Source organism: Pseudomonas sp. Irchel s3f10 (assembly GCF_900187515.1).
GTDB classification, from domain to species: domain Bacteria; phylum Pseudomonadota; class Gammaproteobacteria; order Pseudomonadales; family Pseudomonadaceae; genus Aquipseudomonas; species Aquipseudomonas tensinigenes.
Genome location: NZ_FYDZ01000008.1, coordinates 1 through 115,343 on the forward strand (window position 1 = coordinate 1; position 115,343 = coordinate 115,343).

General features: G+C 58.4%; 80 protein-coding genes, 1 tRNA gene and 3 pseudogenes (1 of these 84 running past the window's edge). 38 read left to right on the plus strand and 46 right to left on the minus strand.

The window, feature by feature from the left end; all coding sequences use genetic code 11:
* The 4 genes and pseudogenes from CKW17_RS30395 to CKW17_RS30795 form a co-directional block, all read left to right on the plus strand.
* Nucleotides 1-1,739 (plus strand): annotated as a pseudogene (locus CKW17_RS30395) (Ig-like domain-containing protein); the annotation flags it as partial.
* Nucleotides 1,740-2,169: 430 nt separating this feature from the next.
* Nucleotides 2,170-2,529: a DUF6124 family protein gene (locus CKW17_RS17815; RefSeq protein WP_095120825.1), complete on the plus strand. Its 360-nt coding sequence runs from the start codon at nucleotides 2,170-2,172 to the stop codon at nucleotides 2,527-2,529.
* A 679-nt stretch (nucleotides 2,530-3,208) separates the two neighbouring features.
* Nucleotides 3,209-4,375 carry a glycosyltransferase gene (locus tag CKW17_RS17820; protein WP_095120826.1) on the plus strand — a complete coding sequence of 389 codons (1,167 nt, stop codon included), beginning with the start codon at nucleotides 3,209-3,211 and terminating at the stop codon, nucleotides 4,373-4,375.
* Nucleotides 4,326-4,619, plus strand: coding sequence for a glycosyltransferase family 2 protein (locus CKW17_RS30795; protein WP_095120827.1), 294 nt, complete (start codon nucleotides 4,326-4,328; stop codon nucleotides 4,617-4,619). The genes CKW17_RS17820 and CKW17_RS30795 overlap by 50 nt, the downstream gene beginning before the upstream one ends.
* Before the next feature lie 550 nt (nucleotides 4,620-5,169).
* Here the strand turns inward: CKW17_RS30795 and CKW17_RS17830 are convergent.
* The 7 genes from CKW17_RS17830 to fdnG form a co-directional block, all read right to left on the minus strand.
* Nucleotides 5,170-5,265: transfer RNA gene (locus CKW17_RS17830), tRNA-Sec, on the minus strand.
* 6 nt (nucleotides 5,266-5,271) lie between these two features.
* A complete protein-coding gene (gene selB, locus CKW17_RS17835; protein ID WP_095120828.1) occupies nucleotides 5,272-7,188 on the minus strand; it encodes a selenocysteine-specific translation elongation factor in 1,917 nt (638 codons plus the stop codon).
* The gene (gene selA, locus CKW17_RS17840; RefSeq protein ID WP_176470092.1) at nucleotides 7,185-8,588 is read right to left on the minus strand and encodes an L-seryl-tRNA(Sec) selenium transferase; all 1,404 of its coding nucleotides are present in this window, start codon (nucleotides 8,586-8,588) and stop codon (nucleotides 7,185-7,187) included. The genes selB and selA overlap by 4 nt, the downstream gene beginning before the upstream one ends.
* 61 nt (nucleotides 8,589-8,649) lie before the next feature.
* Nucleotides 8,650-9,576: a formate dehydrogenase accessory protein FdhE gene (gene fdhE, locus CKW17_RS17845; RefSeq protein ID WP_095120830.1), complete on the minus strand. Its 927-nt coding sequence runs from the start codon at nucleotides 9,574-9,576 to the stop codon at nucleotides 8,650-8,652.
* Between the two features lie 3 nt (nucleotides 9,577-9,579).
* Nucleotides 9,580-10,245, minus strand: a complete 666-nt coding sequence (locus CKW17_RS17850) for a formate dehydrogenase subunit gamma (RefSeq protein ID WP_095120831.1) — start codon at nucleotides 10,243-10,245, stop codon at nucleotides 9,580-9,582.
* Complete coding sequence (fdxH, locus tag CKW17_RS17855; protein WP_095120832.1) at nucleotides 10,242-11,177, minus strand: formate dehydrogenase subunit beta; 936 nt, start codon at nucleotides 11,175-11,177, stop codon at nucleotides 10,242-10,244. The genes CKW17_RS17850 and fdxH overlap by 4 nt, the downstream gene beginning before the upstream one ends.
* A complete protein-coding gene (gene fdnG, locus CKW17_RS17860) occupies nucleotides 11,178-14,243 on the minus strand; it encodes a formate dehydrogenase-N subunit alpha (protein ID WP_141234577.1) in 3,066 nt (1,021 codons plus the stop codon).
* A 300-nt stretch (nucleotides 14,244-14,543) separates the two neighbouring features.
* Here fdnG and CKW17_RS17870 point away from each other — a divergent pair, with 300 nt between their 5' ends.
* From CKW17_RS17870 to CKW17_RS17885, 4 genes are all read left to right on the plus strand, one after another.
* On the plus strand, nucleotides 14,544-15,698 hold the full coding sequence (locus CKW17_RS17870; RefSeq protein ID WP_095120835.1) for a MalY/PatB family protein: 1,155 nt from the start codon (nucleotides 14,544-14,546) through the stop codon (nucleotides 15,696-15,698).
* Nucleotides 15,699-15,893: 195 nt separating this feature from the next.
* Nucleotides 15,894-16,751, plus strand: coding sequence for a glucose 1-dehydrogenase (locus CKW17_RS17875; protein ID WP_095120836.1), 858 nt, complete (start codon nucleotides 15,894-15,896; stop codon nucleotides 16,749-16,751).
* A 90-nt stretch (nucleotides 16,752-16,841) separates the two neighbouring features.
* The gene (locus CKW17_RS17880; RefSeq protein WP_095120837.1) at nucleotides 16,842-18,185 is read left to right on the plus strand and encodes a sodium:proton antiporter; all 1,344 of its coding nucleotides are present in this window, start codon (nucleotides 16,842-16,844) and stop codon (nucleotides 18,183-18,185) included.
* A 189-nt stretch (nucleotides 18,186-18,374) separates the two neighbouring features.
* Complete coding sequence (locus CKW17_RS17885) at nucleotides 18,375-18,671, plus strand: hypothetical protein (protein WP_016984229.1); 297 nt, start codon at nucleotides 18,375-18,377, stop codon at nucleotides 18,669-18,671.
* 421 nt (nucleotides 18,672-19,092) lie between these two features.
* Here the strand turns inward: CKW17_RS17885 and CKW17_RS17890 are convergent, their stop codons facing one another.
* The 4 genes from CKW17_RS17890 to CKW17_RS17905 form a co-directional block, all read right to left on the minus strand.
* Nucleotides 19,093-19,629, minus strand: a complete 537-nt coding sequence (locus CKW17_RS17890) for a hypothetical protein (protein ID WP_016983364.1) — start codon at nucleotides 19,627-19,629, stop codon at nucleotides 19,093-19,095.
* Between the two features lie 77 nt (nucleotides 19,630-19,706).
* Nucleotides 19,707-21,626: a PAS domain-containing sensor histidine kinase gene (locus CKW17_RS17895; protein ID WP_095120838.1), complete on the minus strand. Its 1,920-nt coding sequence runs from the start codon at nucleotides 21,624-21,626 to the stop codon at nucleotides 19,707-19,709.
* A 5-nt stretch (nucleotides 21,627-21,631) separates the two neighbouring features.
* Complete coding sequence (locus tag CKW17_RS17900) at nucleotides 21,632-23,950, minus strand: ATP-dependent DNA helicase (RefSeq protein WP_095120839.1); 2,319 nt, start codon at nucleotides 23,948-23,950, stop codon at nucleotides 21,632-21,634.
* A complete protein-coding gene (locus tag CKW17_RS17905) occupies nucleotides 23,947-25,599 on the minus strand; it encodes a VRR-NUC domain-containing protein (protein WP_095120840.1) in 1,653 nt (550 codons plus the stop codon). The genes CKW17_RS17900 and CKW17_RS17905 overlap by 4 nt, the downstream gene beginning before the upstream one ends.
* Before the next feature lie 195 nt (nucleotides 25,600-25,794).
* Here CKW17_RS17905 and CKW17_RS17910 point away from each other — a divergent pair, with 195 nt between their 5' ends.
* Complete coding sequence (locus CKW17_RS17910) at nucleotides 25,795-26,019, plus strand: YgdI/YgdR family lipoprotein (protein WP_095120841.1); 225 nt, start codon at nucleotides 25,795-25,797, stop codon at nucleotides 26,017-26,019.
* A 123-nt stretch (nucleotides 26,020-26,142) separates the two neighbouring features.
* Here the strand turns inward: CKW17_RS17910 and CKW17_RS17915 are convergent, their stop codons facing one another.
* The 15 genes from CKW17_RS17915 to CKW17_RS17985 form a co-directional block, all read right to left on the minus strand.
* Nucleotides 26,143-26,517, minus strand: coding sequence for a hypothetical protein (locus CKW17_RS17915; RefSeq protein WP_095120842.1), 375 nt, complete (start codon nucleotides 26,515-26,517; stop codon nucleotides 26,143-26,145).
* 241 nt (nucleotides 26,518-26,758) lie between these two features.
* Complete coding sequence (locus CKW17_RS17920; RefSeq protein ID WP_095120843.1) at nucleotides 26,759-28,612, minus strand: polyurethanase; 1,854 nt, start codon at nucleotides 28,610-28,612, stop codon at nucleotides 26,759-26,761.
* Between the two features lie 197 nt (nucleotides 28,613-28,809).
* A complete protein-coding gene (locus CKW17_RS17925; RefSeq protein WP_095120844.1) occupies nucleotides 28,810-30,498 on the minus strand; it encodes a polyurethanase in 1,689 nt (562 codons plus the stop codon).
* A 58-nt stretch (nucleotides 30,499-30,556) separates the two neighbouring features.
* A complete protein-coding gene (locus CKW17_RS17930; RefSeq protein ID WP_095120845.1) occupies nucleotides 30,557-33,634 on the minus strand; it encodes an autotransporter serine protease in 3,078 nt (1,025 codons plus the stop codon).
* A gap of 178 nt (nucleotides 33,635-33,812) precedes the next feature.
* The gene (locus CKW17_RS17935) at nucleotides 33,813-36,764 is read right to left on the minus strand and encodes an autotransporter serine protease (protein ID WP_095120846.1); all 2,952 of its coding nucleotides are present in this window, start codon (nucleotides 36,762-36,764) and stop codon (nucleotides 33,813-33,815) included.
* 308 nt (nucleotides 36,765-37,072) lie between these two features.
* Nucleotides 37,073-38,443: a TolC family outer membrane protein gene (locus CKW17_RS17940; RefSeq protein ID WP_095120847.1), complete on the minus strand. Its 1,371-nt coding sequence runs from the start codon at nucleotides 38,441-38,443 to the stop codon at nucleotides 37,073-37,075.
* Between the two features lie 2 nt (nucleotides 38,444-38,445).
* On the minus strand, nucleotides 38,446-39,795 hold the full coding sequence (locus tag CKW17_RS17945) for an HlyD family type I secretion periplasmic adaptor subunit (RefSeq protein ID WP_034154169.1): 1,350 nt from the start codon (nucleotides 39,793-39,795) through the stop codon (nucleotides 38,446-38,448).
* Nucleotides 39,792-41,567, minus strand: a complete 1,776-nt coding sequence (locus tag CKW17_RS17950; RefSeq protein ID WP_095120848.1) for a type I secretion system permease/ATPase — start codon at nucleotides 41,565-41,567, stop codon at nucleotides 39,792-39,794. Before CKW17_RS17950 ends, CKW17_RS17945 begins: the two co-directional genes overlap by 4 nt.
* Before the next feature lie 208 nt (nucleotides 41,568-41,775).
* Nucleotides 41,776-42,198 (minus strand): AprI/Inh family metalloprotease inhibitor, encoded by a 423-nt coding sequence (locus CKW17_RS17955; protein ID WP_176470087.1) that lies wholly within the window; start codon nucleotides 42,196-42,198, stop codon nucleotides 41,776-41,778.
* Nucleotides 42,199-42,291: 93 nt separating this feature from the next.
* On the minus strand, nucleotides 42,292-43,737 hold the full coding sequence (locus tag CKW17_RS17960; RefSeq protein WP_095120849.1) for a serralysin family metalloprotease: 1,446 nt from the start codon (nucleotides 43,735-43,737) through the stop codon (nucleotides 42,292-42,294).
* A gap of 455 nt (nucleotides 43,738-44,192) precedes the next feature.
* Nucleotides 44,193-44,615 carry a hypothetical protein gene (locus CKW17_RS17965; protein WP_095120850.1) on the minus strand — a complete coding sequence of 141 codons (423 nt, stop codon included), beginning with the start codon at nucleotides 44,613-44,615 and terminating at the stop codon, nucleotides 44,193-44,195.
* Nucleotides 44,616-44,788: 173 nt separating this feature from the next.
* Nucleotides 44,789-45,874 (minus strand): polyamine ABC transporter substrate-binding protein, encoded by a 1,086-nt coding sequence (locus tag CKW17_RS17970; protein WP_095120851.1) that lies wholly within the window; start codon nucleotides 45,872-45,874, stop codon nucleotides 44,789-44,791.
* 59 nt (nucleotides 45,875-45,933) lie between these two features.
* The gene (locus CKW17_RS17975) at nucleotides 45,934-46,278 is read right to left on the minus strand and encodes a cupin domain-containing protein (protein ID WP_095120852.1); all 345 of its coding nucleotides are present in this window, start codon (nucleotides 46,276-46,278) and stop codon (nucleotides 45,934-45,936) included.
* A 30-nt stretch (nucleotides 46,279-46,308) separates the two neighbouring features.
* A complete protein-coding gene (locus CKW17_RS17980; RefSeq protein ID WP_095120853.1) occupies nucleotides 46,309-47,715 on the minus strand; it encodes an FAD-binding oxidoreductase in 1,407 nt (468 codons plus the stop codon).
* Nucleotides 47,716-47,767: 52 nt separating this feature from the next.
* Nucleotides 47,768-48,583 carry an AraC family transcriptional regulator gene (locus CKW17_RS17985; RefSeq protein ID WP_095120854.1) on the minus strand — a complete coding sequence of 272 codons (816 nt, stop codon included), beginning with the start codon at nucleotides 48,581-48,583 and terminating at the stop codon, nucleotides 47,768-47,770.
* A 263-nt stretch (nucleotides 48,584-48,846) separates the two neighbouring features.
* Between CKW17_RS17985 and CKW17_RS17990 the strand changes: the two genes are divergently transcribed.
* Nucleotides 48,847-49,119, plus strand: coding sequence for a DUF1652 domain-containing protein (locus CKW17_RS17990; protein ID WP_025109621.1), 273 nt, complete (start codon nucleotides 48,847-48,849; stop codon nucleotides 49,117-49,119).
* Between the two features lie 49 nt (nucleotides 49,120-49,168).
* On the opposite strand, the gene CKW17_RS17995 is transcribed toward CKW17_RS17990, so the two are convergent.
* The gene (locus CKW17_RS17995; RefSeq protein ID WP_095120855.1) at nucleotides 49,169-51,643 is read right to left on the minus strand and encodes a UvrD-helicase domain-containing protein; all 2,475 of its coding nucleotides are present in this window, start codon (nucleotides 51,641-51,643) and stop codon (nucleotides 49,169-49,171) included.
* A 277-nt stretch (nucleotides 51,644-51,920) separates the two neighbouring features.
* Here CKW17_RS17995 and CKW17_RS18005 point away from each other — a divergent pair, with 277 nt between their 5' ends.
* On the plus strand, nucleotides 51,921-52,616 hold the full coding sequence (locus tag CKW17_RS18005) for a pirin family protein (protein WP_095120857.1): 696 nt from the start codon (nucleotides 51,921-51,923) through the stop codon (nucleotides 52,614-52,616).
* A gap of 71 nt (nucleotides 52,617-52,687) precedes the next feature.
* Here CKW17_RS18005 and pgm read toward each other — a convergent pair whose 3' ends face one another.
* From pgm to CKW17_RS18025, 4 genes are all read right to left on the minus strand, one after another.
* Nucleotides 52,688-54,334 carry a phosphoglucomutase (alpha-D-glucose-1,6-bisphosphate-dependent) gene (gene pgm / locus CKW17_RS18010; RefSeq protein ID WP_095120858.1) on the minus strand — a complete coding sequence of 549 codons (1,647 nt, stop codon included), beginning with the start codon at nucleotides 54,332-54,334 and terminating at the stop codon, nucleotides 52,688-52,690.
* Between the two features lie 105 nt (nucleotides 54,335-54,439).
* Complete coding sequence (locus CKW17_RS18015; protein ID WP_256586253.1) at nucleotides 54,440-55,837, minus strand: PLP-dependent aminotransferase family protein; 1,398 nt, start codon at nucleotides 55,835-55,837, stop codon at nucleotides 54,440-54,442.
* 49 nt (nucleotides 55,838-55,886) lie between these two features.
* Entirely contained in the window at nucleotides 55,887-57,353 is a 1,467-nt protein-coding gene (locus CKW17_RS18020; protein WP_095120860.1) for a hypothetical protein, read from the minus strand.
* A 546-nt stretch (nucleotides 57,354-57,899) separates the two neighbouring features.
* Nucleotides 57,900-58,922 carry a zinc-dependent alcohol dehydrogenase family protein gene (locus CKW17_RS18025; protein WP_016983050.1) on the minus strand — a complete coding sequence of 341 codons (1,023 nt, stop codon included), beginning with the start codon at nucleotides 58,920-58,922 and terminating at the stop codon, nucleotides 57,900-57,902.
* A gap of 269 nt (nucleotides 58,923-59,191) precedes the next feature.
* Here CKW17_RS18025 and CKW17_RS18030 point away from each other — a divergent pair, with 269 nt between their 5' ends.
* On the plus strand, nucleotides 59,192-60,106 hold the full coding sequence (locus CKW17_RS18030) for a LysR family transcriptional regulator (protein ID WP_007914920.1): 915 nt from the start codon (nucleotides 59,192-59,194) through the stop codon (nucleotides 60,104-60,106).
* Between the two features lie 124 nt (nucleotides 60,107-60,230).
* Here the strand turns inward: CKW17_RS18030 and CKW17_RS30800 are convergent.
* The 3 genes and pseudogenes from CKW17_RS30800 to CKW17_RS18040 form a co-directional block, all read right to left on the minus strand.
* Nucleotides 60,231-60,767, minus strand: a pseudogene (locus tag CKW17_RS30800) (methyl-accepting chemotaxis protein); the annotation flags it as partial.
* A gap of 327 nt (nucleotides 60,768-61,094) precedes the next feature.
* Nucleotides 61,095-62,174, minus strand: a pseudogene (locus CKW17_RS30805) (cache domain-containing protein); the annotation flags it as partial.
* 417 nt (nucleotides 62,175-62,591) lie between these two features.
* Complete coding sequence (locus CKW17_RS18040) at nucleotides 62,592-63,842, minus strand: MFS transporter (RefSeq protein ID WP_095120862.1); 1,251 nt, start codon at nucleotides 63,840-63,842, stop codon at nucleotides 62,592-62,594.
* 102 nt (nucleotides 63,843-63,944) lie between these two features.
* Here CKW17_RS18040 and CKW17_RS18045 point away from each other — a divergent pair, with 102 nt between their 5' ends.
* A complete protein-coding gene (locus CKW17_RS18045) occupies nucleotides 63,945-64,913 on the plus strand; it encodes an AraC family transcriptional regulator (protein ID WP_095120863.1) in 969 nt (322 codons plus the stop codon).
* 21 nt (nucleotides 64,914-64,934) lie between these two features.
* On the opposite strand, the gene CKW17_RS18050 is transcribed toward CKW17_RS18045, so the two are convergent.
* From CKW17_RS18050 to gcvA, 3 genes are all read right to left on the minus strand, one after another.
* Complete coding sequence (locus CKW17_RS18050) at nucleotides 64,935-65,696, minus strand: SDR family oxidoreductase (RefSeq protein WP_095120864.1); 762 nt, start codon at nucleotides 65,694-65,696, stop codon at nucleotides 64,935-64,937.
* 30 nt (nucleotides 65,697-65,726) lie between these two features.
* Nucleotides 65,727-66,554 carry a DMT family transporter gene (locus CKW17_RS18055; protein WP_095120865.1) on the minus strand — a complete coding sequence of 276 codons (828 nt, stop codon included), beginning with the start codon at nucleotides 66,552-66,554 and terminating at the stop codon, nucleotides 65,727-65,729.
* 74 nt (nucleotides 66,555-66,628) lie between these two features.
* On the minus strand, nucleotides 66,629-67,534 hold the full coding sequence (gene gcvA / locus CKW17_RS18060) for a transcriptional regulator GcvA (RefSeq protein WP_095120866.1): 906 nt from the start codon (nucleotides 67,532-67,534) through the stop codon (nucleotides 66,629-66,631).
* 227 nt (nucleotides 67,535-67,761) lie between these two features.
* Between gcvA and CKW17_RS18070 the strand changes: the two genes are divergently transcribed.
* The 5 genes from CKW17_RS18070 to CKW17_RS18090 all read left to right on the plus strand — a co-directional run bounded on the left by CKW17_RS18070 (nucleotide 67,762) and on the right by CKW17_RS18090 (nucleotide 76,400).
* Nucleotides 67,762-68,277 (plus strand): hypothetical protein, encoded by a 516-nt coding sequence (locus CKW17_RS18070; RefSeq protein ID WP_095120867.1) that lies wholly within the window; start codon nucleotides 67,762-67,764, stop codon nucleotides 68,275-68,277.
* 244 nt (nucleotides 68,278-68,521) lie between these two features.
* Nucleotides 68,522-70,261: a dipeptidase gene (locus tag CKW17_RS18075; protein ID WP_095120868.1), complete on the plus strand. Its 1,740-nt coding sequence runs from the start codon at nucleotides 68,522-68,524 to the stop codon at nucleotides 70,259-70,261.
* Between the two features lie 272 nt (nucleotides 70,262-70,533).
* Nucleotides 70,534-71,787, plus strand: coding sequence for a multidrug efflux RND transporter periplasmic adaptor subunit MexE (gene mexE, locus CKW17_RS18080; RefSeq protein WP_095120869.1), 1,254 nt, complete (start codon nucleotides 70,534-70,536; stop codon nucleotides 71,785-71,787).
* Nucleotides 71,788-71,802: 15 nt separating this feature from the next.
* Nucleotides 71,803-74,982 carry an efflux RND transporter permease subunit gene (locus CKW17_RS18085; RefSeq protein WP_077573019.1) on the plus strand — a complete coding sequence of 1,060 codons (3,180 nt, stop codon included), beginning with the start codon at nucleotides 71,803-71,805 and terminating at the stop codon, nucleotides 74,980-74,982.
* Nucleotides 74,979-76,400, plus strand: coding sequence for an efflux transporter outer membrane subunit (locus tag CKW17_RS18090; RefSeq protein ID WP_095120870.1), 1,422 nt, complete (start codon nucleotides 74,979-74,981; stop codon nucleotides 76,398-76,400). Before CKW17_RS18085 ends, CKW17_RS18090 begins: the two co-directional genes overlap by 4 nt.
* Nucleotides 76,401-76,597: 197 nt before the next feature.
* On the opposite strand, the gene CKW17_RS18095 is transcribed toward CKW17_RS18090, so the two are convergent.
* From CKW17_RS18095 to CKW17_RS18105, 3 genes are read right to left on the minus strand one after another with little or no spacing between them, the layout of a single operon-like run.
* A complete protein-coding gene (locus CKW17_RS18095; RefSeq protein ID WP_095120871.1) occupies nucleotides 76,598-77,563 on the minus strand; it encodes an HlyD family secretion protein in 966 nt (321 codons plus the stop codon).
* A gap of 4 nt (nucleotides 77,564-77,567) precedes the next feature.
* A complete protein-coding gene (locus tag CKW17_RS18100; RefSeq protein WP_095120872.1) occupies nucleotides 77,568-77,768 on the minus strand; it encodes a DUF1656 domain-containing protein in 201 nt (66 codons plus the stop codon).
* Nucleotides 77,758-79,893: an FUSC family protein gene (locus CKW17_RS18105; RefSeq protein ID WP_095120873.1), complete on the minus strand. Its 2,136-nt coding sequence runs from the start codon at nucleotides 79,891-79,893 to the stop codon at nucleotides 77,758-77,760. The genes CKW17_RS18100 and CKW17_RS18105 overlap by 11 nt, the downstream gene beginning before the upstream one ends.
* A 172-nt stretch (nucleotides 79,894-80,065) precedes the next feature.
* Here CKW17_RS18105 and CKW17_RS18110 point away from each other — a divergent pair, with 172 nt between their 5' ends.
* The 3 genes from CKW17_RS18110 to CKW17_RS18120 all read left to right on the plus strand — a co-directional run bounded on the left by CKW17_RS18110 (nucleotide 80,066) and on the right by CKW17_RS18120 (nucleotide 84,423).
* Nucleotides 80,066-81,121, plus strand: coding sequence for a tetratricopeptide repeat protein (locus CKW17_RS18110; protein WP_095120874.1), 1,056 nt, complete (start codon nucleotides 80,066-80,068; stop codon nucleotides 81,119-81,121).
* Between the two features lie 132 nt (nucleotides 81,122-81,253).
* Nucleotides 81,254-82,756: an ATPase domain-containing protein gene (locus tag CKW17_RS18115; RefSeq protein WP_095120875.1), complete on the plus strand. Its 1,503-nt coding sequence runs from the start codon at nucleotides 81,254-81,256 to the stop codon at nucleotides 82,754-82,756.
* Nucleotides 82,753-84,423 (plus strand): ATP-binding protein, encoded by a 1,671-nt coding sequence (locus CKW17_RS18120; protein WP_095120876.1) that lies wholly within the window; start codon nucleotides 82,753-82,755, stop codon nucleotides 84,421-84,423. The genes CKW17_RS18115 and CKW17_RS18120 overlap by 4 nt, the downstream gene beginning before the upstream one ends.
* A gap of 98 nt (nucleotides 84,424-84,521) precedes the next feature.
* On the opposite strand, the gene CKW17_RS18125 is transcribed toward CKW17_RS18120, so the two are convergent.
* Genes CKW17_RS18125 through CKW17_RS18145 form a run of 5 tightly spaced genes read right to left on the minus strand, consistent with a single transcriptional unit; the run spans nucleotide 84,522 to nucleotide 91,072 of the window.
* Nucleotides 84,522-84,899 (minus strand): response regulator, encoded by a 378-nt coding sequence (locus CKW17_RS18125; RefSeq protein WP_003225116.1) that lies wholly within the window; start codon nucleotides 84,897-84,899, stop codon nucleotides 84,522-84,524.
* 44 nt (nucleotides 84,900-84,943) lie between these two features.
* Complete coding sequence (locus tag CKW17_RS18130; protein WP_016987303.1) at nucleotides 84,944-86,158, minus strand: hybrid sensor histidine kinase/response regulator; 1,215 nt, start codon at nucleotides 86,156-86,158, stop codon at nucleotides 84,944-84,946.
* Nucleotides 86,152-86,745, minus strand: a complete 594-nt coding sequence (locus tag CKW17_RS18135; RefSeq protein WP_095120877.1) for a chemotaxis protein CheB — start codon at nucleotides 86,743-86,745, stop codon at nucleotides 86,152-86,154. The genes CKW17_RS18130 and CKW17_RS18135 overlap by 7 nt, the downstream gene beginning before the upstream one ends.
* Entirely contained in the window at nucleotides 86,742-87,575 is an 834-nt protein-coding gene (locus tag CKW17_RS18140) for a protein-glutamate O-methyltransferase CheR (RefSeq protein ID WP_095120878.1), read from the minus strand. The genes CKW17_RS18135 and CKW17_RS18140 overlap by 4 nt, the downstream gene beginning before the upstream one ends.
* Nucleotides 87,575-91,072, minus strand: coding sequence for a response regulator (locus tag CKW17_RS18145; protein ID WP_095120879.1), 3,498 nt, complete (start codon nucleotides 91,070-91,072; stop codon nucleotides 87,575-87,577). The genes CKW17_RS18140 and CKW17_RS18145 overlap by 1 nt, the downstream gene beginning before the upstream one ends.
* A gap of 265 nt (nucleotides 91,073-91,337) precedes the next feature.
* Between CKW17_RS18145 and CKW17_RS18150 the strand changes: the two genes are divergently transcribed.
* The 14 genes from CKW17_RS18150 to CKW17_RS18220 all read left to right on the plus strand — a co-directional run bounded on the left by CKW17_RS18150 (nucleotide 91,338) and on the right by CKW17_RS18220 (nucleotide 109,973).
* On the plus strand, nucleotides 91,338-91,697 hold the full coding sequence (locus tag CKW17_RS18150) for a response regulator (RefSeq protein ID WP_095120880.1): 360 nt from the start codon (nucleotides 91,338-91,340) through the stop codon (nucleotides 91,695-91,697).
* Nucleotides 91,698-91,876: 179 nt separating this feature from the next.
* The gene (locus tag CKW17_RS18155) at nucleotides 91,877-95,719 is read left to right on the plus strand and encodes a hypothetical protein (protein WP_256586254.1); all 3,843 of its coding nucleotides are present in this window, start codon (nucleotides 91,877-91,879) and stop codon (nucleotides 95,717-95,719) included.
* Nucleotides 95,720-95,829: 110 nt separating this feature from the next.
* Nucleotides 95,830-97,128, plus strand: a complete 1,299-nt coding sequence (locus tag CKW17_RS18160) for a glycosyltransferase (RefSeq protein ID WP_095120882.1) — start codon at nucleotides 95,830-95,832, stop codon at nucleotides 97,126-97,128.
* A 131-nt stretch (nucleotides 97,129-97,259) separates the two neighbouring features.
* The gene (locus tag CKW17_RS18165) at nucleotides 97,260-98,204 is read left to right on the plus strand and encodes a phospholipase (protein WP_095120883.1); all 945 of its coding nucleotides are present in this window, start codon (nucleotides 97,260-97,262) and stop codon (nucleotides 98,202-98,204) included.
* Between the two features lie 186 nt (nucleotides 98,205-98,390).
* On the plus strand, nucleotides 98,391-99,263 hold the full coding sequence (locus CKW17_RS18170) for a phospholipase (protein WP_095120884.1): 873 nt from the start codon (nucleotides 98,391-98,393) through the stop codon (nucleotides 99,261-99,263).
* A gap of 114 nt (nucleotides 99,264-99,377) precedes the next feature.
* A complete protein-coding gene (locus CKW17_RS18175) occupies nucleotides 99,378-100,283 on the plus strand; it encodes an AraC family transcriptional regulator (protein ID WP_095120885.1) in 906 nt (301 codons plus the stop codon).
* Nucleotides 100,284-100,627: 344 nt separating this feature from the next.
* Nucleotides 100,628-101,938 carry a sugar ABC transporter substrate-binding protein gene (locus CKW17_RS18180; RefSeq protein ID WP_095120886.1) on the plus strand — a complete coding sequence of 437 codons (1,311 nt, stop codon included), beginning with the start codon at nucleotides 100,628-100,630 and terminating at the stop codon, nucleotides 101,936-101,938.
* 154 nt (nucleotides 101,939-102,092) lie between these two features.
* Nucleotides 102,093-103,019: a carbohydrate ABC transporter permease gene (locus tag CKW17_RS18185; RefSeq protein WP_095121016.1), complete on the plus strand. Its 927-nt coding sequence runs from the start codon at nucleotides 102,093-102,095 to the stop codon at nucleotides 103,017-103,019.
* 8 nt (nucleotides 103,020-103,027) lie between these two features.
* Nucleotides 103,028-103,858 carry a carbohydrate ABC transporter permease gene (locus CKW17_RS18190; RefSeq protein ID WP_095120887.1) on the plus strand — a complete coding sequence of 277 codons (831 nt, stop codon included), beginning with the start codon at nucleotides 103,028-103,030 and terminating at the stop codon, nucleotides 103,856-103,858.
* Nucleotides 103,859-104,021: 163 nt separating this feature from the next.
* Nucleotides 104,022-105,125 (plus strand): ABC transporter ATP-binding protein, encoded by a 1,104-nt coding sequence (locus CKW17_RS18200; protein WP_095120889.1) that lies wholly within the window; start codon nucleotides 104,022-104,024, stop codon nucleotides 105,123-105,125.
* 15 nt (nucleotides 105,126-105,140) lie between these two features.
* Nucleotides 105,141-106,613, plus strand: coding sequence for a mannitol dehydrogenase family protein (locus CKW17_RS18205; RefSeq protein ID WP_095120890.1), 1,473 nt, complete (start codon nucleotides 105,141-105,143; stop codon nucleotides 106,611-106,613).
* A gap of 245 nt (nucleotides 106,614-106,858) precedes the next feature.
* Nucleotides 106,859-108,355, plus strand: coding sequence for a xylulokinase (gene xylB / locus CKW17_RS18210; RefSeq protein WP_095120891.1), 1,497 nt, complete (start codon nucleotides 106,859-106,861; stop codon nucleotides 108,353-108,355).
* A 13-nt stretch (nucleotides 108,356-108,368) separates the two neighbouring features.
* Complete coding sequence (locus CKW17_RS18215) at nucleotides 108,369-109,307, plus strand: carbohydrate kinase (RefSeq protein ID WP_095120892.1); 939 nt, start codon at nucleotides 108,369-108,371, stop codon at nucleotides 109,305-109,307.
* A gap of 45 nt (nucleotides 109,308-109,352) precedes the next feature.
* Nucleotides 109,353-109,973 (plus strand): hypothetical protein, encoded by a 621-nt coding sequence (locus CKW17_RS18220; RefSeq protein ID WP_095120893.1) that lies wholly within the window; start codon nucleotides 109,353-109,355, stop codon nucleotides 109,971-109,973.
* A gap of 143 nt (nucleotides 109,974-110,116) precedes the next feature.
* Here the strand turns inward: CKW17_RS18220 and CKW17_RS18225 are convergent, their stop codons facing one another.
* Nucleotides 110,117-111,418, minus strand: a complete 1,302-nt coding sequence (locus CKW17_RS18225) for an OprD family porin (RefSeq protein ID WP_095120894.1) — start codon at nucleotides 111,416-111,418, stop codon at nucleotides 110,117-110,119.
* A 374-nt stretch (nucleotides 111,419-111,792) separates the two neighbouring features.
* Here CKW17_RS18225 and CKW17_RS18230 point away from each other — a divergent pair, with 374 nt between their 5' ends.
* The 3 genes in view from CKW17_RS18230 to CKW17_RS18240 are tightly spaced (each overlapping or abutting the next) and all read left to right on the plus strand, a layout consistent with a single transcriptional unit that may run on beyond the window.
* Entirely contained in the window at nucleotides 111,793-113,847 is a 2,055-nt protein-coding gene (locus CKW17_RS18230; RefSeq protein WP_095120895.1) for a type VI secretion system tip protein VgrG, read from the plus strand.
* Entirely contained in the window at nucleotides 113,844-114,416 is a 573-nt protein-coding gene (locus tag CKW17_RS18235; protein ID WP_095120896.1) for a DUF4123 domain-containing protein, read from the plus strand. The genes CKW17_RS18230 and CKW17_RS18235 overlap by 4 nt, the downstream gene beginning before the upstream one ends.
* On the plus strand, nucleotides 114,416-115,343 hold the 5' portion of the coding sequence (locus tag CKW17_RS18240; protein WP_256586255.1) for a toxin VasX. It continues 1,787 nt past the right edge of the window; 928 of the gene's 2,715 nt are visible here — the first part of the coding sequence; it begins with the start codon at nucleotides 114,416-114,418; its stop codon lies beyond the right edge, outside the window. Before CKW17_RS18235 ends, CKW17_RS18240 begins: the two co-directional genes overlap by 1 nt.

Consider the following 115,343-nt stretch of genomic DNA (forward strand, 5'->3'; position numbering starts at 1 on the left):
GTGAAGGCCAGCCTGTGCGCTTCAGAGTCGACAAGGAATATGTCACGTCGAACATCGGGCAGTACGTGAAAGTGCGTTATTCGGTGTTGCGCGCCTCGAACGGACGACATGAATATTCGGCCACGCTTGAATTACTGATTGGTGTGATGCTGGTCCCGATGATCGACTCCGTAACCGACTCCTCAGGAGAGGAAATTGCCGACAACGGCACCACCTTCGACACCAACGTCACCGTCACCGGAAAGGCCAGTCCTGACCAGACTGTGCAGCTTTACGACAACACCACGCCGATTACTCCGGTTGTGCCAGTCGATGCCAATGGCGACTGGAGCAGAGCCCTCAGCGGCTTGAGCATTGCCGCGCATCCCATCAAGGCCAAGGCACTTTACGGAGCGCAACCCGAGTCAGTGGTACGCAGCTTCACCATCGCGCAAACGGTGACACCCACCATTACCAACATCACTGATTCCAAAGGCACGGTCGCACCGGGCGGCACCACCTTCGACACCAGCGTCACCGTCACCGGCAAGGCCAGTCCTGGCCAGACTGTGCAACTTTACGACAACACCACGCCGATTACTCCGGTTGTGCCAGTCGATGACAATGGCGACTGGAGCAGAGTCCTCAGCGGCCTGAGCATTGCCGCGCATCCCATCAAGGCCAAGGCACTTTACGGAGCGCAACCCGAGTCAGTGGTACGCAGCTTCACCATCGCGCAAACGGTGACACCCACCATCACCAACATCACTGATTCCAAAGGCACGGTCGCACCGGGCGGCACCACCTTCGACACCAGCGTCACCGTCACCGGCAAGGCCAGTCCTGGCCAGACTGTGCAGCTTTACGACAACACCACGCCGATTACTCCGGTTGTGCCAGTCGATGCCAATGGCGACTGGAGCAGAGCCCTCAGCGGCTTGAGCATCGCCGCGCATCCCATCAAGGCCAAGGCACTTTACGGAGCGCAACCCGAGTCAGTGGTACGCAGCTTCACCATCGCGCAAACGGTGACACCCACCATTACCAACATCACTGATTCCAAAGGCACGGTCGCACCGGGCGGCACCACCTTCGACACCAGCGTCACCGTCACCGGAAAGGCCAGTCCTGACCAGACTGTGCAGCTTTACGACAACACCACGCCGATTACTCCGGTTGTGCCAGTCGATGCCAATGGCGACTGGAGCAGAGTCCTCAGCGGCCTGAGCATTACCGCGCATCCCATCAAGGCCAGGGCACTTTACGGAGCGCAACCCGAGTCAGTGGTACGCAGCTTTTCTGCAGAGAGGTGGACAGATTCCCTTACAGACTTTGCGAACGGCACCTCAGGTAACTGGGTGAAAGGACCAGCTGGTTATCAAGGACGCGTAATCAATGGTTTTTTTCACAATGACACCACCGGCGCTACTGGTCATTCTGGCTTACTATTCAGTCAATCATTTCGATTTGTGGTCGGGCATACCTACACATTCAGTTATCGAGTCCGAAACTTCAGCCCTCTGTCAAATAACATGCCCCCTATTTTTTCGGTCAGGCTTTCATCTGGCCAATCAATCTTGGCGGCCTACAGCGTTCCCCGGACCGGCCAATGGTACACCCAGTCAGGAAGCTTTTCCGTCACACAGAGCGGGAACTATACGATTCAAATAATGAGCCATCAGGATCGAGGAGGCGGCGGCGGATCTGATGGCGGCAACGATTATCAAATGGATGACATCACTGTTCGACTGGTTCGTTGAGCCGTTTAAAAGCAGCGCCGCAAAAAACCGCTTCTCCTTTTTCACAGAAGCGGTTTTTCACCAAGCAGGTCTTTCAGGGACAGACCACGTTTTCACCAAGATAACCGCCCAGTGTTTAAAAGACACCTGAAGATACGTCTTACAGGCTACACACTCTTGCGCCCTTGCCTACAGCTACGCCAGAATCCGCCGGCTTGTGCGCCTTGGGGTCGGGTTCTATTGTGGTGCGGTCGCTGACGAATCAGCGATCGGGTTTAGCAGCTCGGCAAATTTCAAGGCACGCGAGTTTCGCCAATACGTTATGGCGGCTTTGCGTGGGGCACTTCGGTGCGCCGGGATCCTTGAGCCTGGTCTGCTAACCCGCGCAAAAGCCGCCACCTCCTCGTTTAGCAGCGAAGGTTGACGGCTCCATTTCTCAAGGAGCTTTACCATGATCAAACCAACGCCAAACCCGCCCGAAACCGACGCCACCTCCCCCTACGAATCCCTCGATTCAAAAAAACTCCACGAAGCCGCCGACCGCGCCCTCGACCACTATCTCTGCCCACCCGGCTCCACCCCACCGCCACGCAAAACCCGCCGGATGTACGCCGTTAACGCGGACTTCAAAAACGAAGAACTGCTGGCCGATGCCAGCGAAACACTCGCTTCAGCCAGAACCATCGCCCATGACTTCGCCCATCTCATTCCAGCGTCGCAGCGTCGTACTTTGTTGGGGATTGCACAGCTGATAATGCTGGGCGAACTGGCGGTAAATCGGGTGATGGATAATCTGGAGTTGCCGCGGTAGCGCGCCTCGATAACGCATTCCGAATGAGTCGCCGTGACTACTGACGTCTTCGCGGGCAAGCCCGCTCCCACAGGGATCGGGGTCGATCACAAACCTGTGTTTACACTCCGAACCTGTGGAGCCGAGCTTGCTCCGAGCGGCGATCGGACGAAGGCGGCCTCACAGCCAACACGTGTCTCCAAGTGACTAAACGGAGCCAGACTAGGTTTTTCCAGCATTGCGCATCAAAAGATCGCAGCCTTCCGCGGCTCCTACATGAATCGGTGTAGGAGCCGCGGAAGGCTGCGATCTTTTGCTTTTGGCAAACTGGCGGAAGGCAGCTGGAGTCGAGCCTGCCTGGAACGGATACCGTCTTCAATGAGGGCGATTATCCTCTTTGAGCCAACTGCTGACCTAGGCGTAGTCTTCGGTAAGACGCCAGTAGCCAGATCTTCCCTCTTCAACATTACCGTTCGTCGAACAAACGTCCTCACCTGTCAGATCTGACAGTGGCCAAACGCTTCCGCTTGTTATCTGATGTCCATTGCGGGCCTTGACTTTATCTAGGTGACAAGCATGAAACATATCCGCTTTAGCTCCGTGAAAAACCACAGCGATATCGCTCTGCAACACACCATAGAACGGTTGCAATGTAACACTCACGCTTGCTAATTCTGAGATTTCATGGAGTAAAACAACAATGAAAGTCGCAATAATTAGTTCAAATACGATGCCCACGCCACCACTAAATACAGGAATACCTCGAGGCTGGAGCACATCAATACATGAAGTCATCAGTAATATTTCTGAAGGGCTAGTTGAAAAAGGTCACAATGTGACGCTGTATGCAAGTGGCGACTCAACAACTAGCGCCAAATTAGAAAGCATTTGGGATCAATGCTCAATGAAATATGAGTTATTGCCCAATCAGTTTGACTACAAAGCTTATGATGAGATCCTGACCTCGTTCTGCTTTGAAAAAAACAAAACTGAGAAATATGAAATCATCTTTTCATTTCATACCTTTGATTCGGGTTTTTTTGCAAACCTAATAGATACACCAATTGTAAGTGCTTATCACGGCGCGGGCGCTTGGAAATTCGAGAGGATATGGCCCCAAAAAATAATTAAACCCAACCATTATGTGGCCATTTCTCAATCCCAAGAGAAAAACTGTGATTTCATCAGATTTGATCAGGTGATTTATAACGGGATTAACGCAAAAGCATTCCCTTTTCAAGAAAAAAATAAATATCCAAACATGGTATTTGTTGGGAGAGTCAACAGCGAAAAAGGAACTGATACAGCCGCAATCGTCAGCAGAAAATTTAATATGAAACTGGACATCTTCGGAACTACCAACGAGCAATCGCTGTTGAATTTTATATTGGACCAAGGCGATACAATTCGTTTGCACGGCCATGTACCACAAAAAACAATTGCGCGAGCGGTCGCCGATTCGAAGCTTTTTATCTTCCCGTGTCGATGGAACGAACCATTCGGGCTGGTTCTTGCAGAGTCGCTAGCATGCGGCACGCCGATCATAGGCTACGCAATCGGTTCTCTACCCGAAATCATTGACGATGGGGTCACCGGTTTTTTGGTCAGTCCCGAAGATGGAAATGTAGAAGGTAATTGGATAATCAAAAAAAAGGGTGTCGAAGGGCTTGAGGAGGCCGTTCAGAGGATCAACGCAATGCCAGAGAAAGATTACTTGAAAATGAGATTAGCTTGCCGGCAGCGATTTGAACGCAACTTCACCAAAGAGATAATGATTGAAAAATACGAGAGGCTTTTCAAGGAGATCATTAAAAAAAATGAAAATCTCAATCATCACAACGACATACAATTGCAAAGACTATATTGAAGACTGCATAAATAGCGTTCAAATGCTTCGACTAGAGCCGCTTGCCATTAAAGTTGAACATGTCATTTATGATGACGCATCGACAGATGGTACTCGGGAAGTCATAGAATCCAAAATGCGCCCCGACATTACATTCATTAGTGGAACATACAATATAGGTCCTTCAGCTGGTAGAAATATCGCAATACAAAGATCTTCCGGGGATTTTATTTTTGTGCTAGATGGTGACGATTTAATTTTGTAAAGAACCATCTACAATTTCGCGCAGACTGCATTAGAACACAAAGATACAAAGTGGTTTGTTTCCGGCTTTATTTGCGTTGATAGCAACCTCCGATACAAGTCGAATTACGACTATTACGCCTGGCAATTCAAGTCAAAACTAGACTTGCTTGCTGCCATTTTCAGGGGAAGTCATTACATCCAACACAGCGTACTATTTAAGAAGGAACTATTTCAAAAGGTCGGCGGCTACCTAGAGCACCTTAAAATGGCTGAGGATCTTGATCTATTTGTAAGATTTATTCTAAGTGGCGCTATGCCCGTCTATTTGAATTCTATATCTCATTTACATCGCTTTCACGAAAACAATCTTTCCGCAGGGATCGACAAACACGCACACGCGTTGCACGCGGCTGAAATTCAAGACAGGTATAAATCTCAAGTAGAACGACTACTTGAAGAAGGGTGCTGATAAATTACTACAGATTAATCAGGAAGCACTTTTCTGAAGTGCAACACTAATATTCAGCAAGTAACTTTTGCAAGTTCCAAATTTTCACTCATGTAAAAACTGGCGGAAGGCAGCCGGAGTCGAACCTGCCCGGGAACGGATGCCGTCCCCAACCGGGTTTGAAGCCCGGCCGCGCCACCGGGCGCGATTGCCTTCCTTTAACTCATTGGGCGTCGGCGTTGGCCAGCGCGTTGTCGGGGCGGATCTGGCGGGATTCGCCGAGGCGTCGGGTCAGGCCGACGCGGTCGAAATATTCGAGGTACTGAATACAGCGTTTGCGTCCCAAGCCTAGCGCATCGCGGAAGGTTGTCACCTGGATCTGCGGATTTTCCTTGGCGAGTTTGAGTAGCACGTTCGCCATTTGGCGCAGTTGTACGTCACTCAGGAACAGATCGCGCACGACTTGATGCATCCAACCGAGCCGCGCCAGTTTGCGCAGTAGCAGGCGTACGACGGCGTCGTCCTGGCCAAGCATTTTCGCGACGTCGCGCACCCACGGCGGGTCGAATCCGGCGTTTTCGAACAACGGTTGCAGCTGCCGCCAGAGGCTTTCGTCCTCGGCATTCAGACGCACCTGATGATGCGGCAAATGCAGCCATGGGCCGCTCGCCTGGATCGATCCGGCCGTCAGCAATTCATCCAGCAAACTCACAAACGTCGCACGCTCCAGCGCCAGACCACTGAAGCGGCGCAGGCGATCACGGTCGGGGCCCATCTGGTCGGGCTCCTGCTCATGAAACTGCGCGAGTTGTTCCAGCAGGGTGAACTTCAGTTGCGACCAGCGTTGCACGTTGAACAGCACCGGACCTTGGCGGGTGTCGATCAGGCGCACGTTTTCCGCTAACGACCAGGACGCGCGCGGGCGATTGAACTGGCGTTCCAGCCGCTGCGGATCAAGGCCGCCGGCGCTGTAGTTGAGCAGCACGGGCAAGACTTGTTCAAGTTCGTCGCCAGAAGCCAAGGTGCGCAGTTGTGTCAGACGTTCAGGGCTGCGGCGTTGTCGCGCCGGGGCGAAGGGATCGAGTACCTGGCCACCGCCCAAGGTGCGCTGCGCGCTCTGATCGCGCAGGATCAGCCGATCGCCCCTCACCGCGTGCACCGGCGCGTTGATTAACAGTTGCGCGAACATGCGCTCGCCGGGACTTAGGCGCGGGCCTTCGAGCAACGCTACCCGTGCGATGACATCCTGCGTGCCGAGGTGCACGTGCACCGGGTGAAAGTGTTCGAAAGTGCGCTCGCCGGGCAGCAGTTGAAAGTCGATGTCGACCCGTTGCGTCGGCGCGTGCAGCCACTCGCTCAGCAACCAATGGCCGCGATGGATTTGCGCCAGTTCAAGGCGTTCGCCGCTCAGGTTCAACGCCACTCGTTGCCCGGCGAAGGCGTGTTCGGCGGGTTGATTCTGCGCGTGCAAGCCGCGCACTCGCACGGTTTTCCCGCAAGGCCCGAGGGTGAGTTTGTCGCCGACAGCAATCGCACCTGACAACGCCGTCCCGGTGACCACGATTCCCGCGCCGGCAACACTGAACGCGCGGTCGATGGCCAGGCGAAATCCGCCTTCGCGACTACGTTGCTGCACTTCTCGTTGCGTTTGCAGCAACGCCAGGCGCAACTCATCGATACCCTGCCCGCTCAGGCTCGACGCCGTGAATAGCGGCGCTCCGGCAAACGGCCCCGGTTCCAGCAGATCGAGAATCTGGCGCTGTACCTCTTCCAACCTGCCCGCCTGAACGCGGTCGCATTTGGTGATCGCCACCAAGGCGCGGGGAATGCCGAGCAATTCAACAATCGCCAGATGTTCACGGGTCTGCGGCATCACGCCGTCGTCCGCCGCGACCACCAGCAACACCAGATCAATGCCCTGGGCGCCGGCGAGCATGTTGTGGGTGAATTTCTCGTGGCCGGGGACGTCGATAAACCCGGTCAGCCCCGCGCCCGGTTGCAGTTCGGCATAGAGATAGCCAAGGTCGATGGTCATGCCGCGTTCGCGTTCCTGCGTGCGGCGGTCGCCGGTTTGTCCGGTCAGGGCCTGCAGCAGCGACGTCTTGCCGTGGTCGATGTGCCCCGCCGTGCCGACAATCACGGCTCGACCTGCAGGTGCGGCAATTGCCCGAGCCACGCTGGTTCATCGTCGAGCTGACGCAAATCCAGCCACAGCGCATCGTCGTCAATCCGCCCAAGCACCGGGATCGGTAAGGCCCGCAACGCCGCTTCCAGATTCAGCAGGCAACGCCCGCGCAAACGCTTGGAGACTTGCGGGCGCATACACAATGCCGCACTCGGCAAACGCGCGACCGGTTGGCTGCCGCTGCCGATCATGCCCAAGGCCTCGACTGCACTGACCTGCCACAGCGAACCCAAGACTTCAGCCAACGCCGGTTGCAGCCGTGAAGCCTGGGCGAAGATGTCAGCTTGCGGGCGAGTCAACAGACGCAAACTCGGCAAACGTTCAGCCAGTCGATCCGGATTGCGATACAAACCCAGCACCGCCTCCAGCGCGGCGAGGGTCAACTTGTCCACCCGCAGCGCGCGTTTCAGCGGGTTTTTCTTGATCTTCGCGATCAGCTCTTTGCGCCCGACGATCAACCCGGCCTGCGGGCCGCCGAGCAATTTGTCGCCGCTGAACGTGACGATATCCGCACCATCCAACAGCGCCTGGCGCACGGTCGGCTCTGCCGGCAAACCCCAACGGGTCAAGTCCAAAAGACTGCCGCTGCCCAGATCTTCCAGCAACGGCAGACCATGTCGATGGGCCAACTCCGCCAGTTCCGCAGTCGGCACCCGCGCGGTAAAACCCTCGACGCTGTAGTTGCTCGCATGCACACGCATGATCAAACCGCTTCGTGGGCTGATCGCCGCTTCGTAGTCGCGGGCATGGGTGCGATTGGTCGTGCCGACTTCGTGCAGGCGCACACCGGCGCGGGCCATGATGTCGGGAATGCGGAAGGCGCCGCCGATTTCGATCAGCTCGCCACGGGAAATGATGCCTTCCTTGCGCGCGCCCAGGCTGTTGAGCGTCAGCAGCACGGCGGCGGCATTGTTGTTGACCACGGTGACGGCTTCGGCGCCGGTCAGCTCGCGGATCAGGCCTTCGATGAGGTCATCGCGATCACCGCGTTTGCCGCTGGCCAGATCGAATTCTAGGTTGAGCGGGTAACGCGCTGCCATTTGCACCGCTACGATGGCTTCTTCGGGCAACAGGGCGCGACCGAGGTTGGTGTGCAGCACCGTGCCGGTGAGGTTGAACACTCGGCGCACGTTGCTGCGCTGCTGCTGGGCCAGACGTTCACCGACGCGGCCGGCGAGCACTTCGGGACTTATTTCGACGGCTGACAATTGCCCGTTCAACACGCTCGGGCGCAACTCATCGAGTAACTGGCGCAAACCCGCCAGCAGCGATTCACGCCCATGACGCTCAAGTAACGGCGCACACGCCGGGTGACGCAACACACCATCAATGGAAGGTAACCGCAGGGACATCAGCCACTCCTGGAGACAGATCACTGCGGCCCCGCAGTGAAAAACAAGAGTGTAGACCCTTCGTTCACTCGTCTCCGGGTGCTAGCAACAAGTTCGGTGCCAAGCGCTGATAGCCGTCCTGCGCCAGACGCATGTCCAGCAACAAACTGCCCAGGTCCGCTGACAACGCCTCGGCGTCGGCATCGTTTTCCAGATACACCAGTTTCAGATAACTGTTACAGCCCGGACAGACTTCCGCCCTTAACGGCGCCTGATTGGCAGCATGGCGATCGTCTTCAAGGCTCAGATAATCCAGACCCTTGCTCGACTCGCAATACACGCACTTGACCCGCACCACATGCCATTCGCAGGCACACAACGAACACACCAGATAACGCAAACCGTTGTGCTTGCCGCGATGGCGGATGACCCCGGCCATCGCCGGTGAACCACAGGCCGGGCATTGGCTGAGGCTGTCACCCGGTTTGAGTTGCAGATTCGGTGCGCTGAGCAGCCAGTGACTCCACGCCACTTGCAGCGCCGCGCCAAGAAACGGCACCAATTGCGCCGGCACCAGCGAATATTGACCGCTGACCAACGCCACGGCCCATGCACGTAACTGTCCGGGACTGGCGACCCGCAACGTTGTCACCGCCTCAATGACGGCGGGCTGTTCATCAGGTTCGTAACGTTGCAGCAAAGCCTCAAGGTAAGCCTGCCAACCTTCTTCGCGCACCAACGTGTCGGCAGCAAACGGCGGCAAGCCATGCTGCTGACAAGCTTCAATCCGTTGCTGATCAAACGGCGCTGTCAGCGGTGGATCGTCAAACACCTGCTGCTGCACCCGGCACAACCCGGCAATCAGCCGCAGGTACTCAGCCAGCGCATGCCCCTCGGCCAGTTGTTCCAGTCGAGCGGCCCGCAGCGCAAACAGGTTAGGCGGCGGCAGATGCAGAAACGGCGGCGAACTCGCCGCCGCTTCGATTTCCCCAGGTTCAAGAATGGTTGGCAAAAGTCAGCCCTTTTTGGTGATCGGTCGCTCCGGCACGTCCGGTTGGCGTTCGTCGCGGGTGATGTCGCGATACCAGAGTTCATGGTGTTTCTTCGCCCAGGCGCGGCTGACCCAGCCGTGCATCATCGCGTCCACCGAACCCTTGATCCACAGCCCGGCGTAGATGTGGACGATGATGCTCAGCACCAGAATGAACCCGGCCAGCGCATGCAGCAGCATCGCCCAGCGAATCACCGTAATGCCGAAATACGCACTGAACCAGGCGCGCCAGATCACCAGCCCGGTGAACAGCAAACCGAGCATGCACAGCAGTAAAGTCCAGAACAGCAGCTTCTGCCCGGCGTTGTATTTGCCCACCGGCGGCACGCTTTCTTCATCGTTGACCATCACCCGATTAATCCGCCGCAGCCACCGCCGGTCATTGGCGATGAAGAAATTGCTGCGCCAGAAGCTGAACACCAAGCCAAGGAACAACACGAACATGGCGATGCCCATGTACGGATGCAGAATCCGCGTCCACGGCCCGCCGCCGAACAGGTTGCTCAGCCAGAACAGCGACGGATGAAACAACGCCAGCCCGGACAGCCCGGCCATGAAAAAAAGGATCGCCACCAGCCAGTGATTGGTGCGCTGGTTGGCGGTGTAACGCAGGATCGTCTTGTTGCTCATGGCCGGTCCTCCCCGCGTGGATCGAAGGTGTGCACCGCCGGATCGACGACGTGCACCGAGGTGTCGGGCGCCGCCGGATGCTCATCCTCTTCAACCCGATTCGGGCCGATGCGCACGTAATGGAAGAACCCGGCCAATACCGCCGCGCCCATGGCCAACAGGCCCAGAGGTTTGCTGATGCCTTTCCACAACCCCACCAACGGACTGATCGCCGGATCCTGCGGCAGGTTGGCGTAGATCGTCGGCGTATCGGCGTGGTGCAGCACGTACATCACATGCGTGCCGCCAACACCGGCCGGGTCATACAGACCAGCGTTTTCGAAGCCACGGCTTTTCAGGTCGACGATGCGTTCGGCAGCGTGTTCCTTCATGTCTTCCTTGGTGCCGAAAACGATGGCGCCGGTCGGGCAGGTTTTCACGCAGGCCGGTTCCAGCCCTACCGCTACGCGATCCGAACACAGGGTGCATTTGTAGGCCTTGTGATCCTTCTGCGAAATGCGCGGAATGTTGAACGGGCAACCGGTGATGCAATAGCCGCAACCGATGCAGTGATCCTGATCGAAATCGACGATGCCGTTGGCGTGCTTGATGATCGCGCCGGGGCTAGGGCACGCCGCCAGACAACCGGGCTCGGCGCAGTGCATGCAGCCGTCCTTGCGGATCAGCCATTCGAGGTTGCCGGCGTCGGTTTCGTGCTCGGTGAAGCGCATCAACGTCCAGGTTTCCGCGCTCAAGTCTTGCGGGTTGTCGTAGGTGCCGTGGTTGTGGCCGACCTCGTCGCGCAGCTCGTTCCATTCCGAGCAGGCGACCTGACAGGCCTTGCAGCCGATGCATTTGGTGGTGTCGATCAGCTTGGCAACTGCCTCCTGATTCCTCACCGACGGCGGCACAGTCGTGGTGGCCGAGCGGGCAATAATGTCTTGGCTGGCCATTTACAGTTTCTCCACGTTGACCAGGAATGACTTGGATTCCGGGGTCTGGGTATTGCCATCGCCGAGGAACGGCACCAGGGTGTTGGTCAAATAACCGTGACGCGTCAGGCCGGTGAAACCCCAGTGCAGCGGGATGCCGATCTGATGCACGACCTGGCCGTTGACCTGCAGCGGCCGGATCCTTTTCGTCACCACCGCCACCGCTTCGATAAAGCCGCGTTTGCAACTGACCCGCACCCGATCTCCGGCAGCAATGCCCTTCTCTTTCGCCAGCACTTCGCCGATTTCGACGAACTGCTCGGGCTGGGCAATTGCGTTCAACTTGCAGTGCTTGCTCCAGAAGTGGAAATGCTCTGTGAGTCGGTAACTGGTGCCGGCGTACGGGAAATCCTTGGCTTCGCCGAGGGTTTCCCAGACCGAATCGAAGATCCGCGCCGCCGGGTTGCTGGTGGCTTTCTTGTTTTGCGGGTGCAGCGGGTTGATGCCGATCGGCGTTTCAAACGGCTCGTAGTGCTCGGGGAATGGCCCCTCGTTCATCTTGTCGACGGCGAAGAACCGCGCGACGCCTTCGGGGTTCATGATGAACGGGTTCATCCCCACCTCTGGCGGCACGTCGGCTTTGTAGTCCGGCACATCGGTGCCGCCCCAGGCTTTGCCGTTCCACCAGACCAGACGTTTTTTCGGATCCCACGGTTTGCCGGCGACGTCCGCCGAAGCGCGGTTGTAGAGAATCCGCCGGTTGGCCGGCCAGGCCCACGCCCAGCCGAGATGCTGGTGCATGCCGAACGGATCGCTGTTGTCGCGGCGGGCCATCTGGTTGCCGGCCTCGGTCCAGCTGCCGGCGAAGATCCAGCAACCGGACGCGGTGCTGCCGTCATCCTTGAGCAAGCCAAACCCGGCCAGTTGCGAGCCGGCCTTGACCGCAACGCCTGCGGCATCGGTGAAATCGGCGACAGCGCTGCCGTTGATTTCCTTGGCCAGTTCTTCCGGCGAAGGCTCGTCCGGGATCTTGTACGGCCACGTCAGTTTCAGCAGCGGATCGGGGAATTTGCCGCCCTCGGCCTGATAGCGTTTGCGCAGGCGCAGGAACAATTCGCTCATGATGCGAATGTCGGTCTGCGCTTCGCCGGGGCCGTCGGCACCCTTCCAGTGCCATTGCAGCCAGCGACTGCTGTTGACCAGCGAGCCGTCCTCTTCGGCAAAACAGGTGGTCGGCAGGCGAATGACTTCGGTCTGGATTTCGTCGGTTTTCACATCGTTGTACGGCCCGACGTTGTGCCAGAACTCCGAGGTTTCGGTGGCCAGCGGATCCATCACCACCAGCCATTTCAGCTTGGCCAGTGCGCCCATCACGCGGTTCTTGTCCGGCAGCGCGGCGATCGGGTTGAAGCCTTGGCAGAAGTAGCCGTTGACCTTGCCCTGGCTCATCAGGTCGAACATCTTCAGGACGTCGTAGTTGGGGATGTCGAGTTTCGGCAAATGGTCGTAGCACCAATTGTTCTCGACGGTGGCGTTGGCGCCGTACCACGACTTCATCAGGCTGACGTGGAATTTGCTGTAGTTCTGCCAGTACGACAGTTGCCCCGGGCGCAGCGGTACTTGCGTGCGTTTATGGATGAAGGCGTTGTAGTCCTGCTCGCTGTCCTGACCCAAGGTCAGATAGCCCGGCAGCGCATTCGAAAGCAGGCCGAGATCAGTCAGGCCCTGAATATTCGAGTGACCGCGCAAGGCGTTGACGCCGCCACCGGGCATGCCGACGTTGCCCAGCAGCAGTTGCACCATCGCCGCGCTGCGGATGATCTGCGCGCCGATCGAGTGCTGGGTCCAGCCGAGGGCGTAGAGAATCGTCATGGTCTTGCCCGGGATCGAGCAGGTGGCGATCTCTTCCCAGATTTTCTGCATGGCATCGACTGGCATGCCGCAGATCTGGCTGGCGAGGTCGATGTTGTAGCGGCTGTAATGCTGCTTCATCAATTGATAGACGCAGCGCGGGTCTTGCAGGGTCGGGTCGACTCTGACGAAACCGTCCTCGCCCAGTTCGTAACCCCAGCCGGACTTGTCGGTGTAGCTGCGCTTGGCCACGTCGTAGCCGCTGAAAATCCCGTCTTCAAAGCCATAGCCGGCTTTGACGATGAACGACACGTCGGTGTAGTTACGCACGTACTCGTGCTGAATCTTGTCCTCGGTCAGCAGGTAATTGATCAAGCCGCCCATGAAGGCGATGTCGGTGCCGGTGCGGATCGGCGCGTAATAGTCGGCCACCGAAGCAGTCCGGGTAAAACGCGGATCAACCACAATCAGCCGCGCAGCGTTGTGCGCCTTGGCCTCGGTCACCCATTTGAAGCCGCACGGATGCGCTTCTGCTGCGTTGCCGCCCATCACCAGGATCAGATTCGCGTTGGCGATATCGGTCCAGGTATTGGTCATGGCACCACGGCCGTACGTCGGGGCAAGACTTGCCACCGTCGGGCCGTGTCAGACACGCGCCTGGTTATCGAACCCCAGCATGCCGAGACTGCGAATCACCTTCTGGGTGATGTAACCGGCTTCGTTGGACGCCGCCGATGCCGCGAGGAACCCGGTGCTCAGCCAGCGATTCACCGTTTGCCCGTTGGCATTTTTCTCGATGAAGTTGGCGTCGCGATCGGTCTTCATCAGGTCGGCGATGCGGTCGAGCGCTTCGTCCCAACTGATCCGCGTCCATTCGCTGCTGCCCGGTTTGCGGGTTTGCGGGTAGAGCAAACGGCCGGGGCTGTGAATGAAGTCGAGCAGGCCTGCGCCTTTCGGGCAGAGGGTGCCACGGTTGACCGGGTGGTCGGCGTCGCCCTCAATGTGAATGATGCTTTGCGCTACGTTCTTCGCGGTATCGCCCTGGCTGTACATGATCAACCCGCAACCGACCGAGCAATACGGGCAGGTGTTGCGGGTTTCATGGGTGTGGGCAAGCTTGAAGTGGCGCACCTGCTCGGCGAAGGCTTGCGTCGGGGCCATGCCCAACGCGCCCAGGCTCGAGCCTGCAAGGCCGATACCGGCGACCTTGAAGAACTGACGACGGCTGAGATCCATCGTGCACTCCTGATCAGGTGGAACCCGGTACTTGTGCCGGGTTTTATCTGGACAATCACGGTTGCGGCAAACGTCTGCCGACATTTTCACTGTAGACAATGACCATACAGTCTGTGTGAAAACCGACCGTCGGCCGTTTGTCGGGCAATACACGAATCTGTGTAGGAGCTGCCGAAGGCTGCGATCTTTTGATGTTGCTCTTTAAAAACAAAATCAAAAGATCGCAGCCTTCGGCAGCTCCTACACGGGTTGTAGGTTTATCATGCCGGCAGGACCAATCCCGCCTTCACGAGACCGCGCATGACTTTCGATTTTGATCAGCTATTCGACCGCCACAACACCGGCAGCACCAAGTGGAGCCGCTATTCGGCCGATGTGTTGCCGATGTGGGTCGCTGATATGGATTTCGCCGCGCCACCGGTGGTAATCGAGGCTTTACAGCAACGTTTGCTGCACCCGTTGGTGGGCTACAGCGTGCCTCAGGAGAACCTGCGCGAAGCCATCGTCGCCGACCTCTGGAACAAGTTTTCCTGGAAGGTCAAACCGCAAGAGCTGATCTTCCTGCCGGGCGTCGAATCAGGCTTCAACATGGCTTTGAAAGCGCTGGTGCAGCCACAGCAGAACGTCGTTGTGCAAGTCCCGAACTACCCGCCGCTGCGCCATGCGCCGGGCCATTGGGGGCTGAACAAGGTCGAGCTGGAGTTCGTCGCACAAGCCGACGGCACCTACGCCACCCCGCTCGACGTACTGCGTGAGTCGCTGAACGGTGGCGGCGCACTGTTGCTGAGCAACCCGCACAACCCGATCGGCAAAGTGTTCGGCCGTGACGAACTGCAAGCCGTGGCCGACATCTGTGCGGCGCAGGACGCATGGATCATCTCCGATGAAATCCACGCCGAGCTGTGCTTCGACGGTCGCGTGCATATTCCGACCGCCTCCCTTAGCCCGGAAATTGCCAAGCGCACGATCACCCTGATGTCGGCGAGCAAGGCCTACAACATCGCCGGCCTGAAGACCTCGTTCATGATCATTCAAGATGCGGCCCTGCGTGAGCGCGTCAACCACGCCCGCTGCGGCATGGTCGACAGCGTCAACCCGTTGGGCATGGAAGCCACCCGCGCGGCCTACAGCGAAGGCGGGCCATGGCTGACCGAGTTGAAAACCTACCTGCAGGCCAACCGCGACTGGCTGGTTGACGCGGTGCGCAGCCGCTTGCCGGGCGTGACCATCAATGTGCCGCAGGGCACCTATCTGGCGTGGCTGGATTGCTCGGCGCTGGATCTGGACGATCCGCAGCAGTTCTTTCTTGAGCAGGCCAAAGTGGGGCTGAGCGCCGGTCTGGACTTCGGCGATCAACACCAGCAGTTCGTGCGCCTGAACTTCGGCTGCCCGCGCTCGTTGCTCGAAGAAGGCATCGCCCGCATGGAGCGCGCCCTGACACAACGCAACACCTGAGAACACCACATCCCCCTGTAGGAGCTGCCGAAGGCTGCGATCTTTTGATCTTGCTTTTTAAAAGATCAAAATCAAAAGATCGCAGCCTTCGGCAGCTCCTACAGGGAATTTGCGTCACGTGTAAATCCGATCGAACTCACGGCAAACACACCGGGTCAACCGCCCATACCAGCCATGAGACCTCGGAGACCCGCGATGACCGACTATCCAAAACCACCCTTCCCCGCACAAGCCCAAGCCGTTCCCGGTTCGCAACGCAAAATGGAGCCCTATCCCGATTGCGGCGAGCAAAGTTATGTCGGTTCCGGGCGACTGGCCGGCAAGATCGCCCTGATCACCGGCGCTGACAGCGGTATCGGCCGCGCCGTGGCCATTGCTTTCGCCCGTGAAGGCGCTGACGTGGCGGTCGCCTATCTGAATGAGCACGAGGACGCCAAGGAAACCGCCCGCTGGGTCGAACAGGCCGGGCGTCAGTGTCTGCTGTTGCCGGGCGATATTGCGCAAAAGACCCAGTGTCAGGCCTTGGTCGACAAAACCGTCGAACGCTTTGGCCGCATCGACGTGCTGGTCAACAACGCCGCATTCCAGATGACTCACGAAAACTTCGAGGAAATCCCCGACGAGGAATGGGTGATGACCTTCGACGTCAACATCACCGCAATCTTCCGCCTGTGTCAGGCGGCGATCAAACACATGCGCGCCGGCTCGTCGATCATCAACACCAGCTCGGTCAACTCGGACATGCCCAAACCCACCCTGCTCGCCTACGCCACCACCAAAGGCGCGATCGCCAACTTCACCGGCGGCCTGGCGCAGATGCTCGGGCCCAAGGAAATCCGCGTGAACTGCGTGGCACCGGGGCCGATCTGGACGCCGCTGATCGTCTCGACCATGCCCGATGAAGAAGTGCAGAACTTCGGCGGCAACACCCCGCTCGGCCGCCCCGGGCAACCGGTGGAAGTCGCGCCGATCTATGTGCTGTTAGCCTCGGACGAAGCCAGTTACATCACCGGCCAGCGCTATGGCGTGACCGGCGGCAAACCGATGCTGTGATGCCCCCTTCGCCAACGCCTACAGTAAAACTGAAGGCCCATTGAACACGGTGCGATTGCCGTCACATCGTCCACTTGAGGGCGGCACATCATGAGTTTTGTCGTGTGGGTGGCGGTGCTCGGCGCCGTGCTGTTGACCCTGGCACTGACCTCGTCGTACCTGCGCTGGATGCCGGTCACCACCTCGGCGGTTTGTCTGCTGCTGGGGATCGGCATCGGCCCGAGTGGCCTCGATCTATTGAAACTGTCCTTGGAAAATGCCTCGCTGTGGATGGAGCACCTGACGGAAGTCGCGGTGCTGTTTTCCCTGTTCGTCTGCGGTTTGAAGTTGCGTTTACCCCTGCGCGACAAGCGTTGGCGAATCGCCTTTGGCCTCGCCGGGCCAGTGATGGTGCTGACCATTGCCGGGGTTTGTCTGCTGCTGCACTTTGCGTTGAGCTTGCCCTGGGGGCCGTCGCTGTTGATCGGCGCGATTCTGGCACCGACCGATCCGGTGCTGGCGGCGCTGGTGCAGGTCAACGATGCGCGGGATGTCGACAGCGTGCGTTTCGGGCTCTCTGGTGAGGCAGGGTTGAACGATGGGATTGCCTTTCCGTTTGTGATTCTCGGTCTGTTGTTGATGCACGGCGACGGCAGTGCTGCCGAATGGCAAGGCTGGGTGTTGCGCAACGTATTGTGGGCAGTGCCTGCCGGATTGCTTACCGGTTACTGGATGGGCCGAGGTATCGGTCGCGTGACCCTTTCGTTGCGAATCCACAATGACGACAGCACGCTCAGCCCCAATGATTATCTGGCGCTGTCGTTGATTGCCCTGGCCTATGTCGTTGCCGAAGCCATCGGCGGTTACGGCTTCCTGTCGGTATTCGCCGCCGGGTTGGGCCTGCGGCAAGTCGAAGTCAAATCCACCGGCGCCGGCCAACCGCCTGCCGAGCATCTGGTGCAACCAGTGGTCGGCCATCAGAACGTCGAACCGCAGCACGCGGTGCACGGCGACACCGAACGGCTGGAGAGTGACCAGGTCGCCGCCGGGATCATGATGGGCGACATGCTGTCATTCGGCAGTCTGGTCGAGCGCGCCATGGAAGTGTTTCTGGTGACCCTGCTCGGCGTGGTGCTGGTGGCGCACTGGGATTGGCGGGCGTTACTGGTGGGCGGCGTGCTGTTCTGCCTGATCCGCCCGGCCTGCGTTGCGTTGATGCCTTGGGGCGCATTGCTGGAGGGACGCCAACGGCTGTTGATTGGCTGGTTCGGCATTCGTGGGATCGGCAGCCTGTTCTATCTGTTTTATGCCTTGAATCATGGGCTGACCGATAGCGTGGCCAGCGTGTGCACTGACCTGACCTTGTCGGTGGTGGCGCTGAGCATTTTGCTTCACGGGATCAGCACGCAACCGATCCTGGCTCGCTATGAACAGCGTAAAAAACAAAAAAACTGATTTTTGTTTCTTGGATTTATTCAGAGGATTGATCGAATTTTTTTCTTTAAAAAAATGGATCCCTCGGCAAACGCCGACAGTCACAAGCATAACCCCCTCGCCAAATGTATCCGGCGGGGCACGGCAGGTTCGGTTCCACTGCGGCGTTTAAGCCTGTTAAAGGAATCCTTGAAGAATAAGGTTACGGTCATGAAAGAATGCTCGACTCCGGCGCAAATCAAGGCTTGCAGAGCACTGGCTCTGGAACGCAATCGTCAATTGTTCGATAACGCCCATACGCTTAATCGAGCGGCCAATGCGCTGCTTGACGTGGCTGATATGGACATTGAACAGTTTGAGCACTATCGGGCGCTGCGCAAGAAAGCCGACTCGATGTTTGAAGATGCTATCGATCATTTGTGTGTGTTGAACGAAGACTTCCCGCCGATCCCGATGTCGTCGCAGAACTCGGTGGCGTTGCGTCGAGAGCTTGAGACCGTGGAGTGAGCCAGAACAGCCCCCTCACCCTAGCCCTCTCCCCCAGGAGAGGGAACTGACCGAGGTGAATGGTTGAGGTACGCCGACTTGAGATACCGAGTTGAACGCAGATTCTGAACACAACGGAGATCGACTCCTTTTCGAGTGAACCCTGACAGCCCCTCACCCTAGCCCTCTCCCGGAGGGAGAGGGAACTGACCGAGTTGAATGGTCGGGATACGCCGACCTGAGATACCGAGTCGATCGCAGACTTTGACCTGAGATACCGAGTCGAACGCAGATTTTGAACTGCACGAAGATCTGCTCCCTTCCCCCTCGCCCCCATTGGGGGAGAGGGCTGGGGTGAGGGGGATCGATCTGAATGGCAACACAAAATCCAAGCGAATGAAAAAGCCCGGCGATATAAGCCGGGCTTTTGCGTGAAGACCAATCATCCCCCCGGATTGGTCACCTGAATAAACACCGCATAACTCCCCAGCAACACCCAAAACGTCGCAAAGATCCACGGCGTGCGTACCGAAAACAGCAGCGACTTTCTATACCCCTTGTGGCTCGACTCCATTTCACTGAACAGCGGCGACTCGTCATACGCCAGGCCCATCAGCGGCTCACTGTGCAGCAAGTGGCTCTGCTTGAAATGCCAGTGATCGATGATGTCGTACGCCGCGCGAATCCCCGGCCAGGCATTCAGCGAGCTGAGCAACCCGAGCAGCGCCAGAAACGGCGGCACCACCAACGTAAATAACTTGCCCCATTCTGGATTGAGATTGGCCATGCACGAGGCAAAGGCAATCACCAGAAACGACTGCGCCGCCAGATAGGCATCGGTGCGGTTGGCGAGGATGCTGGTTTCGTACTGGATCTCCCGGCGATAGAAATCCAGCCGTTCCTTGGGTGAGCCGAACATCTTGGCGTCATGTTCGGTCAGGGTTTCTTCAGCGGTGGGCTCAGTCAGTATGCGAGACAAAAGATGCACGCTCCGGGGTGGGAAAAACGTTTAGAAGTCCCCGTTGGCGCGCAAGTTCAGCCGGATTGACCGGTGCCTCATTTCATCGATTGAGCAATGATTGCCACCAGATTCATCTGTGTAAACGGCTTGGGCAAGCGTGGCAGTTGCGCAGCAAAACCTTCCAGACGCTCGGCGTAACCGGTGGCCAGGATGATCGGCAGATCCGGTTTGAGCAGACGCACTGCGTGGGCAAGTTGCGCGCCACTCATCTGCGGCATGGCCATGTCGGTGATCATCAGGTCAATCACCTCGCCCTGATCGAACAGCGCCAGCGCCTGCGCACCGGACGTCGCACTGACCACCCGATGGCCAAGGTCTTCCAGCAACAGACTGGTGCTGGTCAACACCAATGAGTCGTCATCCACCACCAGCACGCTGAGTCTTGGCACCACCACCGGCTCGGCGTGTGGCAGCAGCGACTTGCTGGGCATGCCCTCGACGGCCACCGGAATCCACAATTCAGCCGTTGTGCCCTGGGCCTTTTCGCTCTTGAGGACAAAACGACCGCCGAGCTGCTCCATGAAGCCGTGGACCATCGACAAGCCCAGTCCAGTGCCCTTGCCCAAACCTTTGGTGGTGAAGAATGGATCTCTGGCCGACGCCAGCGTGTGCTCATCCATGCCCTCCCCGGTATCGATCACACTGAGGCAGACGTAACGCCCCGCCGGCAGATCAGAATGCCCCAGCTCGAGCACCACTTGCGGTTCAGCGGTGATGCTCACCGCGCCACCGTCAGGCATGGCGTCGCGGGCGTTGGTTGCCAGGTTGAGCAAGGCCAGTTCCAGCTGATTGGTGTCCGCCAGCACCGGCGCCAGATCGGCAGGAAACCGCGTATCGATGCGAATGCCCGGACCCAGGGAGCTGCGCAACAACCCGGTGATGCCCTGAACCAGTTGCGCAATATCCACCGACTCGGTTTTCAATTCCTGACGGCGGGCAAATGCCAGCATGCGCTGGGTCAGCGACACGCCACGCAATGCGCCTTGGGTGGCGTTTTCCAGCAGGCGGCTGATTTTCGCATCGTCACCCATGCGTTTTTGCACGATCTCCAGGTTTCCGAGAATCACCGTCAGCAAATTATTGAAGTCATGAGCGATGCCGCCGCTGAGTTGCCCGATGGCCTGCATCTTCTGCGCCTGGAACAGTGCTTCCCGAGTTTTCTCCAGCGCTTGCTGCGCCTGGTGGGCTTCGGTGATATCGCGGGTGATCTTGGCAAAACCGAGCAAAGTGCCGGTATCGCCACGAATCGCATCGACCACCACATGGGCGAGAAACCGCGTGCCGTCCTTGCGCATGCGCCAGCTCTTGTTCTCGAAGCGGCCCTCGCGGGTGGCGATTTCCAGCGCCCGCTGCGGCTCGCCGAGTTCGCGGTCTTCGGGGGTATAGAAGATCGAAAAGTGCTGGCCGATGATTTCTTCCGGCAAATAACCCTTGATGCGCTGCGCGCCCTGGTTCCAGTTGCTAACACGGCCTTCGGGGCTGAGCATGTAGATCGCATAGTCGGTGACGCCCTGCACCAGCAAACGGAATTGCTGCTCGCTTTGCTTGAGGGTTTCCTCGGCCATTTTGCGGTCGGTCAGGTCGCGGGTGATCTTGGCGAAACCGAGCAACTTGCCGCTGGGATCAATGATCGGATCGATCACCACGTGCGACCAGAAATTGGTGCCGTCCTTGCGCACCCGCCAGCCCTCGCCTTCGAAGCGCCCTTCACGGATCGCGGTATCGAGCGCCCTTTGCGGCAGACCGGCGGCCCGGTCGTCAGCGGTATAGAAACGCGAGAAATGCTCGCCGAGGATTTCCGCTTCTTCGTAGCCCTTGAAGCGCTTGGCTCCGGAGTTCCAGCTGGTGATGATTCCGTCCGGGTCGATCATGTAGATCGCATAGTCGACCACCGCATCGATCAGCAGACGAAAACGCATCTCTTCGATCGCCGCGGTCTTGTTTTTCTCGCTCATCACACTCACCAGCCATTGTCATGATCGGAAGTATGCGTCAATCCGGCGAATTGGGAAGCGGCCGACTCATGATTGATTGCCCACCAACGCGGCAGCAGCTGTTTGATCCGGCTCTCGGCAAAGCGGTCGTCAATCAGCATCACCACGCCGCGATCCTCGCGGGTACGGATGACTCGCCCGGCGGCCTGCACCACTTTCTGCACGCCGGGGTACAGATAGGTGTAGTCGTAACCGGCACCGAAGATAGCCGCCATGCGGTGTTTGAGTTGTTCGTTGACCGGATTGAACTGCGCCAGCCCCAGCGTGGCAATGAACGCGCCGATCAGCCGCGCACCGGGTAAATCGATGCCTTCGCCAAACGCACCGCCCAACACAGCAAAGCCAATGCCCTGGCTGTGTGCGGTGAACTGGTCGAGAAAGGCCTGCCGCGCGCCTTCGAGCATGCCCCGCGATTGCTGCCAGAGGGTGATGTGCGGGTAACGCTCTGCCAGTAACGACGCGACTTGTTGCAGATAATCGAAGCTGCTGAAAAACGCCAGGTAGTTGCCAGGACGTTCGCTGAACTGCCGCGCGATCAATTCAACGATCGGCTCCAGCGAGGCCTGCCGATGATTGAAGCGCGTCGAGATGCGGCTGACGATCTGCACCTGCAACTGCTCGGCGCAAAACGGCGATTCAACGTCGATCCACACGGTGTCGGTGGGCGTGCCAAGCAAATCGGCGTAATAGTGACGCGGGCTGAGGGTCGCGGAGAACAGCACGCTGCTGCGCGCCGCTTTCAGGCGCGGGCCGATGAACGCGGCCGGCACCACATTGCGCAGGCACAACTGCGACAGCGGCTTTTTACGTTCGAGGTCGCGCTTGCTGATGTCGAACAGGTAATGCTCGTCGTACAGCTCCGCCACCCGGGCGAATTGCAGCAGGTCGAAGTAGAAGTTCTGCAGCCCGCTGTCGAGACCCTGCGGATGGTCATTGAGGTAATCGCCAATCGCGGCGCAACACAGCGAAATCGCCTGCAGGAGTTTTTCCGGAGCCTTGTCGTACGCCTGATAGGCCGCCAGTTGCGGCGCATGCAGGGCGTTCCATTCCCGGTTGATCCGTTGCAGAGACTTTTTCAACGGCGCCGGTGCCGTTTTGCGCACGCTGCCCAAGGTGAACTGATCGAGACTGGCGCTGTACATCTGCCGGCCACGTTCGACGAGGTTGTGCGCCTCATCCGCCAGCACCGCGACTTTCCATTGGTTGAGCTGGGCGAGACCGAAGAGCATGGCGCTGAAGTCGAAGTAATAGTTGTAGTCGGCGATGACCACGTCGACCCAACGGGCCATCTCCTGACTCAAGTAATACGGGCACACCGCGTGTTGCGCGGCGACCTCGCGCATGGCCGCTTGATCGAGCAACTGGAGTCGACTGGCCGCTTCCCGGGCGGCGGGCAAGCGATCGTAAAAGCCTTGGGCCAGCGGGCAGGACTCGCCGTGACAGGCTTTGTCCGGGTGTTCGCAGGCCTTGTCGCGGGCGACCATTTCCAGCACCCGTAAGGGCAAGGCTGGCGACTGATCGAACAGCACCCGACTGGCATCCAGCGCCAGTTTGCGCCCCGGCGTCTTGGCAGTGAGGAAGAACACCTTGTCCAGTTGCTGCGGTGCCAGCGCTTTGAGCACCGGGAACAACGTGCCGAGGGTTTTGCCGATACCGGTCGGCGCCTGGGCCATCAGGCAGCGCCCGGTGCTGACAGCCTTGAACACCGACTCGGCCAAATGCCGCTGACCCGGACGAAAATCGGCATGGGGAAACGCCAGTTGTTGCGCCGCCAGATTGCGCGCCTCGCGATGGGCCATTTCCTGTTCGGCCCATTGCAGGAACAGCGTACATTGCTGCTCGAAAAACGCTTTCAACGCATCTGCGCTGAACGCTTCGACCAGACAGGTCTCTTTCTCGCTGACGATATCGAAGTACACCAGCGCCAGATTGATCTGCTCAAGTTCGAGTTTGCGGCACATCAACCAGCCGTAGATCTTCGCCTGCGCCCAGTGCAACTGGCGGTGGTTGGCCGGTTGTTTGCTCAGATCGCCACGGTAGGTTTTGACTTCTTCCAGGCAGTTTTGCGCGGGATCGTAGCCGTCCGCCCTGCCCTTGACCTTCAATTGCAGAAACGCGCCTTCCAGCGCCACTTCGCTTTGGTATTTCTCGCTGCGCCGCGAGGCCACGGTGCGGTGGCCGGCGATGCCTTCCAGCGCCGTGGGTGATGGGGTGAAGCGCAGGTCGAGGTCGCCGGTCTTGGCGGTGAACTCGCACAGTGCGCGCACGGCAATGTTGTAGCTCAAGCGCTCTGCTCCGCCCATTGCACGTAACACACCGCCACCGGCATTTGGTGTTGGTGACAGAACTCGAGCCAGCGCAGTTGATTGTCCTGCAGGCGATCGCCGGGGCCTTTCACTTCAATCATTCGGTAGGTTTTGTGCTGCGGCCAGAACTGGATCAGGTCGGGCATGCCAGCACGGTTGGCCTTGATGTCGAGCAGCAAACGGTTGAACCAGTGTTTGAGGTGTTCGGCGGGCAGACAGGCCAGTGCTTGCTCCAGCAACGTTTCATTCAATGCGCCCCAGAACACGAATGGCGACTGAATGCCCCACTTGTCGATGAAGCGCTGGCGAATGGTCGCCGTATAGCGACCGTCATCGAGTTCGCGCAGGCACGCCTGAAACAGCTCGGCGCGGCGTTGCTGGAAGTCTTCATTGAGCAGGTCCACCGGGCCACGCTGGAACGGGTGAAAGAACGCTCCGGGCAACGGCGCGAAGATCGCCGGCCAGCACAACAGGCCAAACAGCGAATTGATCAGGCTGTTTTCCACGTAATGCACCGGGCCATCGTCATCGTGCAGATGCGCCTGCACGTAAAGCTCCACGGACAATGCAGGATCGCTGCGCGGCAACTGCAGATCCAGACGCTCGACCGGTCTGGCGGCTGCACGTTTGAGCGGCGGGCCACCGAGTTTGCGCCGCACCCTTGGCAATATCCGTTGCAGGCCTTGCTGCTCGGCGGCGCTTTCCGGCGCCTGTTCTGCAAGCGTTGCGAGTTCCAGCGCCAACGGGTATTCGCCACTGCGTTCCAGCACACGAATCATGCGCAAACGCGCGCCGGGATAGGCGCAGTCGCGGTAAATGCTCAGGGCCAGGGCAAACTCGCTGATGCGCTCGCAATACTGGCCGATCTGGAACAGCACCTTGCCACGCCGGCGTTGCAGCCACGGGTTGTCGAAGTGCAAGGCGCTGACCTGCTCGACGATAGTTTCCAGTGGCTCACCGGCCTCGAAACGCAATTGACAGTTGTGCAGGAACAGGCACGCATCGACGTCTTCGCGACTGCGCAGGCCCCGCGAGTCGGCGCAGAACTCGACTTTTTCATAGGTGAAGATGCCCAGGTCGGCGAGGACGAATTCCGACCAGTCCTGATACAGGTTGCCGAAGAACATCAGACGCAAGCGGTCGCACAGGTCCATGATGGTCAGGCTGAACAGCCGGTCATCGAGCAGTGGCGCCCAGTCGCGCAGGCAGCGCAATTCTCTGAACTGCTCGGCCAACAGCGGCAGCCACTCATCCTTGCGCCCCTTGGGCTGTTCGATGGCGGCGCCGAAGGCCTGCACAAGCTCGGCTTTGAGCAACACGTCGAACAACTCGGCGAGGGCCAGCGGTGCGTGTTCATCGATCCAGCCACGCTCCAGCAAGGGCTGCGCGGCCGCAGCGATGTCACCGATTTCAGCGTAATTGAGTTTGCCGGCGCGAAAATGCACGCCCTTGCGCATGACCATCCGCACCAGCAAACACTGACTCGCACGGGGCAAGGCCTTGAAGTCGCGGATGAACGCGTGTTCCGTTTCGCTCATCACATCGGCATAGCGAAGTTCAAGCCAATCAAGCACTTGCCGGAAGTTGTTAAGGTAATAGAACGGGTCGTCGAGGGGATTGGCAGTCACGGGAATTCTGGGGCCATGGCGAACGAATACTGGTTATGCGTACAGATACCAGCTGTGCCCTGCCCGGTGCAAACGGAAAATGATCAATGGCATTTTTTCGCCGGGCTATCGAACTTTTCTCACGGAGATAGCACCAACCGCGTTAGAAGGCCGACAATGCTCGGCATTACATCGAATGAGGATTTAGAGGTGGGTATGAAAATCAAGTCACTGGGTATCCCTTTCGCCGTCGTTGCCGCGCTGGCACTGGCCGGTTGCTCGACCCCGACGGTGGTCACTCTGCAGAACGGCACCCAGTATCTGACCAAGGACATGCCGAAAACCAAAACCAAGGATGGCTTCTATGAGTTCGAAGATATTTCCGGGTCCAAGGTGAAGGTTCGCGCCGATGAAGTAGCCACGGTGCGCGAAGAAGACTAGGTTTCGCTCGTTCCCACGCTCTGCGTGGGAATGCAGCCCGGGACGCTCCGCGTCCCTTCAAAGCCGAACGCGGAGCGTCCGTTGAGGCATTCCTTTGCTGCGCGTGGGAACGATCATTGAGTGTTATTCGAAGGTCGGCATGCCCGGAATGCTGCCGTCGCAAGGCATGTACGTGCCACCCCGCTTGACCACTTCACCCTGCAAACGCCGGCAGCGTTCCAGATCCTGCTGCGCCATGCGATCAATGCTCAGATTGCCGGTGGTTTGCGGCTGTTTGCCGTCACCCAGGCGCAGGGTCACGAACGGTTGTTCGGGCTGAATCTGAAAGCGGCTTTTCTCTTCGACCGGTTCCACCGTCTCGCTTTTCGGCGGACTCGGCAGTTGGTCGGTGGTGATGCCGTAACGGCTCAGAATCGAACTTTGAGGCAGATCGGCCCAGACATTGGCCGAACACAGCGCCAGTGCAACGAACCCGACATACCCCTTGAAACCTTTCACGTTTGAATCTCCTGTACTCAATGGCGGCTAGCTATAGAACGTGTGTGCACGTGCTGGCTTTAGGCCGCATTTCCTGTTTTTGCAGGGGTTTGAGTCAGGGAATGGCTGTCGAGTCACTTTTAACACCGCGTTATCGTTCTTCGCGAGCAGGCTCGCTCCCACACTGGATCTGTTTCGTTTACAAATCCCCTGTGGGAGCGAGCCTGCTCGCGAAAGGGCCCTTACCGGCGCCCCATCAACCTCAGGCGATCACAACACCGTCAGCACTCAGGCTATTCAGCGACACCCCGACCAGCGTCACCGAATCGTTGCCAAACGTCAGCACCGTATCCTGTCCTACTGAAGAGGCATGGGCACGGAAGTCCTCCGCCGGCAAAACACCCTGCACGCCGAGAAACACCAGTTTGTCGTTGGCGGTAAAGCCCACCACCCGGTCTTGGCCGAATGCACCGTTGAACAAGAACGTATCCGCCCCGCCCCCCGACTCCATCAGGTCGTTACCGGCGCCGCCGACAAACACGTCATTGCCCGCGCCGCCAATCAGGTGATCGTTACCGTCCAGCCCGAACAACCAATCGCCGCCCGCATGCGCCTTCAACGTATCAGCGCCGCCGGTGCCTTTGACGCTGGATTCGTACGCAGTGACATTGTTGCCGACCTTCAAGCCGCTGGCCGTGACGCTGTGGGTCACATCGTCCTTGAACAAGCCCCAGAGAAACCCCGGTTCTTTGGTGACAATGCTGCCGATGTCGCGGGTGATGCTGATCCCGCCGTTGGCGTCGCGCACGTAGAGATTGCCGGCGCCGTCATTGGCGAAGTCGAAGTTCTTCACCGCGCTTTGCAGGTCGAGGGTGTTGCTGCCCTGCCCGCCAAGGATGACGTTGTAGCCACCGCTGTCGCGGAAGGTGTCGTTGCCGGCGCGACCTTCCAGATAATCGTTGCCGCTACCGCCCTGGATCAGGTCATTGGCGTCGCTGCCGATGATGAACGTGCTGCCCTTGTGGGTTTCGGCGTTGCGGTTGAGGTCCTGCACCCAGGTGTTGGCCCGCGCCGGGTCCGAGAGGTTGGCGACAATGATCGTCGAGTCGCGGCTGGTGAGGTCGTAGAATTTTGAGTCGATCACCCGGTTCATGCCGTCGCCATACGCAGTCGGCAAATGCGAGATCCAGGTGGGAATGTTGAGGATCGAGTACGGCAGCAGATTCCACGCGGTCGAGGCGTAATGATCGTTGAAACTGACGATGTTGTCGGTGGCAGACTCTTTGGGCGCATCGTGCACGCCGACGGAGGCGCCGGTGAAGGTCGAACCGTCGAGGGCGCGGAACACCGGGTCGTTTTCGTAACCGACGTTGAGCACTTTGTCGGTGCTGCTTTGCGTTGGCGAGGCGTAGGCGATGTAGTTGGAATCGGCAAAGAAACCGCCCCACTTGCCGCCGCTCAAGTCGGCCATGCTGTTGACCGCCAGGCCGCCGAGGCTGTGGCCGCTGACCAGTACGTCCTTGCCGCTGAGGCCGTTGGCCTTGGCAAACGCCACCACATCATTGAGCAGATTGCCGAAGGCTTCACCGACGTAATTCTTGGCGTAATCCTTGGGGCCGAAGGCGGCGAGCAGGTCGTTGATCACGTCGCCGATGGAGTCGAGGATCAGGTTCTCACGCGGGCCGCTGGTGCCGCGAAAGGCAATGCCTAGTTCGGTGAGATGGCCCTGGGCGTCGTACTTGCCGAGAATTTCCACTTGCGCGGTGGTGTAACCGGCCTTCTCGCCGAAGAAAGTTCCCCGCGCATCGGTCTTGCCGTCGTAGCCCAGTTGCGAGGCGGTGATCGGCGTCCAGCCGGCCTGTTTCACGGCGTCGAGGGCGAGTTTTTCCGAGTCGGGGTTCCACGGAATGCCGGGGATGACACCTTGCGAATCGGTGCCGCCGAGCAGCGCCGTGACCAATGTCGCAGGCAGCCCGAGGCCGAAACCGTTGTGCTGATAACCGGCGGCAAAGCCGTTATCGAGGTTGTGATAGGAATACAGCGTGATCGCCATGGCATCGCTGAACAACGCCTTGGAATCGGCTGTGCCGAAGTTCTTGTAGTCATACACACCCATTGCTATTGCCTCTCTCTTGTTGGAATTGTTAGAGATAGCTCACAGCCAGGGCGCCCCACGGGGACGCCCCGGAGCATTTCAGAATTTACATAGCTTTTAACTGTAGGAGTGAGCCTGCTCGCGATAGCGGTGTGCCAGATGAAAAAATGCAAACTGACACACCGCTATCGCGAGCAGGCTCACTCCTACAGGGGTTACTAGGCGAACACGAACGCCGAGTCCGACAGGTTAGCCACTCCCACCCCGATCAGGGTCACGGCATAGTCGCCAATCTTCAGCACGGTATCGCTGCCGGTCTGCGACGCGTGTTGCTTGTAGTCGTAGCCCTGCCCCGCGCCTTCGACGCCCATGAACACCAGTTTGTCGCTGCCCTGATAACCGTTGATGGCATCGAAACCGAACGCGCCGCTGAACAGGAAGGTGTTGTTGCCACCCACTGCGCTCATCACGTCGTTACCGGCGCCACCGACGAAGGTCACATGGCCCTTGTCGCTGATCAGCTTGTCATCGCCTCCGAGGCCGAACAGCCAGTCACCGTCAGCCGTGGCGTGCAGCGCATTGCCGTAGCCATCGCCGCTGAGCGAGTGGTTGTACTGGGTCAGCTCGCTGCCGTTGGTCAAACCCTTGGCGGTGACGCCCCAGGTGATTTCCTTGCTGCCCCACCACGAACCCGACTCCTTGCTCACCAGCGCGCCGATATCGCGGGTCATGCTGATGCCGCCGTAGGCGTCGCGCACGTACAGCGTGCCGTCCCCGTCGTTGGCGAAGCTGAAGTTCTGCAGCGGTTTCTGCAGTTCGAAGGTGTTGTGCCCCTGGCCACCGAGCAGAATGTTGTAGCCGCCGTCATCACGGAAACGGTCATCGCCGCCCAGGCCTTCAAGGAAGTCGTTGCCCGCGCCGCCCTTGAGCCAGTCGCTGCTCTGGGTGCCGATGATGAAGGTGCTGCCGGTGTGCGGCTCGCCGCTGCGACCGAGATCTTCAACCCAGGTTTTGCCCCGGGACGCTTCTTCCAGGTTGGAGACGATGATCGTCGAGTCTTTATGCGTCAGGTTGTAGAACTTCGAATCGATCACCCGATTCAAGCCATCGGCATAGCCCAGCGAGCTGTGGGCCGACCAGTTCAGCGGATTGACGATGCTGAACGGCACGAGGTTCTGCGCGGTGGACGCGTAGTTGTCGTTGAAGTTGACGATGTTGTCAGTAGTCGAATCGTGCGGCTTGTCGTGCTTGCCCATCGACGCGCTGCTGAAGGTGGTGCCGTCGAGCACGCGGAACACCGGGTCGTTCTCGAAACCGATGTTCAGCACGTTATTGCCGGTGCTGCTTTGGGTTGGCGAGGCGAAGGTGATGTAGTTGGCGTCCTTGAAGAAGCCGCCCCAGTTGCTCGCGCTCAACTCGGCCACGCTGTTGACCCCGAGCCCGCCGAGGCTGTGGCCGCTGAGCAGCACGTCCTTGGCACCGATGCCGTTGGCAATGGCGAACGCGGCGACAGCCTTGAGCAAATTGTCGAAGGCGTTTTTCGCGTAGTTGCTCGCATAGTCCGATGGACCAATAGCCGCCAGCAGATTGTTTTTCAAGTCGCCGAAGGTGTCGCTGTAACCCAGCCCACCGGTGCCACGAAAGGCCACGCCGATGCCGATCAGTTTGCCGGCGGCGTCGTATTTGCCGAGCACTTCGGCTTCGGCGCTGGTAAAGCCATCCTTCTCGCCGAAGAACGTGCCTTGCGGCCCGACCTTGCCCTGATAGCCCAGCGCCGTTGCTGTGAGCGGCGCCCAAGCGGTGGCCGGTAACGGTTTGCCGGTCGGCGTGTAGGCATACAGCGTCAGTGCGATGGCTTCGCTGTACAACGCTTTGCCATCGGCATTTTTATAATCGAACAGTCCCATGTTGTGCTCTCTCTTGCATCAAATGTCTGGCAGCTCTTTGCAGAGCTGCCAGCACGCCTTAGAACTGCCAGTCGAGGGTCAGACCCACGCCGTGGTCCTTCTCGTTCGAGCCGATCAGCCCGTTGTAATCCAGGTTCACCCGCACATCGCGGTTGAGCGCCAGACCTGCGCGCACGCCGACCACCGCCGCATCGCGATCCATCGACACGCCCTGCACGGTGAACGCACTGTTGCCGTTGGCGAAGGCCAGATGGCTGTCGGCATCGACGTTGTTCAGGTTGTGCTGCCAGCCGAGGCTCGCACCCAGTTCCAGTTGCTGCTGATCCGACAAGGCGAACGAACGCTTGGCGCGCACGCCGAGGGTCGACAGCACCACATCACGATTGTCCTCACCGCCCTTCAACGCTGCCGCGTCACCCTTTTCGGTGAAGCTTTCAGTATTGAGGTGCACGTAAGCCAGATTGGCGAACGGCTCCAGGTTCATCGGTTGCAGGCCCAGATCATAAGCGGCCTCGGTGAAGACTTGCGTGGTTGCGGCATCGTGCTTGGTCTTTTGTTTACTGCTCACGTCCCCGAACTGCAGGTCACGTTTGACGTCGACACGGTGCCAGCTGTAAGCGCCACCGACGGTCAGCCGCAGCGCATCGATCTGATGCCCCAGGTACGCACCCAAGTGGTAGCTGTCGACCGACGCCGACGAATGCGTGCCGCTGCCCATGCTCAACGAGCTGTCGCTATAACCGGTAACGAAACCCAGACGGGTATCTTCAGCGATCAAGCCGTCGACACCGGCGAGCAGGCCACCGATAGAGCTGTTGGAGTCGGCATTGTCATGCCCGCCATCGCTCTTGCCCCACGAACCCAAGACCTTGACCCACGCATTGCTGCGATCGTCAGTCGGTGCACCGGCATTGAACAGATCACGCTCACGCAGACGCTCGCCCACCGCTTCACGCAGGTAACGACTGTCGTTGATCAGCATGGTGCCAATGGCCGGATGGATCTCGCCGGACAACTGCTGGAAGGCTTGTTGCGCCGACGCCGCATTCGGCGACAGCAACAGGGTTTCGAACAGCGCATTGCCGGCGCCCAAACGCTCAGCTGCCGCACCAACCGCACGCTGGTTCGGCGTCAGGCCGACACTGGCGAACGAGGCCTCGTTACGCCCGACTGCCAACTGAATACCAGTGGCCGAGTACGCCAGCGTGCCGCCGAGGAAGGCGTAATCCGGTAACACCTGACCGAAGCGTCCTTCAATACCTCCGGCCGCTTGCAGGATGTTGTACTGAGTGCCGAGCAGGCTTTGCACTTCGTTGGTGGTCAACAGGCTCGGGCTGTTTTCCAGCGACATGCTCACTGTGGCGCCTTCAATCACGGCTTTGCCGGTAGCGATAATCTGATCACTGCTGGTCGGCGACAGCTCTACCGCGTAAGTCGAACCCGGTGCAAAGGTCACGTCACCGGCCACGTTCAGGGTGCCGATGGAATTACCCGGTGCGACCGTACCGCCGCTGTTCACCGACAGCGCGCCGATGTGGCCATTGCCGCCGAGGATACCGCCGTCATTCACCGTCACCGCCGATTGCAGCGAACCGTTGATGGCCAGGCGTCCCTGATTGACCAGGGTCGGGCCGCTGTAAGTGTTGTTGCCGGTCAGTACCAACGTGCCGAGACCTTGCTTGGTCAAACCGCCGTGACCGGAAATGTCGTTGCGCCAGGTATCGAGGCCGCAAGTGATGTCGGTGCAGACGCGCTCGGTCGGTTTGCCTTGATCGATGATCGCGCCGATGCCCGGCAGATCCGCGACAAACTGGCCGGAGCCGTAAGCACCGTCGATGCGGAATTCCGCTGGAATGTCCTGCTCGGTGACGAACATCGACGGGCCGTCGATGCCTTTGCGCAGGTTGATCATGCCCCAGCCGTACAAGGCGTCGATGCCCGGCGCGCCGAGGTCGGTGGCGGTGGTGCGCAAGACCGTGGCGACTTGATCGCCGGTCATGTACGGGAAGCGCTCCATCAGCACCGCCATGGAGCCGGCCACGTGTGGCGCGGCCATCGAGGTGCCGTTGTAGTTTTTGTAGCCGGTGGTGAGGTTGTCGGCGTTGGTGCCTTCAATGATCGAACTGAAGATTTTCGTGCCCGGCGCCGAGACGCAGAAACTCGCGGTGTAGCCGCAACGCGAAGAGAACGTACTCATGATGTACGGGTTGGCGCTGGCCAGGTCCGGGTTCTTCTGCAGCGCGGCAACGGTGATCCAGTTCGGCGCGATGTCCGGGACGAAGTAGCCGAGGCCGGCGATGGCGTCCGGGTTGTTGAGGTTGTAATCGTTGCCCGCGGCGAAGATCGTCACGATGCCGCTGCGCGCGGCGGCAATTGCGCCGTCATAGGCGCCGCCCGGTTTGGTGCCGAGCAGTGTGCGGATTTCGTTGAACTGCAACTGCGCGTCATTGACGGTGAAATGCGGGTACGCCGGATCGCGGCCGCCGAGGTCGAAACGGTCAGTGATGCCGATGCCCCAGCTGTTGTTGATGATGCGCGCGCCACTGGCGATCAGTGCATCCCAACCGGCCTTGTACACCGCGCCGTCGTTACCGCGAACGATGCCGTCTTCCGGGCCCGGGTCACCGTTGTCGGCGCTGATGATCTGCGCACCGAACGCCACACCGTGCATCGGTCCACCGTCGCGACTACCGGCGGCGATGCCGCCGACGTGGGTGCCGTGGGCGCCAAGTTTTCCGTCGGAGCCGACCGAGGGCGAACCGTCATAGCGGAACGCATCGCCGGCTTTGACCGGGATGTACGGGTCGGTGTATTCGCGGATCCCGCTGGTGACCAGGGTGACGACTTTATTGCTGCCGGAAAACTCCGGGTGCGCGGCGTACACCGGCTGGTCGAAGATCCCCAGTTTCACGCCTTTGCCGGTATAGCCGGCGGCGTAGGCGTGATCAGCACCGATCGCGCCCAGGCCCCAATCGGCCTGAAACTCGGCACTGCGCCAACTCGACGGATCGCCCGTGCGACCGCTCTCCACGTAGGGTGCGGCATGCGCAGTGCCGATGGCACAGAGCACAGCGAGCGTGAGGGTTTTCAGGGCAAAGCGGCCTCCCGTTTGCGCGGGGGTATTGTTGTTATTCATCCAGCGACCTTCCTTAGTGATGTTGCGAAAAATCCTGATCGTTCCCACACAGAGCAACTGATCGTTCCCACGCTCCGCGTGGGAATGCAGCCCGTGACGCTCCGCGTCACTGGACGCAGAGCGTCCCTAGAGGCATTCCCACGCAGAGCGTGGGAACGATCGGACGCAGAGCGTGGGGTTAGAACTGCCAGTTCAGGCTCAAGCCAACGCCATGCAGCTTTTCGCGATTGGCCAGTTGTCCGTTGTAATCAAGGTTGACCCGTACGTCTTTGCTCAACGCTAGGCTGGCCTGGACGCCAACCAGCGCGGCATCGCGCACCAGCGCCGAGCTCTCCACCGCGTACGGCGTGCCACCGCTGGCAAAGCGCAGATGCTGCTCGGAATCGATGTCGCTGAGGCTGTGCTGCCAGCCGAGGTGGCCGCTCACGTCCAGCGATTGCCGGGGCGAAAGATTGAAGGTCTTGATCGCCCGCACACCCAGGGTGCTCAGCACCGCGTCACGTTGATCGCCGTTGCTTTTCAACGCGGCCGCGTCGCCTTTCTCGGTCAAGCCTTCAGTGTCCAGATGCACGTAGGCCAGGTTGGCGAAAGGTTCCAGCGCCAGTGGTTGCAGGTGCAAGCGATAAGCCGCTTCGCCGAACACTTGCGTGGTTGCCGCATCGACTTTAGCTTTCTGTTTGCCGCTGACGTCGCCGTATTGCAGATCGCGTTTCACATCGGCGCGATGCCAGCTGTACGCCGCGCCGGTGCTCAAGCGCCAGGCGCCAATGTCACGACCGGCATATGCGCCGAGGTGATAGCTGTCGACCTTGGCCGAGGAATGCGTGCCCGAACCCATGCTCAGCGAACTGTCGCTGTAACCGGTGACCAGACCGATGCGGGTCTGATCGTCCAGCGCGCCATCGACACCGGCCAGCAATCCGCCAATCGAAGTGTTGTAGCCCGCCGTGTCGTGACTCGAATCGGTCGTGCCCCATGCCCCGAGAGCCTTGATCCAGCCGTTGCTTTGCGCAGCCGTTGTGTCATGCAGACGCTCACCCACCGCGTCGCGCAACTGGCGGCTGTCGTTGATCAGCATCGAACTCAACGCCGGGTAGATCTCGCCGCTCAACTGCTGGAACGCTTGTTGCGCCGAAGCGGCGTCCGGTGAACGCAACAGGCTTTCGTAGACCGAATTGCCGGCGCCCAGGCCTTCGACGGCAAAGGCGACCGAGCGTTGATTCGGTGTTTGCCCGACGCTGGCGAAGGTTGTGGCGTTACGTTCGACGCTCAGTTGAATAGCGTTGGCGGCGTAGTCGAGGCTGCCGCCGATAAACACATAATTCGGCAGCACCGTACTGAACTGACCCTGAATGCCACCGGTCGCTTGCAGGATGTCGTACTGGCGACCGAGCAGGCTTTGCGCTTCGGTGGTGGTGAGCAACGTCGGACTGTTTTCCAGCGAAAGGCTGACGGTCGCGCCGCTGACGCTGGCCGTGCCGCCGGCAACGATGCGGTCGCTGCTGGTCGGCGACAGTTCAACGGCGTATGTCGAGCCCGGCGCGAAGGTCACGTCACCGGCCACGTTCAAGGTACCGATGGAGTTGCCCGGTGCCACGCGAGCGCCGCTGTTGGCAAGCAGCGCGCCGATTCGCCCGGAACCGCCGAGGGTGCCGCTGTCATTCACCGTCACAGCGGAAGTCAGCGAACCGTTGACCGTGAGCAAACCGCCATTGACCGTAGTTGCACCGCGATAGGTGTTGGCGCCGGTGAGAATCAGCTGCCCGCCGCCGGACTTGATCAGGCTGCCCTGGTACACCCGGCTCGCCGCCGCCGCATCACGGGCAGTGCCAACGGCGTAATCGGTCTGATCCTGTTGGCTGGCGCCTGCGGGAACGCCGTTCTGCCAGCCCTTGTCCTGCAGGGTTTGCTGCCAGGAGCTGTGCTCGGCGAGGTCTTCGCTTTGGCGTTGAATCAGCGCCTTGTCGGAGATGTCATTGCTCCAAACATCGCGCTGCCCTGCCCCCAGGCTGGCGTCGAACGCACCGAGCAATTGCCCCGGCCCGCGCATCGCCCGATTCAGATTGGCCACGCCCCAACCGACTCGCTCAGTCGGCGCGTCGGTGACCGAGCCATCCAGTTGCGTGGCGGTGGTCAGCAGCACTTCGAGGGCCTGCTGATTGTTCATGTACGGGTAGCGCTCCATCACCAACGCCAGCGCACCGGTCGCATGCGGCGCCGACATCGAGGTGCCGGACTTGATCGCGTAACCGCCACCGGGAATGGTGCTGTCGATCTTCGCTCCCGGCGTGGTGATGCACCAGTATTTGGCGAGGCCGCACTGGTTGTACTTCTGCTGATTGCTCTGATCGAGGCCCGACACGGCCAGCCAGTGACCTTCCAGATCCGGCTGAAAATACGGCAGCGCCGAACGCACGCTGGCGTTTGGATAGCCGCTGTTGCCGGCGCTGAACACGTTGATCACACCGCGTCGGGAGACATCGGCGGCGGCATCGAGCCAGGTGCCTTTGTTCCAGTGCTGGGCGTACGCGGCGTGCAGATCGGCGAGGGTGCGGTAGCTGACATCCGGCGGCTGGCTGCCCCAGCTGTTGTTGATCGCGCGTACGCCGGCATCGGCGAGCGCGTCATACACCGCTTTGAAATAGCGCGGATCGGGGTTGGGACCGAACAGGAAACTGTCGTTCTTGTTGGTGTTGCCGACGTAGATCTGCGCGCTGTACGCCACGCCGTGCATGCCAGTGCCGTCGCGCGAGGCGCCCATGGTGCCGACGACGTGAGTACCGTGGGAGTCGTTGTTGGGGTTGAGGGTACCGTCGACGTTGAACAGCGAGCCGTCGATGTAGCTGCCGCTGGCCAGTACCGGGTGATAGCGGGCTGAAGCGAATTCCGGGTGGGCGACATCGAAACCGGAATCGAGGGCGCCGATTTTCACGCCTTGGCCGGTGATCCCGGCGGCGTACGCTTGCTCGGCCTGCATGCGGCTCAAGCCCCAGTCGCGGAGGAATTCAGCGCTGCGCCAACTGGTGGGATCGCCGGGTTTGCCGGCTTCGAGGTATTGCGCCTGAGCCTGGGTTGCAGAAATCACAAGCAGCAGGGTGCCGACCGAAATCGGCTTGATGCGTACGTCCATGTTCACCACTCACTTTTATTGTTTTATGCAGGTTGTTTTGCGGTGTTGCCTGTTCCCCTCACCCCAGCCCTCTCCCCCAGGAGAGGGAGCTGACCGTGGGGTCTTGCATCATTCATCGACCTGAAAAATCGGGTCGATTGTGGATTCGGTGAAGCAGATCCTTCCCAAAGAACAGGAAGCTGACCGAGGTGTCTCTCGTCATACATCGACCTGAAAGACCGCGTCGATGCTGGATTCAGTGACGCTCATTCAGGTCGGTGTACTTCTAAAATATCCCCCGTTCGGTCCCCTCTCCCTCTGGGAGAGGGTTAGGGTGAGGGCTGTTGAGCGACCACAAAAGCCTCATCCACCCGCGCCAGATCCTGCTCGTTCAAGGTCCCGGCGTAGTAATGCAATTTGGTCCAGGCCATCAGATAGTCGTACCGCGCCTGCGCAAGATCGCGGCGGGTGGTAAACAGTTGCTGCTCGGCGTTCAACGCGTCGAGATTGGTCCGCTCACCACCGAGAATGCTCTGCTTGGTCGACACCACCAGCGCTTCCGCCGAGCTCAACGCCTTCTTATAGGCCCGCAGTTTGCTCACCCCGGACAGGCAAGCGCTGAACTGCCGGCGCAATTCAATCAGCGTTTCACGCGTCTTGCCGTCAAGTTCATACTCGGCCTGTTCCATGGTGCGACTGGCCTGACGCGTCGACGCCGAAACCCCGCCACCGGCATACAACGGCACGCTGACTTCAAAACCGATGGTGTTGGTTTCGTAGCGCTGGTTGTAAGTGTTGCCGCTTTCCGATTCGTTCTGGCGCATCGAGGCGTAGGCATTGATTTTCGGCAGATGCCCGGCGCGATTGCGCTCCACCTCATAACGCGCAACTTCCACGGCCTGACGTTGCGAGGCCAGATTCGGGTTATTGCTCACCGCCATTTCGTGCCAGGTGTCGTAATTGGCCGGCATCAGCGCGAAGGTCTGGAAGTTCTGATCCAGCGGCGCCAGATCACCAATGTCCACCGCTGGCGTGCCCACCAGCGCACCCAGTTCCCGCAGCGCCGCGTCTTGTTCATTGCGCGCCTCGATCTCCTCGGCGGTCGCCAGTTCATAGCGCGACTCAGCTTCGAGAATGTCGGTACGCGTGCCCTCGCCCTGCTTGAACATGTGTTCGTTCTGCTGGAACTGCTGCTCGTACGCCTTCTTCTTCGCCTGCGCGATGTCGATCTGATCCTGCGCGAACAGTGCCTTGGTGTAGTTATCCAGCACGCGAACCAACAACTCCTGACTCTTGCCGCGAAAGTTCTCGTCAGCGAACAACGACTGCGCGACACCTTTGCGATAGGCGGCATAGGCCTCGTAGTCGAGCAGCGGTTGCTGCAACGTCAGCGCCGAGCCGTAACTGCTGTAATTGCGGTCGTCGGTACGGTTGCGCGCGCGCTCATCCAGCGAGGTGGCTTTCGAGGAGTTGCGCCCCTTGTTGTAGGTGTAACCGATGCGCGGCAGCAGGCCGGCACGGCCAATCGCACGGTTCTCCAGACCCGCATCACGCTCCTTGATCGCCCCGAGGAACACCGGGTCATTGCGCAACGCCTGTTCGTAGATCTCGAACGGCCCCATGGCCGCCACTGCCGAGTGACTCGCGAGCAGCAAGAATGCTGCTGCGAGCGTGGAAAGCTTATTCATACAGCCGAACATCCTTATTCTTCGGTCAGCGCAGAGCCGGCCCGGTCAAGCAGCGGTTTGAACAGATAGTTGAGCAGTGAACGCTCACCCGTACGCACGAACATTTCTGCCGGCATGCCCGGCTTGATCACCAGACCGTTGAGTTTTTCCATGGCCTGGTCACTGACGCTGCTGCGCAACACGTAATAAGGCACGCCGGTTTTCTCATCGACCATCTGGTCGGCGGAAATCAGGCTGACCTCACCCGGTACACGCGGAGTTTTGCTCTGATTGAACGCGGTAAACAGGATGTCCACCGGCAAGTGCGCGCCAACCTTGTCGATCAGGTTGATCGGCAAGTGCCCTTCCACTTCGAGCGTGGTGCCTTGCGGAACGATCTCCAGCAACGTTTCACCCTGACGCACCACGGCGCCCTCGGTGTGCACGCCGAGGTTGACCGCGACGCCGTCGGCGGTGGCGATGATTTCGCTGTGTTGCAGGTCGAAACCGGCCGAAGTCAGTTGCTCCGACAGGGTCACGCTTTTCAGCTGCGCGTCGGCCAATTGCGTGCGGACTTCCTTCTGGTATTCCTCGGCGTGCTGTTGCAGCTTCAGCCGCGACTCAAGGATGCCCTGCTCGACCCGGCCGCTTTCTCCGGTGTTTTCTGCCAGTTGCTGCTGCACCTGCGACAGTTGACGCTGGTATTCCATCAAGCGGTTGCGCGGGATGTAGCCGTTGTCGGCGAGCGGTTGCAGATTGCTCAACTGCTGTTGCAGCGAGTCGGCCTGAGCATTGAGGTCGGTACGCGCGCGGCGCATGCCGGCCAGTTGCGCGGTGGCGCCTTCGATGCTTGCGCGCAGTCCGGCCTGCTCGCGGTAGTACGCCTCGCGACGGCTGCTGAACAGTTGGCGCTGGCCTTCCAGCACCAGTGCCAGACGCGGATCCGGGTCATTGCTCAGCTCAGCCGGAAAGGTCACTTGCTTGAGGTTGTCGCGCTCAGCCTGCCAACGCGCGAGGCTAGCCCAAGCCATGCGATATTGCGCTTGCAGCGACTGCACGTCGGCGGCGACTTGCGTCTGATCGAGGCGGAACAGCGGCTGGCCCTGCTTCACGATTTCGCCTTCGCGCACCAGAATCCGGCTGACCACGCCGCTGCTCATCGACTGCACGGCTTTGCGTTTGCCCGACACGACGACCGTGCCCTGCACCGGGATGCCTTGATCGAGCGGCGCCAACGCCGCCCAAGTGAAGAAACTGCCGGCGCCAACGATCGCCAGAATCCAGCCCATACGTGCGAAGAACTTCGCATCGCGCTCCGGGCGTTCGGTGATGTAGGCGTGTTCCATGCTCGCTTCGTTTTCAGTGTTCATGCTTGCGCTGCTCATACACCCGAATTCCTTGTCGTGGGCTGATACTGTCGGCTCATGCTGAGCCCGCCCGGTGCCTGCGCAGCTTTTTCCCGTTGTTGTTCTTGCTGGCCTGAGAGTGCCTTGAGCACGTCCTGACTTGGGCCAAACGCCTGCAAACGACCGTCATTGAGCACCAGCAGTTTGTCGGCCTGGGCCAACACCGAAGAACGGTGCGTCACCAGCACCACCGTGGTGCCCTGGGCTTTCAGCGCAGCGATGGCGCTGGCCAGTGCGGCTTCACCGACGGTGTCGAGGTTGGAATTGGGCTCATCCAGCACCACCAGACTCGGTGTGCCATACATTGAACGCGCCAATGCCACGCGCTGCTTCTGGCCGCCGGACAAACCGCTGCCGTCCTCGCCCAGTTGCGTGTCGTAGCCTTGCGGCAGACGCAGGATCATTTCGTGCACACCCGCCTGTTGCGCAGCCGCCACGACTTTCTGCGGATCGGCTTCGCTGAAACGGGCAATGTTCTCGGCGATGCTGCCGCTGAACAGTTCGATGTCTTGCGGCAGATAGCCGATGTACGGGCCAAGGTCATCGCGGTTCCAACGATGAATATCCGCGCCATCGAGGCGCACGGTGCCGCCGAGGGTTGGCCAGACACCGACCAGCACACGGGCCAGCGTCGATTTGCCGGAACCGGATGCACCGAGGACGCCGAGCACTTCGCCGGCATTCAGATTGAAGTTGACCATTTGCAGAGTCGCCGCACGTTGCCCCGGTGGGCCGGCGCTGACCTGTTCGAAGGTGATCTGGCCTTTCGGTGCCGGCAGCGCCATGGCGTCGTCACTCGGCGGGAACGCTTGCAGCAATGCATCGAGACGGCGGTAAGCCAGCTTCGCCCCGCTCCACTGCTTCCACACGGCGATCAACTGGTCGATCGGGCTGAGCACGCGGCCCATCAGAATGGAACCGGCGATCATCATCCCGGCGGTCATGTCGCCCTTGATCACCAGCAAAGCGCCCAGGCCCAGCACCAACGATTGCAGGCACAGGCGCAGGGTTTTGCTCAGCGAACTGATCACCGCACCGGTGTCGCTGGCCTGATTCTGCAGACCGAGGAACCGCGAGTGCACCTGGAACCAGCGCTTGCGCAGGGAACCGAGCATGCCCATCGCCTGAATGGTTTCGGCGTTATGCAAATGGCTGGTGGCCAACTGACTGGACTTTTGCGAATAACCGGCGGCTTCGCCCAGCGGCTTTTTGGTCATGTATTCATTGAGGCAGGCCAGGCCGATCAGCAGCAACGCCCCCGCCGTGGCGAGCACGCCGAGCCAGACGTTGAACAGGTAAATCACGAACAGATAGACCGGGAACCACGGCGCATCGAAAAACGCGAACAGCGCAGGACCGGTGACAAATTGGCGAATGTGCGTCAGATCGCCCAGCGACTGCCCGGCGTTGCCCTCGCCCTGGAACAGGTTGCGCTCAAACGCGGCTTGGTAAACGCGCAGGTTGAAGCGGCGCTCCAACTGGCTGCCGATGCGGATCACGATAAAGCTGCGCACCACTTCCAGCAGGCCGATAAAGGCGAAGAAACCGACGACCATCAGCGACAGCATTGCCAGGGTGGTCTCGTTCTGCGAGGACAGCACCCGGTCATAGACCTGAAGCATATAGATGGAGGGCACCAGCATCAGCACGTTAATCAGCGCAGTAAAGCAACCGACGCTGATCAGAATACTTTTATAGTCACCCAATGCCTTGAATAAGGGCGCGGTGGCTGGGGCCTTCGCCATCTTCATTGATTATTCCTGGAAAATATCTCCCGCCACTCGTTGGCGAGACTCGAATTAATTAACCGCACAACGTCGGAACTTGATTTTTTGTCTACCGCTTACACTTTCATAACAACTCAAGCAATTAAATGCGGCGCAGTTGCCACTCAGCGTTACTTATAACCATAGCGCGGCGCTTTATATTAAAACTTTGTCGCCGTCTGGATAGCCAAGGCTATTGCGCTGCGCGCTCAAGCGTAATCACCAGACCTGACTTCAAAGTGGTCAGATAAAGCCCATCACGTTGTCGGCTGAAGAACTGGATTCTTGAGCCTTCCTTGCCGGTAATCGACAGGCCGTCCGGATCGGGAAACCAACCGATCGGGGCTTGCTCAAGCCAGGCACCGAGACAGTCGGCCCCTTTGCCCAAGGTCTGATTGGATTCAAGGTCGATCAGGCAAGTATTCGAAGGCTTGTCCTGCTGCTTTTGCGCTTCTCGATCATCATCCCGGGTAGATAATGTCGCTTGCCATTGCCCCGCAAATACCGAGGGCTCTTCGAGTCTGAGGCTGCTTGCCATACTGGTTTCTCCTGAAATCATCATGAGCGCCGCCGAAAACCACGCCGCCACCTTGTAGGTAAAAGCTTTACTGATCATGGGAATATTCGCTCCGGCCTGTAGCCTTGCTTACCTGCCAATACGATGCAAGCAAAGAAAGCGGCGCATCACACGCCGCTTTCCACTGCTACATCACGCTACGATGTCGCTGGTCGCTGCCTGGCCAACTGTGCTGACCTGGAAGTCGGCCACGCCGTGCCCGGAGAAGTCCACCGACAGCAGGCTGTTGCCGCCCGACGACGTCAGAATCGCGTCACCGGCGGAACCGGTGAAGCTGCTGACGAAGTGCAGGCCGGCGCCGTTGGTGATGCCGGTCAGATCGATTTTGTCCAGACCGCTGACGAAATCGAGGATCTGATCGATCGCACCTGGCTTGGAGTCGGAGCTGGCAGCGAACACAAACGTGTCCGAACCGGCACCGCCCCACAGCTTGTCAGCACCACCGCCACCCCAGAGGATGTCGTTGCCGGCACCGCCCTTGAGTTCGTTGGCCACGCTGTTGCCGATCAGCAGATCGCTGCCGGAACCGCCAATGGCGTTCTCGATGATCGCGCCCTTGGCGATGGACACGTTGCCCACCAGGCCGCCAACGTCGGAGAACGAGGCGTCATTGAGGTTGATTTTCTGGTTCTGGGTGAAACCCGAGAAGTCCAGAGTGTCCTTGCCGCCCGCGTCCCACACCGAGAACACCACTTTGTCACTCGACGACGAAGCGCTGAGGAAATCGCGGCCGGCGTTGGAGTTGAAGCCGTAGGTGGTGTCACCGGTACGAGTGGTGGTGTTGGCACCGTAGAGCTTCTGGATAGCAGCGATATCGTCCATCAGCGGGCCGGACGAATACGCTTCGACACCGCCCTTGCTGAAGTTCTGATTGGTGTTGCTTTCGCTCCAGTAGCTCATGACGCTGTAGCCGCGGGTATCTTGCCCGTAGGAAGCGTCGTTGTAGGTCGGGTTGCCATTACCGGCGTTGTAGTCGCCAGGGTGAGCCAGACCCAGGCTGTGGCCGATTTCGTGCGTCAGGGTCTGACGACCGTAGTTGTTCAGATCCGGATTCTTGTTCTGCGTGTAGCCACTGTTGATCAGGTACCACGAGGTGCCGTCATAACCGGCGCCGGTGCCTGGCAGATAAGCGAACGCTGCAGCGCCATCCTGGCCACCGCTGTAGTTACCGAAGGTCATGTGGCCGTCACCGCCCGAGGTTTTCTCGGTGAAGGTCACATTGGCCACGTCAGCCCAGGATTGCATGGCGAGCTTGGCCTGGGCTTGTTGCTGCGCACTGAACTGACTGAACCCGGTGATCCCGTGCTTGTTCATCGTGCTGGACGATGCCGAGGTCAGGAACGTGTAGGTGAGTTCGATCTTGCCGCTGCCATCCTTGTCCTGGTAGGCAGCACCGTCGCGCAGCAACTGGGTTGCGGCCTGGTCGACGGAGTAGGAGGGTTTGCCATTGACCGTGAGGTTGCCGCCACGATCGTACTGATGGCTGAAGCTATTGATCTGGTTATACGCCGAGCTGAAGGCAGACAGCTGAAAAGCCTGTTCGGCGGTATCAATAGCATTCGCTTTTACTTTCGACATAAACACACTTCCTTGTTTAGCAATGGAACAGTTTTTGTCCGATAGGACTCTCTCTGGCGAGATCGTCCTATCACTCGCCCAATGAAGGCGTAAGAAACCTGACACAATTTGAAATCTGCCGTAAAGGATTTTTTTGAAATCAAATCGGGCTGTTTCGCAAAACTGCCGTAAACAAAGCGTGCGGGGATGAAAGAATGTTTTAGTTGCGCGGCTTTCGCCTAATTGTCTGACGATTTTCTATTTAAATATTAAATATGAGTAAGTTGTTTTTTGTTAGGCGCGTCTCACTTTTCCGCACTTTATTAGTGCGATGCCAGTGTATTGACATCAACCATTAATCAGCCACCCGGAAACAAATGGGGGAGCGAGCTTGCTCGCGAAAGCGGCGGAACAGTCGAACGGTATGTCGGATACCCCACCAACCTTGCGAGCGAGCCCTACCCATATCGAGGTTCTTAAGCACTCAGCGCAAAAACCACATCGATCACGTAATCGTTTCCGTCGTTTTTTTCAGTTGTAAAGTGCAGACGGCCGTTAATTGCGTTCTCTGGCTGCCGCTGCAGCAGGATACTGCCAGACAAGGACGCGAACTCATCCCAATGTGTTGTGTCCCTGAATTTGCGCCTGTATACGAGGTAAAGAACCCTCGAATCCGGCAGATTGATGGTACCGCTAGGCTCCTGGCTTTCGCTGAGCTGAAGCGTTATCTGCTCTCGATTATCCATCACCCCGTGAAAGTACAGACTTCCTTGTCGCTCATCCCGATAGATGAAGGTGGCATTGAACGAATGCTCCGCCCCTGTACCCCGATGAGTGATGGTGCCCTTGATGATTTCTGCCGGCAGTTCTTCTATTCCGTCAACAACCTTGTTGCTCATGGTCAATCTCCTGGATCAGAAAATTTGGGGATCCAAACTTCCGCGCCCGGTTATTGAACAGGAATCTATCAATCTTGAGACCTGTCAGATATGACAGGTATAAAAACCAAGCTCGTTATTCCATAGCCGAGAAAAATAACGCCCGCCAGACATCGATGCCCGGCGGGGATTTATCAACTCCCCGTCCGAATCTTGTTCCACACCCGCGTGCGGATCCGGTCAATGTTCAACGGCATCGCCTCCAGCGCAAACAGCTTGCCCATCATCTCCGGGCTCGGATAAACCTTGGTGTCGTTCTTGATCGCCGGGTCGATCAGACTGTCTGCCTGCTCGTTGCCATTGGCGTAGTGCACGTAGTTGCTGATGCCGGCCATCACATCCGGACGCAGCAGGTAGTTCATGAACGCATAACCGGCCTTCTCGTCCGGCGCATCGGCCGGCATGGCGACCATGTCGAACCAGATCGCCGCGCCTTCCTTGGGAATCGCGTAGCCGATGTCGACGCCATTCTTCGCCTCTTTGGCACGGTTCTCGGCCTGCAGGATGTCGCCAGAGAAGCCGACCGCCACGCAGATGTCGCCGTTGGCCAGGTCACTGGTGTATTTCGACGAGTGGAAGTAGCTGACGTACGGCCGCACCTTCAGCAACAGCGCTTCGGCTTTTTTATAGTCCTCGGGATTTTTGCTGTGGTGCGGCAAGCCCAGGTAATTGAGCGCCGCCGGCAGCAATTCCGGGCCGTTGTCGAGGATCGCCACGCCGCACTTCTGCAGTTTTTCCATGTACTCGGGCTTGAAGATCAGGTCCCAGGAGTCCACCGGCGCATTGTCGCCAAGCACGGCTTTGACTTTGGCGATGTTGTAACCAATGCCGGTGCTGCCCCACAGGTACGGGAAGCCGTGCTCGTTGTTCGGGTCGTTGGTCTGTAGGGCTTTGAGCAGCACCGGATTGAGGTTTTTCCAGTTCGGCAACTGGCTCTTGTCGAGTTTCTTCAGTGCCCCGCCCTGAATCTGCCGGGCCATGAAGTGGTTGGACGGGAACACCACGTCGTACCCGGATTTACCGGTCATCAACTTGCCGTCGAGGGTTTCGTTGCTGTCGTAGACGTCATAGGTGACACCCACGCCCGTCTCTTTCTCGAAGTTCTTGGTGGTGTCCGGCGCGATGTAGTCGGACCAGTTGTAAACCTTGACCGTTTCCGCTGCCTGAGCAAGGGAAACAGCGAGCATCAGCGGTGCCAGAGCGAGGGTCTTGCGGATCATGGATCGATTCCTGTGTGGGTTTTCTTTTTTGTTGGCAGGCAATCAAAGGATCAAAACAATCAGAAAATCAGCACGTAGCTCTTGCGCACGGTTTCCTGGATATCCCAGATACCGAGCGTGTTGGCCGGCAACATCAGTGCGTCGCCACCTTGTATGTGCAGGGTTTCGCCGCCACCGTCGGGGGTGAACGTGCAGCGCCCGGAAATGAAGTGACAGAACTCCTGCGCGGTGATCTGCCGGCGCCAGCGCCCGGGGGTGCATTCCCAGACGCCGGTTTCGGCGCCGTCGTCGCGCTCGACGCTGGTGGTTGAAGCGATCGCCACCGGCTCGCCGAGGGGTACGGCTACCGGACTGGATTCATCGAGTAGCAGGGTTGCGGTGTTTTTGAACTGGGTAATGCTCATGGTCTGACCTGTCTTTTAAATTAACGGCTTTTAGTGCATGAAACCTTCCATGAACCCCGCGACCTGGCTGGCGAGTTTGCGCCGCCATGGCGCGGTCACCGGGTTGGCCAAGGTCTGGTCTTCGTGGACGAAGCTTTTGATGATCGCGTTGTAGCCGAGCCAACGGCACGGCTCCGGTTCCCACGCACGCAGCGCATGAATGCCACCGTCCGGCAGCACCCATGGCTGGCGAACCAGCTCGGTATCGCGCTCAAGAATCAGATCGGCCAGGGTGCGGCCGCCGAGATTGCTGGCGCCGACGCCCTCCCCGCCATAACCGCCTGACAGCGCGATGCCATTGGCGCGATCACAGAGCATGTGCGGTTTGAAGTGCCGGGACATGCCGAGGTTGCCGCCCCAGGCGTGGGTGATCTGCACGTTTTTCAGCTGCGGGAACAGTTCGCCGAATAGATAGCGGCGCAGCTCGACTTCATCGCGGGTCAGATCGAAGTTATGCCGCAGCTTTCCGGCAAACTGATAACCGCCTCGGGCGCCGAAAATCAGACGATTGTCGGCGCTGCGCTGGCCGTAGGTGACCTGACGACTGAACTCGCTGAATGCCTGACCCCGGCTGAGGCCTATTTCGTCCCAGGTCGCGGCAGACAAGGGTTCGGTGGCGACAATCAGGCTCTGCACCGGCAATTGATAGCGGCCCAGCGGCGGCAAAGTCACCGAATAACCTTCGACGGCCGGCACGATCCAGCGACTGCGCACGCTGGCTTTGGCGGTGCGCAAGCTGCCCGACTGCCAGTGCGTGACCGGGCTGTTTTCGTAGATCTTCACGCCCATGTTCTGCACGGTGCGCGCCAGACCGCGCACCAGTTTCGCCGGGTGGATGGTCGCCACGTGTGGCGCGTAAATCCCGCCATAAGGCTTGGCCACACGGATCTGCTGCGCCAGTTGCTCGGGGCTGAGCCAGCGGTAATCGTCGTCGGTCAGGCCCTGGGCGTGCAGCTTGGCCAGATATTCACGCAGCGAGGCTTCCTGCTCTGGATAGCGCGCCGCGCAATACAGCACGCCGCCCTTACGGTAATCGCAATCGATGCCTTCGCGTTCGAGGACGATTTCGACTTCATCAGGAATGCTGTGCAGCAGATCGAATGAGGCGCGGCGTTGCTCTGGCGACAACCCGGCCAGCAGACGATCCTCGCCGAGCAGGTTGCCCATCAGCCAGCCGCCATTACGCCCAGAGGCGCCAAATCCGGCGGTCTGCGCTTCGACAATCGCAATGTCGAGACCCGGCGCGAGTTTCTTCAGGTAGTACGCCGTCCACAATCCGGTGTAACCGGCGCCGATGATCGCCACGTCGACGTCCAGATCTCGTTCAAGCTCGGGCCGCGCGGTCAGCGGCTCATCGAGTTGATCCATCCACAAACTGATAGTGCGCCACGCCGGCATGCAAGACTCCGCCACTGAAAACCTTCGATGGCGTCGATCCTAGTGGCTGTGTTCAGTCGAAGTCTTGCGCGCGTGCCCGCAAAGAAATTTGTTTCGCGTAGGCCTTGGGCGACTGGCCGGTGTGCTGGCGGAAACAGCTGTAGAACGCCGACAACGAATTGAAACCGGCGGCGAACGCCAGCTCATCGATGCGCAGCGGCGGCGTGGCGTTATCCAACGAGCGCAGCAGATGTTGCAGGCGCGCCTGATTGACATAGCGATAGAAGCTTTGCCCGAGCACCTGATTGAGCAGATAGGAAATCTGATTGCGGCTGTACCCGCACTCCTTCGCCACCCGCTGCAAGTCGAGTTCGGGATCGAGGTACGGCTGCTGTTTTTCGAAATACTGCTGCAGGTCTTCGGCCATGAAGCTCAACTGGCGCGGCGACAGGCCCAGGCGACTGGCCGCTGGACGCTGACTGGGTACCTTTGTGCTGGCGGACTGCGCGCGCACCAATGAAGCGTATTCATTGACGCGCCAGATCAGTCCTTCTTTGACCGTGATCGCTTCACTGGAGCGGAACGACACCAGCCCTTCACCACCGCGCAGCGTCACTTCATATTGGATGAACGCGGTGTTGCCATCGACACGGATGCGGTCGCAGTGCTCAAGCGCTTCGTCGGATTCACGCGGCATGCTCACGCGCACGTACTCGCGCAACTCGTCGAGACCGAGCACGCGGTTCTGGAAGAAATCGTTGTACTGGATCTCCGGGTGGTACAGCGCCATGACGCTGTCGAGGTCGCGGTGCTTCCAGCTCAGGTGATAACGCATGACCGTGGCCGCCGTGGCCTGGGTCTGTTCTGGGCCGTCGTCGTCGGCGTGCATAAGAGGCTCGGCGAAAAAGAACCGAGCTTGCCGAAGTTCGGCGCGGGCTTCAATTGCTAATCCGTAGTGGCCTTTTGGCGAAGATTGCGTAGGCCGTGACTTACATCAAAAAATGCGAAGCAATCGCAAAATGAACTGAAAAATCTCACAGGAATTTCACATGCAGATGCTACTTTTAATGTCAGTCACCGGTTGAGCCAATGAAGGCTCTTCCCACCTAACATGAGCAAACGGAAGCGCTCGATGAAGAAGGCGGGCAACACATGAATAAAGGGTCAAGCAAAGTCACGTTCCCCAACGCATGCCAGTTGATGCGCTGGCATTTTCATCCGATGGGGTTTGAAGCAACGATGGACGCGCCGGGCAGTATGATCGCCCGACTGTTCGATCGTGCCAGCGGCGAAACCATGATCGCCATCGCCGGGATCCCGTGCGCGACGGTGATGAATGCAGCGGATGTCGAGCGAATCATCGAGGCTGTGGAGGATGAACTGGAAGCGTTCATTCCTCCAGAGTCTCTCAAGAGTTACGCATAAGCTTATGATTTAAAACGAAAAGCCCGCATCGATGCGGGCTTTTTTGTGCTCACGCGGTTTGCTTGGAGGTGCGGTGATCAACGAAGAATGGCTTGCCTTTGGCCACCCGATCGGACGCCCTGGGCATGTTCACCGCTTGCGCCTCCTGCGGTTCGACATACCAGTAGCAATGGCTGACAGCCCGCGTGATGCCGACATACGCCAGGCGCAGGATCTCGTCCTTTTGCGCACTGTCGTACGGCTCACTGTCGCCCGACTTACCCAATCCGGCCATGCGGTAGACCTGGTTCTTGTAGGGCGAACTGGTCAGGTGCTGACAGTCACCGAGCAAAAACACCGCATCCGCCTGCAAGCCTTTGGCGCTGTGGTAGGTCAGTTGTTTCAGACGCCGTGCTTCGTAAGGCAAGCTCGAATCCACATTAACTACAGACTGAATATGTTCTTCAATCAATGACTTATCGCCGCTTTTTCGATAAAGCATCAAGATTGAATGACCTTGGCGGTAGTGCTCGGCGAGGCGTTGCCCCAAAGCCTGATCGTCGCGCTCCAGCACATTGACTGGCTGCAGCGGCTTGGGCGCGCCGCTGGCCTTGGCTTTTTTGCCGGGGATCGCCGGCGCCGCGCGGACGATGTGCTCAGCGGCATCAATGATGTGTTGATGACTGCGGTAATTGTCACTGAGCATCACCCGCGTGGTGCTCGGCGACGGGAACTCCTTGTCGAACGCCATGAAGTAACTCGGCGAGCTGCCGCGCCAACCGTAAATCGACTGCCAGTCATCGCCGACGCACAGCAGCGACGAACGCTGTGCGCCCCGCCCGACGTGCATGGCCGGACCTCGGCTGCGTATTTCGCTGAGGCTGGCGCGTATCCACGAAACAATCTGCGGCGAGACGTCCTGAAACTCATCGATCATCAGGTGCGACAGCGGCCGGAGCAACTCATCGCTCAACAGCTTGAGGTTCTCCGGCGAGTGCTCGCTGAACAGCGCGAACATACGGTTGTAGGTCATGATCGGCGGTTTCTGATCCAGCAGATGATCTTCAAAGGCCCGCCAGAACAGACTCAGGGCCTCAAAGAAGAAACGGTCAGGATCGTCTTTGGCAAAACTCATGCGACCGACCGCATCAGGCACGTCCAGGCCAAGGTTCTCGATGAAGCCCGCTGCCGCCACGAAACAGTCGAGCAACGGCGCGGAAGTCAGCTCACCCTTGACCTTGTAATCGAAGCCCGGCCCGGCGCTGGCATCGCCTGCCAGCGTTGCCAGAACGCGCTTCGACCCCTCGTAGCTATCAAGCCAAATCAATGGCTTACGACAGAAAGCTTGAAACAGGGTGCGCTTGACTGCCCACTCTGCGCGCACGCTGAGCTTGGCGTTTGGCCGGCTCAGCTGCGGATTTTCCCGCGGATCGAAGCCGAGCACCACCCAGGCATCAAGGCTCGGAATATAGCCATGGCAATGAAATTTTGCGCCGTTGATATCGAAACTCTGCCGGTTCGGCTCAATGCCCTTGATCGGCCAGGCGCCAGCGCGAAACCACAAGTCTTCGATGGCATCGCACAGTTCTTCGTCGCGCTGGGAGGCCAACTGCGTCACCGCAACGCGTTTTTGCACGTCGAGGTGATCGCGCTCCAACTCCTTGAGCTGCAAACCGGCGCGAGACAATGGCTGAATCAATTGACGGAAACGCTCGTCGTCATTGAACAAGCGGTGATAACAGGCGTTGAGTTGCTGACGTTGCACGTCGTTGATGCGCAGGTCGAACGGATTACTGTCGACCTCCTGCTCATCACCTTGTGCGCGGTGACTGAGGTTTTCAAAGGCCTGCAAGCGTTCGAAACCCGGCAAGCTGCGCACCATCGGCAGAATGCGCGAGTGGAAGGTACGCACCAGTTCGCGCGCCTGGCGCAGATTCAGCGTCTGGCCCCAGAGTGCGAACAGCTCGATCAGCTTGTTTATGAAATCCTTGCGCGACTCGCGGGTAAACGTCACCACGGTCATCGAATCCAGTTCAAAGCCCAGATAGTGGTGGAGCAACAGAATGCGCAGCACCAGTGTGGTGGACTTGCCCGCGCCGGCGCCGGCGACCACAGAGGTCGACGGCGTTTCACTGAAAATCATCTTCCATTGCGCGACGCTTGGCTGAGCGTGCTCAGGCAATAAACGTGCGACATCAGCCTTCATGCGCTTTTTCAGCTCGCCCGTCAGCGGCAGGCGCCAATCGTCAAACAGGTGATTATCGACACTGGGCGGGCGATGCTCGGTGTTGCGACTGTCACGGATCAGCAGCACCTGACGACCCTCTTCCAGCCCCTCAAGCTTGCCCTCGTTGAAGCCATATTCGACACCAGCGGTATGGCCGCTGCGAAAGCCGTCGGCTTGACCGTGCAACCACGATGCTCGGTGTTGAGCCCGCAGCCGGGTCAAACCGTGACCAAAGAAGCGTGCAGCCAGGCGTTTGAACCATGGCATCTCGGCCAAGGGGCGAAGTTCGGGAGGAAGATCGGGGGTGTGTTGCGCCACGCTGACGGGCTCCAGTGTGTGAGGCTGTGGCGGCTATGGTGTCTGTATTTGCCGCTCAGTTCTAGCGAAATGCTTACAGGTCATTGGTTTAGGCGATGAACTGAAGGTTGGATGAGATCCTTTCGAGCCTTTTCTTATCAATCGTTTCGATGGTAATGCCGCACTTTTTACGCTTTTTATCGATAGTTGACTGATAGATGATCGCCGTCATAAACCACCGGTATCGCGTCGGGTGCAACTCATCACGCCCCATGACGAACCTTTTCAGGAGACGATCATGCTTGAACTCAGACCCTTCAGCTCGCTGGGCGGCGCCCATCACGGCTGGTTGGATGCCCATCACCACTTTTCGTTCGCCGAGTACTACGACCCGCAGCGCATGAGCTGGGGCAACTTGCGGGTGTGGAACGATGATGTGATCGCGGCGGGCACCGGTTTCCCGCAGCACCCACACCGCGACATGGAAATTATCACCTATGTCCGGGAAGGCGCGATTACTCACCAGGACAATCTGGGCAACAAGGGCCGCACCGAGGCTGGCGACGTCCAGGTAATGAGCGCCGGCACCGGCATTGCTCACAGCGAATACAACCTGGAAGCGAAAGACACCAAGATCTTCCAGATCTGGATTCTGCCGACGGAAACCGGCGCCCCGCCATCGTGGGGTGCGAAACCATTTCCGAAAGGCCAGCGCGAAGGCTTTGTCACCTTGGCCAGCGGCAAGGATGGCGATGACCAGAGCCTGCGAATTCGCGCTGATGCAAGGTTGGTCGCGGCCAATCTCAAGGCGGGTGAAACCGCGGAATATCGTCTGGATGAAGGCCGTCGCGCCTATCTGGTACCGGCCACCGGCGCGATTGAAGTCAACGGCTTGCGTGCACAAGCTCGAGATGGTGTCGCGGTAGCGCACGAGCGTGTGCTGACCGTCACGGCCGTTGAGGACAGTGAAATCGTCTTGGTGGACTTGGCTTAATCGTCTGAAGTGCAGGACAAAAAAAAGGGGCAACCATCTCGGTTGCCCCTTTTTTCATGCGCTGGTGAGCATCACTTGCTGGAGATGGCGCCATCCACCAGTGTCTGCGCTTCAACGACCAATTGCTTGAGGTGGTCGTCACTGATAAAGCTTTCAGCGTAGATCTTGTAGATGTCTTCGGTGCCCGACGGACGCGCGGCGAACCAGCCGTTTTCCGTCATCACCTTAAGACCGCCAATCGCCTGATCATTGCCCGGTGCATGGCTAAGAATGCTCTGGATTTTCTCGCCAGCCAGTTCGGTCGAAGTGACCTGGTCAGGCGACAACTTGCTCAGCAGTGCTTTCTGCTCCGGATTGGCCTTGGCATCGACGCGTACCGAGAACGGCTCGCCCAGCTCATCGGTCAATGCCTTGTAGGCCTGGCTCGGATCGCGGCCGGTGCGTGCGGTCATTTCGGCGGCGAGCAAGGCCGGGATCAGACCGTCCTTGTCGGTGCTCCAGACGCCACCATCCTTGCGCAGGAACGATGCGCCGGCGCTCTCTTCGCCGCCGAAACCCAACGAACCATCGAACAGGCCGTCAGCGAACCATTTGAAACCGACCGGGACTTCGTACAGACGACGACCCAGACGCTTGGCCACGCGATCGATCAAACCACTGCTGACCACGGTTTTACCCACGCCAGCATCCGCGCGCCACTGCGGGCGGTTCTGGAACAGGTAATCGATCGACACCGCCAGATAGTTGTTCGGCGCGAGCAAACCACCGGACGGCGTCACGATGCCGTGGCGGTCGTGATCGGGGTCGCAGGCGAAAGCGACATCGAAGCGCTCTTTCAGGCCGATCAGCCCCTGCATCGCGTGGCTCGACGATGGGTCCATCCGAATCTGGCCATCCCAGTCGACGGTCATGAAACGGAAGGTCGAATCGACCTCCTTGTTCACCACGTCCAGGTCCAGACGGTAATGCTCGGCAATTGCCGACCAGTAGCGCACCCCTGCTCCACCCAGCGGATCAACGCCCAGGCGCAGTTTGGCGTCACGAATGGCGTCGAAGTCGATCACGTTGATCAGGTCGGCCACGTAGGTATTCACGTAGTCGTGACGATGGGTGGTGCTGGCCTTGAGGGCTTGCTCGTAGCTGATGCGTTTAACCCCTGCCAGCTTATTGGCCAGCAGTTCGTTGGCCTTGGCTTCGATCCACTTGGTGATGTGGGTGTCGGCCGGGCCGCCGTTGGTTGGGTTGTATTTGTAGCCACCGCTTTGCGGCGGGTTGTGCGACGGCGTTATGACAACGCCATCGGCCAGGCCCGAAGTACGGCCACGGTTGTAGCACAGAATGGCGTGGGAAATAGCGGGCGTTGGCGTGTATTCATCCCCTTCGGCGATCATTACGGTCACACCGTTGGCCGCCAATACTTCCAGCGCGCTGGCCCCGGCCGGGGTCGACAGCGCGTGTGTGTCGATGCCGACAAACAGCGGTCCGGTGATCCCTTGGGCTTCACGGTACAGACAGATCGCCTGACTGATGGCCAGAACATGCCATTCATTGAAACTCAAGTCGAAGGAACTGCCCCGATGCCCGGAAGTACCGAACGCCACACGTTGCGTGGAAATGGAAGCGTCAGGCTGACCGGTGTAATAAGCCGTTACCAGTCGCGGGATATCGACCAACAATTCTGCCGGTGCCGGTTTGCCCGCAAAAGGACTGAGTGTCATGCAAAACCTCTGAAATAGAGTGGTTCAGGAATAGAGCGCAGTTTACTGGCAGTTTGACCGCAGCGCGATGGTATCTATCCGCGGCACTTCCGATGTTTTTTAACGTTAGTCTGACGGCGCCAGCCGCAACGCTTCGCCCAGCAACCCGGCGACGCTGACCAAGTCATGGTCACCATTGAACAGCGGGCTCAAACGCAAATGGTGCGTATGCAACCCTTGCAGACTGAACAACTCACCGGGCGCAATAATGATCTGTTGCTTGAGCAGGCGATGAAAAACGTTCCCCATATCCACCGGACGTAGTGAGCGCGCCCAGATCGTCGCCCCTCCCTGCGGCTCGACAATTTGCAATACATCGCCCAGACGCTCGCGCAGTAGCTGAATCAGGGGCGTGCGGCGCTCTCTGAGCATACGTCTGAGTACGGACAAATGCTGATCCAGGCGACCGCCAGCCAACAGCCTGGCAATTGCCTTCTGGCGAATAGGCGACAAGCGAAATGCTCGCAGCAGAAAGTGGCGCTGCAGCTCACTTCGCCAATGGTGTGACAGGACATAACCAAAAGGAGCCTCCGCACCGATGAATTTCTCGAACGTTGAAAATATCAACAAACGATCAGGGTCCAGCCAGTCGCGCAAGCGATCGGTGCCGACCGCTTCGTCGAGTTCGCTGTAGCAGTCGTTTTCCAGCACCCAGGTGCCATGACACCCGAGCAAATGTGCAACCGTTTGCCGATTGGCCTGAGACAGCAGGCTACCGTGAGGCATGCTCAATACCGAGGACAGAAGAATCAATCGCACCGGCTCGCTTTTAAGCAATGACTCCAGCCGTTGCGGATCGATCACTCCCCCCTCCAGTAGCGGCAACTCGATAACCCGCACCCCGGCAGTTTCCAGCAGACGCAGGATTATCCAGTCACAGGGCGATTCAACCACGACCGTGGCGCCGCGCAACTCAAGCACCGAGATGAGTATCTCAAGCACACCGCGTAGATCGGCACCGACATAGACATCATCCGCATGCCAGCAATTCGTCGTTGACGAGGTGTAGCGCGCCGCAAGCACTGTGCGCAGTTCCAGATCACCGCAAGGTTGCAACAGCAATTGTGGTTGTCGGGGATATTGCCGCAGCAGTTCCCGCTCAAGCATCAACAGCGGACTGTCCAGCGGTTGCAAGGTCGCCGGATCGTCGGCGCTCAACACACACATGCCCGGGCGGCGGGCGTTGACGTAGACCGTCTCAAGCAAGTCATTGCCACTACCGGGCAACTCGATCGTGGGTAGCGCCTGCGCGTAATACCCGGACTTGGCGATCGAATAGACCCTGTTTTCCTTTTCCAGCAGTGCATAGGCGTACTGAACGGTCGAAATGGACACATTCAGTCGGTCAGCCAACTGCCGCAACGAAGGCAGGCGCACTGCCGAACTGCTCCCCGCTTCGTCGATCAGTTGCGTCAGGTAGCGGTAAACCGCCTGATAAACGAAGTCGGTTTCCTGAGCCTTCACGACCCCGCAGCCATTGGCCGGGATACAAAAACTGGCAGATGGCTCACGTTCAGCCTTCCGCCGACCGATCGACTGTCGCCCCGCGACCCGCCTCGTTCAGATTTGCGTCATCCGCAGCGCCTTCGCTGGTTGCCGGCATGCGAATGGGCCCCGTTGCGTAAAGACGAACAATCATCGCGACCGGCAAACCGCTGACATCGGTCATCCACTTCAGGACCTGTTCCGGCGCATTGAGGCCCTGCATGGCCCGATGCAGATCAGGCATCGCCACCAACATCCCGGGATGACAATTGCGCAGGAACCTTTCGAGCCCGGCACCGCTATCTATAAACGGTGCAAACAACAGACACGTCAACTGCGCTTCGTTCAGATCGAAACTCGCCAACAAACTGGCCTCTGCCTGCATACGCAAGTGCTTGGGATCTTCAAGGTCACCAAAACTGCTGAGCAACTGTTCGCACAGCGGTTCGGGCACCTGCTTGCGCCGCATCTCCATCAAGCGGTTCTGCAGGTATTTGCCGATTCCATCCTCATACGTGCGACCTTCGATGAACTGCGCCTGCAAACCACGCAAATGCGCCGCGACCAAGGGCTCTGCGTATTCGTCGTCATTTTGATAAAGGCTCTGGTCATTTGCCTGGAATCCCAGAAAGTCGCTGAGCAAAGGCCAGCGCTCTTCCAGTTTGCCGACGATCATGTCGTTGATATTGATGAAACCGGTACGCCGACAGGCCTCGAACTGCCCTTCGGGCCGCCACGTCACGCGATCTTCGTCGGTGTAGAACTCGCGATAATAATCACCCCCCAGGCCATCGAGCACAGGGAACAGCATTTCAAAGCCCGAGGTATTGAGCAGTGGTCCGGAGATTGCCGCTTTCTGTACTGCTCGACTCAATCCGTCGAGGAAGTGCTTCTGGCGCTGTGGGGGCTCGCTACCGATCATTGCATCAACACCACTGTTCCAGCGAGCGATCTGACCGTAGAACTCAGCGGTAGCCAGATAGGCGTCATCCCACAATTCGAGCGGTTCGTTGAACGTTCGGCGATGACCAAGCACCAGCAAATTCACGCGATGGGCTTCACGCCCCTCGTCGCTGAGTGGTGCCTGATGGTCGAACGGCAAAACCTGGCGATGATCGACCATCATCAGCTCGACCCGAGGATCGTCATACAGGAACAGCGCACTGAAGCTGCGATGCATGTTCTGCAGTGCCGTTTGAGTGTTGCCGTTCCAACGCAGGGTCGCTACACGCAATTGAAAGGTTGCGGGGGCCCGCCCGGCGATAGTCAGCTGCGCAGCCCGCAACAAAGCCAGCGTATAACAGCTGTCACGCGCCCCGGACTGGTTCACCAGCACTTTGAAATGACCGATGTTCTCCATGCCGCCAGCAGCGACGGCCAGCCGCTGGATCAGCAACTGCAATGCCGTGCGCTCTGCGCGAGAGAAGAAACTCAGCAGGCGCTGCAAGACTTGCTGGTAGACGTAATTCATTGCCTGATCATGGATAGTGCTCATCGGTATTTACCCGGTATCAAAAGTTTCATGGCATGCAGACAAAACATTAGCCGCACGACAATTCATCAATAAGTAATAGACGCTCAAATGCTAACACTTACAAAATTGTAGTTATTTGAAACACTTGAGTTCAAGAAAGCCAGCCTACCACCGAAAGGCAGTGTCAACCCTCTGTAAATGCTAGGGATTTTCTAGAATTAAATCTTCCTAGGAAACTTCCCACAACATCCCACGACAAGTGAGTACAAGAAAAAGAGACGCGGTTTCGGAATAGCCCTACAACAATTAAACAGAAGTTGGTGCGATCAACAGTTTTAGCCGTTTGATAATGTGAGGGACGAATTGAATGCACAGTCATGGCTCATTCCTTGAGATGAAAGTAATCATTCAATTATCAGGGCTTATGTTGTGATTAGAAGATACAGATCGAGAGCAAAAACCAGTTCAGTTGCTGAACGGCGTCGGGTGCAGCTCTCGGAGTCTCTGTTTTACACGGTAGGATAAACGCACAAGAGTCCGTGGGGCCACGGACTCTGATTACAAGGCTTACGCCGGTTCGACTTGCAGAGCAACCCGTTCGCGACAAGGGCATTCGTCCATGTAGCGATGCGCTTCGACGAACTCGTTGAACGGAAATACACGGGTCTTGAGGGGCAGCAGCACGCGGTCAGCGGTCAACTGGTTGATGTCACGCAAGGCACGTTGCAAAGCGACGTGATCCTGAGTGATGCCCAGTTCCGGCTTGCCGGTGAAGTTGCCGATGCAATGCACGAAGAACTGGATGTTCTTCTGGAACGCTGCGCAGGCCGGGAACGGCGTCTGGTTGCCGCCCTGCAAACCGTACAGCACCAGGCTGCCACGCGGCGCCAGCACATCGCCAAGCAGCGACATCTGCGGCCCGCCGAGGCCGTCGAACACCACGTCGACACCACGGTTGTCGGTGATCTTGTTGATTCGCATCAACAGATCTTCCTCTTCGGTGACGATGACCTTTTCTGCACCAAGGGACAGCAGGTACTCGCGTTCTTCGGCTTCTTTGGTCGCGGCAATCACCCGCACACCCATTGCCTTACCCAACTGGACAAACGAAGGACCGGCGCAATGGCTGGCGTCAGTGACCAGAGCGAATTGACCCGGCTTGACCCGCGCCAGATCGGCGTAGGCAAAGTAGGCGATCAGTAGCGGCGTGTAGTGCACGCTGGCTTCGATCGGGCTGAGCACATCCGGATAACGGGTCAGCGCAGTACGCGGCAGCACGATCGATTCGCCGTAGACCGGGTAGTCGTTCGCACTCTCGGCCGGAAAACTGGCGACCTTGTCACCCACTGCCAGATCATCAACACCGTCGCCGACAGCGGTGATCACACCGGCCATCTCGTGACCAAGACCCGCAGGCAGTCGCGCCTGAGACGAGGCCAGATTCTGACGCCAGAGGGTGTCATACCAGCTGATGCCGATCGCCTCGACACGCACCTGCACTTCGCCAGGACCTGGCTGAGCGGCCGCATGCTCTTCGCATTTGAGCACCTCGGCCGGACCAAACTTGTGAAAACGGATCGTGCGGGACATCGCAAACCTCGTCAAAGTAACCTCTAATGCCCTGAACTCTATCTGGGCTTTTGACCCAAGACTATCAGTGGCTATTAATAGTCGACATGCCTGTCATTGATTCCGCAGTATGGGCGGCATTGGCAAAATCCGTGAAAAACTGCTGCCATCGTCTCAGTTAAGCTGAATTTTCCGGTGCAGAGTACCAGTCTTTCCCCGTAAGATTCATGCCGGCCATTGTTCTCATATGGCCGCTCTCGTCAAGCTTGATGACTCTGCCAGGACTCCAGATGAATCGTAATGACCTGCGTCGTGTCGACCTGAACCTGTTGATCGTATTCGAAACATTGATGCACGAACGCAGTGTGACCCGGGCGGCAGAAAAACTGTTTCTCGGTCAACCGGCGATCAGTGCGGCGCTCTCGCGCCTGCGCAGCCTGTTCGATGACCCGCTATTCGTGCGCACCGGGCGCAGCATGGAACCGTCCGCCCGCGCGGTGGAAATCTTCGCCCTGCTCTCGCCGGCCCTCGATTCGATTTCGACCGCCGTCAGCCGTGCAGCCGAATTCGACCCGGCCACCAGCACTTCGGTATTTCGGATCGGTTTGTCCGACGACGTCGAATTCGCCCTGCTGCCGATGCTGCTCAAACGCCTGCGCGCCGAATCGCCAGGAATCGTGCTGGTGATTCGTCGCGTCAATTACATATTGATGCCAGGCCTGTTGGCCTCCGGCGAGATCTCCATTGGCGTCAGCTACACCACGGACCTGCCGGCCAACGCCAAGCGCAAGGTCCTGCGTCGCAGCGCGCCTAAACTGCTGCGCGCCGATACCGTGCCGGGACCGTTGAGCCTGGACGACTACTGCGCGCGTCCGCATGCACTGGTGTCGTTTGCCGGTGACCTCAGTGGTTTCATTGATGAAGAGCTGGAGAAGCTGGGGCGCAAACGACATGTCGTACTGGCTGTGCCGCAGTTCAATGGCTTGAGTACGTTGCTGGCCGGCACTGACATCGTGGCGACCGTGCCGGATTACACTGCGGAGGCGCTGACGGCGGCTGGTGGCGTTCGCGCGGAAGATCCGCCGTTGCCTACGCGTACGTTTGAGTTGCATATGGCGTGGCGTGGGTCGCAGGATAATGATCCGGGTGAGCGGTGGCTGCGGTCGCGGATTCAGATGTTTTTTGGCGATCCGGATAGTCTCTAGGGGTCTTCTCCGCTATTCGATAGACCGGTCTAAGGCTTTCAGCGGAACAGTGGAAGCAATAAAACTGCGTATGTCGGCCGAGTGAAAACGGTGAGCGCTCACCGTTTTCATTCGGGTCGGGATACTAATATTTGAAACGACCCACCAGGCCTTTGAGCTGACCGGAAATGTCTATCAATCGACCCGAGCCAGCCTGTGACGACTGAGCAAAGCCTTCGACCAGTTGGGCATCGGCATGGATCTGCGCGATGTGGCGATTGATCTCTTCGGCCACCTGGTGCTGCTCCTCAGCGGCTGTGGCGATCTGGGTATTCTGGTCGCGGATCGAGTCCACCGAGCCACGGATCTTGTCGAAGCTGTCACGCGCCTGCTGAATGCGTTCCACACTGGCGTGGGACACTTGCAGGCTGCCTTGCATCTGCTGCGTGACCTCTTGGGTGCGGCGGGCGAGATTGCCCAGCAAGCTGTCGATCTCGCCGGTGGAGTCGGCTGTCCTGCGAGCCAGGGCGCGGACTTCGTCGGCGACTACGGCGAAACCTCGGCCTTGGTCACCGGCGCGCGCGGCTTCAATCGCCGCATTGAGCGCTAGCAAGTTGGTCTGCTCGGCAATCGAGCGGATGGTATCGAGAATGGTGTTGATGTTCTGGCTGTCCTGCTCCAGCAACTGCATGGTCTGGGTCGACTTCTGCAGGTCTTCGCTGAGCTTGAGCACGCTGCCGGTGGCTTCGCCGATGTGCTGCTGGCCGTCATGTACGTCGCGGTAGCCTTCGTCGGCACTCGTCGCGGCAGCACTGCACGAACGTGCAACTTCGTTGGCAGTAGCGACCATTTCGTTGAATGCGGTGCTCACCAACTCCACGGCCTCACGCTGGCGACCTGCAGCCTGGTTCATGTTGTTGGCCACTTCGCTAGTGTCGGCGGCCGCGGTCTGCAGGTCAGATGAGGCGTTGCCGATGCGTTGCACCAATTGTGCAATCATGCTAAGGAACTGGTTGAACCAGCCCGCCAGGCTGGCGGTTTCGTCCTTGCCCTGCACCTGGAGTTGGCGCGTCAGGTCGCCTTCTCCTTCGGCGATTTCTTGCAGGCCGTCGGCCACGCCGCGAATCGGACGCACGATGACGCTGGCAAAGCTGGCGCCTACTATCGCGAACACCAACGCCAATGCCGCGGCAATGGCGGCGATCAGCCAGGTCAGCCGGCTGACGTCGGCCATCACTTCATCACGCTTGATCAGGCCGATAAAGCGCCAGCCCAGGCCTTTGGAACTGACCACGTTGGCCATGTAGGCCACGCCATCAATCTCGATTTGGGTCACGCCGTCGCCTCCCTTGGCTAGTTCGGCGTAGTTGGGACCCAGGTCGGCCAGAGGCTTGAAGTTGTGCTTCGCGTCGCTGGCGTCTACCAGCACGTTACCGTTGTCTTCCACCAGCATCAGGTAGCCGCTATCGCCCAGCTTGATGTTGCGCACCAGTTCAGTGAGCTGTTTAAGCGATACATCAAGGCCAACCACTCCCAGGATATTCCCGGCGGCGTCGGCGACAGTACGCACGGTGCCGATCAGCGTCACATCGTCCGGTGCCCAATAGTAGGCACCCGTGCGCACAGTGGCGCCTGGCGTGGCGATGGCCGCTTTGTACCAGGGACGGACGCGCGGATCGTAGTTGTTCAGCTTGGTGTCGTCCGGCCAACTGGCGTAGCCGCCGTCACTCAGACCCAGGGACAGGTAAGCAGTACTCGGATGACTTTTGGCGAACTGGTCAAATATCGCCAGCAGCTCTTTGTTGGCCTGAGTAAGTGGAATTTGCGCAGCTTCGGCACCCGCGTAGCTCTTGAGGTCTTTGGCCGCGACAACGCGCGGGTCCTTGGCTATATAGTCGACGTTTTGGCTTATGCCGTCGAAAAACTGCTTCATGCCATTGTCGATCTGGCGGATCTCACGACCGCTGCTGTCGAGAAAATTGGCCTGGGCCCCCTCTCGCAAATTCAGCACTACCAAAACGGCGACCAAGATGACCGGGACGCACGCGATAGCTGCGAACGCCCAGGTCAGCTTCTGCTTGATATTCATGACTTCACCTGCGGATATTTATAGTTTTGGCAAGGGGAAACGCTAGCACTGAACGTCGCATGTATTGTTATGAGGAGATAGAGCCCATGCGTACTCTGAGTTATCGACCGCGACGGTGCGCACTTTAGAACGGCGAACATCGGCAAACTCAGCGCAATCTATCTGCGATTAAAGAAAGGCTTCCCTGCCTTGGAAAATCTTCCAAAACGTCGCATCGATTTTCCTCGCCGCCGCTTCACTGACCCAACCCTGCCAGATTTCTGGATCCGGCTTCTGCGCCAGTTGGACCCGATCCAACTGGCCCATTAGCGGCGTGGGAGTTCAGTAACAGAAAAGGATCGGTTCGCCCCGCTTGCAGCTCGATAACACGGCTGCGTCCCTGGTTACGGACGGATCGAGGCGGTTTGGCAAACCGGATCAAAGGTGCAGCGCGGGCTTCGACTGGCGAACGCCATGGCCAGAAGGGACGCGGACACGCAGGGCAATCAGCAACGCGGCCAGTAGCATCAGCACGGCTGCTGCTACGAATACGCCTGCGCTGCCACCGAGGCTGAACATTGCACCGCCAGCGGCGGCGCCGGTGGCGATGGCTGATTGCACAGATGCCACTACCATGCCTCCGGCGCTTTCCGCCTGATCAGGTACCGCGCTGGCGACCCAGTTCGACCACGCCACCGGCACACCACCAAAGGCCATGCCCCAGACCGCCAGCAATAGCGCCTGCCCCGGCACCGAGGCCGGCAACAGCACCAACGCCAGTGCTGCAACGCCGACCAGCGCGGGCATCAGCACCAGAGTAGCCAGCGGGTGGCGCTCCAGCAGCCTGCCGGCCAACAGCGTGCCGACGAAGTTCGCCACACCGAACCCCAGTAGCATCAGGGACAGCCCTTGCGCGCCGACGCCGGTAGTCCCTTCAAGGAATGGCCGAACATAGGTAAACATCGCGAAGTGGCCGCTGTGCACCAGCACACAACCGAACATCCCCATGGCGATGCCCGGGCGCTGCAACACCTCGAGTACCGTGCGCAGACGTGCCGGCCGGCGCGGCGCAAGACGCGGCAGAGTGAACGACTGGAAAGCCAGGGTGACCATGCCTACCGCCGCTGCGGCAAAGAACGCGCTGCGCCAGCCATATAACCCGCCCAGATAACTGCCCAGCGGCACTGCAACTACCGTCCCAATGGCAATGCCGCTGAAAATGATCGACAGCGCCCGGGGCAACAAGGCACTCGGCACCAAGCGCATCGCTACCGCCGCCGCCATGCTCCAGAACCCGCCAAGGGCCACGCCCAGCAAGATCCGCATCAATAACAGCACCGCGAAGCTGGAGGAAACGGCGACCAACAGATTGGAGGCGACCATCAACGTCGAAAAACCCAACAACACCCAGCGTCGGTCGATGCTGCGGGTCAGGCCTGGCACCAACAAGCCGGCGAACAGCGCCACCACGGCGGTTACCGTTACCGCCTGGCCAGCCAGCGCTTCGGACACTCCCAAGTCAGTAGACATCAGCGTCAACAAACTGGCCGGAAGGTACTCAGCGGTCAGTAACCCAAACACACCCATTGCCAACGAAAATACTGCCATCCACGCGGGGGTTGCAGGCTCTACGTCCGCGCCGACGCCGCAAGGGCGGTCGGATACGGTGTTACATACACAGTCAGTCATTGCACGGATTTCCCAATCTTCATTAAGAGCCGAAGTCTAGGCGCCGAAATCCGGATGATCTATGATCCAAAGTCTCTATTTTTTGACTAAAACACCTGAACGATGCCTGCAGATCAGTTTGCTCTTTCCTCGGACCTCATCAACGAGCTGTTGCGCGGCATGCGCCTGCGTGGTGTTGAATACCGGCGCATCCAGGCGGGCCCTGCCTTTGGTTTGGGCTTCGCGGAAAAAACTGGGCACGCCTGGTTCCACTTCATGGCCGTCGGCAATGCGGTGTTGCGGATGGAGGACGGGACCACGTACGCGCTGTCTGCCGGCAACGCCGTGTTTATTTCCCATGGCGCAGCCCATCAACTGTTTTCCCATCAGGGCGCGCCTGTCCAGGACATCGATCATCTAGACGGTGCGCCCTTGGGTGACACCGTCAGCGCGGTGGATACCGGAACCGATGCCAGCGCCACTCCGAGCACTATTCTGTTCAGTGGTTGTATGGAGTTTGAGCTGGGCAGTATCCATGGCCTTGGCCGGCTGATGCCGGGACTGATGCTGATTGATGCCGGCGGCCAGCGTTACCCCGGGCTGGTGCCGATCCTGACCACCATGGAGCGCGAGGTAAGCGCCGCTCGTGTCGGCTTCGCCGGTATCCTCGCGCGGTTGGCCGACGTGGTGGCGGCCATGGTCGTTCGCGGCTGGGTCGAGTGCGCCTGCGGCAATGCTTCTGGCCTGGTCGCCGCCTTGCGCGATCCCCGCTTGGCCGGAGCACTGCTTGCGCTCCATCAACAACCGGGCCGCGACTGGACTGTTGCGCAGTTGGCAAAGCACTGCAATTCCTCACGCTCGGTCTTCGCGGACCGCTTCCAGGCGACGATTGGCATGGCCCCGCTACGCTATGTCACCGAACTGCGAATGCGGCTTGCAAGCCAGTGGCTGACCCTCGAAAGGCTACCGATTGAAGAGGTAGCGCAGCGTTTGGGCTATACCTCCCAGGCCGCTTTCAGTCGTGCATTCAAGCGCATCACGGGCAAGACACCGGGTTTGAGTCGCAAGGTGAGGCAAGCCGAACGCAGGTAGTGGATGATCCGTGCCACTGACTCATTTGCCCCCCGTTACATCGAGGAATGTACCGGTAACGAAGGATGCCTCCGCGCTCGCCAACCATAGAATCGCGCGTGCCACTTCCTCAGGCTGTCCGCCCCGCCCCATCGGGATCGAATCCTTGACACGATCGACCCGCCCCGGCTCACCGCCGCTGGCATGCATTTCGGTATAGATATGTCCGGGGCGAATACAGTTGACGCGTATACCTTCCCGTGCGACCTCCTTCGCAAAGCCAATGGTGAACGTCTCCAAGGCTCCCTTTGACGCTGCATAGTCGACGTACTCATTGGGGCTGCCAAGGCGCGCCGAGGCCGAAGAGACATTGATCACCACGCCGCCCGGGCCGTTGTGACGGTAAGCCATGCGCTTCAACGCCTGCTGGGCACAGAGTATTGGCCCGATGGCATTGACCGCAAAGATGCGCTGCATCCGCTCGAAGCCGAGGTCTTCCAAGCGAGACTGAGGCGCCAGCATCCCGGCGTTATTGACCAGGACGTCGATGCGTCCGAACGTGCGGTCGATGGCCGCGAACAAATCGGCCACCTGTTGGGGGTCCGCACTGTCGGCCCGCATCGTCAACGCCCGGCGCCCCAATGCTTCTACATCCGCAGCCACGGCCAGCGCCGCGGACTCGTTGGCAACGTAGCTGATCGCCACGTCATAACCTCTTGCGGCGGCCAGCCGCGCGGTGGCTGCCCCCACTCCACGACTTCCACCCGTGATTAGAATCAGCGGTGCCTGCGAGACGTTGACCATGAAACATGACTCCTGAGCCGTTGGGCTGTATCAGCCAATGATGAGGGCGCCGCTGGCGATCACTACGCATGCCAGTATCCGGCGCGCGGTGAGCGTCTCGCCGAGAAACACATAGCCGATCAACGCCGCAAACAGCACGCTGGTTTCGCGCAATGCCGATACCGCGCCCAAGGGCGCTTCGTTCATGGCGTAGATGACCATTGCATAGGCGAGCAAAGAGACCAGCCCGCCGACCAACGCGGTCACTGTTCCGGGCCGGACGGAGAACAAGCTGCGGGTGTCGCGTAGGCCGATGTAGATCACTGGCATCAGTACGCCCCACAGCGCACACATCCACACCGTGTAGGCAAGCGGCGCGCCGGAGAGCTTGGCGCCGATGCCGTCGACCACGCTGTAGGCTGCGATAAAGCCGCCCGTTCCCAGCGCATAAGGCAGACTGGGAACCGACAGACTGCGCCCTCTGAAAGCCAGCGACATAATCCCGCCTGACACCAGCGCAATACCGAGTAACACGTCAGGCGTGATGCTTTCTCCAGCAAATACGGCGGCCCCCAAGGTAATCAGCACCGGCGACGATCCACGTGAAATCGGATAGGTCTGCCCCAGGTCGCCGACCCGGTAACTGCGCACCAGAAACAGGTTGTAGCCGACATGCAGCAAGCCCGAAAGCACCGCGTAGTCCCAGCTCTCAATCGCGGGGGGATCCATGAACACTGCGGCGACGCCACTGGTGATGGCAATGGCAATGCACATCACCGTCATGGACCACAACCGATCGGCGCCGCTACGCAGCAGCGCATTCCAGCTGGCATGCAGGAGCGCGGCGAAAAGCACAAGGAAGATGATATGAATAGGCATGCGCCACTTTAGGCAATGCGGCACCGGGACTAAAGCGAAGCCTCCTCATCACAGCATGAACGAATACTCATGACTCACTCATCCATTCGTTGGACTTTCAGTGCCTCGCTGACTAACCATTGGCGGAAGCTGGCGATGTGCGGTTGCGCTTCGATGCCCTTGGGGCAGACGAAGTAGTACGCCAGCGGTGATGGGAATGGCACATCAAACAGTCGCACCAGACGGCCATCGCTGATTTCGTTCTCGACATGCCCGCTGCGCACCAATGCAACGCCCTGGCCGAGCAAGGCTGCCTCGACCGTCATGTTGGTATCGCCAAATCTGACGCTCTCCTTGAGCGGCAAATAAGCCAGCCCGACGGCTTGAAACCATACCTCCCATTTTGGCACCAGTTCGGCACCATCCCGCGTCAGCAGCGGGAAATGCAACAACTCTGCGGGGCTCTGTGGTGTCCCATCGCGCCGCAGCAGTTCGGGGCTGGCCACAGGAAATACCTGCTCCCCAAACAGGAACTCAGAATGCAAACCGGGGTAATCGCCCTTGCCAAGCCTGATCGCAACATCCGCCTGGCCGTGAGAGAAGTGGATGATTTTATCCGTGGTGTCCAGCGAGACCAGCAGCTCGGGGTGCTGACGAGCGAGACGTGGCAAGCGTGGCAGCAGCCATTTGAGAGCGAAGGAATAGGTAGTGCTGACGCTGAGTCGAACTCTGTCTTTTTGCTCGCGCAAATCCCCCAAAGTCGCCTCCAGGCTGATGAAAAACTCGCGCACGATGGGCGCCAGCGCAGCCCCCGCTGCTGTGAGGCGTAATGCCTTGCCACGTTCAAACAACTGCACCCCCCAAAGGGCCTCGAGATGCTTGAGCTGATGACTGACCGCGCTTTGACTCACATGTAGCTCTTGCGCGGCCGACGTAAAGGTCAAGTGCCGGGTGGCAACTTCAAATGCGCGCAAGGTCGCGGTAGGTGGCAGGTCTCTCATAAGAGCAGTATCCAGCGATTTATCAGAAAGGTGCATACATGAAGGCCAGCTCATGATAGAACCAAACTCACTCTAAACGTCACTTCGATTATCGAGGCAGATCCGATCAGCAATAAAACCATTGATAAACACCATGCTTCTGCTGAGTGGCTGTTTATAGAGCCGGTGCAAGGGACGAAGTCCGCCTGCGATCTGATTTTTGCTTCAATCAACGGTATCTTCGGCCAATGAACAGATTCCGCACGGTCATTTACCTTGGCGTTCTTCTCTGCGGCGGTTGTGTAAAAACGGCGAGCATCCCGCCCGCCGACCTCACGTTATCGTCATTCGGCCTGGGCCCTGACAATCTGTTCACGGCGCACTTCAGTTCCACTGTGGACCTGGAGCGCGCGTTCAATGACTACGAAAACGCCCGTCAGCTGACGCCGACTCTGATCTGCTCTCTCAATCGAGACCCGGAATTCTCATCCGAGCATTCAATCACGATAAAAGCCGAGGGACGGGTGACTGCAAGCAGTCAGGCCGAGCCCAATTACAAGTTTTCCTCCGATCTGATCTTTTACTACACCAATCCGAATGGCGCGCAACGCGACTTGAATGACTACGACGCCATCAAACCGTTGCTGGCGTCGCAAGCTTCAATCCCGTGCAAAGTTCGCATAACTGCCTATGGGTATGAGGCCTATTACACGAACACGCTATTCATCCCGGCCAGGATCATGATTGAGCAGATCTTCAGATAACCGCCCTTTGCTGAGCCTGGCGCAGGGAATTGGCGAAGCTCTGATCGTCAGTTGATTGCACCCATAAAAAAGCCCGGGAACCGTCCCCGGGCTTTTTCATTTGTGCGCCTCTTTTGCGTTTTTGTGCGACACATCCCCTTTCAGGACTCCCGCAAGGCTCTGGCACGGTGTTAGGTTGTAAGTGTATGTGTCTCAACCTTGAGACACGCCTAACTCACTGCCCTGCAAAGGAATGCCCTTCGTAATGAATGTCCCTTTCAAAAAACTGGCTGCCACCACCTTGATGCTGGCCGGCCTTGGCGTGTTCACGGCGCCCGCGCAAGCCAATATCACCCCGCAGCAGAGCGCTGAAATTCTCAAGACCTACAGCGCCGACAAAGCCACAGACTTCCGCCAGTTCCTCGGCAGCCTGGGCAAGAGCGATCTGGCGAAAACCGCCGACATCGGCCCGGCTATTGGCGCTTACCTCGATAACAAGAGCCTGACGGCCGAGCAGCAGAACGAAATCTATCGTCTGTTGGGTATCTACACGCGCGCGAAATACAGCGATGCTGCCACCGAAACCCTGCGCGAACTGGTCGAGATCCCGACGTATCGCAAGGACGGTGTCGAACAGCATGACAACCCGGAATTCATCAAGATCGCGGCAAAGATCAAAAGTCTTGCCGAGTCATTCAATCTGAAATTCCGCAACATCGACAACCGTGTGTACGAGATTTCCCTCGACGGCAGTGGCGATGAAGTCGTCGGCATTCATGCGCACGCCGACGTGGTGCCGGTGACGCCGGAAAACTGGGTGCTCAAGGATGGCACCCGCCTCGATCCGTTCAAGATCACCCTGATCGGCGACCGCATGTATGGTCGCGGCACCGAAGATGACAAGAACGGCATCGTGGTCACGCTGTATGCCATGAAAGTCATCAAGGAAGAAAAACTGCCGTTGGTGCGCAACTTCAAGCTGCTGGTCGACACCACCGAAGAAACCACGGGCGACGCGATCCCTTACTACTTCGAACGCAATCCGACACCGAACTACAACCTCGCGCTGGATGGTGGTTACCCGGTGGTGATTGCCGAGAAAGGCTACGGCACCGTCATGGCCAACTTTGCCAAGCGCAAAGGTGAAGGCAAAGGTGCGGAGATCACCTCGATGACCGGTGGCCTGGCGAACAACCAGATTCCGTCGGCATCGGTCGCCACCCTGGTCACCGACAAGCCTGCGGAGCTGGCTGCCAGCCTGCAGAAGGCCGGTGACGAGTTTGCCAAGCGCAATGGCGGCGATTTCCAGGTGAGCACCAAGGTCGACGGCAAAGACGTCAAACTGACCGTGACCGGTGTGTCCGCGCACTCCTCCGAGCCCGAATCCGGAGTCAACCCGGTCGCGCGGATGCTGGTCTTTATCAATAGCCTTGATGGCAAAGTCGCGTTCAAGCACAACCACATCACCGATGCCGCACGTTACGCTGCCGACAATTGGGGTCTGGATTATCTCGGTAACAAGCTGGGGGTCGGATTCTCCGATGCCTTCATGGGGCCGCTGACAACATCGCTGACCTACGTCGGCATGGATGACAAAGCCTTCAAACTCGCGGTCAACCTGCGCGTTCCGAAGGGCAAGTCGCCGGAGAAACTCAAGGCTGAAATCGCTGGGAAATTGGCTGCCTGGAGCAAGAAAAGCCACATAGCCGTTGCTTTTGACTATTCGATCGACGAACCGATGTACCGCAATCCTGAGGGTGAGTGGGTCAAGACACTGTTGGCTGTTTCAACAGAAAATCTCGGCATGAAACACGAGTTCGGCACCTCCGCCGGCGCCACCTCGGTGCATGAATTGCCGAACGGCGTGCAATTCGGTCTGGCCATGCCAAATGTGAAATACACCGGTCACACCGATGGCGAGTTCAAGACTGTGGAGCAATTCCAGCTGGATCTGCAAATCGTCACGGAAATGATCGGCCGCATCGGTCAGTTGCCGATACTCTGATCGCATTGTCGAACCCGCCGCCATGGCGGGTTCGGCATTTTTAATCCCCGCGTAATCCTCGCCGCGCAGCCTCGCTCCTGACTTTTGCACACCGGGCAACACAGAATTGCCCTCAGAGAGATTGATAGCCACCTAACGAAAGGTGCATGCTAGAGGGCTCGTTCGGGTCTTATATCATTCCGAATGATAGTTACCTTTGCTTCATTCGATTCGTGCCATCACACCTCGCCGAGCATCATCCGCCCATCTTCAATACATTGGCGGATGCATCCATGGAACAGTCACTCAAACATTTGCGCTTCCCGTTGGCCATGCTGGCCGTACTGGTGATGAGCGCCTGCGGCAAGACTCCGGAGACTGCCGCCACCGCGCCTGCTGCCAAAGTCAGCGTGGCCAAGGTGATCGAACAACCGGTCAACGAGTGGGACGAATTCACCGGGCGCCTCGAAGCGCCGGAAACCGTTGAAATCCGTCCACGAGTCTCCGGCCAGATTGATGACGTCGCTTTCACTGAGGGCGCACTGGTCAAGAAAGGCGACCTGCTGTTCCAGATCGACCCGCGTCCGTTCCAGGCTGAGGTGCGCCGCCTCGAAGCCCTCGTAGCCCAATCCCGCGCCAACGCCACTCGCAGTGAAAACGAAGCCGGTCGTGGTGAACGTCTGCGTGCCAGCAACGCCATTTCCGCCGAACTGGCTGACTCGCGCACCAGCGCTGCCCAAGAAGCCCGCGCAGCCGTCGGTGCCCTGCAAGCGCAACTGGACCTGGCCAAACTGAACCTCAGCTTCACCCGCGTGACCGCGCCGATCAGTGGCCGCGTCAGCCGTGCCGAGATCACCGCCGGTAACCTGGTGACCGCCGACACCACCCCGCTGACCAGTGTGGTATCCACCGACCGCGTTTACGCCTACTTCGACGCCGACGAGCGTGTGTTCCTCAAGTACACCCAGCTCGCCCGCAACGGTCAACGCGGCGCCACGACCCCGGTGTACATGGGCCTGTCCAATGAAGACGGCAACCCGCACCTCGGCCAGATGAACTTCGTCGACAACCAGGTCAACCCGAAAACCGGCACCATCCGTGGTCGCGCGGTGTTCGATAACAGCGACGGCACCTACACCCCGGGCCTGTACGCACGCTTGAAGTTGGTCGGCAGCGGCACCTACAACGCCATGCTGATCAACGACGAAGCGGTCGGTACCGACCTCGGCAAGAAGTTCGTACTGGTGATGGATGCGGACAACAAAACCGCCTACCGAGCCGTCGAACTGGGTCCGAAAATCGAAGGCCTGCGCATCGTCCGTACCGGCCTGAACAAGGACGACACGATCATCGTCAAGGGTCTGCAACGGGTTCGTCCTGGCTCGCCGGTCACGCCTGAAGTGGTGCCAATGGCCAGCGAACAGACCATCGCGGCACTCGCTCAACAACGTCAAGCGCTGGAAGCCAGCAACCTGCCGAAAGTCGCCCCTGCCAAAGGCGCGTCCGGTTCGGTTGTGAAGCTGGCTGCTACGACCCCACGCGGTTAAGGGACGACAACTCCGATGAATTTTTCCCAATTCTTCATTTCACGGCCGATCTTCGCAGCGGTGCTTTCGCTGCTGATCCTGATCGCCGGTGCGATCTCGCTGTTCCAGCTACCAATCAGCGAATACCCGGAAGTCGTGCCGCCAACCGTGGTGGTACGTGCCAACTTCCCGGGCGCCAACCCTAAAGTCATCGGTGAAACCGTGGCCGCTCCGCTGGAGCAGGCCATCACCGGCGTCGAGAACATGCTGTACATGTCCTCGCAGTCGACCGCTGACGGCAAGATCACCCTGACCATCACCTTCGCCCTGGGCACTGACCTGGACAACGCGCAAGTGCAGGTGCAAAACCGGGTGACCCGTACCGAGCCGAAGCTTCCCGAGGAAGTGACGCGCATCGGTATCACCGTCGACAAGGCTTCGCCCGACCTGACCATGGTTGTGCACTTGACCTCACCGGACAAGCGCTACGACATGCTCTACCTGTCCAACTACGCAATCCTCAACATCAAGGATGAGCTGGCTCGTCTGAACGGTGTTGGTGATGTGCAGTTGTTTGGTATGGGCGATTACTCGCTGCGGGTCTGGCTCGATCCGAACAAGACCGCTTCGCGCAATCTGACTGCAACCGACGTGGTCACGGCGATTCGTGAGCAAAACCGTCAGGTCGCGGCCGGTCAATTGGGTGCCCCCCCTGCCCCGAATGCCCAGAGCTTCCAACTGTCGGTCAACACACAGGGTCGTCTGGTCTCCGAGGAAGAGTTCGAGAACATCATCATTCGTGCAGGCGACGACGGTGAAATCACTCGCCTCAAGGACATCGCTCGCGTTGAACTAGGCTCCAGCCAATACGCGCTGCGTTCGTTGCTGGACAACCAGCCGGCCGTAGCCATCCCGATCTTTCAGCGTCCAGGCTCCAATGCCATCGACATCTCGAACGACGTTCGGGCGAAAATGGACGAGTTGAAGAAAGGCTTCCCGCAAGGCATGGATTACAGCATCGTCTATGACCCGACGATCTTCGTGCGCGGTTCGATCGAAGCGGTGGTTCACACCCTCTTCGAAGCACTGATCCTCGTGGTACTGGTGGTGATCCTGTTCCTGCAAACCTGGCGCGCCTCGATCATTCCGTTGGTGGCGGTGCCGGTATCGTTGATCGGTACGTTTGCGGTGATGCACCTGTTCGGCTTCTCGCTCAACGCGCTGTCGCTGTTCGGCCTGGTACTGGCCATCGGTATCGTGGTCGACGACGCCATCGTGGTGGTGGAAAACGTCGAACGGAACATTGAACTCGGACTGACACCGGTCGAAGCAACCAAACGGGCCATGCGTGAAGTAACCGGTCCGATCGTTGCCACGGCGCTGGTGCTGTGTGCGGTGTTCATTCCGGCGGCGTTCATCTCCGGCCTCACCGGGCAGTTCTATAAGCAATTCGCACTGACCATCGCCATCTCGACCGTGATCTCGGCGTTCAACTCGCTGACCCTGTCGCCAGCATTGGCCGCAGTATTGCTGAAAGGCCATGACGCACCGAAAGACCGCTTTTCCAAGGTGCTCGACAAGATCTTCGGTGGCTGGTTGTTCCGTCCGTTCAACCGTTTCTTCGACCGCGCCAGCCATGGCTACGTCGGTACGGTGGGCCGGGTTATCCGTAGCAGCGGCATCGCCCTGCTGTTGTACGCAGGCCTGATGGTGCTGACCTTCTTCGGTTTCTCCAGCACGCCGACCGGTTTCGTCCCCGGCCAGGACAAGCAATACCTGGTGGCCTTCGCACAACTGCCGGATGCCTCGAGCCTGGATCGCACCGAAGAAGTGATCAAGCGCATGTCCGACATGGCGCTGAAACAGCCAGGCGTGGAAAGCGCGGTAGCGTTCCCGGGGCTGTCGATCAATGGCTTCACCAACAGTCCGAACGCCGGCATCGTCTTCGTGACCCTGAAACCGTTCGACGAACGTAAAGACCCGAGCATGTCCGCCGGTGCAATTGCCGGGGCCTTGAACGGTCAGTACGCGAACATTCAAGAGGCGTACATGGCGATCTTCCCGCCACCGCCGGTACAAGGTCTGGGCACCATTGGTGGTTTCCGCCTGCAAATCGAAGACCGGGGCAACCTGGGCTACGACGAGCTGTACAAAGAAACCATGAACATCATCAACAAGAGCCACAGCGTGCCGGAACTGGCCGGGTTGTTCACCAGTTACACGGTGAACGTGCCACAAGTCGATGCCGCCATCGACCGTGAAAAAGCCAAGACCCACGGCGTGGCTGTCAGCGACATCTTCGACACCCTGCAGATCTACCTGGGTTCGCTATATGCCAACGACTTCAACCGCTTCGGGCGCACCTATCAGGTCAACGTTCAGGCCGAGCAGCAGTTCCGCCTCGAATCCGACCAGATCGGCCAGCTGAAAGTGCGCAACAACAAAGGCGAAATGATCCCGCTGGCGACCTTCATCAAGGTCAGCGACACCTCGGGCCCGGATCGCGTGATGCACTACAACGGCTTCATCACCGCAGAAATCAACGGCGCGGCTGCTCCGGGCTACAGTTCCGGTCAGGCGGAAAAAGCCATCGAGAAACTGCTGAAGGATGAACTGCCGAACGGCATGACCTACGAGTGGACCGACCTGACCTACCAGCAGATTCTGTCCGGCAACACCGCGCTGTTCGTGTTCCCGCTCTGCGTATTGCTGGCGTTCCTGGTACTGGCCGCTCAATACGAAAGCTGGAGCCTGCCACTGGCGGTGATCCTGATCGTACCGATGACCCTGCTGTCGGCCATCACCGGCGTGATCATCTCGGGCGGTGACAACAACATCTTCACCCAGATCGGCTTGATCGTATTGGTGGGACTTGCCTGTAAGAACGCGATTCTGATCGTCGAATTCGCCAAGGACAAACAGGAAGAAGGCCTCGACCCGCTCGCGGCGGTACTGGAAGCCTGCCGTCTGCGTCTGCGGCCGATCCTGATGACCTCCTTCGCGTTCATCATGGGTGTGGTGCCACTGGTGTTCTCCAGCGGTGCCGGTGCCGAGATGCGTCACGCCATGGGTGTGGCGGTGTTCTCCGGGATGCTCGGGGTGACCTTCTTCGGTCTGTTGCTGACGCCAGTGTTCTACGTACTGATCCGTAACTTTGTCGAACGCGGCGAAGCCCGCAAAGCGGCCAAAGCTCTGAAACTGGAGGCGCAACAATGAGTCTGAAAGTCTTCCTGCCGAGTCTGCTGGTGCTGGCCCTCAGCGCCTGCGCTGTCGGCCCCGACTACAAGACCCCAGCCACGGAGGCGGCCAATATCACGGCCGTCACCGACGGCGCCGCCGGGCAAAAGAACTTCGACCGTTCGAAATTCGAAGGCATCTGGTGGCAGCAATTCGACGATCCGACCCTCAATCAGTTGGTGACCCAATCGCTGCAAGGCAACCGTGAACTGCGCGTGGCGTTCGCCCGCTGGAAAGCCGCCCGGGCAATCCGCGACGACGCCAGCAACGATGCGATGCCGACCATCACCAGCCGCGCCAGCAGTGATCTGGCCAAGGGACAAATCCCTGGCCAGACCACCGACCGGGTCAATAGCGAACGCTATGACCTGGGGCTGGACATGGCCTGGGAACTGGATCTGTTCGGGCGTATCCAGCGCAATCTGGAAGCCAGCGACGCCGACCAGCAAGCGGCCGAAGCCGATCTGTACCAACTGCAAGTCACCATGATTGCCGAACTGGTCGACGCTTACGGTCAACTGCGCGGCGCGCAACTGCGCGAAAGGATCGCCGTGGCCAACCTCAACAATCAGGTGGAATCGCGCAAGATCACCATCAGCCTGCGAGACGCCGGTGTCGGTGATCAGCTTGATGTCGAGCGCGCCGATGCGCGTCTAGCCAACGTTGAAGCCACCGTGCCGCAGTTGCAGGCGGAACAGGTTCGGCAGAAAAACCGTATCGCCACCCTGCTCGGTGAGCGTCCGGACAAACTGACTGTCGATCTGAGTCCGAAAGACTTGCCCGCGATTGCCAAAGCCTTGCCGATCGGTGATCCGGGCGAACTGTTGCAACGTCGTCCGGACATTCTCAGCGCTGAACGCAATCTGGCTTCGGCCACGGCGCGCATTGGTGTCGCGAAAGCCGATCTGTTCCCACGGGTCAGCCTCAGCGGCTTCCTCGGCTGGACGGCCGGGCGTGGTTCGCAAATCGGTTCCTCGGCGGCCAACGCCTGGGCACTCGGTCCGAGCATCACGTGGGCGGCGTTCGACCTTGGCAGCGTACGCGCCCGTTTGCGTGGCGCCGATGCTGAAGCCGAAGGCGCACTGGCGACTTACGAGCAACAAGTGCTGCTGGCCCTGGAAGAGTCGGAAAACGCTTTCAGTGACTACGGCAAACGTCAGCAACGCCTGATCTCGCTGATTCGTCAGAGCGAATCAAGCCGCAAGGCTGCCGACCTCGCCGAAATCCGCTATCGCGAAGGCACGACTGACTTCCTCGTGCTGCTCGACGCGCAGCGCGAACGGTTAAACGCCGAAGACAGTCAGGCCCAGGCTGAAGTCGACCTGTATCGCGGCATTGTCGCGATCTACAAGGCCCTTGGCGGCGGCTGGCAACCGGAGACTGTTGCCAGCAAGTAATCGATTGTTAAAGAGCTCCTTTGGTTGGCCGCAACCAACCAAATTTTTTGCCCCGCGTATCATTCGGTCGCGGGGCTTTTTTTTGATTTTTGATCGATGAAATCTTGTGGGAGCGAGCCTGCTCGCGAATGCGGTGTGTCAGGCGATACCATCGGGGCTGATCCAATGCTTTCGCGAGCAGGCTCGCTCCCACGGGGTTAACGGTGTTCTTCAGATCGGGTGTTTTCCAGCACTGTGACGGTGGCTGTGGTGCCCGCTCGCAGGCGGTTTTTACCGGCGTAGTCGCCATCGATATCGATCCGCACCGGCACCCGCTGCGCGAGTTTTACCCAGGTGTAACTCGGGTTGATATTGGCCAGTAACCGACTGCCCGGCGCGTTCTCACGGTCGGCAATGGCGAAGGCAATGCTCTGCACCCTGCCGCCGAAGGTCTCCCCGCTCATCAATTGCACCCGCACCCGATCGCCCTCGCCGATTCGCGGCAATTTGGTTTCTTCGAAGTAACCACTGATGTAGAACGAGTCACTGTCGACCAGCGCCAGCAAAGCGCCGCCGCTCACCGCGTAGTCACCCTCACGGGTCAGGAGGTTGGTCACGTAACCGCTGACTGGCGACTCGACGCGGGTGCGCTGCAAGTCCAGTTCAGCCTGGGTCAATGCGGCAATTGCCAACTGCACATTGGCCTCGGCAAGACCGAGATTGGCCTGATTGCGCAACACGTCCGCCTGGGCCATGGCCACATCGGTACTGGATTTTTCCCACTCTTCGCCAGAGATCGCGAACCCCTGCTTGAGCGTACGTCGTCGGCGCTCTTCACTCTGCCGCTGCTTGAGCAAGGCTTCACTGGCAACAATGGAGGCTTGAGACTGGCCCAGCGTTGCCTTCGCGACCTCCACCGACCGTCGCGCGTGCTCCACCGCCAGGCTATAGCGCGCCGGATCGATTTCCAGCAGCAGTTGCCCCTTGGCGACATGTTGGTTGTCCTGCACCGCAAGCCTGACAATCCGCCCCGAAACGTCGGCAGACAAGGTCACGACATCCGCCCTCACCCGTGCATCCCGGGTCCACGGCGCACGGGTGTAATGCTCCCAGGCAAACCAGCCGAGTACGATCGCCAGCAGCACCACCGCCAATGTGATCAATCGCGTGAATAGCACTTTCAAGGCATCAGGCTCCCATCAGCAAAATCAGCGTGGCACACACGCAGGCATACAAGGCACCTTCGAACAGCGCCTCATGCCAGACCAGACGCAGCACGCCCAGACGCCGCAATCCCCAGTCCAGCATCATGAATATCGGGATGGCCAGCAGTAACGCCTGGGCAATGGGCGGCAGATAGACACCGCCGATTTCGAAATCAATGGGCAAGGGCTGCTTCTCCTTCCGGGACGGTACGCTGAATATCGTCACCGTGGCGCTGCAGAAATGACACGACGATCAACAGGGCCACACGCATACGAAACAGCGACCAGACATGCTCATGGCTGGCGACGTGCAGTTCATCAAGTTCGTCGCCCAACATATGCAGGGTGGCCAACAACGGCGCCAGTTGCACGTCCTGTCGCCCGGCGACAAAGCGCCCGGTTTTGCGCACGGCCGATGCCAGACGCTGAGTGAAGGCGTCCGTCAGCAGCGCATTGTTGTGCGCCTGCTGACGCAACTGGTGCATTGCCACGCCGAGTGCCACGCAAGCCAGACTGATTTCATACAGTTGCTGCATGGGCCGGCTGTTCGCCGCTGGCAGCAGGCCGAGCATGCTGGTCAGGCGATCGACCATACGGCTTTCGAAGGCAAACTGTTGTTCATCGGTCGCGGGGGTTTTGGTCAGCGCATACACCTGCTCGCGCGCTTCGTTATACAGACGGCGAAGGCGCCACGCCGGGCGAAACGGGAAAATCCACGCATAGACAATCAGGGCAAGCATGGCCGCGCTGACGTAGGCGCCGGCGAATTCGAACCATTGAATCGCGGTGTTCTGCCCGGTGCCGACATTTTGCGGGCCGAGCAGCAGGAAACTCGACAATCCCAACCCCATGCCGATCCCCGCTGTTGCCGGACTCGCCAAGCCGACAGCGATCACATACAGCAGCGGTACCAGCAGTAATGCCAACAGCTCGAAATCACTGATCGCCGGTACCAGCATGAATTGATAAAAGGCTGATACCACCAGCGCCAGCCCCAAGCCTCGGGCGTAACTCTGTGCGGCCAGCAGCGGCCGCGGAAACGTCGCCATCAGCGAACAAAGAATGCCCACCAGAATCATCCCGCCTCGTGCGCCATCCCAGGCGGTTTCGATCCAGATCAACCCGGCAACCAGTAATGCGGTAAAGGCGCGGACGGCGTTCATCGAGGCCAGAGTGAAATCCAGGTGCAAGGGGCTGGCCTGACCACGATAAAGGCAACTGGCCTCCCGCCCTTCCCGAATGGCATCGCTCAACTCCAGAATCTGTTCCAGTTGCTGTAACAGCCGCGCCTGTTCCCAACGCAACGCCCATGCCAGCGAACGCAGAGTAGCGCTCATGTCTTCGGTCAGTTGCTCGGCCTTATAGGCCAACACCTCGAACTGTTGCTGCAAAGTGACTATGTGATGGCGTCTATCCGGAGGCAGTGACCGCCCCTGCTCCGCCAATTGGTCGAGAAGTGCCAGTTCATCGGCACGAAGGCGTTGGATATCGAGGGGCAGATCACCCTCCCAGCGCTCGGTCAGCAGTTCGCGCTGATGCCGTAAAGCGGTCAACCGCGAGGTCAGCAGCATCAGTTGATTGCCCAGCAATAGCACCAGGTTATTGGCGCTGCGCAAACGTGGCGCATCGAAATACAAATGGCGACGCAACCCTTCCAGGGCACTGATCTCCCCAAGCAAACGCATTTGTCGGTGTTGAAAATCGGCTTCGCTTTCCTCCGTGCGCAACACTGCCGCGGCATGGCTCGCTGCCAGCTTGATCACCTGATCAACCTTGGCGAAGTAACCTTTGGCCACGGTTTGCGGGCGCGCCGTGAGCAGGCTGACCACACAGACACAGGCCACAGCCAGCAAGGTTTCGGTAACACGGGTAATGGCAAGGAGGAAGGTGCCATCCTGATCAGGAATAGCCAGCAACGCCACTACCACAGCGGTATAACCGCTGAGTACAAACGCCTGGGAACTGGTGTAACGCAGCAACGTGCCGCCCGCGGTACAGAGCGCCAGCCACAGAGCCAGCGTGGTAATGAACGGCAGCGGCGCCTGCGGGAAGACCGCCATGATCAATACTGCAACCGTCGCACCAAGGGTGGTGCCGATCACCTGGCCGAAACTGCGCGCCAGCGCCATGCCCGCCAACGGCTGACTGACAATGACGACCGCCATGATCGACCACTTGGGCTGATCGAGATCGAACAAAAACGCCAGATACAACGTCAACAGACCCGCCGCAATGGTACGCAGGGCAAACAGCAGTACGGCTTGACCTGGATGGATCACAACCTTGAAATAATTGAACAGAGCTTGCATGGCAACACTCAACGAAGCGACTCCTGCAAGCGTAGACACTGCATCGCATGCCTGACGGGTTTCGAAGTCGACAGAACTTGTAGGGCGATTCGCTTGCTCGGTGTTTGACTCAGAGCCCGAGCTGACCGAAGCTTGCCGCTCTGCTCAAGTACGTCTGTTTTCGGAAACCTGCATGCCTCAGTCTCGTCGCTACCTGCTTATCAGTCTTGGCCTTGTTCTCATTGCCGCCGTGGTCTGGCTGTCCGTGCGCAGCACCACTGCGGTGATTCCGGATGCAATCAAACATGGCTACAGCGAAGCGCTGGGCGCCGCCCGTACCGGTGAACCGGGCGCGGCGCGTCAGTTGTATCAGCAACTGGGACGTCCGGATCTTTCGGTCAAGCGGCGTGTCTGGCTGCATGGCGAGTTGCCCAACTACCCAAGCCCACAGGCCCTGAAGCTCGCCGACGCGGATCTCCAGAACGAAGCGCCCGCGGTGCGCCTGGCGGCGATCAAAAGTGTCGTGGGCCTGGTGCCTGGCGGGCAACGCAGCCTGTTGCTGGGGCCGATGCTGGATGACGAGGATCAAACCGTTCGTTTTGCGGCAATCAATGCTCTGCTCGGCCTGTCCCCGGACGAACTGGGTCTGTATTTCGCACCGTTGCAGCAGGCAATCGATGGCTGGGAACAGGCGCTGAAGGATCAACCGGAAAGCGCCGCGTCTTATGCGCAACTGGCGCGCCTCTATATACATAACGCCGAACTCAAGGAAGCGCAGCTGGCGCTGGACAACACACTGCGGCTGGAACCCGGCAACCTGCCGGCATTGGTGATGCAGATCGACGTGCTCGACCGCCAGGGCCAGAGTGACGCCGCCCGCCAACTGCTCGCCCGACAGCTTAAAGCCCAGCCTGACTCCGCCTATCTGCAACATGCCCTCGGCCTGTGGCTGCTGCACCACGGCCAGCGTGAATATGCCTTGCTCGGCCTGTCCAAGGCTGTCGAACTGGAGCCCGATAACAAGGACTACCGCTACGACCTTGCAACCACCCTGCACAGTGCGCAAGAGCTGGAAGCGGCGCAGAAACAGTTGCAGGAAATCGTCCAGCGCCACCCTGCCGACCGCAAGGCGCGGGTCTTGCTGATCAATTACTGGAAGGAAAGCGGTCAACTGCAGAACGTACAGATTTTGCTGGCTCAACTGGAGCAGTTGAACCCTGACGATCCGGCGCTGCTGCAAGGTCTTTGATCCTGCGGCAATGGGGTAAATCCTTTCGCGCTGAAGAAAAAGCGGAACTGCCATCATTGCTGCGGGTCAAGTAGTTCAGGCCGTTCAATTCAGTCAGCGGCCTCGCTTCCCTTAGTCATGAGAGGGCATTTTTTGTCTACATCTAACGAGTTGATCAGTGCGAAAGCCGCCACCGGTATTGTAGGCCTGGATGACATCCTCGCCGGTGGCTTGTCTCGCGGGCATGTCTTTTTGCTGGAGGGTGAACCCGGTACCGGCAAAACCACGGTCGCTTTGCATTTTCTCATGGCCGGCGCCAAAGCCGGCGAGCGCTCGTTGTACATCACGCTCTCGGAAACCGAGCGTGAACTGCGCCAAGGGGCGCTTTCCCATGGTTGGGAGCTGGACGAGAATATCCACATTTTCGAGCTGACACCCCCGGAAAGTCTCCTCAACGCTGAACATCAGCAGAGCCTGCTGTATTCCTCCGACCTGGAGTTGGGTGAGGCGACCAAGCAGATTTTCGAGGTGGTCGAACGCTTCAAACCGACGCGAGTGGTACTCGACAGCCTGTCGGAGATCCGGTTGCTGGCGCAAAGCTCCTTGCGTTATCGCCGGCAGATTCTGGCGATCAAGCATTATTTCGTGCGCTACGACGCCACCGTGTTGCTGCTCGACGACCTGACCACCGAATCCCTCGACAAGACCGTGCACAGTGTCGCCCATGGGGTGATTCGTCTTGAAGAACTGACGCCTAACTACGGTGCCGAGCGCCGACGTATTCGCGTGATCAAATACCGTGGGCAAAAATACCGCGGCGGTTATCACGACTTCACCATCATGGGTGATGGCGTGCACGTATTCCCGCGCCTGGTAGCGGCGGAGCACCGTGGTGACTATCCGCGCCTGCAATTGACCAGCGGCATCAAAGAGTTGGATGCCTTGCTCGGCGGCGGTATCGAAACCGGCTCCAGCACCCTGATTCTGGGCCCGGCAGGTACCGGCAAATCATTGATATCGATGATTTTCGCCGCCGCTGCTGTGGCTCGCGGGGAAAAAGCCGCGCTGTTCATCTTCGACGAAGAGCTGGAACTGCTGTTCGAGCGCATGAGAAATATCGGCATCGATCTCAAGGCCCTGCGCGCCACCGGTAATCTGCTGATCGAGCAGGTTGACGCCGCCGAGTTGTCACCGGGTGAGTTCTCGCACCGTGTACGTCGTTGCGTCGACGAGCGCCAGATCAAAACGGTGGTCATTGACAGCATCAACGGCTATCAGGCGGCGATGCCGGAAGAAAACGCTTTGGTGCTGCACATGCACGAGCTGCTGCTGTATCTCAACCGCAAAGGTGCGGCGACGTTCATGACAGTGGCCCAGCACGGTCTGGTTGGCGACATGCAGGCGCCGGTCGACATCACTTATCTGGCTGACACGGTGATTCTGTTGCGCTACTTCGAAGCCATCGGCAAAGTCCGCCGTGCGATATCCATTATCAAGAAACGCACCGGCAGCCATGAATCAACGATTCGTGAATACCGGATCTCGAAACAGGGCATGACCATCGGCGAACCATTGGAAGCCTTTCAAGGCGTGCTTCGCGGGGTGCCCACTTACCTCGGCGCGAGTAATCCACTGTTACAGGAACAAGGCTCGTGACAGTTGCGGTTCCGCTGTCCGAACGGGCGCTGATTCTGGCGCCCATGGGCCGCGACAGCCAGATTGCGCTGATGATTCTCAACGAGGCGGGTTACGGCGGCATGATCACCCCCGATCTCGCCACGCTGTGTACGCAACTGGAACCCGGTGCCGGGCTATTGTTGATTGCGGCAGAAGCATTACGCGGTCCGGAAATGGAGGCGTTGTTGCACTATCTGGAGCAACAACCGGCGTGGTCGGATCTACCGATTGTGCTGCTCACCCATCACGGCGGACAGGAGCAAGGCCCGTCTTCGCACCTCAGCGGCCTGTTGGGCAACGTGACTTTCCTTGAGCGCCCTTTTCACCCGGCCACCTTGGTCAGCCTGGTATCCGCTGCCTTGCGCGGTCGACGACGACAGTATGAAGCCCGCGACCGTCTGATCGATCTCAGTGAAAGTGAACGACGCCTGCAATCGACGCTGGAAACGCTTGAGCAACAGGTCGAGGAACGCACCGCCCAACTGCGGCACAACGAAGAAGCGTTGCGCCAGTCGCAGAAGATGGAAGCGGTCGGCCAGCTCACCGGCGGTATCGCCCACGACTTCAACAACATGCTTACCGGCATCATCGGCAGTCTTGAATTACTGCGTCGGCGCCTGGCGCGAGGTCGCACCGAAGACCTCGACAGCCTGATCGATCTGGGTGTGACCTCCGCTAATCGTGCCGCCGGCCTGACCCATCGGCTTCTGGCGTTTTCGCGCAGACAATCGCTCGATTCGAAAGCCGTACAGATGAACACCCTGGTGCTGTCGATGAGCGAGCTATTGCAGCGCAGTCTCAACGAAAGCATTCAGCTGGACATGCGTCTTGACGACAAGTTGTGGGTCGCCGAAGCAGATCCCAATCAACTGGAAAGCGCCCTGCTCAACCTGGTGATCAATGCCCGCGACGCCATGCCCGAGGGCGGCAAACTGGTGGTCGAGACCAGTAATCAGGTACTGCACCGTGACTTTACTCAGGCCTACGCCAATCTTGAGCCTGGTGATTACGTGATGTTGAGCGTCACCGACAACGGCAGCGGCATGCCGCAGAGTGTGGTAAGCCGTGCATTCGATCCATTTTTCACCACCAAGCCGATCGGTCAGGGTACCGGTCTGGGCCTGTCGATGATCTACGGTTTCAGCAAGCAGTCGCGTGGGCACGTCTCGATCGACAGCGAAATCGATCAGGGCACGACGGTCAAACTTTACTTGCCGCGTTTCCGTGGCGAAGAACTCGAACTTCCCGCTTCCGATACCGAGCAGGCTCCCCAAGCCATAGATGGCGAGACCGTGCTGATCGTCGAAGACGACCCGGCCGTACGCGTGCTGGTCAGTGCTGTGCTCAGTGAATTGGGTTATGCATTTGTGGAGGCCGGAGACGCCGACGGTGCCTTGCCGATTCTCAATTCAGCGCAACGCATTGATCTGCTGATCAGCGACGTCGGTCTGCCGGGCATGAATGGTCGGCAACTTGCGGAGATTGGCCGGCAATACCGGCCGGGGTTGAAAGTGTTGTTCATCACCGGCTACGCCGAACATGCGGCCGTGCGTGGCGGATTCCTCGACTCAGGAATGCAGATGATCACCAAGCCATTCACTTTTGACCTATTGACCGCCAAGGTGCGGGAGATGATCAAAAGCTGAAACCGCTGAAACACTGAAACCGTAGGAGCTGCCGAAGGCTGCGATCTTTTGATCATCAACATCAAAAGATCACAGCCTTCGGCAGCTCCTACAGGGCTTTACGCGAGCAACTCCTGAATCTTTTCCTGCAAGACATCCAGATCGAACGGTTTCTCCAGAATCGGCGCCTTGCGCGTAATCGGGCTGCCGGTCTCGCGGATTTCCTGCGGGTAACCGCTGATGAAAATCACCTTCAGATCAGGACGCAGCTTTACCGCAGGTTCAGCAATCTGCACGCCGGAAATACCGCCAGGCAGACGAAAGTCGGTGATCAACATGTCCAGATGTGGCTTGCTCGCGAGAATTTCGAAGGCCTGCTCGCCGTTTTCGGCCTGCAGCACGCGATAGCCCTGGCCCGACAGGTAATCTGTCAGAACCATCAAGATAACCGGTTCGTCCTCGACGACGAGTACTACATCTTGCGCATCTACACTCATGGGAAGCCTTTGTTCGGTCAATAGCTGCTGATACGACCGTGTGGTCACTCAGAGGTTGCGTCGGATGTGCCGTTTTCCTCGACCGGCAGACAAACGCGAAACAGGGCGCCCTCGTTGATTTGACTCTCGACGACGATGGAACCGCCATGGGCGGTGACGATCTGCTCGGAAATGAACAGACCCAGTCCGAGGCCGGCCACTACCGTCTTGGCGGAGACCCGTTCGAACTGTTGGAAAATGCGCTTCTGGTTCTCTTCGCTGATGCCGATTCCGTGGTCCTGAACCTCGACCCGTGCCTGATTGCCCTGACGGTAGACGCGCACCTGAATCGGGCTTCTGCCACCGTAACGCAAGGCATTGGTCAACAGATTGGAAATGACCTGCTCGATGCGGAACTCATCCCAGCAACCCTCCACCGGATGCTCCGCTTCGAAGGAAACGGTGGTTTCCGCTGCCTCAATCTGCTGCGCGAAGTTCTGCAGCAGATTGCTCACCAACTGCACCAGATCAAAACGACTTGGACGAATCGACAGCTTGCCGGTGCGGATCCGCGACACGTCGAGCATGTCCTCTATCAGCCGGATCAGGCTTTTGATCTGTCGCTCATCGCGATCGACCATGGCGTGCATCTTGTCGAGGGTGAACGCTGCGGCGTTGTCCCGCGCCAGGTGCATCTTGCGCAATTGGGTTTCAAGTATCAGGCCGTTGAGCGGCGTGCGCACTTCGTGAGCGACGATTGACATGAAGTCATCGCGCATCCGCACCGCTTGCTCAAGTTCAAGCTGGGTGCTCTGCAACCGTTGCAGCAGTGCCTCCTGCTCGCGCCGGGCCTGCTCCAGGGCTTCGACCTGTTGCTTCATGGCTTTGCTCTGGCGGTACAGGTCGACAAACACATTGACCTTGCTTTTTACCGCGTGGATATCCAGCGGCTTGTGCAGGAAGTCCACCGCGCCGCTTTCGTAGCCTTTGAATGCGTAGTTCAGTTCACGGCCGGCGGCGCTGACGAAAATGATCGGAATGTTCTTGGTTTTCTCGGTACCGCGCATCAACTCCGCCAGTTCGAAGCCGTTCATGCCGGGCATCTGCACGTCGAGAATGGCCATGGCGAACTCGTGTTGCAGCAGCAGCGACAGTGCTTCGTCCGCCGACAGCGCTTTGTAAACAGTGCGGTCTTCGCGTTTGATCAGGGCTTCGAGAGCCAGCAGGTTCTCGGGCAGATCGTCGACGATCAGCAGTTTTGCCTGGATATTACTCAGCATGCGATTCGTTCCAGCTCGACTAGCAGACGGCCGATGCCGTGAATGGGTAAGACATGATCCGGCGGCTGAATTTTCAGCGCGGCCAGTGGCATGGTGGCGACCTGAGCGTCTTCGGGGTCTTGCACGATGGTCAGCCCGCCGTGGCGTTTGACCTGGGCAAGACCGCGCGCACCATCGTGATTGGCGCCCGTCAGCAACACAGCCGCCAGCCTGGTTCCGTAGACATCGGCGGCGGATTCGAAGAGGTAATCGATCGATGGCCGGGAATGATGAACGCGGTCCTCAAGGCTCAAGGACAGACTGCGATCCTGTTCCACGGACAGGTGATAACCGGGGGTGGCGAAATACACCGTACCGGCCTCGATGTCCTGTTTGTCCGTCGCCTCTTCCACCGGCAGCAGCAGACGCCGGGCAAACACCTCGGCCAATTGGCTGCGGCGCTCTTCAGGCAAGTGCAGCACGATGATGATCGGCAACACAAACCCCTTGCGCAAAGGGCCAAGCAGATTCATCAACGCTTCGACACCACCGGCCGAAGCACCGACCACAATAGCCTCGATTCGAGGCAGATCCGTGGTGTCGTTCATGATTTGCGGTAGATCCGTTCTTGTTTCACCAAGGGCTCGAACTGGTTGGCGTAGCTGGAAAAATCCAGCGTCTCTTTGCTGCCGAGCACCAGAAAACCGCGATGGCAAAGCGATTCATGGAACAGCCCGAACGCTCGATCCTGAAGTTTCTTGTTGAAGTAGATCAACACGTTGCGGCAAGAAATCAATTGGGTTTCCGAGAACACACTGTCGGTGGCCAGGCTGTGATCAGCGAACGTCACGTTTTCGCACAGGCTCTTGTCGAAAATCGCGTAACCATAAGCGGCGGTGTAGTAGTCGGCAAATGAACACTGCCCCCCGGCCTGCTGGTAGTTGGCGGTATAGGCACGGACGTTCTCCATCGAGAAAATCCCTTGCTTGGCCTTGTCCAGCGAGCGCGGATTGATGTCCGTAGCGTAAATGATCGTGCGATCAAGCAGGCCTTCTTCGCGCAGCAGAATCGCCATCGAATAGACCTCCTCGCCGGTGCTGCATCCGGCGATCCAGATTTTGATCGACGGATAGGTCCTGAGCAGCGGCACCACTTCCTTGCGAATCGCCAGAAAGTGCGACGGGTCGCGAAACATCTCGCTGACGGGAATCGTCAACAATTGCAGCAATTGCATGAACGCGGTCGGGTCGTGCAGGACTTTTTCCTGCAACGCCGAAATGGTCGCGCACTCGAACTGGCTCAACGCGTGTTGCACCCGGCGCTTGATCGAAGCGCCTGAGTAATCGCGAAAATCGTAGCTGTACTTGAGGTAGATTGCCTCGATCAACAGCCGCAATTCGATTTCACTGTTTCGTTCCACGGAGTGACTACGTTCCACTAAATGCGTTCCATCTTCGGTAACCACACGCGAATCAGCGAGAACAGGCGATCCAGGTCGATGGGCTTGGCCAGGTAATCATTGGCGCCCGCCTGCAGGCAGCGCTCCTGATCGTCCTTCATGGCCTTGGCCGTCACGGCGATGATTGGCAGTTTGCGCCAGCGCGGATCCTTGCGGATTTCAATGGTGGCTTCGAAACCGTCCATTTCCGGCATCATCACGTCCATCAACACCAGATCGATGTCCTCGACTTCGTTCAACTTCTCAATCGCTTCACGGCCGTTACGGCCGATCACCACGACCGCACCTTTGGTTTCAAGGGCACTGGTCAAAGCAAAAATGTTGCGTACATCGTCATCGACCAGCAGCACTTTGCGACCCTCGAAGACCTTGTCGCGGCTGCGCGCGGTCTTGAGCATCTTCTGCCGTTCATGGGACAACTGCGATTCGACTTTGTGCAAAAAGAGTGTGACCTCATCGAGCAGACGCTCCGGCGACCGTGCGCCCTTGATGATGATCGAACGCGAGTATTTGCGCAGGTCTGCCTCTTCATCGCGCGTCAGGTTACGACCGGTATAGACGATGACTGGCGGGAACGAGCAGATGTCTTCGGTGGACATGCGCTTGAGCAGTTCATTGCCAAGCATGTCCGGCAGCTTCAGGTCGATGACCATGCAGTCGAAAATCGTCGTGCGCAGCAAATTCAGGGCGTCTTGCGCCAGGCCCACGGCGGTGATCTCGATGTCTTCGTCACCGATCAGCCGGGCGATGCTCTCGCGCTGCAGATCGTCGTCCTCGACCAACAACACTCGCTTGACCTTCTGGGTCAGTTTGGCTTCCAGACGGGCAAACACATCCTTGAGTTCTTCGCGGGTAGTCGGTTTGACCGCGTAGCCAATGGCCCCCATGTGCATCGCCGCTTCGACGCGGTCCTCAACCGAAATCACATGCACAGGGATGTGGCGGGTTTCGGCGTGTTCCTTCAAGCGTTGCAACACGGTCAGACCGGAGTGATCCGGCAGGCGCATGTCGAGCAGGATCGCGTCCGGCACGTACTCGCGAGCCAGGTCGTAACCTTCATCGGCACCATGGGCAACCAGACACTGATAACCGAGTTCATGCGCCAGATCGTAGAGGATGTGCGCAAAGTTAGGCTCGTCCTCCACCACCAGGATGCAGCGAGTGGCGAAGGGAGCCTTGTCACGGTCATCGGCGAAACGCGGAATGTGCACCGGCGCCAACGGCGAAACCGGAACAGCAGGTGCAACGGGCGCGGTCACCGCTGGTGCTGGCGGGGTGAAGGTCAACGGTGCGCTCGATACATCGCTGAGCTCGTTGTACTGCTGCGGCAACACCAGCGTGAACACACTGCCCTGCCCCGGTACACTGCTGACGCTGATGGAACCGCCAAGCAAGGTCGCCAGATCCCTGGAGATCGACAGGCCGAGCCCGGTGCCGCCGTACTTGCGGTTGGTGGTGCCGTCAGCCTGGCGGAACGCTTCGAAGATGCTTTCCTGTTGATCGGCGGCAATGCCGATACCCGAATCGCGCACGATGAACGCGATGCGATCGTTGGGCTGACTGCTGATCGTCAGGCTGACCGCGCCTTGTTCGGTGAACTTGAGGGCGTTGGACAGCAAGTTCTTGATCACCTGTTCCAGGCGCTGGCGGTCGGTGAACAGCGTAGTCGGCGCGTCCGGTTGCAATGCGACGGTGAATGTCAGGCGTTTGTCCGCCGCCAGCGGTTCGAACACGCTGCGCAGGCCATCGGCCAGACGCGCGACGCTGGTGGTTTCCGGAATCACTTCAAGCTTGCCGGCCTCGACCTTGGAGATATCGAGGATGTCGTTGATCAAGTTGAGCAGATCGTTGCCGGCGGAGTAGATCGACTCGGCGAACTTGACCTGTTCGGCGCTGAGATTGTCCTGCGGGTTTTCCGCCAGCAACTTGGCCAGAATCAGCGAGCTGTTCAGCGGCGTGCGCAGTTCGTGGGACATGTTGGCGAGGAATTCGGACTTGTACTTGCTTGAGCGCTGCAGCTCTTCGGCGCGCTCTTCGAGCTGCACCTGAGCCTGATTCAGTTCGGTGTTTTTCAGATCCATGGCGTCGCGTTGCTCGGCCAGGGTCTGCGCCTGCTCGGCCAGCTGCTCGTTGGTCTGCTCCAGTTCGACTTGCTGGGTCTCCAGATGCGCCTGGGACTCCTTGAGAATCCGCGATTGTTCTTCCAGCTCTTCGTTGGCGGTTTTCAGCTCTTCCTGCTGCACCTGCAACTCTTCGTTGAGCTGCTGGGTTTCGGCCAACACTTCCTGCAAGCGCTGACGATAGCGCGCAGCTTCAATGGAGGTACCAATGTTGCCGGCAATCAACTCCAGCAGTTCGATATCGCGATCATTGAGCGGCCGCAGGAAACCCAATTCGATCACGCCGTTGACCCGATCATCATCGCTGGTGGGCACCACCAGCACACTGTGCGGCAAGCCTTCACCCAGCCCGGAGCTGACTTTGAAGTAGTCGGACGGCACCGAATCGAGACGAATCAGCCGCGCCTGCTGCGCCACTTGGCCGACGATGCCCTCGCCGCTGTAGATCGACTGTTCCTGCTCTTCCTGCTCACGGGAGAAGCCATAAGTCGCCACACGCTTGAGGCCGCCGTGCTCTTCACGCACATACAGCGCGGCTACGGCGGTGCCGAGGTATTGCGCACAGAATTGCAGAATATTGCGCCCCAACAGATTCAGCGTCAGTTGTCCCAGCACCTGTTCGGCCAGTTCGGTCTGACCATTGCGCAACCACGCCTGCTGTTCCAGACGCACGGCACTGGCTTGCTGTGCGGCCAGATTGGCACCGTAGTTGGTCGACAGATTGACCAGATCACGTCGGCCAATATAAGCCAGCAAACCACTGATACCGGCAATGAACAGCAGGTACAGGCTGATGCTCCAGATTGTGGTGCGGCGCACCTCTTCATTGCGCGTGGTGCGCAAGACCTGTTCGGTTTCGATAACGTCTTCGAATTGCTTGCGGATTTCGTCCGTCAGGCGCTTGCCACGCCCGGCCTTGACCGCGCCGCGGTAATCGCCGCTGGATCGCTGCAGATCGATCATCGATTGCGCGTAATTGGCCCACTCGGTCTGCAACGCCTGGAGGCGGCGCAGACGATCGGTTTGCACCGGATTGTCGGCAGTCAGTTCGAGCAAGGTATTGAGCGCCACGGTGATACGCGGCTTGGCCGTCTCGTAAGGGTCGAGGAAGTGCTCGTCGCCGCTGAGCAGAAAACCACGCATGCCGGTTTCCAGGTCCACAGTGAGCTTCACCGCTTCATTGGCGTTATTGATCACTCGGTCGGTGTGCTCCACCCACTGGATAACCGACAGCAGATAAGTGATCAGCGACACGAAGAACACGGCACTGAGTACACCGACGCCCAAGGGCAGACTGATGTTGCGACTCAGGAGTTTGCGAAACCGTTGCTCATCAACCGTAGACGGAGAGGACATGGGGCAGCCTTGTCGAACTGTTGAAAACCCGAGAGTTTGCCCCAAAACGGTGGTATGGATCCATTTTTCTCACAGCTTTGGCAGCAAATTCCTACATTTGCTCGCGTCTAGAGCCACGCCAACAGTTATCCTTGCCTGTCCATTTGCAGTGAATGTTTTTTGTATCAAACCGGGAACTTATGGCCATGCGCCACTTACTCATGCATGAGCCCGGCAGATTCGACCGGCCGATACCCCTGAATTTCTATCTTTGAGAGCCTCTATTATGTCCACCCCAGCGTCCATCATCCTTGTAGTAGAAGACGATGCCATTGTGCGCATGCTGATCGTCGATGTGCTGGAGGAGTTGGAGTACAAGGTGCTGGAGGCTGACGGCAGCGAACAGGCGCTGGAGTTTCTCAATGACAAGAACCAGAACATTGATTTGATGATGACCGATGTAGGTTTGCCGGGTATGGATGGTCGTGAGTTGGCGACTCAGGCACGCATCGTGCGCCCCGCCCTGCCAATCCTGTTTGCCAGTGGTTACGCTGAAAGTATCGAAGTGCCCGAAGGCATGCAGGTCATCGGCAAACCCTTTTCGATCGATCAATTGCGCGACAAAGTAAAACGCATCACTCAATAACCAACTCAACGCACCGCCCCTTTCAAACAACTTCAAGGGGCAGTCCGGCCTCATATTTTCGCGAATAAAATACAAGCTGGCGAGCTGTTGAAAAACACACTCACATAATGCTTCTTGATAAACGCAGCCCAACAAAAGAGGATCACTCAAACATACTAACCAAAATAAACGAATTTATTATGACCCTAAAACTTTCAAACTCCCTGAATCAACGTTACTTATCCCGACCTGCCCCTTCTTCTAACCGTCACCGTGAATACGTTGCAAGCGATAACCGTGAACGAGAGGAAGTGATCTATAAACTCAAGCAGCGCTCAGCGCATCTTGCTCCTGCGCAAAGAATTTCACTGGAAGGCGCAAAACTTTCTGTGGAGTCGGGATCGTCACTTGAAGACGCCCTGCTTCCCGGCAGACAGCTATTGCAACTGATGTCCGAACAAGACTCCTTCAAAAGACTACTGGGCACGCTAAGACTTTCCGAGCACTCAGACTTTGAAGTGACCGCTGAAGGCGAAATAAATGCAAAGCACTCCGGTGCGATCGTGAGTTTTGCAAACGCCTTCAAACTTTCCCCTGATCTGAAAGATGATCTGCAGACACTGGTTGAAATGGCCCATTTGACCGGTGGCAAAATTTCCACCGCAGACGAAGTTGATTTAGCACAATGGCTGGCTTTCCACGGTTACTTGACCCCTCGCCATGCCGCCGACGTTTACCGGTTACTGGCATTCATGCAAGCTGCCCCTCCTGCAAGCCCAGAGTTGAGTAACTATTGGGAAATGATAAAGACTGGAGAAGGCAACTCGGCGACGCTTACTGCAACTGGGCGCAGTGAGTTCCGCAAACTCATCACCAGTTACATCAAGGATCAATCGTTACTGGAGCATTTGTCGGAGAGCATTTTTGGCGGACGAACTGCGCCCTTCACACGTGCCGAGGCTGAGGACATTATCAAGGCACTTGTTTCCAGCCCCATCGCTGCTGACTGGGCCGACGCTTACGTACGGGATCTTGACTGGTACGGCGCGCGCGACAACCAACCGCAATCGGAAACGTCGCGCAAGCAGATTGTCCTGACTTCGCTGCTGCTCAATCTTCATCCTCAAGTCGGCGAAGATGTACCGCGAAATCATGTTGCCGGTTTCGATTTGTATGCTGCCAAGCATATGGAAAAGTCCTTCGCCGAGATTCAAACCGATTTCGAGAATCACCTGATCGAGCACCAAAGGGTGAGTAAAAAGAATGCAGCATTGGCCGCTCACTTGCTGCTGGCGGAGCCTGCGCCGGAATTTCTGGTCAAAGGTCTACCTGCCACCCTGCTAGTGGGAACGCCGCAATGCGTGGAATTTTGCCGAATCGTGGCGGTGCAAGAAATCATAGCGCCAGGCTCGACTCGATCCATGACTTACGCGCAATTGCAGCAACTTTCGACACTGGAACCAGTGACCGAATCACGCAAGATGCTCGACGCTTTGGCCGCCGTGGATCCTGTGATTGATTGGGCAGTGCTCAACAAAATCGTCACGTCTGATGACGTCGAAAAATCAGTCACTGACTCACTGAAAGTCGCCACGGACGCCTACGCCCGACACGCGAGGACGCTTGCCGAAAACGCTGAAACACTGACGCGTCCACTGCCAACCCGCAAAAGCGTCGCACTGGATATCCTCAAGCAGGTCGCCAAGGGTTGCACTTATCTTGAAAGCGACGTCCTTGAGCAAACGCGTAATCGACCGCTGGAAGACGCTTACATTTCGCTAAAAATGTCACCTGTCGAGTTGCATATGTCCAACGATCTGGCGACCGGCAATTGGGATTTGAAAAAAGGGGAAAGCATCTATACAGCGTTCCCCAACATGCGCGGTAATCTGGTTTCTCCCGACGATGAGTTCTACCGTCAGTTCAATCGGGCCTATCTGGCGTATGCGCAAGCGATGAATACGCATTTGAAGCAAGCATTTACTTCAATGCCATTGCTCGACCGGATTCGATTGCTCAAGGGCAAGGTGACGATGTTCACCGTCAGGCCCTCGGTCGCCAGACTCCAATCGATTACCGGTATCTCGGCCAATCCTATCGCGACGACCCTTGACGCCATTCTGAAAACGACTGAGCGCAAACCGACGGAAAGTCATAAAGAAATAGATGAAGCAAAGGGTCGCTACGGCGTAGTGGTCTGCTGCGAGTTCGAAGGCCGGGTGACCTGTTACGAATTATTCACGCTGCACGGCGTCTGTCGCGAAAACACCGAGTTGGCCAAGCTTGTGCAAAGGGAAAATCTGTTGAGCGCTCCCGCTCGCAGCAATGAGACGAATTACTCTGCGCCTGCGAAAGTTCATCAACTGCCGATGAACATCGAGTGTTATACCCATGGTGTAACGCCGGGTCTCGTGGACGTCAGTTCGGGGGTGATCGACAAAGTTGCCGAGTTGCCAGCCGTCGCGCCGCTGTCGCCAATAAATGGGTACTACCAGAGCTTCTACTCGACAGAGTTCGACCGTCTGGTGAACTTCGTACTCAAGCACAGACCCGTCGCGACTTACGATGAGTTGGTTAAAGAGTGCTGGGGCCAGACCCGGCTTGAAGCATTGCGTGCAAAACGGGAAAAGGACCTGGACACGTTTCTCAACTTTGTCGTGCCCTTCAAGTCATGCATCGAAGATCTCGGTTCAGACGACATCGAGCGACAATTGGACGGAGCCAAGGCGTGCACCCTGGAAGCCGCGATGACCATTCTGTTAGTGGTCGGAGCCATCGCAAAGATTGCCAGCCTGGCCGCCACGAGCATGAGTATCGCCACCAAGGCCAGCAAGATAGCTTCGACAGGCGCTGGATTGGTCAGCAACTTGCTCAATCCGCTGGATGGCGCAACCGATTTGCTTGTGAATGGTGCCAAACTTTTGCGTAAAGGCTGGCACAGCAGTGTGGCTGCCCTCGAAAGCGCCATTTACGATGCGCGCAAATGGTCGGGAAAGACGCCCTATCACGCACTTTCGAAGGCTGTCGATCCAGACACTATCCGCTTGGGCATCCGACAAACTGCGCAAGAATCCGCAGACGTGTTCCAGGTTTGGGGCATACGCCACAGTGATGAATTGTACGCGTTGAACCGTTTGGGCGAACCATGGGGCCCCGAGTTAAGAAACCTGAAACTGATCAACAAATTCAACGTTCCAAACCCTTTCAAGCGAGCAAAACCGTTCAGCTACACCCGTGGATTTTTGAAAAAAGCCATTCCCCACGCCAAGAGTAAAATCGACAACACGATCCAATTACTCTTGGATGGTCAGAACGATGATCTCAGATCCGTCATCAAGCATGTCTTCGGCATTGATTCGAGTGAGGCCATTGAACAAATAACCAGGAACTTGCGCGCCATGCGCAAGGACCTTGATTCGGTAGGTTTGCATAACATGGTCTTTCGGCCACCTGGTTCCGACGCAATCGCTGCGTTACAACCTCAAGCCTATAAACGTTGGCAAGCGGCCGTACGCTCAGGCGAGAAGCTGGACATCAACACAAGAACATTCCTGTCCATTTATCCTGACAACATGGATGAATATTACACGGTGGCGAAATTCGATGACGCCAGGGTCGGCGATATCCTCGTGCATGAGATGTCTCATGGTGCGCCGGACACGCTTGATTTGTACTACGGTGAAATAATACAAGGTGCCATCCCGGCAGAATACAACGCGGTCGGGTTACTGGAATTTGCCCGAGACGCGCACAAGGCCCATCCTCAGAATCTCAGTAATCCCCATTACCGCTTAGGTGTTTTAAAGGGTTACGAGGAGTTTAAAGCGACGATTTCGAGCCGACCAAAAATCGTACAAGAGCACCCTGCGTTGTTAAACGCCGAATCTTATTCATTGGCGGTTTCGTTGATCGACCAACATAAAACCAACCATGCAACATTTATGTTCAACCTATCCACCATCACCAACTCGATCAATAACACAGCTCCCGGCGAATTTCTTTCGGGGCCGATCCTGCTCAATCTGGCCAAACCAAACTTTTAAACCCCGCAGATTTTCCGGGCCGCAGCACTGACAGAGGGCGCAGGCAACCACCACTGTGGTTTAATTGCGCCCTTTTTTCGCCCACGCTTTGCTGCATAGGATCACTGCTAATGACTCAGCCCGTTACCAAAGTCCTGGTCATCGGATATGTCTGGCCCGAACCGCGCTCGTCCGCCGCCAGTGGCCACGTCATGCAGATCCTCGAAACGTTTTTGCAACAGGGTTGGGACATCACCTTCAGCAGTCCCGCCGGCCCCGGCGAACATAAGGCAGACCTCTCTGCGCTGGGTATTCGCGAAGTATCCATTGAACTCAACAACAGCAGTTTCGACGTATTCATCAGTGAACTGGCGCCGGATATTGTGCTGTTCGACCAGTTCATGATGGAGGAGCAGTTCGGCTGGCGGGTTGAAAAGCACTGCCCCGAGGCCCTGCGTGTGCTGGAAACCTCCGACCTGCAGAGCCTGCGACATGCCCGCCATCAGCGGCTCAAGGACCGCCTGAAAGCCAACAGCGATCAGGACGACTTCAGCGAGCTGTTTGCGCCGGCATTGCGCGAAGAGTTTGAGTTGATGGCCGATACTGATCTGGCCAAACGGGAAATCGCGGCGTTGTACCGCTGCGATCTGAACCTGATGATCTCAGAAGTTGAAATCGAGTTGCTGGTCGAGCAATTCGGCTTGCCGCGTCAGTTGTTGCATTGGTGCCCACTGATGATTGACCTGCCAGGTGCCCCCCCTGCGGCCTTCACCGATCGAGCACACTTTGTAAGCATCGGCAACTTCCGGCATGCGCCCAACTGGGATGCGGTGCTCTGGATGAAATCCATCGTCTGGCCACTTATACGTCAGCAATTGCCGCAAGCGCAGTTGCACATCTATGGCGCGTACACACCGCCCAAGGCCACGGCGTTGCATAATGCTGCGCAGGGCTTTCATGTGATGAACTGGGCCGAAGACGCGTTGCAGGTCATGTCCGCCGCACGGGTTTGCCTGGCCCCGCTGCGCTTCGGTGCCGGTATAAAGGGCAAACTGGTTGACGCCATGCTGTGCGGCACACCGAGTGTCACCACCCCCATTGGAGCGGAGGGCATGCATGCCGGTCAGCCGTGGCCCGGTGCCGTTGCGCTTTCGGCGACCGAGTTGGCCAACCAGGCCGTTCGCCTCTATCAGGATGAAACGCAGTGGCAGGCGAGCCAATTGGCGGCAAACACCTTGCTCGGCGAGCGCTACCAACGGGCAGTGCATGGTCAGGCGCTGATCGAAAAGCTGCGTGATTGCCAACTGAACTTGCCGACACTCAGAGCCAATAACTTTATCGGCAGCATGTTGCGGCATCATGCGCACAAAAGTACCCAATATATGGCGCAATGGATTGAAGCAAAAAACCGCAATACGTCGCCAACGTGACGACCAGTAACCGGTCGTGACGACACACACTGCATAACTACCGATATTGGCCAAACAAATATCAAGCGCTATAACCATCCGCTCTCGCATCAATAATGACTTTCATTACTCACTTGTGCCGGATGGATAACATGACGCAACTCAACAGACAAATACTGCCTCTTTACGAGTGGATGAATGCAGCCCCGGAAATCGACACACTTTCACTCAATGAGCTGACATTGCCAGGCACCCATAACGCCGGTTGCGACCTGGAAGCCGACTATTCCAATGTATTCACGCGTAACTGGTTCGCCTGCCAGGACGTATCCTTTTACAGTCAGCTCAACCGCGGTGCCCGGGCGCTTGATGTGCGCCTGGTTTACAACCCCCATGCGAACGGGCTTGAAAAGTTCCGGTTTGTACACGACAAGACCTGGTCTTCGCGCACGCTGGCCGACCTTGTTCGCGACATTAAAGCGTTTCTCGAGAGAAGTTTTAATGAGTTCATCATTTTGGACTTTCACAAAATCGAACACGGCGCTGAACCCTTCGATTTCAAATACTTCAATGAGGTAATGAAGGTGCAACTGGGTGAGCACATCATCCCCACCGGCAACAGACACCTGACACTTGGCCAATTAAAGGACGTCAGCCGACTTCAGCGTGTGCTGGTCACCGGACCTGCCAACCGCCACCTGGACCGAACCGTCTTCGGTGCGCAAATAACCCATCAATGGGCCGGCAGTGACTTTCTGAAAGTTGTCGGAGATACCCTGGAGCAAATAGCTCAACCCCAACACACGCGCCTGCAGGCGTTCATTGCCAGAGTGTTGGCTGAGCCTCCTGAGAAGTCGGCACCCTGGTCGCTGTCGGCAGCCATCTATGACGCTGGCGGGCCTGTCAGAATGCTTGATCAGCTCGACACCTGGTTCGATCCAGACAACAGTGACTGGGCAGAAAAATGCAGCATTATCAATTTCGATTTCATAAAAAAATCAAAACTCGTTTATTTCTGCTATCAGGCGAATATCAAGAAGGCCTTTGAAAAAACCCGAGGGTATTCTTCCTATATCCTCCGCCATTCAAACAGCTGATAAACAGTAAACCAAGCGAATCATGTTCGCCAAGTAACAAAGAATAGTCACTTGGCGACATTACCTAGCGCACGCCCGCATCAACCGATACACGAATTGCATTAAACAAAGCATTGGCCAAACAAGCCCCAGACACTATAAACATCCTGCGCGCACAACTTCTATAACTTTACGCAGGACAATGAAATGCTTAACACCAAACTCGAAAACATTCCACTTAATCAATGGATGTCCGCCATCCCGCAACTTGATAACTTGTCCCTTTTTGAACTGACACTGCCTGGAACGCATAATGCGGGCTGTGACTGGAAAGCCTCGTACGCATTGCTTCCAGGCAAAAACCTCATCGCCTGCCAGGATGATTCTTTCTACGCGCAACTCAACCTCGGCGCCCGAGCACTGGATGTTCGCCTGGAGTATCACGACAAAGCCAAAGGTTTCAGTCAGTTCCGTTTTCAGCACAACGGGTATCTTACTTCGCGAACCCTTGAAGATCTTGTTCGCGATGTCAACAGATTCCTCTCGGAAAGACCGGATGAATTCATCATCCTCGACTTTCATGAACTGAAAAAAGGTGACAGTGAGTTCAACTTCATCAAGTTCAGGGATTTGATGCTGCAACATCTTGGTGAACGGATGATTCCCAGCCATAACGTGTACCGCTCACTTGGCCAGCTCAAACAATCAAGTGCTCTGCAAAGAGTCCTGGTTACAGCGTCGATGCCGTGGAACGCAAACGACAATCGGTTTTACTCACCAATCAACCACAAATGGATCGGCCAAAGCCTTGTCAGCACCACTGACCTGCACCAATTCATTACAAAGGTAATGGCCGAGCCCAGGAGCAGGCAACACCTCTGGTCGCTCTCTGCTACGTGTTTTACGTTTCCCGGCGGGCCAAAGCGAATTCTTAATGATCTGGACACCTGGTTCTCCCCGGACAGGACAGGCTGGGCGAAGCTGTGCAACATCATCAATTTCGATTTTATTAAAGACTCGAAAATTGTGTTTTATTGCTGTCTGGCCAATCTTGAGAAAGCTAACGAGAAGGCGCAGTAACGCTGCGCGTGCAGTCTGATTGAGTCAGCTCCATGGAATGCCCTCGCAACGAACTGGCGCACGCCACGGCAAACGAGGCATGATCGGCGGGCGATAACAAAAAAGCTGCCCGCCATGACCCGAACCGCCCGCGTGACCGACCCTTCATACGAGTTGATGGATGACCATAACGGGTTGTCCATCATCTACCGCCAGCACGGCTTTCCCTGCCCGCTGGTACGTTGGCATTTCCACAAGGAATACGAACTGCATCTGATCGTCGCCAGCGCCGGAAAGGTGTTCATCGGCGACTACATCGGCAACTTCTATCCCGAAACCCTGTTTCTCACCGGGCCTAATCTGCCGCACAACTGGATCAGCCAGGTAGCTGAAGACGAAGTGGTTGAAAAGCGCGACATGCTGGTCAACTTCACCGATGAATTGTTCGAAGACGGCCATCAGGTTTTCGCCGAACTCAAATCCCTTGCACCGCTGCTGGAGCGTGCGCAGTACGGTATCGAATTCCGCTGCAAGCACACGATTCGCCAGGCCATGACGCTGATGCAGCGCATTGCCGATTCCAGAGGCATTACCCGCCTCGGCCACTTCTTTATCCTGATGGAATTGCTCGCTGCGAGTGACGACTATCAATTACTCTCGGGTGCCACTAACACGCAACTGGCCGATGAACACAACATCGACCGCACCAACCGCGCCGTGGACTACATCTTTGCGCACTACGCCCGGGATATTTCACTGGAGGAAGTCGCGGAACACCTGGGTATGACACCCACTTATTTCAGCCGAGTGTTCAAACAGGCCACCGGGCGCAACTTCATCGAGTTCGTCAATCGCCTGCGCATCAGCAAATCCTGTGAACTGCTGGCTGACGGCGACAAACCGGTGACCGACGTGTGTTTCGAATCCGGCTTCAACAACATTTCCAATTTCAATCGGCGTTTTCAGCAGCTCAAGGGCATGACGCCGTCGCATTATCGACGGCTCGCGGTGCAGCGCCTGACCGAACAGAACCGCCTCTGACAACACAATTCCACTGTAGGAGTGAGCCTGCTCGCGATAGCGGTGTGACAGCTTGCAGAAATGTTGGCTGACATTCCGCTATCGCGAGCAGGCTCACTCCTACAAGGGGCTGTGTCGACATCAGAAACCTGTACGCATTCGATAGCACCTCGGCGTTGAAACGCCCTTCCCTGCGTTTAGTCAGCAAAAGCCCAGTGCAAAAAAGTATCGATAAAAGTGCTAGGGATGATTTGTCAGCCCTGCGATTGAAGGCTGTAATCAGTGCACATTCTTCCTGTCGTCGGAAGACACAAAAACAATAACTGTCCTTCTGCCTCCCACCGGACGCAGAAAAGGAGTGCACGATGCAACCCACTGCAAAAGCTCTGCTTGCCCTCACCTGCATGACCCTCAGCAGCGTCAGCCTTGGCGCCCAGACCCTGACCATCGCCACCGTCAACAACAGCGACATGATCCGCATGCAAAAACTCTCGAAAACCTTCGAGGCCGAGCATCCGGACATCAAACTCAATTGGGTGGTGCTCGAAGAAAACGTTCTGCGCCAACGCCTGACCACCGACATCGCTACTCAGGGCGGTCAGTTCGACGTGTTGACCATCGGCATGTACGAAGCGGCACTGTGGGGCGCCAAGGGTTGGCTGGAACCGATGAAAGATCTGCCGGCCAGTTACGCCCTCGACGACGTGTTCCCGTCGGTGCGTGAAGGCCTGTCGGTCAAGGGTTCGCTGTACGCCCTGCCGTTTTATGCGGAAAGCTCGATCACCTATTACCGCACCGACCTGTTCAAGGATGCCGGCCTGACCATGCCCGAGCGTCCGACCTGGGAACAGATCGCCGGGTTCGCCGAAAAACTCACCCACAAAGACAAAGAGCAATACGGCATCTGCCTGCGCGGCAAGGCCGGTTGGGGCGAGAACATGGCGCTGATTACTACGGTCGCCAACGCCTATGGCGCGCGCTGGTTCGATGAGCAGTGGAAACCGGAATTCAGCGGCCCCGAGTGGAAAAACGCGCTGAACTTCTACGTCGACACCATGAAGAAATCCGGCCCGCCGGGCGCATCGAGCAACGGTTTCAATGAAAACCTCGCGCTGTTCAACAGCGGCAAATGCGCAATGTGGGTCGATGCCAGCGTCGCCGGCTCGTTCGTGACTGACAAGACCCAGAGCAAGGTTGCCGATCACGTCGGCTTCACCTTCGCCCCGCATCAGGTGACTGACAAAGGCTCGGCGTGGCTATATTCATGGGCGCTGGCGATCCCGACCAGCTCCAAAGCCAAAGACGCGGCGAAAGAGTTCAGCGCCTGGGCTACTTCCAAAGAGTACGGTGCGCTGGTGGCCAAGACCGACGGCATCGCCAACGTTCCGCCGGGCACTCGCGCCTCGACCTACAGCGACGCTTACATGAGCGCGGCGCCGTTCGCCAAGGTCACGCTGGAATCGCTCAAAGCGGCTGATCCAAGCAAACCGACGCTGAAACCGGTGCCGTACATCGGCATTCAACTGGTAACCATTCCTGAGTTCCAGGCCGTGGGTACGCAGGTGGGCAAGCTGTTCTCGGCGGCGCTGATCGGCCAGACCACGGTGGATCAAGCCCTGGCTGCGGCGCAGCAAACCACTGAACGCGAGATGAAGCGCGCCGGTTATCCCAAGTAACCGCAACAGCTCGCTCCTGCCTTTTGTAGGAGTGAGCCTGCTCGCGATGGCGGTTTTCAATCTGAAACAGACGGTGACTGACACACCGCCATCGCGAGCAGGCTCACTCCTACATTAGATCTTCATAGGTCTGTATGACTCGGTTGTGATCACCATGAATACTTCAACTGCCAAAGCCCACCTCGACCTGTCGCAACCTGCGCGCAAGGTCCGCGTACGCAATCCCGGCTGGTTTCTGGTCAGCCCTTCGGTGGCCCTGTTGCTGCTGTGGATGATCGTGCCGCTGGGCATGACCATCTACTTCTCGATGATCCGCTACAACCTGCTCTACCCCGGTGAAAACGAATTCGTCGGGCTGGAGAACTTCAGCTATTTCCTCACCGACTCGGGCTTCATGCCGGGCGCCACCAACACGCTGTTGCTGGTCGGTAGCGTGTTGCTGATCAGTGTGGTGTTGGGCGTGTTGATCAGCGCGTTGCTCGAGGCCAGTGAATTCCTCGGTCGCGGCATCGTGCGGGTCATGCTGATTTCGCCGTTCTTCATCATGCCCACGGTCGGTGCGCTGATCTGGAAGAACCTGATTTTCCATCCGGTTTCGGGGATCCTTGCCTACATCTGGAAGTTGTTCGGCGCGCAACCGGTGGACTGGCTAGCCCATTACCCCTTGCTGTCGATCATCATCATTGTCTCGTGGCAATGGCTGCCCTTCGCCATCCTGATTCTGATGACCGCGATGCAGTCCCTCGACCAGGAACAGAAAGAAGCCGCGCGCCTCGACGGTGCCGGGCCGATCGCGATCTTCTGGCACCTGACCCTGCCGCATCTGGCACGACCGATTGCCGTGGTGGTGATGATCGAAACGATCTTCCTGCTGTCGGTGTTCGCTGAGATTTTCACCACCACCAACGGCGGCCCCGGCTACGCCTCGACCAACCTCGCTTACCTGATCTACAACCAGGCGCTGGTGCAGTTCGACGTCGGCATGGCCTCGGCGGGCGGCTTGATTGCTGTGGTCATCGCCAACATCGCCGCGATCATTCTGGTGCGGATGATCGGCAAAAACCTGACTGACAAAGCCTGAGGCCTGCCATGACCCTTCAACAATCCCGCCGGCTGCAAAGCCTGCTGCTCGGCACCCTGGCCTGGGCCATCGCGATCGTGATTTTCTTCCCGATCTTGTGGATGGTGATGACCAGTTTCAAAACCGAAATCGACGCGTTCGCCACGCCGCCGCAGTTCATTTTCACGCCGACGCTGGAGAACTACCTGCACATCAACGAGCGCAGCGACTACTTCAGCTTCGCCTGGAACTCGGTGGTGATTTCCTTCAGCGCCACCGCTTTGTGTCTGCTGATCGCGGTGCCGGCCGCCTACTCGATGGCGTTCTACGAAACCCAACGCACCAAAGGCACGCTGCTGTGGATGCTCTCGACCAAGATGCTGCCGCCGGTGGGCGTGCTGATGCCGATCTACCTGCTGGCGAAAAGCTTCGGCCTGCTCGACACGCGCATCGCGCTGATCGTGATCTACACGCTGATCAACCTGCCGATCGTGGTCTGGATGGTTTACACCTACTTCAAGGACATCCCCAAAGACATCCTCGAAGCCGCCCGCCTCGACGGCGCCACACTGTGGCAGGAAATGGTCCGCGTGCTGCTGCCGATCGCCAAGGGCGGCCTCGCCTCGACCGTGCTGCTGTCGCTGATCCTGTGCTGGAACGAGGCGTTCTGGTCGCTGAACCTGACCTCGTCGAAAGCCGCGCCACTGACGGCGTTGATCGCCTCGTATTCGAGTCCGGAAGGTTTGTTTTGGGCCAAATTGTCGGCGGTGTCGACCCTGGCGTGTGCGCCGATTCTGATCTTCGGCTGGATCAGCCAGAAGCAACTGGTGCGCGGCCTCTCCTTCGGCGCCGTGAAATGAGCATCCCGAATCCAACACATTCCCCTGTAGGAGTGAGCCTGCTCGCGATGAGGCCGTGTCAGTCGCCATCATTGTTGAATGACACTCCGCTATCGCGAGCAGGCTCACTCCCACAAAAACGCGTTCGATTCAACTGAATAATAAATTGCGGAGGCCCATCATCATGGCCAACCTGAAAATCAAGAATCTGCAAAAAGGCTTCGAAGGTTTCTCCATCATCAAGGGCATCGACCTGGAAGTGAACGACAAGGAATTCGTGGTCTTCGTCGGCCCGTCGGGCTGCGGCAAATCCACCCTACTGCGCCTGATCGCCGGCCTCGAGGAAGTGAGCGACGGCACCATCGAACTCGATGGCCGCGACATCACCGAAGTCAGCCCGGCCAAACGCGATCTGGCGATGGTGTTTCAGACCTACGCGCTGTACCCGCACATGACCGTGAAAAAGAACATGTCGTTCGCCCTTGATCTGGCCGGCGTACCGAAAGCCGAAGTCGAGAAGAAGATCGGCGAAGCGGCGCGCATTCTCGAACTCGGGCCGATGCTTGAACGCAAGCCAAAACAACTCTCCGGTGGCCAGCGTCAACGCGTTGCGATTGGCCGCGCGATCGTGCGCAATCCGAAAATCTTCCTCTTCGACGAACCGCTGTCCAACCTCGACGCCGCGCTGCGCGTACAGATGCGCCTGGAGTTGCTGCGCCTGCACAAGGACCTGCAAGCGACGATGATCTACGTCACCCACGATCAGGTCGAAGCGATGACCATGGCCGACAAAGTCGTGGTGCTCAATGGCGGCAAGATCGAACAGGTCGGCTCGCCACTGGACCTCTATCACAACCCGGCGAACCTCTTCGTCGCGGGGTTCCTCGGCACGCCGAAAATGGGCTTCCTCAAAGGCAAGATTGCCCGCGTCGATGGCCAGAGCTGCGAGGTCTCGCTGGACGCTGGTACGCGCATCACCCTGCCGTTCAACGCCGTCAATCTGAGTGTCGGCAGCGCCGTGACTTTGGGCATTCGCCCGGAACATCTGGAGCTGGCGCAAGCGGGCGACTGCACGCTGCAAGTCACCGCTGACGTCAGCGAACGCCTGGGCAGCGACACTTTCTGCCACGTCACCACCAACGCCGGCGAAGCCCTGACCATGCGCGTGCGCGGTGATCTGGCCAGCCGTTACGGCGAACAACTGAGCCTGCACCTCGACCCGGCGCACTGCCATTTATTCGATGCCGAAGGTTTGGCGTTGACCCGTCCGCTGCGCGCTGCGGCCTGACTTCGAGAATTCCCGATGAAACTCAACCAACAGAATCTCCATCGTCTGGCCAGCGAAGTACAACTGCCGGCCTACAGCCTCAGCGATACCCGCCACGGCATTGCCCACATCGGCGTCGGCGGCTTTCACCGCGCGCACCAGGCGTATTACACCGACGCCTTGATGAACACCGGCGAAGCCCTCGACTGGGCGATTTGCGGCGTCGGCCTGCGCGCCGAAGACCGCCGCGCTCGCGATGATCTCAAGGAGCAGGATTACCTGTTCACCCTGTTCGAACTCGGTGACAGCGACGACACCGAAGTGCGCGTGATCGGCGCGATTCGCGACATGCTGCTGGCCGAGGACGGCGCTCAGGCGTTGATCGACAAACTCGCCGATCCGCAGATCCGCATCGTCTCGCTGACCATCACCGAGGGCGGTTATTGCATCGACGACAGCAACGGCGAATTCATGGCGCACCTTCCGCAAATTCAACACGATCTGGCTAACCCCGATGCGCCGAAAACCGTGTTCGGCTTCTTGTGTGCAGCCCTGGAAAAACGCCGCGCGGCGGGCATTCCGGCATTTACCGTGATGTCGTGCGATAACCTGCCGCACAACGGCGCCGTGACACGCAAGGCGCTGCTGGCATTCGCCACACTGCGCAACAGCAATCTGTGCAGCTGGATCGACGCCAACGTCAGTTTCCCCAACGCCATGGTCGACCGCATCACCCCAATGACCAGCACCGCGCATCGCCTGCAACTGGCCGACAAACACGGCGTCGACGATGCCTGGCCGGTGGTCTGCGAGCCGTTTGTGCAATGGGTGCTGGAGGACAAATTCGTCAACGGCCGTCCGGCCTGGGAAAAGGTTGGCGTGCAGTTCACCGACGATGTTTCGCCCTACGAAGAGATGAAAATCAAACTGCTCAACGGCAGCCACCTGGCGCTGACCTATCTGGGCTTTTTGAAGGGTTATCGGTTTGTTCATGAAACCATGAACGACCCGCTGTTCGTGCGTTACATGCGCGCCTACATGGATCTGGACGTGACCCCGCAACTGGCGCCGGTGCCGGGCATTGATCTGACCGATTACAAAAACACGCTGGTGGCGCGCTTCTCCAATCAGGCGATTGCCGATCAGTTGGAGCGGGTCTGCTCGGACGGCTCGTCGAAGTTTCCCAAGTTCACCATTCCGACGATCAACCGGTTGATTGCTGATGGGCAGGAGACCAAGCGCGCGGCGTTGGTGGTGGCGGCTTGGGCGTTGTATTTGAAGGGTGTCGATGAGAATGGCGATACCTATTCGATCCCGGATCCGCGCGCGGCGTTTTGTCAGGCGTTGGTCGCGGACGATGCTTTAATTACGCAGCGGTTGTTGGCGGTCGAGGAGATTTTCGGCACGGCGATTCCGCGTTCGGCGGAGTTTGTGGCGGCGTTTGAGTGGTGCTGCAACAGTTTGCGTGAAGAGGGTGTGACGCGGACTTTGCAGCGGATTCTGGATTGAAAAGCCCCTCACCCTAGCCTTCTCCCAGGGAGAGGGGACTGACCGAGTGGTTTGTACAAGTTACATCGACCTGAACGTCCGGAGTTGAACTCAGGTTTTGAACAGCACCTGATTGAGATATCCGGAGTCGAACTCTGGTTTTGAACAGCCCCCGATCGGCTCCCTTCCCCCTCGCCCCCTTGGGGGAGAGGGCTGGGGTGAGGGGGTAAGCTCTTGATCTTCACCACACCCCGAGTGGTTCACACATGACAACACAACAACTGTTCCTCGGCATCGACTGCGGCACCCAAGGCACCAAAGCCATCATCCTCGACGCTGCCAGCGGTCAAGTCCTCGGCCAAGGCGCCGCCGCACACACGATGATCAGCGGCGCCAACGGCCGTCGCGAGCAAGACACCCAGCAATGGCTGGAAGCCTTCACCCTCGCCACCCGCCAGGCATTGCTCGCGGCGAATGTCGACGGCCAGTCGATCCTCGGCATCGGCGTCTCCGGCCAGCAGCACGGTCTGGTCCTGCTCGACGACCAAGGTGAAGTCCTGCGCCCGGCCAAACTCTGGTGCGACACCGAAACCAGCGCCGAAAACGACCGTCTGCTCACTCATCTGGGCGGTGAAAAAGGCTCGCTGGAACGCCTTGGCGTGGTCATCGCGCCGGGTTACACCGTATCGAAACTGCTCTGGACCAAAGAACAACATCCCGTGGTGTTCTCACGCATCGCACGCATCCTGCTGCCCCACGACTACCTGAACTTCTGGCTCACCGGCCGCGCCTGCAGCGAATACGGCGACGCCTCCGGCACCGGCTATTTCAACGTGCGCAGCCGCCAATGGGACTTGCAACTGCTGCGCGACATCGACGCCAGCGGGCGCCTGCAAGCCGCACTGCCTGAGCTGATCGATGCACATCAATCTGTCGGTACCATCCTCCCGGCGATTGCCGAACACCTCGGCATCAACCCCACTGCGCTGGTCTCCAGCGGCGGCGGCGACAACATGATGGGCGCCATCGGCACCGGCAATATTCAGCCTGGCGCGATCACCATGAGCCTCGGCTCTTCCGGCACGGTGTACGCCTATTCCGAGGTACCGAAAGTCAGCCCGGACGCCTCGGTCGCGACCTTCTGCTCTTCCAGCGGCGGGTGGTTGCCGCTGATCTGCACCATGAACCTGACCAACGCCACCGGCGCGATTCGCGAGCTGTTCGACCTCGATCTGCAGCAGTTCAACGACCTCGTCGCCCAGGCTCCCATCGGCGCCGACGGCATGAGCATGCTGCCGTTCCTCAACGGCGAACGGGTGCCCGCCCTGCCCCACGCCACCGGCAGCCTGCACGGCTTGACGCTGGACAACCTGACCCAGGCCAATCTGTGCCGCGCCGCCGTCGAAGGCACCACCTTCGGTCTACGTTACGGACTGGATTTGCTCCGCCACAATGGTTTACAAAGCCGCAGCATTTGCCTGATCGGCGGCGGTTCGAAAAGCGCGGTGTGGCGGCAGATCGTCGCCGACATCATGAACACCCCGGTGATCTGCACCGAACAAAGCGAAGCCGCCGCCCTCGGCGCCGCGATTCAAGCGGCGTGGTGCAAATCCTGGTCAAACGGCCACGAAAACACCCTCGCCGACCTGTGTCAGCGCTGCGTGAAACTCGACTCCAGCAGTGAAACCCTGCCGATTGCCGCCAACGTCGCGGCGTTCCAGCAGGCCTATGAACGCTATCAACAGCATGTCGCAACCCTATAAAGAGCAAACAATTATGTATTTGGTGTGTGGCGAAGCCCTGTTCGATTTTTTCAGTGAAGACGACGCCAGCGGTCTGGCCTCGAAAGTCAATTTCAAGGCGATTGCTGGCGGCTCGCCGTTCAACGTCGCCGTGGGTTTGCGCCGGTTAGGCGTGGATTCAGCCTTGTTTGGCGGACTGTCCACCGACTACCTCGGCCGCCGCTTGCAGCAAGTGCTGCGGGATGAAGGTGTGCGCCCGGACTATCTGGTGGATTTCGCCGCGCCGACCACGCTGGCCATGGTCGCCGTCGGTGCCAATGGCTCGCCGCACTACAGCTTTCGCGGTGAAGGCTGCGCGGACCGGCAACTAAGTCTTGCGCATCTGCCGGTGTTGGGTCCTGAGGTGCGCGGCTTGCACATTGGCTCGTTCTCGCTGGTGGTGCAGCCGATCGGTGACACCTTGCTGACGCTGGTACAACGCGAGAGCGGCAAACGCCTGATCAGCCTTGACCCGAACGTACGCCTCAATCCCGAGCCGAACATCGACCTGTGGCGTGAGCGCATCGCGACGCTGGTGCCACTGGCCGATCTGATCAAGGTCAGCGATGAAGACTTGAGCCTGCTCTATCCCGAACAAGACCCGCAACGGGTGATCGAAGGCTGGCTCGAACATCGCTGCCAGATCGTCTTCCTCACCCGTGGCGGCGACGGTGCCAGTGTTTTCAGCCGCCAGCATGGCAACTGGTCGGTGCCGGCGGCCTCGGTGAAAATCGCCGACACCGTTGGCGCGGGCGACACCTTCCAGGCCGCGTTGATCACCTGGCTGACCGAGCACGGTCTGGACTCGGTCGAAGGCGTGCAGCAACTCGCTCGCGAGCAGATCGACGCCATGCTCAGGTTCGCCGTAAAAGCCGCCGCGCTGACCTGCAGCAAGACCGGTCCGGATCTGCCCTATCGTCACCAATTGAGTTGAACGCGTAGACTGTCGGCCTTTTTGCGCACGACGGGATAACGGCTTTTGAATTACAGGCAGACGCTTGGACTACTGACACTGGCAACGCTACTGAGCGGGTGCGGCACCTCGCCGCCCCGTTCGCCGGAAGACATCTGCGAAATCTTCCGCGAAAAAAGCGACTGGTACGACGCTGCGCAAGTCACGCAAAAACGCTGGGGCGTACCGATTCAGGTGCCCTTCGCGATCATGTATCAGGAATCCGGCTACCGCTACGACGCCAAGACCCCACGCAAATACCTGCTCTGGGTGATCCCGTGGGGCCGCGTCTCGACCGCCTCGGGTTATGCGCAAGCCAAGGATGAAGTGTGGGCCGACTACCAGAAAAGCACCGGCCGCAACTGGGCCGACCGCGAAGACTTCGACGACGCCATCGACTTTGTCGGCTGGTACATGGACAAGACCTATTCGATCAACGGCGTCTACAAGTACGACGCCTATAACCAGTACCTCAACTACCACGAAGGCTGGGGCGGGTTTCGCAACAAGACTTACGCGAGCAAAGCCTGGCTGATGCCGACGGCGCGCAAAGTGCAAAATCGTTCGGATGTGTATGCGCGGCAATATGCCGGGTGCAAGGAGGATTTGAATCGGGGGTTCTGGAGCCGGTTCTGGCATTGGTTGTAACGGTGACTTCAAGGGCCTCATCGCGAGCAGGCTCACTCCTACAATGGATCAATGTCGAACACGATATCCGCGTCCACTGAAGATCCCCTGTAGGAGTGAGCCTGCTCGCGATAGCGCCCGATCAAGCACTACACATCCAAGACCTACAACACCGAAAAGCTATAACTCACAATCAACCGTGTCTCATCCACATCCCGGGCAAACTTCTCATAGTTGGTCCGGTAAGTCGCATTCCTCAAACGCAAACTCACATCCTTGAACGTGCCCGTCTGAATCACATACTTCAACTCGCTGTCGCGTTCCCACTCTTTCCCTTCCTGATCACTGCCCAACACCTTGATGTGGTCACCGTTCACATAACGAGTCAGGAAGCTCAAACCATTAATGCCAATGGCCTTGAAGTCATAGTCATAACGCAACTGCCACGAGCGTTCCTGCGCGGCGGCGAAGTCGTTGACCTGCACGTAGTTGACCAGATACGGATTGCTACCATCGAGATACGGCATCGAGTTGTCGCCGTTCATGCGCTGCCAACCGGCACTGAACGTGTGGCCGCTGTGTGCATAGGACAACATGCCGCTCAACGCACGGTTATCGATGGAACCGGCCTTGGCATCACCGCTGTCGGCACTTTTCAGCACGCGCAGATCCGCTTTAAATACACCGCCAGCTAACGGTTGATTACCCAACAGCCCGACAAAGTGCTGACGATAAATGTCTTCAAGTTCGGCGTAGTGATACTGCGCAGTCAGGCGATCATTGATCTTGTAGTCGAAGCCGTACATGTCGAAATGGTCGGCGGTGGTGTTGCAGGCGTAGCGCTTGTTCTTGCAGTGCACGCGGATGTCTTGCGAATCAGTGGAATCACGCGCGGTGTACTTATCCAGACGCGCGGCCATGAAGGTCAGGCCTTTCACCTCTTTAGAAGTGAGCATCGCGCCATTGAACATGGTCGGCAGCAAACGACCGTCGTTGTATTTCAGCAGCGGCAGATCCGGCAGCAGCGCACCGTACTTCAGCACCGTGTCCGAAACCTTCACTTTGGCGGTCAGGCCCATTTTCGCGTACTGGCCTTTCGAGCCGCGCGGATCGTTGCCGCTGGAAGGCAGCAAGCCGCTGTTGCTGCGGTCCGGGCTGGAATCGAGTTGAAAGCCGAGCATGCCCAGCGCATCGATACCAAAACCCACGGTGCCTTCGGTGTAGCCCGATTGCAGGTTGAGAATAAAGCCCTGTGCCGACTCTTCACGCTTGGAGGCGCCCTGAGCGTTCGAGGTGCTCCCATCACGGAAATCGCGGTTGAAGTACACCGTGCGCGATTCGATTTTCGCCGTGGTGTCTTCAAAGAAGCCGCTGGCCTGAACCTGTGCGGTAAAACCTGCGCACAGCACAAAGGCTCCGAAGCCAAACGACTGGCGCGGGGTGATGAGGGGAAATGGGGGACGCATGAAAAACTCCAACAATGCAGCGTTTGCGCAAGCGCGCAACAAGCCAGAAAAATAGCTCCCGTCCCGGGTCGAATTGAACCAGGAGAAAGTGAACACGCAGGGGTGAGCGGCAATGATGGCAGATGGCTTTGACGTGCTACAGGCGACTTTAGTCTGAATCTGACTGCGGATTCTTCAACCCAGGGTCGTGGGAAAAGTTGCCGGCAATCAACGCCAATTCGCAGCAAACGCCCGGTTTCATTGGGCGAAACACCTCACCTAAGGGTTTTCCCTATACCGCAAACCTGCCAGACCTACGGCTTTTGTGCCTTGAACGAGGCCGCTTAATCCTCCATCATCCGTCACCTGCTTATTCAACGGACGGAATTCAAGGCATGCTGGACGCCAACGCAACCCACATCACCCTCACGCTTGAAGGCGCCAACGCCGACCTGCAAGTCCTCAGCTTCACCGGTCGCGAAGCCCTCAACGAACCGTTCCGTTTCGACCTCGAACTCGTCAGCGCCCGCCCCGACCTCAAACTCGAAGAGCTGCTGCACAAGCCCGGCGTCCTGACTTTCGGCCCGACCGGCGAAGGCAAGATCCACGGTCTGGTCTACCGCATCGAGCAAGGCGACTCCGGCAAGACTCTGACCCGTTACAGCCTCAGCCTGGTGCCACAACTGGCCTACCTGCGGCACAACCACGATCAGCAGATTTTCCAGCAACTGACCGTACCGAAGATCATCGCTCAGGTCCTTGAAGATCGCGGCATCCTCGCCGACGCCTACAGCTTCCAGCTCGGCGCCGAGTACCCGCAGCGCGACTACTGCGTGCAGTACGACGAATCCGACCTGCACTTCATCCAGCGTTTGTGCGAAGAGGAAGGCATTCACTTCCACTTCCAGCACAGCAGCAGCGGCCACAAACTGGTGTTCGGCGACGACCAGACCGTGTTCCGCAAACTGAAACCAGTGAGCTACCAGCAAGACTCCGGCATGGCCGCTGACAAACCGGTGATCAAACGCTTCAACCTGCGCCTGGAAACCCGCACCACCCGCGTCAGCCGCCGCGATTACGACTTTGAGAAACCAAAGATCCTCCCCGAAGGCGCGGTCAAAACCGAGTTCGCCCCGGACCTCGAGGACTACGACTACCCCGGCCGCTTCACCACCCGCGAGCGCGGCAAGTTCCTCTCCACCCGCGCCCTCGAACGCCATCGCAGCGACTACAAACTCGCCGAAGGCAAAGGTGATGAACCAACCCTCACCAGCGGCCATTTCCTCACGCTGGCCGAACACCCGCGCGCCGAATGGAATGACCTGTGGCTGCTGCTGGAAGTCTTCCACGAAGGGAAACAGCCGCAAGTGCTCGGCGAAAACGTCACCAGCGACGTCACCGACAACAAAAGCGATTTCCACCAGGGCTACCGCAACAGCTTCCTCGCCACCCCGTGGGACGCGCACTACCGCCCTGCCCTTGAACACCCGAAACCAAAAGTCCTCGGCAGCCAGACCGCCGTCGTCACCGGCCCGGCGGGCGAAGAAATCCACTGCGACCAGTACGGCCGCATCAAAGTGCAATTCCACTGGGACCGCGACGGTCAGTCCAACGACAAAACCACCTGCTGGATGCGCGTCGCCAGCGGCTGGGCCGGCGCAGCGTACGGCGGCATCGCCATCCCGCGCATCGGCATGGAAGTCCTCGTCACCTTCCTCGAAGGCGATCCCGACCAGCCGCTGGTCACCGGTTGCCTGTACCACAAGGAAAACGTCGTCCCCTACGACCTGCCGGCAAACAAAACCCGCAGCACCTTCAAAACCCTGAGTTCACCGGGTGGCAAGGGCTACAACGAATTCCGCATTGAAGACAAAAAAGGCGCCGAGCAGATCTACATCCACGCCCAACGCGACTGGGACGAAAACATCGAGCACGACCAGAAGATTCGCGTCGGCAACGAACGGCACGACACCGTTGAAGCCAATACGCTGAGCGAGTTCAAGGTTGAAGAGCATCGGATTACGCATCTGGATCGGATTAGCGAGATGCGGGCGGATGATCACCTGACCGTCGGTGTGACGCAGCATCTGAAGGTGGGGACTGCGCAGTTTGTCGAGGCTGGGACGGAGATTCACTATCACGCTGGTGAGAAAGTGGTGGTTGAGGGTGGCATGGAACTCACGGCCAAGGCTGGTGGGAGTTTTGTGAAGGTCGATGCTGGAGGCGTGACCATCAGTGGCGCTGAAGTGAAGATCAATACCGGTGGTGCGCCAGGGGTTGGAACGCCTGCTGCGCCGTTACTGCCGGGGATACTAAAAATAGCTGATGCAGACAAACCCGGGTTACCGCTTCTGGCATTGATAAAACAAAATATCTTGTTCCGCCGCACCCGATCCGGGGTATGCGAAGTTTGTGAGGCAGCTAAAGCAGCCAAAGGAGCGAAGCAATGACCACGCTTCCGAATTCTCAAGGATTCCTTTTGATAGATGGCGCAAGGTTTGATGACGCGTTGAAATGGTTGCCTAAAAATTATCCTGGCCATCGCTTCATGCCACTACTGCAAGCCACTCCTTACGCCCCGATAGCTGAAGCAGGCCCCATCTTGCTCGACGCTCTTAGCGACAGCACAGCTCGGAACGACTGGTTGCAAGGCGATGCAAACTTAAATGACGCTGTATGGCTACAAACTCAGAAGCCAATGGTTGAAATTTTTAAGCTCCTTCAGCGCCGCACCCGGATCTACTCTCCTGACCGCCAAGAATATTGGTTACGGCTGGCCGACGGTCTACCACTGCGTCAGGCATGGCTATCAGGAGCAAGCTGGCCGGCTGGTTTTTGGTTCGGAGTTGAAAGCGTCTGGTTACGTCATGAAGGAAAAGTGCAGCTCGCATGGACCAACAACTTCCCTGATCTAGATAGCGCTCCAGCTGATACCGGCATTGATGCGCAGATTGTGCTCGACTGGCCTTTGTTACAAGCGCTGGCAACAGATACAGACACTCCGCAGGAGGCGGTGTAATGACTGACAAACCGACTATCAAACCCGCTGCGTGTCCGTTGATTACCGCGGTCGTACCGTTGCGTTATGCTATTGGACCTTCTCACGCCATTGATGTCAGCGCGTTCGACTTGCCACCTGTAAATGGAACGTTTCCAGAGTTGGGAGATGACAACGATTCCACCCGCGATAAGGCACTGAACTACACAGCGCGATTACTACGTAATGGTTGGTTGTACGTTTGGCAATCATCTCCTGAAAAGATGATTGAGTTTAGTGTTGAAGCAGCGATGCTGAAGGAGACTTCTCGCGGCGGCAAAGTACTCGACGCATCCTCCAAACCTTACTTGATGTTGCCCGCAGGGACACCCGCGATGATCTCGTGGTCTCCCGCCAAGTGGAGCGACAAACAATTCTCCGCAGCGAAAGATCAAGCCAAAGTCCGCACGAGAGTCATGCGAAACTTCACTCCCGGTGCCGCACCCGCTAGCGGCAAGGCAGCCAGCATCCATGAGCGCATCGGCGATTATATGGAGCCTATTGGCTTCAAATGGAGTTGCGTGCCGGAAACCAAAAACAAACCTAATTGGTCATCAATGTTGGATGACATGAAGCGGTGCGAGCAGCAAGCTTATGTTATTGCTGATGATCCATGGGGGGTTTGGATTGACTTGGCTGCTATGTTGCGTTCTCAGCATGACGCCTTTGACCAACGTCGTAAAAAACGTTCAGAAGACTGGGCTATGGCGGGAGCACTAAAGTCTCTTGCTGATAATGATGCCAAGATCAAAGAGCAACTCCCCTCAATCACACGCTACAAAGAACTAAAAACAGCCTGGGAAGAGCTGGATACTGAAGAGGTTCGTTACAATGATGATCGCCGCCGTCTTTCTATTTTATGGAATGACTGGTTAAAAACATTTGAGGCGAAAGGCCCCTCGACCTTAG

Bases quoted from the DNA above. Each gene is read 5' to 3' on its own strand.
- CKW17_RS17815 (WP_095120825.1), top strand. From the start codon at position 2,170: ATGATCAAACCAACGCCAAACCCGCCCGAAACCGACGCCACCTCCCCC.
- CKW17_RS17820 (WP_095120826.1), top strand. From the start codon at position 3,209: ATGAAAGTCGCAATAATTAGTTCAAATACGATGCCCACGCCACCACTA.
- CKW17_RS30795 (WP_095120827.1), top strand. From the start codon at position 4,326: ATGAAAATCTCAATCATCACAACGACATACAATTGCAAAGACTATATT.
- CKW17_RS17850 (WP_095120831.1), bottom strand. From the start codon at position 10,245: ATGAGCAACAAGACGATCCTGCGTTACACCGCCAACCAGCGCACCAAT.
- fdxH (WP_095120832.1), bottom strand. From the start codon at position 11,177: ATGGCCAGCCAAGACATTATTGCCCGCTCGGCCACCACGACTGTGCCG.
- CKW17_RS17870 (WP_095120835.1), top strand. From the start codon at position 14,544: ATGACTTTCGATTTTGATCAGCTATTCGACCGCCACAACACCGGCAGC.
- CKW17_RS17875 (WP_095120836.1), top strand. From the start codon at position 15,894: ATGACCGACTATCCAAAACCACCCTTCCCCGCACAAGCCCAAGCCGTT.
- CKW17_RS17880 (WP_095120837.1), top strand. From the start codon at position 16,842: ATGAGTTTTGTCGTGTGGGTGGCGGTGCTCGGCGCCGTGCTGTTGACC.
- CKW17_RS17885 (WP_016984229.1), top strand. From the start codon at position 18,375: ATGAAAGAATGCTCGACTCCGGCGCAAATCAAGGCTTGCAGAGCACTG.
- CKW17_RS17895 (WP_095120838.1), bottom strand. From the start codon at position 21,626: ATGAGCGAGAAAAACAAGACCGCGGCGATCGAAGAGATGCGTTTTCGT.
- CKW17_RS17910 (WP_095120841.1), top strand. From the start codon at position 25,795: ATGAAAATCAAGTCACTGGGTATCCCTTTCGCCGTCGTTGCCGCGCTG.
- CKW17_RS17920 (WP_095120843.1), bottom strand. From the start codon at position 28,612: ATGGGTGTGTATGACTACAAGAACTTCGGCACAGCCGATTCCAAGGCG.
- CKW17_RS17925 (WP_095120844.1), bottom strand. From the start codon at position 30,498: ATGGGACTGTTCGATTATAAAAATGCCGATGGCAAAGCGTTGTACAGC.
- CKW17_RS17930 (WP_095120845.1), bottom strand. From the start codon at position 33,634: ATGAATAACAACAATACCCCCGCGCAAACGGGAGGCCGCTTTGCCCTG.
- CKW17_RS17935 (WP_095120846.1), bottom strand. From the start codon at position 36,764: ATGGACGTACGCATCAAGCCGATTTCGGTCGGCACCCTGCTGCTTGTG.
- CKW17_RS17940 (WP_095120847.1), bottom strand. From the start codon at position 38,443: ATGTTCGGCTGTATGAATAAGCTTTCCACGCTCGCAGCAGCATTCTTG.
- CKW17_RS17945 (WP_034154169.1), bottom strand. From the start codon at position 39,795: ATGAGCAGCGCAAGCATGAACACTGAAAACGAAGCGAGCATGGAACAC.
- CKW17_RS17950 (WP_095120848.1), bottom strand. From the start codon at position 41,567: ATGAAGATGGCGAAGGCCCCAGCCACCGCGCCCTTATTCAAGGCATTG.
- CKW17_RS17955 (WP_176470087.1), bottom strand. From the start codon at position 42,198: ATGATCAGTAAAGCTTTTACCTACAAGGTGGCGGCGTGGTTTTCGGCG.
- CKW17_RS17960 (WP_095120849.1), bottom strand. From the start codon at position 43,737: ATGTCGAAAGTAAAAGCGAATGCTATTGATACCGCCGAACAGGCTTTT.
- CKW17_RS17965 (WP_095120850.1), bottom strand. From the start codon at position 44,615: ATGAGCAACAAGGTTGTTGACGGAATAGAAGAACTGCCGGCAGAAATC.
- CKW17_RS17970 (WP_095120851.1), bottom strand. From the start codon at position 45,874: ATGATCCGCAAGACCCTCGCTCTGGCACCGCTGATGCTCGCTGTTTCC.
- CKW17_RS17975 (WP_095120852.1), bottom strand. From the start codon at position 46,278: ATGAGCATTACCCAGTTCAAAAACACCGCAACCCTGCTACTCGATGAA.
- CKW17_RS17980 (WP_095120853.1), bottom strand. From the start codon at position 47,715: ATGCCGGCGTGGCGCACTATCAGTTTGTGGATGGATCAACTCGATGAG.
- CKW17_RS17985 (WP_095120854.1), bottom strand. From the start codon at position 48,583: ATGCACGCCGACGACGACGGCCCAGAACAGACCCAGGCCACGGCGGCC.
- CKW17_RS17990 (WP_025109621.1), top strand. From the start codon at position 48,847: ATGAATAAAGGGTCAAGCAAAGTCACGTTCCCCAACGCATGCCAGTTG.
- CKW17_RS18005 (WP_095120857.1), top strand. From the start codon at position 51,921: ATGCTTGAACTCAGACCCTTCAGCTCGCTGGGCGGCGCCCATCACGGC.
- pgm (WP_095120858.1), bottom strand. From the start codon at position 54,334: ATGACACTCAGTCCTTTTGCGGGCAAACCGGCACCGGCAGAATTGTTG.
- CKW17_RS18020 (WP_095120860.1), bottom strand. From the start codon at position 57,353: ATGAGCACTATCCATGATCAGGCAATGAATTACGTCTACCAGCAAGTC.
- CKW17_RS18025 (WP_016983050.1), bottom strand. From the start codon at position 58,922: ATGTCCCGCACGATCCGTTTTCACAAGTTTGGTCCGGCCGAGGTGCTC.
- CKW17_RS18030 (WP_007914920.1), top strand. From the start codon at position 59,192: ATGAATCGTAATGACCTGCGTCGTGTCGACCTGAACCTGTTGATCGTA.
- CKW17_RS18040 (WP_095120862.1), bottom strand. From the start codon at position 63,842: ATGACTGACTGTGTATGTAACACCGTATCCGACCGCCCTTGCGGCGTC.
- CKW17_RS18045 (WP_095120863.1), top strand. From the start codon at position 63,945: ATGCCTGCAGATCAGTTTGCTCTTTCCTCGGACCTCATCAACGAGCTG.
- CKW17_RS18050 (WP_095120864.1), bottom strand. From the start codon at position 65,696: ATGGTCAACGTCTCGCAGGCACCGCTGATTCTAATCACGGGTGGAAGT.
- CKW17_RS18055 (WP_095120865.1), bottom strand. From the start codon at position 66,554: ATGCCTATTCATATCATCTTCCTTGTGCTTTTCGCCGCGCTCCTGCAT.
- gcvA (WP_095120866.1), bottom strand. From the start codon at position 67,534: ATGAGAGACCTGCCACCTACCGCGACCTTGCGCGCATTTGAAGTTGCC.
- CKW17_RS18070 (WP_095120867.1), top strand. From the start codon at position 67,762: ATGAACAGATTCCGCACGGTCATTTACCTTGGCGTTCTTCTCTGCGGC.
- CKW17_RS18075 (WP_095120868.1), top strand. From the start codon at position 68,522: ATGAATGTCCCTTTCAAAAAACTGGCTGCCACCACCTTGATGCTGGCC.
- mexE (WP_095120869.1), top strand. From the start codon at position 70,534: ATGGAACAGTCACTCAAACATTTGCGCTTCCCGTTGGCCATGCTGGCC.
- CKW17_RS18085 (WP_077573019.1), top strand. From the start codon at position 71,803: ATGAATTTTTCCCAATTCTTCATTTCACGGCCGATCTTCGCAGCGGTG.
- CKW17_RS18090 (WP_095120870.1), top strand. From the start codon at position 74,979: ATGAGTCTGAAAGTCTTCCTGCCGAGTCTGCTGGTGCTGGCCCTCAGC.
- CKW17_RS18105 (WP_095120873.1), bottom strand. From the start codon at position 79,893: ATGCAAGCTCTGTTCAATTATTTCAAGGTTGTGATCCATCCAGGTCAA.
- CKW17_RS18110 (WP_095120874.1), top strand. From the start codon at position 80,066: ATGCCTCAGTCTCGTCGCTACCTGCTTATCAGTCTTGGCCTTGTTCTC.
- CKW17_RS18125 (WP_003225116.1), bottom strand. From the start codon at position 84,899: ATGAGTGTAGATGCGCAAGATGTAGTACTCGTCGTCGAGGACGAACCG.
- CKW17_RS18130 (WP_016987303.1), bottom strand. From the start codon at position 86,158: ATGCTGAGTAATATCCAGGCAAAACTGCTGATCGTCGACGATCTGCCC.
- CKW17_RS18135 (WP_095120877.1), bottom strand. From the start codon at position 86,745: ATGAACGACACCACGGATCTGCCTCGAATCGAGGCTATTGTGGTCGGT.
- CKW17_RS18145 (WP_095120879.1), bottom strand. From the start codon at position 91,072: ATGTCCTCTCCGTCTACGGTTGATGAGCAACGGTTTCGCAAACTCCTG.
- CKW17_RS18150 (WP_095120880.1), top strand. From the start codon at position 91,338: ATGTCCACCCCAGCGTCCATCATCCTTGTAGTAGAAGACGATGCCATT.
- CKW17_RS18155 (WP_256586254.1), top strand. From the start codon at position 91,877: ATGACCCTAAAACTTTCAAACTCCCTGAATCAACGTTACTTATCCCGA.
- CKW17_RS18160 (WP_095120882.1), top strand. From the start codon at position 95,830: ATGACTCAGCCCGTTACCAAAGTCCTGGTCATCGGATATGTCTGGCCC.
- CKW17_RS18165 (WP_095120883.1), top strand. From the start codon at position 97,260: ATGACGCAACTCAACAGACAAATACTGCCTCTTTACGAGTGGATGAAT.
- CKW17_RS18170 (WP_095120884.1), top strand. From the start codon at position 98,391: ATGCTTAACACCAAACTCGAAAACATTCCACTTAATCAATGGATGTCC.
- CKW17_RS18175 (WP_095120885.1), top strand. From the start codon at position 99,378: ATGACCCGAACCGCCCGCGTGACCGACCCTTCATACGAGTTGATGGAT.
- CKW17_RS18180 (WP_095120886.1), top strand. From the start codon at position 100,628: ATGCAACCCACTGCAAAAGCTCTGCTTGCCCTCACCTGCATGACCCTC.
- CKW17_RS18185 (WP_095121016.1), top strand. From the start codon at position 102,093: ATGAATACTTCAACTGCCAAAGCCCACCTCGACCTGTCGCAACCTGCG.
- CKW17_RS18190 (WP_095120887.1), top strand. From the start codon at position 103,028: ATGACCCTTCAACAATCCCGCCGGCTGCAAAGCCTGCTGCTCGGCACC.
- CKW17_RS18200 (WP_095120889.1), top strand. From the start codon at position 104,022: ATGGCCAACCTGAAAATCAAGAATCTGCAAAAAGGCTTCGAAGGTTTC.
- CKW17_RS18205 (WP_095120890.1), top strand. From the start codon at position 105,141: ATGAAACTCAACCAACAGAATCTCCATCGTCTGGCCAGCGAAGTACAA.
- xylB (WP_095120891.1), top strand. From the start codon at position 106,859: ATGACAACACAACAACTGTTCCTCGGCATCGACTGCGGCACCCAAGGC.
- CKW17_RS18215 (WP_095120892.1), top strand. From the start codon at position 108,369: ATGTATTTGGTGTGTGGCGAAGCCCTGTTCGATTTTTTCAGTGAAGAC.
- CKW17_RS18225 (WP_095120894.1), bottom strand. From the start codon at position 111,418: ATGCGTCCCCCATTTCCCCTCATCACCCCGCGCCAGTCGTTTGGCTTC.
- CKW17_RS18230 (WP_095120895.1), top strand. From the start codon at position 111,793: ATGCTGGACGCCAACGCAACCCACATCACCCTCACGCTTGAAGGCGCC.
- CKW17_RS18235 (WP_095120896.1), top strand. From the start codon at position 113,844: ATGACCACGCTTCCGAATTCTCAAGGATTCCTTTTGATAGATGGCGCA.